Origin of the sequence: Variovorax sp. LjRoot130, assembly GCF_964253755.1 — a bacterium.
In the GTDB taxonomy this organism is placed as follows: domain Bacteria; phylum Pseudomonadota; class Gammaproteobacteria; order Burkholderiales; family Burkholderiaceae_C; genus Variovorax.
The window spans coordinates 219,849-333,292 of record NZ_CAXURM020000002.1 but is presented as its reverse complement, the minus strand read 5'-3'; the positions used below and the strand labels follow the sequence as shown (position 1 = coordinate 333,292).

Annotated in this window: 99 protein-coding genes and 5 pseudogenes (1 of these 104 only partly in view); 40 read left to right on the top strand and 64 right to left on the bottom strand. The window is 65.4% G+C overall.

Annotated elements, in window-relative coordinates; genetic code table 11:
• A protein-coding gene (locus tag ACSQ86_RS31280) for an acyl-CoA thioesterase/bile acid-CoA:amino acid N-acyltransferase family protein (protein ID WP_436310419.1) crosses the window boundary here: on the top strand, nt 1-121 show its 3' portion. Its footprint begins 1,151 nt before the window's first position; 121 of the gene's 1,272 nt are visible here — the last part of the coding sequence; its start codon lies off the left edge, out of view; the stop codon is at nt 119-121.
• A gap of 268 nt (nt 122-389) precedes the next feature.
• On the opposite strand, the gene ACSQ86_RS31275 is transcribed toward ACSQ86_RS31280, so the two are convergent.
• Nucleotides 390-1,337 carry a LysR family transcriptional regulator gene (locus ACSQ86_RS31275; RefSeq protein ID WP_436310418.1) on the bottom strand — a complete coding sequence of 316 codons (948 nt, stop codon included), beginning with the start codon at nt 1,335-1,337 and terminating at the stop codon, nt 390-392.
• Nucleotides 1,338-1,490: 153 nt separating this feature from the next.
• Here ACSQ86_RS31275 and ACSQ86_RS31270 point away from each other — a divergent pair, with 153 nt between their 5' ends.
• The 9 genes and pseudogenes from ACSQ86_RS31270 (at nt 1,491) to ACSQ86_RS31230 (ending at nt 12,217) form a co-directional block, all read left to right on the top strand.
• Nucleotides 1,491-2,342, top strand: coding sequence for a fumarylacetoacetate hydrolase family protein (locus tag ACSQ86_RS31270; protein ID WP_436310417.1), 852 nt, complete (start codon nt 1,491-1,493; stop codon nt 2,340-2,342).
• A gap of 15 nt (nt 2,343-2,357) precedes the next feature.
• A complete protein-coding gene (locus tag ACSQ86_RS31265) occupies nt 2,358-4,442 on the top strand; it encodes a hydantoinase/oxoprolinase family protein (protein WP_436310416.1) in 2,085 nt (694 codons plus the stop codon).
• On the top strand, nt 4,439-6,232 hold the full coding sequence (locus tag ACSQ86_RS31260) for a hydantoinase B/oxoprolinase family protein (protein WP_436307275.1): 1,794 nt from the start codon (nt 4,439-4,441) through the stop codon (nt 6,230-6,232). Before ACSQ86_RS31265 ends, ACSQ86_RS31260 begins: the two co-directional genes overlap by 4 nt.
• 8 nt (nt 6,233-6,240) lie before the next feature.
• The gene (locus ACSQ86_RS31255; RefSeq protein WP_436307276.1) at nt 6,241-6,615 is read left to right on the top strand and encodes a hypothetical protein; all 375 of its coding nucleotides are present in this window, start codon (nt 6,241-6,243) and stop codon (nt 6,613-6,615) included.
• A complete protein-coding gene (locus ACSQ86_RS31250) occupies nt 6,612-7,721 on the top strand; it encodes a CobW family GTP-binding protein (protein WP_436310415.1) in 1,110 nt (369 codons plus the stop codon). The genes ACSQ86_RS31255 and ACSQ86_RS31250 overlap by 4 nt, the downstream gene beginning before the upstream one ends.
• Entirely contained in the window at nt 7,718-8,683 is a 966-nt protein-coding gene (locus tag ACSQ86_RS31245) for a Bug family tripartite tricarboxylate transporter substrate binding protein (protein ID WP_436307278.1), read from the top strand. Before ACSQ86_RS31250 ends, ACSQ86_RS31245 begins: the two co-directional genes overlap by 4 nt.
• A 41-nt stretch (nt 8,684-8,724) precedes the next feature.
• The gene (locus ACSQ86_RS31240) at nt 8,725-10,005 is read left to right on the top strand and encodes a porin (protein WP_436307279.1); all 1,281 of its coding nucleotides are present in this window, start codon (nt 8,725-8,727) and stop codon (nt 10,003-10,005) included.
• A 134-nt stretch (nt 10,006-10,139) separates the two neighbouring features.
• A pseudogene (locus ACSQ86_RS31235) lies at nt 10,140-10,503 on the top strand (IS256 family transposase); the annotation flags it as partial.
• Between the two features lie 574 nt (nt 10,504-11,077).
• Complete coding sequence (locus tag ACSQ86_RS31230) at nt 11,078-12,217, top strand: fatty acid desaturase (RefSeq protein WP_436310414.1); 1,140 nt, start codon at nt 11,078-11,080, stop codon at nt 12,215-12,217.
• A gap of 418 nt (nt 12,218-12,635) precedes the next feature.
• Here ACSQ86_RS31230 and ACSQ86_RS31225 read toward each other — a convergent pair whose 3' ends face one another.
• The 3 genes and pseudogenes from ACSQ86_RS31225 to ACSQ86_RS31215 all read right to left on the bottom strand — a co-directional run bounded on the left by ACSQ86_RS31225 (nt 12,636) and on the right by ACSQ86_RS31215 (nt 14,497).
• The gene (locus tag ACSQ86_RS31225) at nt 12,636-12,854 is read right to left on the bottom strand and encodes a hypothetical protein (RefSeq protein ID WP_436307281.1); all 219 of its coding nucleotides are present in this window, start codon (nt 12,852-12,854) and stop codon (nt 12,636-12,638) included.
• A 247-nt stretch (nt 12,855-13,101) separates the two neighbouring features.
• Complete coding sequence (locus ACSQ86_RS31220; protein WP_436307282.1) at nt 13,102-13,248, bottom strand: hypothetical protein; 147 nt, start codon at nt 13,246-13,248, stop codon at nt 13,102-13,104.
• Between the two features lie 30 nt (nt 13,249-13,278).
• Nucleotides 13,279-14,497 (bottom strand): annotated as a pseudogene (locus tag ACSQ86_RS31215) (IS110 family transposase).
• Between the two features lie 530 nt (nt 14,498-15,027).
• Here ACSQ86_RS31215 and ACSQ86_RS31210 point away from each other — a divergent pair.
• Both ACSQ86_RS31210 and ACSQ86_RS31205 read left to right on the top strand, forming a co-directional pair.
• Nucleotides 15,028-15,735 carry an alpha/beta hydrolase gene (locus ACSQ86_RS31210; protein ID WP_436307283.1) on the top strand — a complete coding sequence of 236 codons (708 nt, stop codon included), beginning with the start codon at nt 15,028-15,030 and terminating at the stop codon, nt 15,733-15,735.
• Nucleotides 15,736-15,835: 100 nt separating this feature from the next.
• On the top strand, nt 15,836-16,318 hold the full coding sequence (locus tag ACSQ86_RS31205; RefSeq protein ID WP_436307284.1) for a MarR family winged helix-turn-helix transcriptional regulator: 483 nt from the start codon (nt 15,836-15,838) through the stop codon (nt 16,316-16,318).
• Between the two features lie 143 nt (nt 16,319-16,461).
• On the opposite strand, the gene ACSQ86_RS31200 is transcribed toward ACSQ86_RS31205, so the two are convergent.
• Complete coding sequence (locus ACSQ86_RS31200; RefSeq protein WP_436307285.1) at nt 16,462-17,616, bottom strand: ABC transporter substrate-binding protein; 1,155 nt, start codon at nt 17,614-17,616, stop codon at nt 16,462-16,464.
• Nucleotides 17,617-17,854: 238 nt separating this feature from the next.
• On the opposite strand from ACSQ86_RS31200, the gene ACSQ86_RS31195 reads away from it, so the two are divergent.
• Entirely contained in the window at nt 17,855-19,249 is a 1,395-nt protein-coding gene (locus tag ACSQ86_RS31195) for an esterase-like activity of phytase family protein (RefSeq protein ID WP_436307286.1), read from the top strand.
• Between the two features lie 304 nt (nt 19,250-19,553).
• Here ACSQ86_RS31195 and ACSQ86_RS31190 read toward each other — a convergent pair whose 3' ends face one another.
• The 6 genes from ACSQ86_RS31190 to ACSQ86_RS31165 all read right to left on the bottom strand — a co-directional run bounded on the left by ACSQ86_RS31190 (nt 19,554) and on the right by ACSQ86_RS31165 (nt 27,607).
• Nucleotides 19,554-20,504: a HupE/UreJ family protein gene (locus tag ACSQ86_RS31190; RefSeq protein WP_436307287.1), complete on the bottom strand. Its 951-nt coding sequence runs from the start codon at nt 20,502-20,504 to the stop codon at nt 19,554-19,556.
• Entirely contained in the window at nt 20,501-21,361 is an 861-nt protein-coding gene (locus ACSQ86_RS31185; RefSeq protein ID WP_436307288.1) for a peptidyl-prolyl cis-trans isomerase, read from the bottom strand. The genes ACSQ86_RS31190 and ACSQ86_RS31185 overlap by 4 nt, the downstream gene beginning before the upstream one ends.
• 107 nt (nt 21,362-21,468) lie before the next feature.
• On the bottom strand, nt 21,469-23,676 hold the full coding sequence (locus ACSQ86_RS31180; RefSeq protein ID WP_436307289.1) for a hypothetical protein: 2,208 nt from the start codon (nt 23,674-23,676) through the stop codon (nt 21,469-21,471).
• Nucleotides 23,677-23,736: 60 nt separating this feature from the next.
• Nucleotides 23,737-24,183: a copper chaperone PCu(A)C gene (locus tag ACSQ86_RS31175; protein WP_436307290.1), complete on the bottom strand. Its 447-nt coding sequence runs from the start codon at nt 24,181-24,183 to the stop codon at nt 23,737-23,739.
• A gap of 137 nt (nt 24,184-24,320) precedes the next feature.
• Complete coding sequence (locus ACSQ86_RS31170) at nt 24,321-26,936, bottom strand: fused MFS/spermidine synthase (protein WP_436307291.1); 2,616 nt, start codon at nt 26,934-26,936, stop codon at nt 24,321-24,323.
• Nucleotides 26,937-26,983: 47 nt separating this feature from the next.
• A complete protein-coding gene (locus ACSQ86_RS31165) occupies nt 26,984-27,607 on the bottom strand; it encodes a TIGR02466 family protein (protein ID WP_436307292.1) in 624 nt (207 codons plus the stop codon).
• A 99-nt stretch (nt 27,608-27,706) separates the two neighbouring features.
• On the opposite strand from ACSQ86_RS31165, the gene ACSQ86_RS31160 reads away from it, so the two are divergent.
• Nucleotides 27,707-28,072: a hypothetical protein gene (locus tag ACSQ86_RS31160; RefSeq protein ID WP_436307293.1), complete on the top strand. Its 366-nt coding sequence runs from the start codon at nt 27,707-27,709 to the stop codon at nt 28,070-28,072.
• A 186-nt stretch (nt 28,073-28,258) separates the two neighbouring features.
• Here the strand turns inward: ACSQ86_RS31160 and ACSQ86_RS31155 are convergent, their stop codons facing one another.
• Nucleotides 28,259-29,188: a hypothetical protein gene (locus tag ACSQ86_RS31155; RefSeq protein WP_436310413.1), complete on the bottom strand. Its 930-nt coding sequence runs from the start codon at nt 29,186-29,188 to the stop codon at nt 28,259-28,261.
• Between the two features lie 188 nt (nt 29,189-29,376).
• Nucleotides 29,377-30,504, bottom strand: coding sequence for an AlbA family DNA-binding domain-containing protein (locus ACSQ86_RS31150; protein WP_436307295.1), 1,128 nt, complete (start codon nt 30,502-30,504; stop codon nt 29,377-29,379).
• Nucleotides 30,505-30,743: 239 nt separating this feature from the next.
• On the opposite strand from ACSQ86_RS31150, the pseudogene ACSQ86_RS31145 reads away from it, so the two are divergent.
• Nucleotides 30,744-30,851, top strand: a pseudogene (locus ACSQ86_RS31145) (FAD-dependent oxidoreductase); the annotation flags it as partial.
• The gene (locus tag ACSQ86_RS31140) at nt 30,851-30,985 is read left to right on the top strand and encodes a hypothetical protein (RefSeq protein WP_436310412.1); all 135 of its coding nucleotides are present in this window, start codon (nt 30,851-30,853) and stop codon (nt 30,983-30,985) included. The pseudogene ACSQ86_RS31145 and the gene ACSQ86_RS31140, both read left to right, overlap by 1 nt.
• A 516-nt stretch (nt 30,986-31,501) precedes the next feature.
• Here ACSQ86_RS31140 and ACSQ86_RS31135 read toward each other — a convergent pair.
• The 11 genes from ACSQ86_RS31135 to ACSQ86_RS31085 form a co-directional block, all read right to left on the bottom strand.
• Nucleotides 31,502-32,596, bottom strand: a complete 1,095-nt coding sequence (locus ACSQ86_RS31135) for an SMP-30/gluconolactonase/LRE family protein (protein ID WP_436307296.1) — start codon at nt 32,594-32,596, stop codon at nt 31,502-31,504.
• A 59-nt stretch (nt 32,597-32,655) separates the two neighbouring features.
• A complete protein-coding gene (locus ACSQ86_RS31130) occupies nt 32,656-33,816 on the bottom strand; it encodes an acyl-CoA dehydrogenase family protein (RefSeq protein WP_436307297.1) in 1,161 nt (386 codons plus the stop codon).
• Nucleotides 33,813-35,621, bottom strand: coding sequence for an acyclic terpene utilization AtuA family protein (locus ACSQ86_RS31125; protein ID WP_436307298.1), 1,809 nt, complete (start codon nt 35,619-35,621; stop codon nt 33,813-33,815). Before ACSQ86_RS31125 ends, ACSQ86_RS31130 begins: the two co-directional genes overlap by 4 nt.
• Nucleotides 35,606-36,370, bottom strand: coding sequence for an enoyl-CoA hydratase-related protein (locus ACSQ86_RS31120; RefSeq protein ID WP_436307299.1), 765 nt, complete (start codon nt 36,368-36,370; stop codon nt 35,606-35,608). The genes ACSQ86_RS31125 and ACSQ86_RS31120 overlap by 16 nt, the downstream gene beginning before the upstream one ends.
• Nucleotides 36,367-37,614 carry a CaiB/BaiF CoA transferase family protein gene (locus ACSQ86_RS31115; RefSeq protein ID WP_436307300.1) on the bottom strand — a complete coding sequence of 416 codons (1,248 nt, stop codon included), beginning with the start codon at nt 37,612-37,614 and terminating at the stop codon, nt 36,367-36,369. Before ACSQ86_RS31115 ends, ACSQ86_RS31120 begins: the two co-directional genes overlap by 4 nt.
• A gap of 23 nt (nt 37,615-37,637) precedes the next feature.
• Nucleotides 37,638-38,192, bottom strand: coding sequence for a 2,4'-dihydroxyacetophenone dioxygenase family protein (locus ACSQ86_RS31110; protein ID WP_436307301.1), 555 nt, complete (start codon nt 38,190-38,192; stop codon nt 37,638-37,640).
• A 10-nt stretch (nt 38,193-38,202) separates the two neighbouring features.
• Complete coding sequence (locus tag ACSQ86_RS31105; RefSeq protein ID WP_436307302.1) at nt 38,203-38,946, bottom strand: cupin domain-containing protein; 744 nt, start codon at nt 38,944-38,946, stop codon at nt 38,203-38,205.
• Entirely contained in the window at nt 38,943-39,899 is a 957-nt protein-coding gene (locus ACSQ86_RS31100) for a Bug family tripartite tricarboxylate transporter substrate binding protein (RefSeq protein WP_436307303.1), read from the bottom strand. Before ACSQ86_RS31100 ends, ACSQ86_RS31105 begins: the two co-directional genes overlap by 4 nt.
• A gap of 90 nt (nt 39,900-39,989) precedes the next feature.
• A complete protein-coding gene (locus ACSQ86_RS31095) occupies nt 39,990-40,814 on the bottom strand; it encodes a GntR family transcriptional regulator (RefSeq protein WP_436310411.1) in 825 nt (274 codons plus the stop codon).
• 104 nt (nt 40,815-40,918) lie between these two features.
• Complete coding sequence (locus tag ACSQ86_RS31090; protein WP_436307305.1) at nt 40,919-41,635, bottom strand: TetR/AcrR family transcriptional regulator; 717 nt, start codon at nt 41,633-41,635, stop codon at nt 40,919-40,921.
• 44 nt (nt 41,636-41,679) lie between these two features.
• Complete coding sequence (locus tag ACSQ86_RS31085; RefSeq protein ID WP_436307306.1) at nt 41,680-43,656, bottom strand: acyl-CoA synthetase; 1,977 nt, start codon at nt 43,654-43,656, stop codon at nt 41,680-41,682.
• Between the two features lie 198 nt (nt 43,657-43,854).
• Between ACSQ86_RS31085 and ACSQ86_RS31080 the strand changes: the two genes are divergently transcribed.
• The 3 genes from ACSQ86_RS31080 to ACSQ86_RS31070 are packed head-to-tail and all read left to right on the top strand — an operon-like array spanning nt 43,855 to nt 47,058.
• Complete coding sequence (locus tag ACSQ86_RS31080) at nt 43,855-44,958, top strand: VOC family protein (protein ID WP_436307307.1); 1,104 nt, start codon at nt 43,855-43,857, stop codon at nt 44,956-44,958.
• A 28-nt stretch (nt 44,959-44,986) separates the two neighbouring features.
• Nucleotides 44,987-46,027, top strand: a complete 1,041-nt coding sequence (locus tag ACSQ86_RS31075; RefSeq protein ID WP_436307308.1) for a fumarylacetoacetate hydrolase family protein — start codon at nt 44,987-44,989, stop codon at nt 46,025-46,027.
• The gene (locus tag ACSQ86_RS31070) at nt 46,024-47,058 is read left to right on the top strand and encodes an alcohol dehydrogenase catalytic domain-containing protein (RefSeq protein ID WP_436307309.1); all 1,035 of its coding nucleotides are present in this window, start codon (nt 46,024-46,026) and stop codon (nt 47,056-47,058) included. The genes ACSQ86_RS31075 and ACSQ86_RS31070 overlap by 4 nt, the downstream gene beginning before the upstream one ends.
• 149 nt (nt 47,059-47,207) lie before the next feature.
• Here the strand turns inward: ACSQ86_RS31070 and ACSQ86_RS31065 are convergent, their stop codons facing one another.
• Complete coding sequence (locus tag ACSQ86_RS31065; RefSeq protein WP_436307310.1) at nt 47,208-47,420, bottom strand: winged helix-turn-helix domain-containing protein; 213 nt, start codon at nt 47,418-47,420, stop codon at nt 47,208-47,210.
• 82 nt (nt 47,421-47,502) lie between these two features.
• On the opposite strand from ACSQ86_RS31065, the gene ACSQ86_RS31060 reads away from it, so the two are divergent.
• Genes ACSQ86_RS31060 through ACSQ86_RS31035 form a run of 6 tightly spaced genes read left to right on the top strand, consistent with a single transcriptional unit; the run spans nt 47,503 to nt 55,461 of the window.
• Entirely contained in the window at nt 47,503-47,706 is a 204-nt protein-coding gene (locus ACSQ86_RS31060; protein ID WP_436307311.1) for a hypothetical protein, read from the top strand.
• Between the two features lie 17 nt (nt 47,707-47,723).
• Nucleotides 47,724-48,812, top strand: a complete 1,089-nt coding sequence (locus ACSQ86_RS31055) for an efflux RND transporter periplasmic adaptor subunit (protein WP_436307312.1) — start codon at nt 47,724-47,726, stop codon at nt 48,810-48,812.
• The gene (locus tag ACSQ86_RS31050; protein ID WP_436307313.1) at nt 48,809-51,886 is read left to right on the top strand and encodes an efflux RND transporter permease subunit; all 3,078 of its coding nucleotides are present in this window, start codon (nt 48,809-48,811) and stop codon (nt 51,884-51,886) included. The genes ACSQ86_RS31055 and ACSQ86_RS31050 overlap by 4 nt, the downstream gene beginning before the upstream one ends.
• A 2-nt stretch (nt 51,887-51,888) precedes the next feature.
• Complete coding sequence (locus ACSQ86_RS31045) at nt 51,889-53,247, top strand: TolC family outer membrane protein (RefSeq protein ID WP_436307314.1); 1,359 nt, start codon at nt 51,889-51,891, stop codon at nt 53,245-53,247.
• A 46-nt stretch (nt 53,248-53,293) separates the two neighbouring features.
• Nucleotides 53,294-54,709, top strand: coding sequence for a patatin-like phospholipase family protein (locus ACSQ86_RS31040; protein WP_436307315.1), 1,416 nt, complete (start codon nt 53,294-53,296; stop codon nt 54,707-54,709).
• An 11-nt stretch (nt 54,710-54,720) separates the two neighbouring features.
• A complete protein-coding gene (locus ACSQ86_RS31035) occupies nt 54,721-55,461 on the top strand; it encodes an MgtC/SapB family protein (RefSeq protein ID WP_436310410.1) in 741 nt (246 codons plus the stop codon).
• Between the two features lie 20 nt (nt 55,462-55,481).
• Here the strand turns inward: ACSQ86_RS31035 and ACSQ86_RS31030 are convergent, their stop codons facing one another.
• Complete coding sequence (locus ACSQ86_RS31030; RefSeq protein ID WP_436307317.1) at nt 55,482-55,706, bottom strand: hypothetical protein; 225 nt, start codon at nt 55,704-55,706, stop codon at nt 55,482-55,484.
• Nucleotides 55,703-56,164 carry a response regulator gene (locus tag ACSQ86_RS31025; RefSeq protein ID WP_436307318.1) on the bottom strand — a complete coding sequence of 154 codons (462 nt, stop codon included), beginning with the start codon at nt 56,162-56,164 and terminating at the stop codon, nt 55,703-55,705. Before ACSQ86_RS31025 ends, ACSQ86_RS31030 begins: the two co-directional genes overlap by 4 nt.
• Nucleotides 56,165-56,527: 363 nt before the next feature.
• On the opposite strand from ACSQ86_RS31025, the gene ACSQ86_RS31020 reads away from it, so the two are divergent.
• Nucleotides 56,528-59,395: an AAA family ATPase gene (locus ACSQ86_RS31020; RefSeq protein ID WP_436307319.1), complete on the top strand. Its 2,868-nt coding sequence runs from the start codon at nt 56,528-56,530 to the stop codon at nt 59,393-59,395.
• Nucleotides 59,396-59,646: 251 nt separating this feature from the next.
• Nucleotides 59,647-59,859 carry a hypothetical protein gene (locus ACSQ86_RS31015; RefSeq protein ID WP_436307320.1) on the top strand — a complete coding sequence of 71 codons (213 nt, stop codon included), beginning with the start codon at nt 59,647-59,649 and terminating at the stop codon, nt 59,857-59,859.
• A gap of 314 nt (nt 59,860-60,173) precedes the next feature.
• On the opposite strand, the gene ACSQ86_RS31010 is transcribed toward ACSQ86_RS31015, so the two are convergent.
• The 18 genes from ACSQ86_RS31010 to ACSQ86_RS30925 all read right to left on the bottom strand — a co-directional run bounded on the left by ACSQ86_RS31010 (nt 60,174) and on the right by ACSQ86_RS30925 (nt 78,977).
• Nucleotides 60,174-60,803, bottom strand: coding sequence for an EthD domain-containing protein (locus ACSQ86_RS31010; protein ID WP_436307321.1), 630 nt, complete (start codon nt 60,801-60,803; stop codon nt 60,174-60,176).
• Nucleotides 60,804-60,831: 28 nt separating this feature from the next.
• Nucleotides 60,832-61,527, bottom strand: coding sequence for an EthD family reductase (locus ACSQ86_RS31005; RefSeq protein ID WP_436295130.1), 696 nt, complete (start codon nt 61,525-61,527; stop codon nt 60,832-60,834).
• Nucleotides 61,528-61,532: 5 nt separating this feature from the next.
• Nucleotides 61,533-62,714, bottom strand: coding sequence for an NADH:flavin oxidoreductase/NADH oxidase (locus ACSQ86_RS31000; protein WP_436310409.1), 1,182 nt, complete (start codon nt 62,712-62,714; stop codon nt 61,533-61,535).
• Between the two features lie 15 nt (nt 62,715-62,729).
• The gene (locus ACSQ86_RS30995) at nt 62,730-63,650 is read right to left on the bottom strand and encodes a DMT family transporter (RefSeq protein ID WP_436307323.1); all 921 of its coding nucleotides are present in this window, start codon (nt 63,648-63,650) and stop codon (nt 62,730-62,732) included.
• Between the two features lie 3 nt (nt 63,651-63,653).
• A complete protein-coding gene (locus ACSQ86_RS30990; protein WP_436307324.1) occupies nt 63,654-64,838 on the bottom strand; it encodes an MFS transporter in 1,185 nt (394 codons plus the stop codon).
• Nucleotides 64,839-64,867: 29 nt separating this feature from the next.
• Nucleotides 64,868-65,509, bottom strand: a complete 642-nt coding sequence (locus ACSQ86_RS30985; RefSeq protein WP_436307325.1) for a 3-oxoacid CoA-transferase subunit B — start codon at nt 65,507-65,509, stop codon at nt 64,868-64,870.
• Complete coding sequence (locus tag ACSQ86_RS30980) at nt 65,506-66,165, bottom strand: CoA transferase subunit A (RefSeq protein ID WP_436307326.1); 660 nt, start codon at nt 66,163-66,165, stop codon at nt 65,506-65,508. Before ACSQ86_RS30980 ends, ACSQ86_RS30985 begins: the two co-directional genes overlap by 4 nt.
• A complete protein-coding gene (fahA, locus tag ACSQ86_RS30975; protein ID WP_436307327.1) occupies nt 66,162-67,436 on the bottom strand; it encodes a fumarylacetoacetase in 1,275 nt (424 codons plus the stop codon). The genes ACSQ86_RS30980 and fahA overlap by 4 nt, the downstream gene beginning before the upstream one ends.
• The gene (gene hmgA / locus ACSQ86_RS30970) at nt 67,433-68,746 is read right to left on the bottom strand and encodes a homogentisate 1,2-dioxygenase (protein WP_436310408.1); all 1,314 of its coding nucleotides are present in this window, start codon (nt 68,744-68,746) and stop codon (nt 67,433-67,435) included. The genes fahA and hmgA overlap by 4 nt, the downstream gene beginning before the upstream one ends.
• On the bottom strand, nt 68,743-68,973 hold the full coding sequence (locus ACSQ86_RS30965; protein WP_436295138.1) for a DUF2783 domain-containing protein: 231 nt from the start codon (nt 68,971-68,973) through the stop codon (nt 68,743-68,745). Before ACSQ86_RS30965 ends, hmgA begins: the two co-directional genes overlap by 4 nt.
• Nucleotides 68,974-68,985: 12 nt before the next feature.
• On the bottom strand, nt 68,986-70,644 hold the full coding sequence (locus tag ACSQ86_RS30960; protein WP_436310407.1) for an FAD-dependent oxidoreductase: 1,659 nt from the start codon (nt 70,642-70,644) through the stop codon (nt 68,986-68,988).
• Between the two features lie 37 nt (nt 70,645-70,681).
• Entirely contained in the window at nt 70,682-71,641 is a 960-nt protein-coding gene (locus tag ACSQ86_RS30955; protein WP_436307330.1) for an MBL fold metallo-hydrolase, read from the bottom strand.
• Between the two features lie 32 nt (nt 71,642-71,673).
• The gene (locus tag ACSQ86_RS30950) at nt 71,674-72,384 is read right to left on the bottom strand and encodes an ABC transporter ATP-binding protein (protein WP_436307331.1); all 711 of its coding nucleotides are present in this window, start codon (nt 72,382-72,384) and stop codon (nt 71,674-71,676) included.
• 15 nt (nt 72,385-72,399) lie between these two features.
• Entirely contained in the window at nt 72,400-74,178 is a 1,779-nt protein-coding gene (locus tag ACSQ86_RS30945) for a branched-chain amino acid ABC transporter ATP-binding protein/permease (RefSeq protein ID WP_436307332.1), read from the bottom strand.
• Complete coding sequence (locus ACSQ86_RS30940) at nt 74,175-75,098, bottom strand: branched-chain amino acid ABC transporter permease (RefSeq protein ID WP_436307333.1); 924 nt, start codon at nt 75,096-75,098, stop codon at nt 74,175-74,177. Before ACSQ86_RS30940 ends, ACSQ86_RS30945 begins: the two co-directional genes overlap by 4 nt.
• A gap of 58 nt (nt 75,099-75,156) precedes the next feature.
• The gene (locus tag ACSQ86_RS30935) at nt 75,157-76,353 is read right to left on the bottom strand and encodes an ABC transporter substrate-binding protein (RefSeq protein ID WP_436307334.1); all 1,197 of its coding nucleotides are present in this window, start codon (nt 76,351-76,353) and stop codon (nt 75,157-75,159) included.
• A 62-nt stretch (nt 76,354-76,415) separates the two neighbouring features.
• Nucleotides 76,416-77,192 (bottom strand): SDR family NAD(P)-dependent oxidoreductase, encoded by a 777-nt coding sequence (locus ACSQ86_RS30930; protein ID WP_436307335.1) that lies wholly within the window; start codon nt 77,190-77,192, stop codon nt 76,416-76,418.
• A 27-nt stretch (nt 77,193-77,219) separates the two neighbouring features.
• Nucleotides 77,220-78,977, bottom strand: coding sequence for an FAD-dependent oxidoreductase (locus ACSQ86_RS30925; RefSeq protein WP_436307336.1), 1,758 nt, complete (start codon nt 78,975-78,977; stop codon nt 77,220-77,222).
• 134 nt (nt 78,978-79,111) lie between these two features.
• On the opposite strand from ACSQ86_RS30925, the gene ACSQ86_RS30920 reads away from it, so the two are divergent.
• Nucleotides 79,112-79,933, top strand: a complete 822-nt coding sequence (locus ACSQ86_RS30920; protein ID WP_436307337.1) for an IclR family transcriptional regulator — start codon at nt 79,112-79,114, stop codon at nt 79,931-79,933.
• A 520-nt stretch (nt 79,934-80,453) separates the two neighbouring features.
• Here the strand turns inward: ACSQ86_RS30920 and ACSQ86_RS30915 are convergent.
• Complete coding sequence (locus ACSQ86_RS30915) at nt 80,454-82,031, bottom strand: adenylate/guanylate cyclase domain-containing protein (protein ID WP_436307338.1); 1,578 nt, start codon at nt 82,029-82,031, stop codon at nt 80,454-80,456.
• On the opposite strand from ACSQ86_RS30915, the gene ACSQ86_RS30910 reads away from it, so the two are divergent.
• Complete coding sequence (locus tag ACSQ86_RS30910; protein ID WP_436310406.1) at nt 81,957-83,330, top strand: phospholipase D family protein; 1,374 nt, start codon at nt 81,957-81,959, stop codon at nt 83,328-83,330. The two genes, ACSQ86_RS30915 and ACSQ86_RS30910, sit on opposite strands and share 75 nt — an antisense overlap.
• A 36-nt stretch (nt 83,331-83,366) precedes the next feature.
• On the opposite strand, the gene ACSQ86_RS30905 is transcribed toward ACSQ86_RS30910, so the two are convergent.
• Nucleotides 83,367-84,851, bottom strand: a complete 1,485-nt coding sequence (locus ACSQ86_RS30905) for a cyclic nucleotide-binding domain-containing protein (protein ID WP_436307340.1) — start codon at nt 84,849-84,851, stop codon at nt 83,367-83,369.
• Nucleotides 84,852-84,925: 74 nt separating this feature from the next.
• Between ACSQ86_RS30905 and ACSQ86_RS30900 the strand changes: the two genes are divergently transcribed.
• The 4 genes and pseudogenes from ACSQ86_RS30900 to ACSQ86_RS30885 all read left to right on the top strand — a co-directional run.
• Nucleotides 84,926-85,177, top strand: a complete 252-nt coding sequence (locus ACSQ86_RS30900) for a hypothetical protein (protein WP_436307341.1) — start codon at nt 84,926-84,928, stop codon at nt 85,175-85,177.
• Nucleotides 85,174-86,880 carry a patatin-like phospholipase family protein gene (locus tag ACSQ86_RS30895; protein WP_436307342.1) on the top strand — a complete coding sequence of 569 codons (1,707 nt, stop codon included), beginning with the start codon at nt 85,174-85,176 and terminating at the stop codon, nt 86,878-86,880. The genes ACSQ86_RS30900 and ACSQ86_RS30895 overlap by 4 nt, the downstream gene beginning before the upstream one ends.
• Nucleotides 86,881-87,235: 355 nt before the next feature.
• Complete coding sequence (locus ACSQ86_RS30890) at nt 87,236-87,904, top strand: DMT family transporter (protein ID WP_436307343.1); 669 nt, start codon at nt 87,236-87,238, stop codon at nt 87,902-87,904.
• Nucleotides 87,892-88,149, top strand: a pseudogene (locus tag ACSQ86_RS30885) (cupin domain-containing protein); the annotation flags it as partial. The gene ACSQ86_RS30890 and the pseudogene ACSQ86_RS30885, both read left to right, overlap by 13 nt.
• On the opposite strand, the pseudogene ACSQ86_RS30880 reads toward ACSQ86_RS30885, so the two are convergent.
• The 3 genes and pseudogenes from ACSQ86_RS30880 to ACSQ86_RS30870 all read right to left on the bottom strand — a co-directional run.
• Nucleotides 88,141-88,423 (bottom strand): annotated as a pseudogene (locus tag ACSQ86_RS30880) (transposase); the annotation flags it as partial. The pseudogenes ACSQ86_RS30885 and ACSQ86_RS30880 sit on opposite strands and share 9 nt — an antisense overlap.
• A 3-nt stretch (nt 88,424-88,426) precedes the next feature.
• The gene (locus ACSQ86_RS30875; protein WP_436307344.1) at nt 88,427-89,236 is read right to left on the bottom strand and encodes an FRG domain-containing protein; all 810 of its coding nucleotides are present in this window, start codon (nt 89,234-89,236) and stop codon (nt 88,427-88,429) included.
• A 55-nt stretch (nt 89,237-89,291) separates the two neighbouring features.
• A complete protein-coding gene (locus ACSQ86_RS30870; protein ID WP_436291972.1) occupies nt 89,292-89,843 on the bottom strand; it encodes a MarR family winged helix-turn-helix transcriptional regulator in 552 nt (183 codons plus the stop codon).
• Nucleotides 89,844-90,179: 336 nt separating this feature from the next.
• Here ACSQ86_RS30870 and nadC point away from each other — a divergent pair, with 336 nt between their 5' ends.
• From nadC to ACSQ86_RS30850, 4 genes are read left to right on the top strand one after another with little or no spacing between them, the layout of a single operon-like run.
• Entirely contained in the window at nt 90,180-90,947 is a 768-nt protein-coding gene (nadC, locus tag ACSQ86_RS30865; RefSeq protein WP_436291954.1) for a carboxylating nicotinate-nucleotide diphosphorylase, read from the top strand.
• A 5-nt stretch (nt 90,948-90,952) separates the two neighbouring features.
• Nucleotides 90,953-93,091 (top strand): phosphonate metabolism protein/1,5-bisphosphokinase (PRPP-forming) PhnN, encoded by a 2,139-nt coding sequence (gene phnN, locus ACSQ86_RS30860; protein WP_436307345.1) that lies wholly within the window; start codon nt 90,953-90,955, stop codon nt 93,089-93,091.
• Nucleotides 93,088-94,071, top strand: coding sequence for a Bug family tripartite tricarboxylate transporter substrate binding protein (locus tag ACSQ86_RS30855; protein WP_436307346.1), 984 nt, complete (start codon nt 93,088-93,090; stop codon nt 94,069-94,071). Before phnN ends, ACSQ86_RS30855 begins: the two co-directional genes overlap by 4 nt.
• Before the next feature lie 28 nt (nt 94,072-94,099).
• Complete coding sequence (locus tag ACSQ86_RS30850; RefSeq protein WP_436307347.1) at nt 94,100-95,287, top strand: porin; 1,188 nt, start codon at nt 94,100-94,102, stop codon at nt 95,285-95,287.
• Nucleotides 95,288-95,374: 87 nt separating this feature from the next.
• On the opposite strand, the gene ACSQ86_RS30845 is transcribed toward ACSQ86_RS30850, so the two are convergent.
• From ACSQ86_RS30845 to ACSQ86_RS30820, 6 genes are all read right to left on the bottom strand, one after another.
• Nucleotides 95,375-95,719, bottom strand: a complete 345-nt coding sequence (locus ACSQ86_RS30845) for a DUF2917 domain-containing protein (protein WP_436310405.1) — start codon at nt 95,717-95,719, stop codon at nt 95,375-95,377.
• Nucleotides 95,720-95,840: 121 nt separating this feature from the next.
• Complete coding sequence (locus ACSQ86_RS30840) at nt 95,841-96,476, bottom strand: LuxR C-terminal-related transcriptional regulator (protein WP_436307349.1); 636 nt, start codon at nt 96,474-96,476, stop codon at nt 95,841-95,843.
• 61 nt (nt 96,477-96,537) lie between these two features.
• Entirely contained in the window at nt 96,538-97,815 is a 1,278-nt protein-coding gene (locus ACSQ86_RS30835) for an NAD(P)/FAD-dependent oxidoreductase (RefSeq protein ID WP_436310404.1), read from the bottom strand.
• A gap of 43 nt (nt 97,816-97,858) precedes the next feature.
• Complete coding sequence (locus ACSQ86_RS30830) at nt 97,859-98,734, bottom strand: GNAT family N-acetyltransferase (protein ID WP_436310403.1); 876 nt, start codon at nt 98,732-98,734, stop codon at nt 97,859-97,861.
• Nucleotides 98,731-99,129 carry a RidA family protein gene (locus tag ACSQ86_RS30825; protein ID WP_436310402.1) on the bottom strand — a complete coding sequence of 133 codons (399 nt, stop codon included), beginning with the start codon at nt 99,127-99,129 and terminating at the stop codon, nt 98,731-98,733. Before ACSQ86_RS30825 ends, ACSQ86_RS30830 begins: the two co-directional genes overlap by 4 nt.
• The gene (locus ACSQ86_RS30820; protein WP_436310401.1) at nt 99,126-100,292 is read right to left on the bottom strand and encodes a DSD1 family PLP-dependent enzyme; all 1,167 of its coding nucleotides are present in this window, start codon (nt 100,290-100,292) and stop codon (nt 99,126-99,128) included. Before ACSQ86_RS30820 ends, ACSQ86_RS30825 begins: the two co-directional genes overlap by 4 nt.
• A 159-nt stretch (nt 100,293-100,451) precedes the next feature.
• Between ACSQ86_RS30820 and ACSQ86_RS30815 the strand changes: the two genes are divergently transcribed.
• Nucleotides 100,452-101,369 carry a LysR family transcriptional regulator gene (locus tag ACSQ86_RS30815; RefSeq protein ID WP_436307354.1) on the top strand — a complete coding sequence of 306 codons (918 nt, stop codon included), beginning with the start codon at nt 100,452-100,454 and terminating at the stop codon, nt 101,367-101,369.
• Between the two features lie 161 nt (nt 101,370-101,530).
• Here ACSQ86_RS30815 and ACSQ86_RS30810 read toward each other — a convergent pair whose 3' ends face one another.
• The 3 genes from ACSQ86_RS30810 to ACSQ86_RS30800 all read right to left on the bottom strand — a co-directional run bounded on the left by ACSQ86_RS30810 (nt 101,531) and on the right by ACSQ86_RS30800 (nt 105,940).
• Nucleotides 101,531-102,823 carry a porin gene (locus ACSQ86_RS30810; RefSeq protein ID WP_436310400.1) on the bottom strand — a complete coding sequence of 431 codons (1,293 nt, stop codon included), beginning with the start codon at nt 102,821-102,823 and terminating at the stop codon, nt 101,531-101,533.
• 119 nt (nt 102,824-102,942) lie between these two features.
• The gene (locus ACSQ86_RS30805) at nt 102,943-104,967 is read right to left on the bottom strand and encodes a 4-oxalomesaconate tautomerase (protein ID WP_436307356.1); all 2,025 of its coding nucleotides are present in this window, start codon (nt 104,965-104,967) and stop codon (nt 102,943-102,945) included.
• 1 nt (nt 104,968) lies between these two features.
• Nucleotides 104,969-105,940: a Bug family tripartite tricarboxylate transporter substrate binding protein gene (locus ACSQ86_RS30800; protein WP_436307357.1), complete on the bottom strand. Its 972-nt coding sequence runs from the start codon at nt 105,938-105,940 to the stop codon at nt 104,969-104,971.
• A 150-nt stretch (nt 105,941-106,090) separates the two neighbouring features.
• On the opposite strand from ACSQ86_RS30800, the gene ACSQ86_RS30795 reads away from it, so the two are divergent.
• A complete protein-coding gene (locus ACSQ86_RS30795) occupies nt 106,091-107,014 on the top strand; it encodes a LysR family transcriptional regulator (RefSeq protein ID WP_436307358.1) in 924 nt (307 codons plus the stop codon).
• A gap of 80 nt (nt 107,015-107,094) precedes the next feature.
• On the opposite strand, the gene dctA is transcribed toward ACSQ86_RS30795, so the two are convergent.
• From dctA to ACSQ86_RS30770, 5 genes are all read right to left on the bottom strand, one after another.
• Nucleotides 107,095-108,429 (bottom strand): C4-dicarboxylate transporter DctA, encoded by a 1,335-nt coding sequence (gene dctA, locus ACSQ86_RS30790; RefSeq protein ID WP_436307359.1) that lies wholly within the window; start codon nt 108,427-108,429, stop codon nt 107,095-107,097.
• A gap of 74 nt (nt 108,430-108,503) precedes the next feature.
• On the bottom strand, nt 108,504-109,850 hold the full coding sequence (locus ACSQ86_RS30785; RefSeq protein ID WP_436307360.1) for a class-II fumarase/aspartase family protein: 1,347 nt from the start codon (nt 109,848-109,850) through the stop codon (nt 108,504-108,506).
• A gap of 38 nt (nt 109,851-109,888) precedes the next feature.
• The gene (locus tag ACSQ86_RS30780) at nt 109,889-110,716 is read right to left on the bottom strand and encodes an HpcH/HpaI aldolase/citrate lyase family protein (RefSeq protein ID WP_436307361.1); all 828 of its coding nucleotides are present in this window, start codon (nt 110,714-110,716) and stop codon (nt 109,889-109,891) included.
• A 10-nt stretch (nt 110,717-110,726) separates the two neighbouring features.
• Entirely contained in the window at nt 110,727-111,917 is a 1,191-nt protein-coding gene (locus tag ACSQ86_RS30775) for a CaiB/BaiF CoA transferase family protein (protein ID WP_436307362.1), read from the bottom strand.
• A gap of 37 nt (nt 111,918-111,954) precedes the next feature.
• Nucleotides 111,955-112,815, bottom strand: a complete 861-nt coding sequence (locus ACSQ86_RS30770; protein WP_436310399.1) for an FAS1-like dehydratase domain-containing protein — start codon at nt 112,813-112,815, stop codon at nt 111,955-111,957.
• A 77-nt stretch (nt 112,816-112,892) separates the two neighbouring features.
• Here ACSQ86_RS30770 and ACSQ86_RS30765 point away from each other — a divergent pair, with 77 nt between their 5' ends.
• Complete coding sequence (locus tag ACSQ86_RS30765) at nt 112,893-113,222, top strand: TonB-dependent receptor domain-containing protein (protein WP_436310398.1); 330 nt, start codon at nt 112,893-112,895, stop codon at nt 113,220-113,222.
• The last annotated feature ends 222 nt before the right edge of the window (nt 113,223-113,444 follow it).

Genomic DNA, 113,444 nt, shown 5'->3' with positions numbered 1-113,444 from the left:
GCATGCAGTATCGGGAGATGAAATGGACATGGGTGGGACGCCGGAAGGGACAGCACGTGCGCGACAGGATTCCTGGCCAAGAATGCTCGCGTTTTTGCGCGCCGCGCTCGTTGACGACTAGGATTTCTTCAAGCCGACCGGAGGGCTACAGTCGGCCAACAGCGGACATCGACTCACCTCTATTAGCACGCCCTGCGCTGCTCAACTGCGCGGGACGAGTTGTTCATCGACTGTTGCCTGACTGCGGGCCACGGCTCGCCTCCCTCGCGGCTATCCCTGCCATTGCGCCTCTCCGCCTAGCGCGACGTCCTGCGTCGTCGTACTCCTTGTTGCGCGCTGCATAAGCGTGTCGTGCGCCAGGCCTGAACCTGTTGGGCGGCGCCCGCTAGTCAGGCACGGGCGTGCCCCGATTCGTCATCGCCTGTGGGCTCAGTGAGTTGGCCTCCCCATGCGTTGACCAACTGTTGAATGATCTCGGCGACCATCCTGGACGCAGGCGAAAGCTTTCCCTGTTTGGGGAACGCCAGAGTCACGTGGCGAAAGAGATCGGGCTTGACCAGTTTGCTAGCTTGAAGACGGCCCCGTTGGAGTTCCTCGGCAATCGAGTACGGGCCCATCATCGAATAGAGCCCTGCCGTGTGCGCCACGAGTTCCTTCTGCATCGTCAACGAATCAACTTCGGCGACAGGCATCAGAGTGAACCCCAAGCTCCGAGCTGCTTCGTCAAGCGCGTTGCGCCAGTGGCTGGGGCGTCGAGGTAGCACGAGGCGCAGACCAGACAGGCGCGAGAAGTTGACCGTGGGTTCTTTCGTGAGCTCGTCGCCCGGCGCAGCGATCAAATAGGTATGCGCAACGCTCAGCAGCTTTTCTTCGTGACCGCTCGGGCGATTGAATCGAAAGAGGATCGCCATGTCGACGGCGCCGCTGTCGAGCATGGTGTTGAGTTCGGTGCCCTGCGCCTCGGCGATATTGAGGCGGATGCCTGGGTGCTCGACCTGCAGGCGTCCGAAAAGTCGAGTCATCAGCGGATGCGCTGCAGATGGGATGACACCCAGGCGAACCTCGCCAAGCAGCTTGCCCGATTCCTCGCGAAGTTCCTGTGCCAAACGGTCTGTCTCCAGCAGCCAGGAACGTAGCCGCACCGCCGCGCGCTCGCCCAACTCGGTCGGCTCAACTCCCCTGCCCGTTCGCCGAAAAAGCGGGCCGCCGAAACCCGCTTCGAAGTCGCTGATCTGGCGGCTGATGTGCGACTGCACCGTCTGGCGGCGGGCCGCGACCTTGCTCAGGCTGCCAGCCTCCAGCACCTCCAAAAAGAGCCTGACGGTCGCGACATTCATAGGATCTCCCGCGCAAGCCATGCCAAATTTGGCAATTCTGATTGCTCGGAATTCTATCTATGCGGAGAGCTTCTGGATTTTTACATTCGCTGTACCCGCTGCGAACTGATCATTTCGAGCAACCAACGCAGTGATGAATCCAAGGAGACTCATTTGAAACTCGCCAGCTTCATACACGCCGGGCAGGCCACCTACGGCGTGGTTCAAGAAGATCGCTACCAACTGCCACCAGCCGACTTCCTCGGCCGCCATCCCGACCTGATGTCGGTGCTGCGTGCCGATGCCTTGCACGAACTCGAGCAGGCGGCCGCGGCAAGCGGTACCGCCGTGCAGGCGAGCGCGGTGCGCGCACTGCCGGTGATTCCCAACCCACCCAAGCTGATCTGCGTGGGCCTGAACTACAAGACCCACGTGGCCGAGACCAAGCGCGGCGACAGCGAATACCCGTCGCTGTTCATCCGCTTCAACGACACGCTGGCGGCGCATGAAGACACGGTGCTGCGCCCTGCCTTTTCCGAGCGCTTCGACTGGGAAGGCGAACTGGCCTTCGTGATCGGCAAGGGCGGCCGCCACATCCCGAAGGCGCAGGCCTTCGAGCACATCGCGGGCTATGCCTGCCTGAACGACATCAGCGTACGCGACTGGCAGCGCCACACGCACCAGTTCACGCCGGGCAAGAACTTCCCGGGCACCGCCCCGTTCGGCCCGTACCTGGTGACCCGCGACGAGGTGCCGGACGTCACCAAGCTGACGCTGGAGACGCGCGTCAATGGCAACGTGATGCAGCACGCGAGCATCGACGACCTGATCTTCAACATCCCCGTCCTGGTCGAGTACATCTCGCGCTTCACGCCGCTGTCGCCCGGGGACGTCATCGCCACCGGAACACCCGGCGGCGTCGGCGACCGCCGCGAGCCACCGCTCTACATGAAGGAAGGCGATGTGGTCGAGGTGGAGATCACCGGCCTCGGCATCCTGCGCAACCGCATCGGAACGGCAGCCTGAGCGCCGCGACACACCATGGCAACCCAATCCACCCCCCATCTGCGCATTGCGGTCGACATCGGCGGCACCTTCACCGACATGGCCGCCTTCGACGAGGCCACCGGCAAGCTGTTGTTCGGCAAGGCGCTTTCGACACACGGCCAACTCGTCAATGGCATCCAGGCCACGCTGGACAGCGCCGACATCGATGTGCGCAACGGCCAGCTGTTCCTGCACGGCTCCACCATCGCCATCAACACGCTGCTGGAGCGCAACGGCGCCAACACGGCGCTGCTGATCACGGAAGGCTTTCGCGACATCTACGAGATCGGCCGCGTCAACCGCCCGGATGCCTACAACCTGTTCTTCAACAAGCACCAGCCGCTGGTCAAGCGATCGCTGCGCTTCGAAGTGGCCGAGCGCCTGCGGGCCGACGGCAGCTTGCACAAGCCGCTGGACGAGGGCGCGGTGCGCGAGCTGGCCCGCGAGCTGAAGGGGCAGAACATCGAGGCGGTGGCGGTGTTGCTGCTGCACTCGTATCGCAATCCGGCGCACGAGCAGCGCGTCAAGCGGATCCTGCAGGAAGAGCTGCCGGGCGCTTTCGTTTCCGCTTCGCACGAGCTTTCGCAGGAATACCGCGAGTTCGAGCGCGTCTCCACCGTCGTGGCCAACGCCTACGTCGGGCCCCGTGTCTCCGAATACCTCGGTCAACTCGAGACTCACCTTGCCGACAAGGGCTTCGGCGGCGACTTCTACGTCGTGCAGTCGACCGGTGGCCTGTTTCCGATCGAGCATGCGCGCGTCGGCTGCGTTCGCATGCTGGAGTCTGGCCCCGCTGCCGGCGTGATCGGTGCGCAGGCCATCTGTGCGCAACTCGGCATGGGCGATGCGATCGCCTTCGACATGGGCGGCACGACGGCCAAGGCGGGCGTGATCAGCGAGGGCCGGCCGCTCACGACGGGCTCGGCGCTCATCGGCGGCTACGAGCGCGCGCTGCCGATCCAGATTCCGATGATGGACATCCACGAGGTCGGCACCGGCGGTGGCTCGATCGCCCGCGTTGAAACCGGCAACGCACTGCGTGTGGGACCGCAGAGTGCCGGCTCCATCCCGGGCCCAGTGGCCTATGGACGCGGCGGCAAGGAGCCGACCGTGACCGACGCCAACCTGGTGCTGGGCCGGCTCGACGCCGACAACTTCCTCGGCGGCGAACTCAAGCTCGACCTGGAGGGCTGCAAGCGCCAGATGACCGAGCGCGTGGCCGGCCCGCTGGGCCTGGACCCGACCGAAGCAGCCGACGGCATCCTGCGCATCGCGGTGACGCAGATGTCGCACGCAGTGAAGGCCGTGACCACCGAGCGCGGCCTGGACGCCGGCAGCTTCACCATGGTGGTGTACGGCGGCGCCGGCCCCCTGCATGCCTCGGCGATCGCACGCGAGATCGGCATCCGCAAAGTGCTGATTCCGTACGCGCCGGGCTACTTCTCGGCCTACGGGATGCTGTTCTCCGACTTGCGCTATGACTACGTGCGCTCGGTGTTCCGCAAGCTCAACGACGTCTCCTTCGAGGAAATTGAATCGGCCTACAAGACGATGGAAGACGAGGGCCGCGCTGCGCTGGCGCAGTCCGGCGTGAAGGCGGACGGCGTTGTGATCGAGCGTGCGGCTGACATGCGCTACGTGGGCCAAGAGCACGCGGTGACGGTCGACCTTCCGATAGCGTTCTTCGAGGGCAAGGACCGTTCGGCGATCAAGCAGCAATTCGACGAACTGCATAAGGTGCGCTACGGCACTTCGGCACCGAAAGAACCGGCTGACCTGGTGAGCCTGCGCGTCACCGTGCTCGGCATCATGAAGAAGCCGCCCAAGCACCGCGTGGACGAGGGTTCATCCAAGCCCGAGAAGGCGGCAGTGCGCGCGGTCAAGCCGGTGTACTTCCGCTCCGGCGGCTGGGCCGACACGCCCGTCTACAAGCGCGACCGGCTTCGCTCGGGCAACGTTGTCAGCGGCCCGGCGCTGATCGAGGAGCACGCCTCCACCACCGTGATGCAACCAGGCGATGAGATGCGCGTGGACGAACTCGGCAACCTTCAAATTTCCATCGGGAGCGACCGGTCATGAGCACCCCCCAAACCCAAGTGGCCGCGGTTGACCCGGTCACCGTCGAGATCATCCGCAACGGCCTGTACGCCGTGACGGAGGAGATGAAGACCAACCTCACGCGCACCGCCTACAACCTGATCATCTACGAGGCACTGGACTTCACCGTCGGGCTCTTCACCAAGGAGGGCGACACGGTCTCGATCGGCCTCGGCCTGCCGATGTTCATCCGGGGCATGTCCGAGACAGTGAAGGCGAAGATCAGGCACTTCGGCTACGAGAACATCCTGCCGGGCGACATCCTGGTCACCAACGACGCCTATACCACCGGCAGCCATCTGAACCACTTCACGTTCACGATGCCGGTGTTCCACGAGGGCAAGCTGGAAGGCTTCACCTGCTGCATGGCGCACTGGCTCGACGTGGGCGGCACGCTCGGCAACGTCACCACCGACATCTTCAGCGAGGGGATCCAGATCCCCATCATGAAGTACCAGCGCGAAGGCGTGGTCAACCAGGACCTGATCGACATCATCGCGATGAACGTGCGGCTGGCCGAGCGTGCGCTGGGCGACCTGCGCGCGCAGATCACGGCCATCACCACCGGCGAGCGCCGCTACGTGGAGCTTCTGCAGCGCTATGGCGCGGGTGCGGTGAACGGCTCGATCCGCCAGATCATGGATTCCTCGGAAGCTGTTGCGCGCAAGAACACCCTGTCGATTCCCGATGGCGTGTACGAGGCCGAATCCTTCATGGACGACGACGGTCTTGAGATCGGCAAGCGCATCCCCATCCGCGTCAAGGTGACCGTCTCAGGCGACGAGATGACGGTGGATTTGTCGGACGTCAGCAAGCAGGTTCGCGGCTTCTACAACTCGGGCTTCACGACCGGCATCGCCTGCGCGCAGGTGGCTTACAAGTGTTTGACCACGCCGACCGACTACCCGGTCAACGACGGAAGCTTCCGCTCGCTGAAGGTGATCATGCCCATGGGCACGGTGATCAGTGCCGAGCGGCCGTACCCGATGCGGGTGTGGATGACCTTCCCGATGACGGTGATCGACACCATCTTCAAGGCGCTGGCGCCTGCCATCCCGGATCGCTCGATCGCAGGCCACCACGCCGATCTGGTGTTCCCCAACATCCACGGCATATCTCCAGAGGACGGGCGTCTCTTTATCGTCGGCATCGGGCCGCTGGGAGGAGGTTGGGGCGCCAAGTCGAGGGAAGACGGCGTTTCGGTCACGGTCTGCATCAACGACGGCGACACCCACAACAGCCCCACCGAGCAACTCGAGGCCAAGTATCCGGTGCTGGTCGAGAAGTACCAGATCCGGCAGGACAGTGCCGGCGCCGGTCAGTACCGCGGCGGGCTGGGCGCGGAGATGGTGGTGCAGGCGCTGTCGCCTTTCACCGTCACCACCCGCATCGATCGCGTCCACTGCAAGCCTTGGGGACTGGAAGGCGGTGGAGACGCCATGGGTAACGGCCTGGCCGTGCGTCACAAGGGTGAGTGGAAGACCGACCATCTGAACGCAAAGATCTTCAACGTGCGGCTGGAACGCGGCGACGCCTACAAGATGCTGTCGGGCGGCGGTGGCGGTTTCGGCGATCCGCTGGAACGCGAACTGGAACTGGTCGCAGAGGATGTGCGCGAGGGCTACGTGAGCAGCGAGGTGGCACGTCAGGTCTATCGCGTTGCGCTGGACTCCAAGGGCCAGGTCGACCAAGAAGCCACGCGCACGCTCCGGAAGGCGCCGAAGGCCCCGCGCAACGGCACCTCGCTCGACGTCGCCTGGGACGGGCAGTGAGCCTCGTCATGGCCGATGACGTGTCGCAGCGCGCCTCCAGGCTCTCACGCCTGTGGAGCGAGCTTGCGATGCGTCACGTCGCACTCGGGTCCAGCTGCGGCTGCGGCGCCGGCGGCGTGAGCCTCCAGCTGGTCGACTTTGAACTGGACATCGTGGACTACCTCGAGGATCAAGGCCTTCGCTCGGGTGTTTCCGAAGTGGAGGAATTCTTCCGGGCCCGTCCGACGTCTCAAGCCACCGGTCTCCCGCTTCAGACGCTCCTGGAAGATCTTGAACGCGACGAACTTCCGGGCCAAGCGAGCGAATGGTTGCTGGCAAGGCTGGAGCGAACCTTGAACTCTTTCGCTGAGCTTCACGGCCGGCGACAGCAGGGTGAGTCATGACCGGCCACTTCTCCTCGTTGCTGGGAGTTGACCAGCCCGGGCATGCGCGCGTGCCTGTGACGGTGCTGACCGGATTCCTTGGCAGCGGAAAGACGACGCTTCTCAACGAGCTGCTGCGCGAACCTGATCTGCACGGAACCGCAGTCATCGTCAACGAGTTTGGTGAAGTTGGAATCGACCACGACCTTATCGCCAACACGACGGAAGACACCATATTGTTGGCCAACGGCTGCATGTGTTGTGCGGTGCGCGGCGATCTCATCGGGGCGCTGGTGCGTCTCGGCGAACGCGGCGCATCAGATGGCTCAGCACTGCGCCATGTATTGATCGAGACAAGCGGTCTCGCCGACCCTGCGCCCATCCTCCGAACCGTGATGGGAGAGCCCGCCGTCAAGGATCGCTTCACATTGGCCGGCGTGTGCTGCACCGTCGACGCTGTTCTGGCGCCTGGCACGCTCGATCGATATTCCGAGGCCGCCAAGCAGGTCGCCATGGCCGATCACCTTTTTCTCACGAAAGCCGACCTGCTGGGCGAACCGATCTCGCAGCAGCTGTTGGACCTCGTGAGGAGCTTGAATCCCACAGGCGCAGTGCATCAGGAGCGCGGAGAGTACGTGGCAGTGCTGCGGCAGACGATGCAGACACCCGCTAGCGACGCACGGTCCTTCTCAGCGGAAAGTGGATCCTTCTACAGGCCGGTGCCAACCCCTGGCGATGCGGGCGATCCATCGGCCCACTCGGGCGGAATTACTTCGTTCGTGATCGTTCGCGACGATCCGTTGCCGCGAGACGGCTTCTTTGCCTGGCTCGACATGGTGATCGCGATGCGGGGCGAAGACCTGCTGCGCGTGAAAGGAATCGTCAACCTGCAGGAGCAGCCGGAGCAGCCGCTTGTGTTCCACGGCGTACAGCACCTGTACCAGCCACCCGAGTCATTGCCGGCCTGGCCAAGTGCGGACAGACGCACCCGGATTGTGTTCATCACCCGAGGCGTCGACGCAGAGTCGATGGACGAGTCGCTGCGCGTTTTCGAGCGACGACGACGCCCGAGACCGCCCGCGGCCTCTTCACCGGACACCTCATCTGAATCAACGGAGACTCCATGAAATCAATGAAAGCATTGGTCGCGTGCGCGATGCTCGCGGTCGCACCCGCATGGGCGCAGACTGCGAAATTCCCTGACCGCTTGATCCGCATCGTCGTTCCTTTCGCTGCCGGAGGCGGTGTAGACAACATCGCGCGCCTGCTGGCCAACCAGCTACACACGCAGCTCGGGGTGTCGGTGATTGTGGAAAACCGTGCCGGCGCGAACGGCGCGCTGGGCGGGAAGGCTGTCCAGACCGCAAACGCTGACGGCTATACGCTGCTGTTCTCCGCAGCCACGCACGTGCTGGCCAAGGAGGTCGTCGCCACGCCGCCTTACGACCCGCAAACGGACTTCTCCCCGATTGCACGCGTTGCCGAGGCGCCCCTGATGCTCGTCATCGCGCCCCAGCTCGAGCCTCGGAAGCTCACCGACGTGCTGGCTGCGGCGAGGAAGGAGCCGGACAAGTGGACGGCAGCCATTCCGGCTGCGGGTGCACCAAGTCACCTGGCCACGCTGCTTCTGGCCAAACAGGGAAACGTCAAGTTCACCTATGTTCCTTACAAGGGCACACAACCAGCGTTGGTGGACGTAGGGGGCGGACACGTGCAGCTCTTGATGGACTCGATGATCTCTGTGCTGCCGCTGGCCAAGGCAGGTCGCGTCCGACCCATCGCAATCACTTCAACCAAGCGCAGCCCTCTAGCGCCCGACGTTCCGACAGTGCAGGAGAGCGGGCTGCCGGGCTTCACATACGGGTCGTGGTACGGCGTGTGGGCGCCCAAGGGAACCCCCGCCGATCGGGTCCAGTTGCTCAACAGTGCCATCAACGCCGCCATGACTGAGTTGGGCAAGTCGGGCGCGCTGGCAAGCCTTGGCGTCGAGCCTGTGACTCAGGACGTCGACCAGTTCAAACGCTATGTCGCTGGTTTCGTGTCCCAAAGCGCTGAACTCCTCAAGAGTGCAGGCTTCAAGCCAGAGTGAAGACAGACGTACGCAACGCTTCATTTATCGAGATCAGAACCATGAACAGAAACATCATCGCGGCGGCAAGCATGCTGTCTTGCGTCACCGCGGCCACAGCCCAGTCGTCCGTCACGCTCTTCGGAGTCGTGGATGTCGGCGTTAGCTACTACAGCGCCAAGAGCGAGTTCTACAACAACACTGCCTCGCCCGTCATCCCACTGCCGAGCGTCACCCGAAGCCAGACGGCCTTGTCCAACAGCGGGACATCGAACAGCCGTCTGGGCTTTCGCGGCACAGAGGATCTTGGCGGTGGACTGGCCGCTGGCTTCTGGCTGGAAGCCGGCACTACGCCGGACAGCGGAGCTACCGGGGTTGCAAGTTTCAATCGACGGTCGACCGTCAGCTTGTCCGGACCCTTCGGTGAGGTTCGGTTGGGCCGCGACTTCACGCCGACCTTCTGGAACGACTCAGTGTTCAGCCCGTTCAGCACGATCGGCGTCGGCGCCAATGTCGTGTCGAGCGTCGGGACGAACTTGCAGGTGGTGAGAGGCCCTGGTTCCCCCGTAGCCGCTTCCGACAACTATCTTCGCACCAGCAACAGCATCGGCTACTTTCTTCCGCCCAACCTGGGCGGGCTGTATGGTCAACTGCAGTACGCCCTGCACGAGAGCGTTTCGCAGAGCAATGTGCCGGGAAGCCCTAGCCACAGGGGACGCTATTTCGGTGGCCGGTTGGGCTACGCGGCCGGGCCGCTCGATGTTGCCTTGGCTTACGGAGAGAGCACAGCAGCGGACGCCACGGGCCTGAATGCCGCTGGATTTCCCACTGGCGTCAACTTGGATGAGAAGATCAAGACCATCAATCTTGGCGCCTCCTACGATTTTGGAGTCGTGAAGGTTTTCGGTGAAGTCTCGCAAGTCACGGATCGGGCGTTGTCAACGGCGCCGGCGCCGGTGCTTGGTTCCGTCACGCTGCGTGATTCAGACAAGTACAAGGGCGGCCTTCTGGGCATCACCGTACCCGTCGGTCCGGGGCTTATCAAGGCAGCGTACTCCCGCGTCAAGTTCGACAACGACCTGGGCCCACTGGCGACCCCGCTGACACCGCGGCGCGACGCATCGGTCAACAAGCTTGCCGTCGGGTTCGACTACAACCTTTCCAAGCGCACGGCGCTCTACGCGACGGTTGCCCGGATTCGGATCAAGGACGGCCAGAACAATCCGGCGATCATGGGGGCGGTGACGGGCGGTGTGACGTATCTGTCTACAGGCGCAGGAGCGTCAGGATTGGCGCCGCGCAGTTCCACTGGATATGACTTTGGTATCCGTCACGCGTTTTGACGTGGCGAACTGATCTGATGGAGGACTGCTTCATCTCCTAGTAGCTTGAGCCTGTCCGGAATTTTGTGTGCGAGGCATAGCATGACGACCAGGAGCATGTATGCCAAGCAGGAAGACGACGAAGGCGGCAGTGGCCGCTGCGGCCGATGTACCCGGTGATCTTCTTCGACGCGCTTCGGGTGAAGATCCGCGAGGATGCGGTGGTGCGCACCAAGGCCATCTACGTTGCCCCGGGGTGTGCTGCCCGACGGCACGCGCGACATCCTGGGGCTGTGGATCGAGAACACGGAGGGCGCCAAGTTCTGGCTGAAGGTGTTCAACGACCTGAGGACACGCGGCGTGAGCGACATCCTGATCGCCGTCACCGATGGCCTCAAGGGCATCGGCGAGGCGCTCGGCGCGGTGTTCCCGGCCACCACGCTGCAGACGTGCATCGTGCACCTGATCCGCAACAGCCTGGACTACGCGAGTTGGAAGGACCGCAAGCTGCTTGCTGCACTGGCCGAAGAGGGCAGGCGTTGGGGAGCGTACTGCTACTCGGCGAGACAGCCATCGGCGCAAGGACTGCGGCGCTGCCGAGGCGTTGCCCTCCGCCTGATCACATGGCTCCGCATTCTGCCGCTCACGGGATTGAAAGGAGAGGCGGCCAGTCCCGATGGCAGCGCATCACACTCCGCTCCTCTCGCCTTCAGGCACGCGTAAAGGCGACACCCGTTGCCGCTTCCACGAAACCTGGTCACATGCAGCGACTCTCGCGGGCGGGGCCCATGAGCGGCCCGCAGAAAGTCTGCCTGCGCCCAACCTCGTGCCTTGGGCGTCGGTCTTCGATCCCTTCCTGCAGGAGGGGGCAAGTTTCCTCGTGCGACTGATCCCGGAAACGGCGAAGGCTGCCACTGGCCTCCGGCGACGGCGACGCATGCCCAGGGCCGCAGGTTGAACCAAAACGGCCTGCCGTGCAACCTAACTGGCGCACCGTGTCAAGCCTCATGTCGAAGGGAAGTCTTCGGACCAGGCACGTCCCGATGCGTCCACGTCACTCCGTCGAACCTTCCACCCTTCCATGACCCGCACCATGTCCGACCATCGCACCGACCCGCGCGCCCTCATGGCGCTTCGACTGCCGCGCGCCATGCAGCCGCTCCTCACTTGGCTGACCGGCCGCCCCGCGCCCAGCGAGTGCGCCCGCGTACGCGCCCCGTGGACCTTCCTGCTCGAGGCGCTCGCATGGACTGTGCTCGGGCAGCTGGTCGGCACCGTCGGCTTCGCGACGCATGGCCTGATATCGGCCGCACTGATCGCGCTTTCGCTGGTATTGACGACTGCTGGCGTCAGCCTGTTCCAGATCGCCGTGTTCCACCGATGCGCGCACGCTCAGCTCTTCGCCGTCCGCCGGCGCAACCGGGATGTCGGCCGGCTGGTCTCCGCGCTTCTGCTTTTCAAGCACTTCGATCGCTACCAGCAAGAGCACATGAGTCACCACAGCGTCCGCACGCTCCTCACCGAGGGCGACGAGTTCACCGACTTCGTGCTCGGCTTGTGCCGGCTCGAGCCGGGGATGCCCAAGCGGCAGCTTTGGCGCTGCGTGCTGACGAGCCTGGCGTCGCCACGCTTCCACACCCGCTTTCTGGTACATCGGGCGCGGATGTCTTGGATGTCGGGTGACCGCCTGCATGACACGGTCGGCATCACCAGTTGGGCGCTTGGTGCGGCCGGCTGCGCGGCGGCCGGGTGGCTGATACCGTTCTTCGTGCTCTGGGTGCTGCCGCTCACGTTGCTGCTGCAGTTGGTCACGGTCGGCCGCATCCTCATCGAGCACCGCTTTCCCGATCCGTCGCACAGCGGCGATAGGGACAAGGTGTTTCAGTGTCGCGTCACGCTTGGCGTGTTTCCTGGCTCCGCACCGCCGGCGCACGACGCCGCCACGCTACGTGGTCTCGTGGCGTGGGCCAGCTGGTGGGCCGACATGCTTACCGTCCAGCTGCTGGTGCGCGTCGTTGTGCTGGTCGCGGACACGCCGTGCCACGACTTCCATCACCGCCGCCCCTCTTCGCCGCGCTGGACCGAATACGCGCACGCGAGGCAGGACGACCTCGACGCCGGTTGCCCAGGCTATCCAATCAACTATGGCGAGACGTGGGGACTGATCCGTGCGATCGACGAAAACTTGGCGGCGTTGTCGAGCCTGCCGCGCGACGCGAGCGCTGGACGATGAGCGGCGCCGGACCAAGCCGCGGCCGGCAGCTCGTGCAGCGTGCTGTGGTCGCCGTTTCGGTTGTCGCTCCTCTTGGCTCAATGTTCGCTTATGGCGTCACAAACGAAGTACCGCTTGTGGCCGCCAGTTCCACTTCACCGGCCGCGGTCGAAGGTCAGCTTCGCTGCATACCTGTCGTTCGGCGCCCGACGTCGACGGACCGCAACGGGCCCCAACCGGCGGTTGCGAGCTAACCGGCGGCGGCTCGTGATCCCCTCGCGCGGCCCCCGGCAAAAGCGGCATCGCGCCCCGAAAACTGAGACAGCCGCCTGCATCGAGGAACCGCCCTTGACGGGCCGAGCGCCGAAGCATCCTCTACCAGCGCCGACTGACTGTCAGCCCAAGCATGAGGCTTCAGGGTTACGCCAGTATTGAGGGACTAGAGCGGCGCGCCGCGGGTGGCTCGCTCTTGCACGCGCCAGGACAATTGCTGTCCGATCGGCCTCGCGAGGATCGGCGGGTTCGACCGCTTTGTCCGGTCTGCGCCCTCCATCTCCTGTAGCTGGCTGACGACTTCTTTGCAGAGATCGTCGTCCCGCCCGTACTTGGCCTGCAGCTTCGTGGCAAGGACTTCAAGGCTTTGCGAATAGCGGCTCATGAGTGCGGTCTCCTCAGTTTCGCCAGCCTACAAGGTTTTGGAAGTAGACAAAGCGGCATCGGGCAACCAGCTGTAAGGGCAGCACCAAGAGCGCGGGTAGCCGGATCGCCGCCGCACTCGCAGCGCCATGAACAGAACAGTTGCTAACCAAATCGCAGCGCCCGACGCATTCTGCGTCCGATCGGCTCTGGATCTTCGTCTTCGCCGATCAGCCTCGGCCCGATCATGCGATCGGCGACCAGGCTCTTCAGGGGGCAACCCCACCGTCGAGCGCGTCCTCCCAACTGTCGAATACCTCCGCGCTGCCGAAGAGCACCGTGAAACCAGTGGGATCGTCAATGCTCTCGATCAGGAGCCAGTGGAAGACGCCGTACTCCGATTCCTCCACGGTCACGGCGATCGTTCTGAAATGAAACTGTCTCGCTTAAGCCGGAGTGACCTGCACGGCGTAGCCGATCTGTTGAAGTCTTCGGATCAGACGGTTGGCGGTTTTGTGGGCGTCGGCGCGGTCGAAGTGGGCGGCGCCCAGGTCGTGCCATTCGGTGCCGTCGCGCAGCATGTGCCAAGCGGCGGTGAGCATCGAGGCGGCCACGGCGATGATGGCCTTCTTGGCGCCGCGGCGAGCGCGCAGGCGGTGGAACTGCGCTTGCAGGTAGCCGCCCTTGACCCTCACGGCGGACCATGCGGCCTGCACCAGCGTGGTCTTGAGCCATTTGCCGCCGCGGCGCAATCGGGTGGAGCGGCGCTTGCCGGCGCTCTCGTCGTTGCGCGGGCACAGGCAGGCCCAGGACAGGAGATGGCCGGGCGTGGCGAAGCGCGACATGTCGATGCCGATCTCGGCCACGATCACATGGGCGCTGACCGCGCTCAGGCCCGGCATGGTGCTCAGGAGCCTGGCGGCCTGTCGAAACGGCTCGAGCCCCAGGCCCACCTCCTTTTCGATGTCGGCGATGGCCTGGTCCAGCGCGTCGATGTGGCCCAGGTGCAGCTTGAGCATGAAGCGGTGGTGCGCGCTGACGCGCCCGCGCAGCGCTTCGAGCAGCTCGGCGCGGCTGGCCTTGACGCGGGTGGCAATGCACGAGGCCAGGCGTTCGGGCTCGGTCTGGCCGTCGATGAGGGCCTGCAGCACCGCGCGCCCGGCCCAGGATGTCGCTGAGCACGACGCTGAGCTTGAGATTGGCGTCTTCGAGCACCTTCTCGATGCGCTGCGCGTGGGCGCTCCTCTCGCGCACGAACTGCTTGCGCGTGCGCGTGAGGGTGCGCAACTCCTGCACGGCCACCGGCGGCACGAAGCTGGCGCGGATCAGGCCGTGGGCCAGCAGGTCCGCCAGCCACATCGCGTCGTTGACGTCGGTCTTGCGCCCGGGCACGTTCTTCACGTGCGCGGCGTTGGCCAGCACCAGCTCGAAGTGGCCCTCGAGCACGTGCCACACCGGCTTCCAGTACACGCCGGTGGCCTCCATGCCCACGTGCTCGACGCCCAAGGAATCGAGCCAGTCGGTCAGGGCCAACAGGCCCGAGGTGGTCGTGGCGAAGGTGCGCACTTCCTGCAACGGCGGTGCGTCGCCGGCGATGCCCACGCACGCCACCACCGTCTGCTTGTGCACGTCCAGGCCCGCGCAGCGCGGATAGATGACTTCCATGATCGCCTCCAATGCGCGGCGACATCGGCGTGCGGCCCACGTCATCGAAGTCTGAAATGCGTGCTCAGGGGCGCAAGGCCCGAGGCGACAGTACGGGGTGCTCGTGGGGCCGCGGGTCCAACTCATATACGGGTTCGAGGCACCAAGTACAAACCGACCTCTTTGCCGGACGCCGCCAATCAATTACAGCAAAGTTTCATGCGTCGCGGGTCACGCGATAGCGTGATGGAAAACTGAGATGTTCGGTCATGGACAAGAACCCTGCGCTGCAGCCCGCTTGGCCTTCCATAAGTCTAGACCGCGCACATGACAACTTCCGCCGCGAGCGCGAGTTGTAAGCGCAGCAACGCTCAATCGGGCAATTGCCGCAGTTCATCGTGCGACTGACGCTCAGGGGTTGCCAGCACAAGCGCTCGGTCGAAACGATGGGTTACATTTATTGATTTGCGCGCTAATCATTAGCGCGCTACATTAATCCCCGTGGCGGATCCACACAACCACTTCAACTTATCCATCTAGGAGAACTCATCATGAATGCCATCGCATTGAGCATCGTTCTGGTCCACGGCGGTTTCGTCGACGGTTCCGGCTGGCAAGGTGTCTACGACGTCCTGAAGAAGGACGGCTACAACGTCACCGTTGTCCAAAATCCCACCACCTCGCTGGCCGACGACGTCGCCGTGACCCAGCGCGCGATCGCTGCCCAGAAGGGTCCGGTCCTTCTGGTCGGCCATTCCTACGGCGGCGTGGTCATCACCGAGGCTGGCAATGACCCCAAGGTCAAGGGCCTGGTCTACGTCGCCGCGTTTGCCCCGGACAAGGGCGAATCGGTTGCTTCGCTGATCAAGGATCCGCCGCCCGGTGCACCGGTGCCGCCCATCCTGCCGCCGCAAGACGGCTTCCTGTTCCTCGACCGGGCCAAGTTCGCTGCGTCCTTCGCGGCCGACGTTGGCGAGAAGCAAGCCCGCTTCATGGCTGCATCCCAAGTGCCTTGGGGGGTGCAAGCACTGACCGGCACGATCACGGAAGCGTCGTGGAAATCCAAGCCGAGCTGGTACTTGGTGGCGAAGGACGACAAGATGATTCCCCCTCCCGCGCAACGGCAGATGTCGCAGCGCGCCGGATCCAGCGTGACCGAGGTGCCGGGCAGCCATGCGGTGTACGTGTCCCGTCCCAAAGCGGTCGCCGAGATCATCGAGAAGGCGGCCCGCGAGATCGCGGCGAAGCAGCCCAGCTGAGTATTGCGGCTGACCCAGGGGTGCCCGTCCGCCGGTTGCGGACGGGCGCCTCGGCACGCGGCATTTGATAACCTCCAAGGTCCAGAACGTAGAGACGGGCATGGCTGAACGATCAAAGAAGAAGGCTCAGGATGCAAGCCAGGGCAAGTTCCCGACCTTGGACCAGAAGCTGTGCTTTGCCATCTACGCGAGTTCGCTGGCGATGCTGCAGAGCTACAAACCCCTGCTTGCCGAACTCGGCATCACCTACCCCCAGTATCTTGTCATGCTCGTCCTCTGGGAGCAGGACGGCGTCTCTATCAAGCGCCTCTCCGAGCGGTTGGGTCTCGATTCGGGCTCGGTGACACCCCTGGTCAAGCGCTTGGAGGAAGCATCATTCTTGACACGCCGGCGTGATCCCCAGGACGAACGCAATCTTGTCGTCGAGCTGACAGCTGCAGGGCGGCAGTTGCAGGAGAAGGCAGAGCAGGCCAGCAGCCAGTTCGTGAACGCTTGCAGCTTGAGCCAGTCAGAGGGCGGAGACTTGCGCGAAAGGCTGGCAGTGCTGACAAGAACCCTTCGCGCAGAAGACTCCAAGCGGTAGCGGCTGCTCGGGCCGACCGAGCAAAGCCTCGGTCGCAAGACCGTGACGCTGTTCGCTCAATCCTCAACTTGCGAGGCCCAGAATGAAGAGGCGAACTGCAGCAAACTCTTGCCCCGATGGTCCTGCTCCCCAGCGCTCCCGATTCAACCGACAAAGCTGCCGTTGGCGTTCAGGAGCGTCTGGCGCACGAAGCTGCTGGCGCGGCCCTTGTCTGCGGACTCGAAGCGCCAGCCATCGAGATCGATCGCGCGCCGCCGCTGGAACTCGGCTAGCACCCGTGCCCGCGTGGGGTTCTGCCCCGCGCCCGCCAGCACCGCGGCCGCATAGCGGCCCGCCAGGTAGCCTGCCAGGCTCACTGGCGTCGGTGCCTCGTCGAACAGGCGCTGCAACGCATCGCGATACGCGCGCACCACCGGCACCTTGCTGGAATTCGGATCGGGAACGACCTGCGTGAAGATGATGGGCACCGACTTGCCGGGATTCAACTGGAGGAAGGTGTTGGTGTCCACATCCGACAGGCATATCACGTAGCGCTGCATGGCGCGTTGGGCGAGGCCGCGGGTGAACAAGGCCAGATCGATGGCGCCGCCCATGAACAACAGAAAGATCGGGGTGTCGGGCGGAAGCTTCGACGCGAAGATCGCAAGGTCCTGGCCGGCTGGGACGGTCAATGCGCGCGTCCTGACCTGCAGACGAGCGGTGATCGCATTGGTGCCCGTCTGCAAGGCCGCGGCGTGTCTGGGACTCGAATAGATCACGCCGAGGTCGGATATGCCCATCGAGGCCAAGTTCTTCAGCACGTAGCGGATCTGATCTTCGCGCGAGGCGAAAAGACCGAACAGGCGCGGGTCGCCATCGAACTGCGAATCGGCGAGCCACGGTGCCACGTGCGCGATGTCCAGCTTGGCCTGCGCTGCCTCTCCAAGGCTCGCGAGCGCCAAGCCTTCGCCGACGGTGCCGAGCAGGGCGAGCTGGGCAGGGTCATCTTTCAGCGCCTGAATTGCCTTGCGAACAGCACTGGGCGTGCCGTCGGTCTCGACGGTCGAGAGCTGCAACGCCAGGCCGCTCGTCTTCTTCAGATCGGCGAAGGCCAGCCGGATGCCGGCCGCGTAGTCGCGCGAGATCTCCTGTTGGTCGGGCGACACATCCAACAACTGCGTGAGCCGCAACGCTGCACCCTCGGATGCGCGCGGTTGCGCGAGGGACGTCGTGGCCGGTGAGGCCAGCAGTGCAAGGCTCGCCGCGCCGGCAGCGGCGAGCACGACTTGGCGCCGTCGAGCGGAATGGAAAGGGTTCATGGCGGGGCATTCTAGAAGTCCGATTTGTCATCCTGACCTGTGCGCGCCATGCCCGCGAGCAGTGCGTCACGTTCTGCGGTCGTTCTTTGACGCGGGAGCTATGGCGCGGGCGCGCGGCGCGCGCTCGAGATCGCCGCAGCCGGCCAGCACAGCCTGCTAAGCGTCACACGCATGTCAACGGCTTGACACGACACATGGCCAGCATCGCGCGCATTCCATTACTCGACCGAGGAATGACATGCGTTCGATCCCATCCGTCGTGCGGCACGCCCTCACGCCGCTCACCGCGTCCTTGCTGCTGACCGCCGGTGCCGCTCATGCGCAGATGCTGATCGGCTGGGCCCAGATGCCGGCCGCCACCTTCGCCGACGGCCCGACGTCCGGGCAGTTCACCGCGCCCAACACCTACGGCACGAACGTGCCGCCGTACGTCGGCAAGCAGCCCGTTCAGGGCTTTTCGGGCGTGCTCGACGGGCCGCGCAAGGACGTGTTCCAGTTCCTGGTCGACAACGGCTTCGGCTCGCAGGCGAGCTCGGCCGACGCGCTGCTGCGCAGTTATGCGCTGCACATCCTCTGGCGCACGCCCAAGGGCGGCCGCGGCACGATCGAGCCGGCCGACCTGGACAGCGGCAAGGCCCGCCCATGGTTCGACGCGCGCACGCGACTGCAGTTGAACGATGCGCACCGCAAGCTGACGGTCCCGATCCAGGCCGACTACGCGAACTACTACAACAATCCGGCCAACGCGCCGGTCGACCGCGGCATCCGTGCCGGCCGCCTGCTCACCGGCGCCGACTTCGACGTCGAGTCGTTCCGCCGCGACCGCCAGGGCAACTACTGGTTCGGCGACGAGTTCGGCCCGTACCTGATCAAGACCGACGCGAACGGCACCGTGCTGCGCAGCGAGATCCCGCTGCCGGGCGTCTACGCGCCGCAGCACAAGGACGTGATCGCAGGCAAGGTGACGGCAAACCTGCCGAGCTCGGGCGGCTTCGAAGGCATGGCGATCAACAAGAGCGAGACCAAGCTCTACACGCTGCTCGAAGGCCTGGTGGCTGGCGACCCCGCAAAGACGCGCCGCATCAACGAATTCGATCTCGCGAAAGAACACTACACCGGTCGCAGCTACGTCTATCCGCTCGATCTGAACGGCACCAACATCGGCGACATGGTCGCGGTCGATGATCGCCGCTTCATCGTGCTCGAGCGCAACGGCAGCACGGCCACCTCGCCGAATCCGGCCCCATTCAAGAAGGTGTTCCTGATCGACCTGCAGGGCGTGCCTGAAGGCGGCACGGTGCGCAAGACCGAGCTCGTCGACCTGATGAACCTCGCCGATCCGTTCGACCTGAACGCCGACGGCCAGAGGATCTTCACGTTCCCGTACACGACGATCGAGGACGTGCTGGTGCTTGGCCCCCGCACGCTACTTGTCGTCAATGACAACAACTTCCCGTATGGCGGCGGACGCGAGCTGGCGTCCGACAACACCGAGTTCCTGAAGATCCGTCTGCCGTTCTCGCTGACGAACGACGACGATGATCACGATCACCACGGCCAAAACGATCATGATCAGGGCCACGGCCGCGATCGCGACCATCGCGGAGGAAGCTACGACTGGGACGACGACTGAGCACAACCGCGCGGCGCGCCGTCAGTGCGTCGCGACTACGAGGCTTCGCCGAAGAAGCCATTTGCGAAGTAGGCCGCGAAGACGTCGTCTCCGGTCGTGGCGCATGCCGCTCCCGCTACGGATGAAGCCAATGAAGACGAAGGCCGCAGGACAACCGCAGCGCAACGGCGCCGGTCGGCGCTTGAGCCCTTGTGGGCTAAGCGGTCTAAGTGCACGAGACTTGAGTAGCGGTTTGGCGGACGTTGGACGGGCGCACCGCTAGGGATCGCCAAGGATGAGATCACATGAATGAACCCGTGAAGACTCAGCCAAGAATGGCCAGGATGCGCTCGCACGACCAATACGCCGCCATGGTGCCGATGGCGTAAAGGGTGGCCACCCGTGCGTGTTGGATGACGGGCATCTGCCGCACGGCACGGTACGCCAGCCATGCTACCGCGACGGTCATCAACTGGCCGAGCTCAACACCGACATTGAAGGTGAGCAGAGCTATCCACAGGTAGTTCTCGGGCAGCCCGATTTCCTTCAGGGCGCCGGCAAACCCGAGCCCATGGACCAGGCCGAAGAGGAAGGCCACGAGGGCGGGCCACTGCCGTGCCAGCGTGAAGCGCTGGCGAAGCGCCTCGCCGGCTACCAGCATGATCGAGAGCGCGATCGTGGCTTCCACCGGAGGCGGCCGCAGTGTCAGCAGGCCAAGCGCGCTGCTCGCCAACGTCAGGCTGTGCGCGGCCGTGAACGCCGTGATAGTGAGGATCAGGCGCCGGTTGAATCCGACCAGGAACAGCAGGCCGATCACGAACATCAGGTGATCCCAGCCCGTCAGGATGTGCTCGATGCCGAGTACTGTATAGGCCGATGCGATCTCTCCGACGCCACGCCTGTCGTCAGCGGAGCCGTAGAGGTGGACTGTCGGCTGGCCCGCGGTCAGCGTGTAGACGCGCGATTGGCCGTCGAGCCACAAGATCCTGACCATGGCTGCCGAGTAGCGCCTTCCGACGCCTTCGACGGACAGCGCCCCCGTCATTCCGGCGTTCCCACAGCTCACCGTATTCGCATCTCCGCGGCATCCGTCGGGCCACACCGGCGCGAGATCCTGGCCGGCCGGAAGATTGCCGCTCGCAGTCCATTGCCAGAGGAACTCGCCGCGCGAAAGCTCGCGGACTTCCATCTCGGCCATGCTCATCTCGTGGGCGCCGGCGCAGGCAGCCAGCAACACCAGTGCCGTCGAAAGCAGTTTTCTCAGCAGGCCCCTCACTTGGTGTCGCCTTCGATCTTGACCGCGTATTTCTTGCCCATTGCGCGGACCGCGGCTGTTCGCTGATCCGCCAGGGTGGCATCGGTCCAGTCCTGCAACACCACGCCTCGCAGGGCTTCGAAATCGGCAGCCTTCGGCGGCGTGATGGAATCCAGCCGGATCGCCCGCAGGCCATCGCGGGTGGGCAGCGCTCGCCATGCGCCAGGCGGCGCCTGTTCGAGCGCCTTGGCGAAATCGGCCCCGTAGCTCTGGACCAGGTTGTCGCGCGGCCGGCCCTTGAACACCCGCAGCCCTGCCTTGGCATCGCCGGGCGTTCCGTTGTTCAAGGCCTCGGCGAAGGCACGTACCGCCGGCTCCGAGGCGTCTGCGGAAACCACCGCTTCCTGGAAGTCGAAGCGCTGGGGCTCGTCATACCTGCTGCGCTTGGACTCGAACCAACGCCGCAACAGTTCGTCGTCGAACGGCGGCAGCTTGACGCTGGCGTCGACCATGCTCAACGCCTTGAAGATCACCCGCTCCCGGATGGCCGTGTCGCCCTGATCGACCTGCAATGCAAGCCCTTCGCGGTAGAGCACCTCGTTGTCGATCCAGCGCTCGCGCAGGACCTTCAGTTCGTCCGCATCGGGCTCGCGCCCGCGCGACGCAGCAAACAGCTTCCTGGCTTCCGCATCGATTTCGGCGCCCACGACGATGGTGCGCGGGTCGTGCTTGCGGCTCACGATGAAATGATCGACGCCGAACAGCAGGCAGCCCAGCAGAGCAAAGTGCAGCAGGGGTTCGCGCAGCCACCGTTGCAGGAAAGGCTCGCCTTCAGGCACCGTGGGTTGAGCATCGGGACGGAGCAAAGGAGTGGACATTCTTCGATTGAACTTCGAGACGAGGTGGCGGACGCTTCGTCCACCTCCATGAAAACAGGCGCCGGCAGAACCGCCGGCGCCTGGACCTGCCGTGAATCGCAGGAGCCTTACCGGACTCCGGCGACCATCGTCGAACCCTTGACCTCGATGTAGATCGGGTTGCTGTAGAACCAGAGATCAGACCAGGCGGCGACGTCGTAGCTCACATACTTCTGCCCATTTCTCACCCCCAGGTGGGCTGGGCAATCCGTGTGGTTGCAGGGGATCGCTAGGTTGGCCAGGCCGCTCGCGTTCGTCGCGAGATCGGCCAGCGGATTGCCGTTGGCATCGGTTTCGTTCGGCACGCTGGGCGGCAGGTTGGTGCCGCGCAGACGGATGTACTGCGAGGCGTTGACCGGCGCGGGCAGACGGAAGCTCATCCTCCGGTACTCGCCGCCCACGACTTTCCAGCTCGTGTCGTTGAAGGTCTTGATGACCGAAGCGGTCGTGTTCTTGGCGGCCGCCGGAACGTTCGCCATGCTGGGATTGACCAGCCAGTCGCGCGGCCACTCGCCCGCGTAGCTGGTCGGATCATTCGGGTTCTTGTAGCCCGTGACCATGCCGCGGATGACATCGATGTGATCCAGCACCGGCTGGTTCAGCGGCTGCTTCAGGCCAACCTGCGCCAGCGACGGATTCGGAAACGAATACGGCGAGTAGTTGAAGCCAGAGGGGTCGCGCACCACGATGGACACGATGATTTCCGCACCGGGGCGCACCACCAGCTTTTCGCCCATCGTGGCGCATTCCTCGTGATCGACGTCGGTGTTCTTCAAGGCAGCAGCGAGTGCGATCGCCTCCACCACCCCATTGCCCACGGCATCGAGAGCAGGCGTGGACTTGCCGCGCGGGTAGGACGCGCATGCGACGAATGCGAGCCGATCGATCAACTGGCCGCTGGCGGTGAAGCTGTTGCCGCTGCGAAGGCCGTTCACGATGGACTGGGGCGTCAGGTCAACCTTGCCGCCGCGGCCCTTGTCCTTGCCGTCGTCGCGGACCATCACGAAGTCGCGCTGGTACTCGCCGGGGAAGAAGTCCTGGGTGGACTTGCGATCGTCAGGTCCGAAGATGCCGCGGTTGTGCCAATCGGAGCTGGCAAAGAACCAGAAATTGCGCCCCTCGCCCAGCAGCGCGTCCCACACGCCACCGACCTGTGCGCCGTAGACGCCCGTGCCGCCGTAGGTCGTTCCGCCCACGGAGTCGACCAGCACGCCGCCGATGTTGTTGCGTTTCGGCGAATATTCGCCGCGGTCGGAGGAGGCGCCATGGCCGGGCTGGGTTTCGAATCCGAACGCGGTCTTAGGCGCCGCGTTGTTGAAGTTGCGCAGGTGCTCGATGTTGTAGCCGTTGTTGCCGTTCGGATTGAAGGGGCCGGCCCGCTCCAGGTGGGCGGGGACGTAGTAGCTGCCCAGCGGATGGTTCTCGGCCATCCACTTGACGGCCTCGACCGTCTTCATGTGGCCCCGGACTCCGGTGCCAGCGCCGGTGGCAGGAATGAGCTTCTGCGCCGTCGCGTTCCAGCTCGGGTCCGCGGCGTTCAAGCTGCCGGTGACCGAGCAGTTCCAGTTGTTGCCGGTGGCGTTGCCGACGGCAAGATTGCCCCGGCTGGTGTCGGTGTCGTTGCGGTCGAAGCAGTACTCCCATTGGGCCATGGCGGTGGCATTGCCCAGCGGCGTGTACCCTGGCGTTGTGGGCAGTTTCGTGCCCTTCGCCGACGCCGGCATCTGGCCCGTGATGACGGAAGTGGAGGAATGCTCATGGCCGGCCACCACCGACTCGACGCCGATGAAAAGCGGCAGCTCCTTGAGGCGCGCCAGGTACTCCAGCAACGGGTACTGATACTCCTGGATCGACTGCCAGCGCCACATGTTGCCATTGCCGCCGACGCCGCCGTTCAGGCCCTTGAGGTTCGCGGCACCGATGGTGTTGGTCCATGTGGTGGTCGGCGGCACGCCCGTGTAGGGATAGGCGGGCGTGCCGAGACTCTCGTCCTCGGCCAAGGTGCAGTTGCGGTTGCCGCTGCCGCCGTGGCCCGCCTGCACGAACCAGTCGAGTCCCCAAGGCGTGTCGACGGTGTCCGTGGACTTCTTGACCAGCTTCTGCATCGAGATCGCACCGTCCGAGCAGGTGGTGTGGTTGTGGAAGTCGCCCGTGACGTAGGTGCCGGACTTCTTGTCGCGCGCCGTGGCAATGCTGGGTGCGGCGATCAGCGCGGTGGCGCCGATCGCCGCCACGGCAGCGATGGCGATCTGATTTTTTGTGATTCCGATTCTCATCGAGGTGCTCCAGGTGGGGGGTTGTGTGAGGCCGTTCTGCGGAGTGACGTATTGCGCAGATCAGCGGAACTTCGTGTACTCGACGGTGAGTTGAGTCGGAATAGGTCCGGTCTTCTCGAATAAGAGCGTCATCGGATACTGCCGTCCGACCTCGAGGGGGAGCTTGAGGCCGGTCAGGCGCAGATGCACGCCGGCTTCGCTCAGCTCGGGTGTCTGACCTTCCTGGATGAGAAAGTCGACGGCCTGTCCTTCACCCTTTCCGCCCAGTTCGGCGCCTTCGGCCAATTCCGTCGTCGCACCGATGAGCCGATCGCTTTGAACGACGTCCTTGAACCCCATGCAGACAACGGCCGAATTCGCGCCATGCGCCGAGGCCCGGGTCCAGGGGTGGATGATCGTGAGGTTGTCGCTATAGAACTCGCAAGCGTGCGCCGATGGAAGGAGCAGCGAGCCGATCAGTGCGAAGCCGGCGTTGAGGACACCGCGGCGGTGAATGATGTGACCCATGGGTTCGGACTCCTACTGCAGCTCGGCGTCGACTCGGGGCTTGGCCGGAACGTTGAAGATGACCCGAACCCTAGGGAGCCACCATGACATCCTCACGACAGCGACGCGGGGCAAGGACCCGGGAAAGGCAGGCCGCGTCACGGTGTCTTGGCGCGAAGCTCGGCCGATGCCTGCGCTGCCTCCGGCCGGGCCGGTTGTACCTGCTGAAGCTCGGTGAGGAGCGAAAGAGCCCCCGCAGAGTCGGTGCGTGCCAATGCGACGGCCATGTGCAGCAACGGGTCGTATGCCGGGCGGAAATCGGGACTCGTGCGCAACGCTGCCAGCAGAGGCTCGCGCACCTGCGACAACATGCGCCGAACATCGTTGGAGGGCCGCACTCCCCGTCCCGCTTCGAGAAATCGGTCCCGCGCCACCCAGTACGCGGCCAGGCGTTGCGACCAGGCGGCATCCGAGCCGCCGCTCACCAGGTCATGTGGCTCGAGCGCCAGCTCGTGCAGCAGGGCGAAGAGCCTGTCCTGCGGCAACGAATCCGGCGCGTAGGTGATGCGAGGGGCCCGATAGCTGACGATGGGGCGGTCGTCGGTGTTGGCCGGCGCGTTTCCTGCGAAGCGGGTCAAGGCTGAAGGACCGGCCACGAATCCGCCCAAGAGACCGAACTCGTCCGCGATGCCGAAGTCGGCCAGGCGCTGCGGCAGCCTTGTAGTGGCGAGGCGTTCCGTCAGCTGTGCGCGATCGAAACCTTCCCCGTCCCCACCGGCGATGAGTCCGAGCACAGGTGTCTCGAGGCTGTTGGTGGCGAGCGTCGCCCATCCATGCGGATTCACCGCAAGGAAGGCCTGCACAATGCTGCGCAGGGAATCGAGGTCGAGCTGATGCAGCGGGAGCCATTGGCAGAACACGCCGTGCGCCGTGAGGAGCTTGCGCACCGCCCCAAAATGCTCGACCGTGTACAGGGACCCGGTGCCGCTGCGCGCCGGATGGTAGTTGTCGGCAACGATCACGTCGTAGCGCTCCGGGGCGGTTCTCGCGAAACGACGTGCATCGGCTGCCATCACCCGAAGACGATCTTCGGGCGAACCGCTTTCGAGAGAGCCGGTGAAGTGCGCGGAGGCGGCAATGACTTCCGGCAGCAGTTCCACCGCGTCGACCTGCAGCGTCGGATCCCTCGCCGCGGCGGTCGCCGTCACGCCCGTGCCCAAGCCGAGGAACAAGGCGCGCTTGGGCGCCGGATGCAGGAGCAGCGGGAGCAGTGCCTGCCGTGCATCGGCGTGCAAGGTCGCACTGCTTCCTTCCTGCTGACGATTGTTGATCCGCAGTCGGGCGACGCCGGCTGCGTCTTCCACAACGCTGACCGCCGCGGCGACGCCCTCGCGGTAGGTGATGACGCGGCCACCTTCGGGCAGGTCGATGAAGGCCAGCGCCGGCGCGAACGCAGCGACAGCGAGCGCTGCCCCAGCGGGTACCCAGAAGGCGAGCGTCGGCAACATCCGTGGCAAGGCCAGCGCCAGGTAGGCCGCGGCGACCAGCAAGAGTGCGACCTTCGGCCCCAGCGCCGGCACGAGCACCACGCCGAACAGCAGGGGTGCGGCTGCAGCGCCCAGGGTATTGAAGCCCAAGGCACGGCCAAAGCTGTGATGACCGGATTGCGCCTCGATGCAGAGATGGCTGAACAGTGCTCCCATCACGATCGTGGGCGGCAGGAATGCGATGAGCGCCAATGCGGCCTCGGCCGAGAGCGCGGAAGCCATGCCTGCGCCAAGCCCCGCGGTCACGAGATTCCTGACGTCCTCGGCCGCCCACAGCGTTCCGGTGCCGAGCAGGCAAGCCGCTGCTTGCAGGCACAGCAGGCGGGCGCGAATCGCTGGACTGCCGGCTTCCGCGAAACGGCGCTGATAGGCAGCGGCACCCAGCGCCGTGCCCACCAGGTACACCGCCAGCAGCATCGCGAAGGTATAGACAGTGTCCTCGGCCACTTGGCTGAGCACACGGACGACAAGCACCTCATAGCCGATTCCCAGCAAGCCCGTGATCGAGAGCAGCACCAGGGCGCGGTGCTCCCGCCGGCGGACGGAAGACTCTGACGTGGCGGCGACGGCAACGATCTCGTTCGACCAGAGGCCGAGTGCCGCAGCGGCACAGAGCACATTCAGCATCGCACACACGCCGGCGGTGCGCGCGAGGCCAAAATCCGGCACGAGCCAGAAGGCGGCGACGAGCACGCCGAGCACCGCGCCAAGGGTGTTGCATGCGTAGAGCCCGGCGATGCGGTCTCCCGTGCGGCCGAGCTGCGCCATCACGCGCTCCATGGCCGGCAGCGTCGCGCCCATCGCGGCGGTTGCGGGCAGCAGCACGAGGAAGGTCCCGAAGAACGCCACCGCCCACTCCCATGAGGGCGCCGGTTGAGCGCCAGTGAGGTCGAGCAGCGCATGGCTGACCGGGGCCAGCAGGAGCGCCAGCAAGACGCTCCAAACTGCCATCGTTGCTTCGCACGCCGCATACCAGCGCCCGGGACGGCTGCTGCGATGGATCCGGGGACCGAAGACCAGCGCGCCCACGGCCAGGCCACCGAAGAAGGCAGCGATGACGGCCAGGATGGCGGCCGACTCGTGGCCCAGCCACAACGCGCATTGCTGCGTCCAGACGATTTGATAGCCGAGCCCGGCGAAGCCGGACGCCACCATCAGGCCGTAAGCGGCCCGACGGCGGGTGCCATGTGAATGGACGCGATGCTGGCTGAGCGGGACGGCAGACAAGCGGCCAGCCTACCCTTGCAGTTTGTCAGTTCAACGACAGCAGATGCTCAGCCACCGAAGGTGATCTTGTAGCCCCAGGAATCCAGCCGGGCGGGAATTGCATTGAACGACATCGTGATGCGCTGCTCGCCGGGATTGGGCGGCACCGCGTGCATGAGGTAGCTGGGAAACAGCACGAGGTCGCCGGGCTGTGGCGCCGGGCTGACCCACTTGTCCGCGCTGTACGGTCCGGGCGTCGTCCGGTTGTGATCGTTCCTGAAGGCGAAGTCCGAACCGCCGGGTGATTTCATGAAGACGGTCTGTGCGTCCGGATGGGTCGCGGTCAGATACACCACGCCGGAGACAAAGCTGTTCGCATGGTTGTGCATGGCCTGGCGGCCACCGGTGTTCAGCACGTTCACCCACATCTCCTTGACCGACCACCCGATCCGCTCTCCGAACAGGAGCGCACCGAAATCGACAAGCTTGGGCATGATCAGGTTCGCGCACTCGACCAGCAGCGGGCTGTCTCCGGGCTGGAGCATCTCGGTATGCGACAGGTTGGCCGAGGAGTTGTTGGAGCGCACGGCCGCTGCGGCGAAGTGCCGGACCAGGCCGTTCACCAGGTCGGGGCCGAGTGCCGCCGGCACACGCATGAACGGGGTGGGAAAGAGCCCAATGATTTCATCCATGCCATGAATTCTCGCTGCCGCATTTGACATTGCGATGCCCGGTTCATCGGTCTGTCACAGGGACAGCACACCATGCGATGTGCACTTACCCGCCCCTCCATGCACTTCATCCTTCAAAAAATTCTCGCAGGCGCGGTCTTGCTCGCGCTCGCTGCGATTCCCGCCGCTCATGCGGAGGTCGATTTCAACACGCTCGAGATTCCGAGGGAGATCGCATCCGCTCTGCCGGACGAAGGATCGTCCTCGATCCGGCAGGGCGTGAGCACCGTCGAGGCCGGGCGCGACAGCAGTCTCGGTGGGGCGATTTTCAACCCCTTCACGCAACCGGCAGCGCTGCCTCCCCCTGGGCCCGTTGCCGCTGCGCGTCCTCCGGCTACGCCCGAGCCCGGCTCGACGGTGACCTTGACGCTGATCGTGAGCGCTGCCGGCGCAGCGCTGGTGGGCTTGCTACTGCGTCGCCTTTAGGCGCCGAGTCGCCGAAGCTCATGAGCGCTCATCCGTACCACCTGCGCACGCCTTAGGTCGACGCGGCCGACCACATGACTGGTCGTCCACACTCCGCATGTCTCTAACGCAGCGGAAGCAGCCTTTCGTAGCGCGACGGCCTACGACTCAGATGGGCCAAAAGCGAAAGCTGCTCCTCTTGCCTGCCTAGGCGCGCGGAACACACTGCGAGCCCGACGCAATCAGTTCGCCATCGCACTCGCAGCCCTTCGCGGACTTGGGCGTCTTGCCATCAACGAGAGCGCCTCTCGAGTTCGGTGGACAGATCAGTTGCTGCCGAACGCTGTTCTGGAACATGTCGAATCCGCCACGGCCGTCGGCATGTTGCCCCACGCAGTGGACATTTCCGTATTCATCGGGGGGCTCAGACTGCTTGTATATCTCCGGCGGATCGAGGTCCTTCAGGAGTTGGAGGCATGCCGTGCGATGGTCGGGGTACTCCTTCCTCTTGTAGAGGATCCCGAATCTGCCATCGACGAGCTGTGTCGCCTGGACAACGTGGCGAGCCGTCGCCGAAACTGCGCCGCGGCCTTCTCTTTGATACACGAGACGAAGCTCGCTGCCTGCAAGATCCCCCACCACGATCTCACGCACTCGATCCCCGCTGTCGAACGAGAGCCTGAGCGACTTGCCGCTGCGCTTGCCTTCGAGGATCGGGAAGATTCTGGGCCGCATTTCCTCGTTCCCGCTGAACTGAACAAAGCCCACAAGTTGGTCGGCCGTCGGCTCCTGGAGGTGCAGCCGCATGAACTCTTGGCCGAAGGACGGGTAGAAGGCTGCCGCGTGCGACTTCCACTCGCCGGCGACGCTCTTGCTGGTGAGAGAAGAAAGCGCGTCGGTCAGCTTCCGGGTCGAATCTGTGAGGCTCGCGAGGGCGCCAATGCCGAGGCAGGCAATGATGACAACTGCGGCCACCCTGTTGTTCTTGATTCGATCAAGCAGCCGATCAACTAACGTGCGGCCATCTGATGGCTTAGGGGTCCGAACCTTTGGCATGGCAAAGTCCTCCGAGCTGGCGGGCGGCAGCTTCCGTTTGGTCGTGGCGAGCACCCGAAGGGTGATTTGTATCTCGGGCATCAGCCGCAGGCAATCGGCTCGATAAGTACATAAGAGCGCCAAGCTGCCTTGTGTTCATGTACCCGTCCTCCTTGAGGATCGCTTGCTAGATCCAAACCTTGCCGCCTGCACGAACGCGAAGGTAAGCCCTGACGAGGGACTAACCCGACTCAGACTGATATCGTGCCAGCACGGCCTGGTCGTACATCTCATCGAGTCCGTCGACATCGAGCGACGTCGATTCCCCCGTCGTTTCCAATACGCGCTCTGACACTTGAGGCGCGGCGAGTTCCCCGGCGAGGATACGGAAGTGCAGCCGTAGCTTTCCAGGGCAAGATGGCAAGGGTGTCGGACGACCGACCCTCTTCGCCAGGTAGCAGAGAGCCGAATCGAACATGACAGATTGGGTGGACGCCGCCTTCGTCGACAACAAGGCGGGCCTCCCACCGGTCGAGCATTTCAGGCAAGCTACGCAGGCCCGCCATGGAACTCCATTGGCTGCTCGGCTCGTCCGGCAAATCCGCGCCAGCCAGCATCTGGAAAGACTGTCCGTCAAGCGGCTCCACCGAAACCTCCAACTTGGCGTTCGACAACGACGTCTCTGAGCGGTTCTTCAGTACGAGCTTCATTTCGATGAGAGCCGCGTTCACGCGAGCGTATTCCGCATACTCCCGCCAGAAGTCCCTGTTGTCGTGCCACATGTGAGCGCGAACCGAAATCTCAAACGGACCCAACCTCTCGGGTGGACTTTCGAAGTCGGGCAGCTTCTCAGGGAAGTTCAAGTACTTCAGCGCGACGGTTTCAGGCAGAACCTCGTTGTCCGGCGTAAGCACGGAAAGGGCCAACAGCACCTGCCCACGTCCGGAATCAGCCAAGGCCATGGCTGCAACTTCCGTGGGCTCGGCCTCCTCCGTGCTGCTCCCGCGGCGCACGTACGCAACGTTGCTCTTCAACTTGCCGTAGGGATTCGCAATGAAGAAGGGACGCTTTTGCTTGGGAAGCGTGATGACTCCGACGGTCTTGCCTTCGTACAGGTGCTCCTCGTAGCGGAACGTCAACTTCGGCTTCACTTTGCTGTTGACGAACTGTTGCAGCCTGGAGTCGATGCTCTCTGAGATGCCCACTACTTCTGCCAGGTGGGGTCGGTTGTCCTTGAGTCCGAGCAAGATGTAGCCTGTCCCCTCACGCCACGCGTTTGCCATGGCCAGGATGGCCTTCAGCATCTCCGACTTCTCAAAATCGTTCCCGCCCGCGAAGCGGTACTGCTCACCCTTGAAGTCTAGGTCGGTGCCCTCGCTTCTGTAGCGGAGCGCGTCCAGCAGTTCGTTGTTCACCATTTCAGCCTCCTGGACACGGCTCGTACGGGTTCCGGTTAGAGCACTTGGTGCCCCACGATGAAGAATACTGGACGGCCGTGACGAACGTCCAGTTCTGGCCGGAAGCGAGAGTACGAAACCGTGCCAGAAAGCCGACTTCCGCCGGGACCCCGAGGGCGCGGCATCCAGCTTCATCCGAAGACTCGTCCTCATCGCCGTGAACTTCGTGCGCGATCTCGCCGAGCGCATAGATCGCAGCGATGTGGCCCGGACTTGAGCAAACGGTTCTTCCCGCCAACAGCTTCATTGTCGCGACCAAGCCGCTCAGCGGCGTTGCCGCTTCTTCCATCCTGCCAGGCGGTGAAACGTGAGCGTCAAAGACATTCACGAAATGCGCACAGCGATCGCGAGCCTGAGCCTGCAGCCCCTTTCCATCACATACATGGTGGGCTCTGCCGATCACCGCTCGCTGTCGCGTGAGCTGCTGATCACCAACTTCTAGCCATTAACAGCGGCGGTGCGCTACCGGCCTGCCGGGTGCCGTGTTGGCTCGAGGTTAAAAACTCCCGACTACCGGACTAGGCCGACGCCCCTGCTGGAGCTTGTCAGCAGTGTCTTCGATCTCACGGATCGTAGAGGCGACATGCTCGCTAACGACAGCCAGGAACATTGGCATCGCTTGCAACGCCGCAATTCGCAAACCCCGTGAAGCTTTGAGGAGTGGAGCCGGGGCCCCGGCGGCGTACTGATTCTGAAGAGGACAGCTCATGTCGCCTTCATAGAACCCGTCGACTAGGCGCATTGCCTTCACAGCAAGGCACCACCTGCCTTCGACGCGAGCAAGCCCGAGCACTTGAACTACACGGGAACTGGTTTCGTGCGGTCCGAGCTTTCCTTCAGAGTCGGCACTTTCCACGGGCTCTGAATGCCAGACCTCTAAGCCAATGTTCAGCGCGGTAGGCGTTTCTGTGGTGTTCTCGAGGGTGCTCGTGCATCGCGCCCCAGCAGCTCGTTCACGTCAGCGCAATCCCGGACCGCGCTCCGGTATCCGCTTCTTGATCTTCGAGATCGTGTGGGCCTCCACCTGGCGAGCCCACGGTCCATCGATGGTCCGCAGATTCCGTCCCACGAGATGCCCCAGGCCAAGCTCGTCGGCAAGCTGCGAAATAGCCGTCTCGACATCGAGCGACAGGTTGGTGACAAGCACGTCGTCACCGTGGAATACGAGGCTGTTCGACCAGAGAAAGCCGACCGGTGCACCGTTGCGATCGATTCCTCCGAAGTCCCCCAGCTTGGCAACGACGCGGCCCTGCGTGGGCTCGAGCACGAGGATCTCGTTCGACTGGTTGCACGCGATCCAGAGGTTGTCGTGCTCGTCGATGAGCAGACCGTCGGGCCCGCCGCCGATCCGGTTGACGAACACTTCAGGCGTGCCGGGCTCGAGCGTCGAGCCGTTCACCGGTATCTTGACAATGGTGTCGTTCGCCGTATTGGCGACGAACAAGGCCGTCTTCTTGTTGTTGAACGCCAGACCGTTCGCGCCGATGGTCGGCGGAATCCTCGTCGGCTTGAGCAGTGCGCTGCTGACCCATGCCGACGCTTCGCCACCGTCGGGTCCGACTTTCCAGATGATGCCCTGATGGGCGTCGGTCACGTACACGTTGCCGGCGCCGTCGAAGGTCATCCCGTCGAGGCCGGGCTGCTTGCCCGTGACCGTCATGAACACGGATGAGGCACCCGACATGTGATCGACGCTCAGGACCTTCCCGGCCCCGTAATCGACCACGAGCAACTTGCCCGTCTGTGGATGGAAGGCGACGTCGAGCAACAACCTGCCCGAGCCCTTGATGCCGACACTGCGCAGATGCTTGCCCTGCGGGTCGAACACAAGGAGCGTTCCCTCGCTCGTCCTGGGCTTGTTCGCCGCCACCGTGACGACATAGACGTTGCCCTCGCGGTCGGTGGTGATCCCCTCCGGGTGCGCCTCCCCCTGGGGCAGCGTGGCGAATGTCTCGACCTTGCCACGCTCCCACGCATTGGCGGCGAGCGGTGTCGCGAGCAACACCAGCCATATCAGCATCGGCAAGACCAGCAGTGCCTTGGCTTTGTTCATTCTCATGTCTCCTAAGTTGATGGATCGTCCCGATGGATCCGGTGGGTGATGTCCGCCGCTCAATACGACTTCGGCAGTCCGAGCGCCTGCTCGGCCACGTAGCAAAGCGCGAGCTCCTGCGTCACCGGAGCGAGCAGGGAGAGCACGCTTTCGCGCAGCCCGCGCTCGACGTGATACTCCTTCGCGAAGCCGAACCCACCGTGCGTGCGGACAGCTCGCAACGCCGTCTCATAGCCGGCCTCCGCGGCGAGATACTTGGCCGCAGTGGCCTCGACCCCGCACGGCTTGCCGGCGTCGTAGAGCGCAGCGGCCTTCCACATCAGCAGCTCGGCGGATTGCAGCCGCATCCAGCATTCCGCGAGCGGATGCTGAATCGCCTGGTTCTTGCCGATCGCCCGGCCGAAGACGACGCGTTCCTTTGCATAGGCCGTGGCCCGCTCGAGCGCCGTTTCGCCCGCGCCGAGCGCTGATGCCGCCACGAGGATCCGCTCGGGGTTCAGCCCGTGGAGCAAGTACTTGAAGCCCTTGCCTTCCTCGCCGATGCGATCCTCGGCGGGAATCTCCAGCCCGTCGATGAACAGTTCGTTCGAGTCCACGGCCTTGCGCGCCATCTTCTCGATTTCGCAGACGCGCACGTGCGAGCGATCGAGGTCCGTGTAGAACAGCGTCACGCCGTCCATCGGGCGTGCGCAGTCCTCGATGGGCGTGGTGCGCGCCACGAGCAGGATCTTGTTGGCGTGCTGCGCGGTCGAGGTCCAGACCTTCTGGCCGTTGACGATGTAGCGGTCGCCGTCGCGGCGGGCGAAGGTCTGCACGCGCGTGGTGTCGGATCCGACATTGGGCTCGGTCACGCCGAAGCAGGCGCGATCGGTTCCGTCGATCAGCGGCGGCAGCATGCGCCGCTTCTGCTCATCGGTGCCGAACACGACCACCGGCTGTGGGCCGAACAGGTTCAGGTGCACCGACGACACGGCTGCCGAGCCGAGCGTACCGATGGTGCGCATCACCATCGCGGCCGCCGAGATTCCGAGTCCGGCGCCGCCGTGTTCGCGGGGCATCGTCACGCCGAACCAGCCGCCGCGGGCGATGGCCTCGCAGAACTCGTTCGGCCAGCGCCCGTCGCGGTCGCGGTCGAGCCAGTAGCCGGGGCCGAATCCGGCGCAGAGGTCCTCGACGGCGTCGCGGATCGCGAGCTGGTCTCCGGAAAAGTCGAAGTTCATGCCGGGAGTTGCTGCAGCAAGGTTTCAGGGACCTGAACCGGCATGTCGAGCAGCATCTGCGCCATGCCTTTTCCGAGCGAATCATTGCGCAGCGATGCCATGCCGCCGCCGCCGAGCGCCTGCTCGCACACCAGGTTGATGGCATGGATTCCGGGCAGCTCGTAACGCTGGACCTGCCCCTGCACCAGATGGCCGAGGTACGCCTTCACACGCTCGGTCGTCACCTGCTCGTGCAGCACGGGCACCAGTGCCGGATGGCGCGCGATCAGGCCGATGTTGGACGTGTCGCCCTTGTCGCCACTGCGCCCGAGCGCGATCTTCACGAGCGGCAAGGTCTTGCGCGGACCTGCGGGAAGCGCGAGTGCTGCGCTCGCAAGCGGATCTGGCGCGACCTGGGGCCGTGGTGGCGGCGACGCCACCATGGTGGTCGTGCCGTCTATCGTCACGGTGGGCGTGACCTGCTCTTTGGGAATGAGCCAGGCGACCTGCCGCAACACCGGCGACACCGAGGGACGGCCGCCCGTACCGGTGGTACCCGGCGACCATGATGTGCCGGGAGCGGCGAACTCGCGGCTGAACATCTCCAGTGCGCGCCGTTCCGCATGCGTGACGGTCAGGCGCAGCACCACTTCGCGCGTCGGCAGTGTCCGCGCATGCGGGCCGTAAGCGGACTCGGTGCCCAGCAGCTCGATCCTCGTGGCAAGGAAGTGCTCGAACCCGTGCTCGCGCAGCAGCCGCCGTCCGCGCTCGAGCAGCGCCTCGCCGGTTCGCTTCGCCTTGCCGGGGGCATCGATCCCCACGATGGTGAGCTGCCCCGACACCTTGAAACCCGCGTGTGCGGTGGCGCTGACCTTGTACGTGTTCGTTGGCGGTCGGCCGCGTGCGCCCGTCACACGGACACGATGCTGCCCCACCTGCTCCAGGTGCACCGCACGGAAGTCGCACGTGACGTCCGGCAGGAGGTAGTTGGCGGGATCGCCGATCTCGTAAAGAAGCTGCTCGCCAAGCGTCCCCGGCGTGACGAGCCCGCCCGTGCCCGGCGGCTTGGTGACGACGAAGCCGCCGTCTTCGCGGCACTCGACGATCGGATACCCGATGTCGGCCCAATCCGGCACGCGCTCCCAATCCGTGTGCAAGCCGCCGGTGGCCTGGCAGCCGCATTCGATGATGTGGCCAGCGAGGCTGCCCGCGGCAAGACGGTCGAAGACGTCGGACGTCCAGGCGAATTCGTGCATCAACACCCCGAGGGTGACCGCGCTGTCGACGCAGCGCCCGGTGATCACGATGTCGGCTCCCGATTCGAGCGCGCGTGCGATCGGCAGTGCGCCCAAGTAGGCGTTCGCCGTGACGAGGCGCTTCGGCAATGGTTCGCCATTGGACATGTCGACAGCACCCTCGTGGCGCATCGCCTCAGCGAACGGGAGCACGTCATCGCCTTCCACGACCGCGACGCGCACTTGCACGCCGAGTTCATTGGCCAATGCCTGCACCGCCGCGGCGCAGCCCTTTGGGTTCACGCCGCCCGCGTTGCTGACGATTCGGATACGCTGCTCGACGGCCTGCTTCAGCACCGAGCGCAGCGCCACCGTCACGAAGTCCGTGGCGTAGCCTTCCTCCGGCTTCTTCATGCGCGCGCCTGCGAGGATCGACATCGTCAGCTCTGCCAGATAGTCGAACACGAGGTAGTCGATGCCGCCGTGGCGCACCAGTTGCTCCGGGCCCAGGCGGCTGTCGCCCCAGAAGCCCGAGGCGCCGCCGATGCGCACGAGCTTGCCCGAACCCGCGGCGTTCACTTGCCGGTCCATTGCGGCCTCCTCTTCTCCTTGAATGCCGCGATGCCCTCACGCGCATCCTGCGTCATCGCCAGCAGCCCGATTTGCCCTTCTCCGAACGCCATCGCCTCCTCGAAGGACATGGACCGCATCGCCTTCATCGCATACAGGCCGCGCCGCAGCGCTGTGGGCGAGTTGGCTTGCAGGCGGGTGAGCAGCCGCTCGAGCGCGGCGTCGAGGTCGTCCGCCACCTCGTTGACGAGGCCGATCTCGCGGGCTCGCGCGGCGTCGATCGGGTCGCCGGTCAGGCACAGCTGCGCGAGGCAGCGCTGGGGGACCTGCGACTGCAGAACGGCCAGCACTTGCATCGGGAACACGCCGACCTTGGCCTCCGGCAGCCCAAAGATCGCGTGCGGCGCCGCGAGGGCGAGATCGCACATCGCGAGCAGCCCCATGCCGCCGGCCATGCAGGCGCCGTTGACCCGCGCGACGAGCGGCACGGCCAGCGTGCGCGCCGTACGCAGGAGGTCCGCATAAGCGATGGTGGGTGTCGCGCAATCAAACTCGAAGGCATTGGCGCCCAGATCGGCGCCGGCGCAGAACGCCTCCTCGCCCGCGCCGGTGAGCACCACGGCACGAACCGTCGGGTCGGCCTTCACGCGATGCAGGGCATCCTGCAACGCGGCGATCACTTCTGCATTGAGCGCATTTCGGCGCTCAGGACGGTCGATGGTCAGCACCAGCCGGCCGTCTTGCCGGCTTTCCTTGACGAATGTCGTCATGCCTCGACTCCCATTTCGCTTGCTGCCGTCGCCACTTGCGTCGCGCCGGTCTCGACCATCTCTCGAATCTGCTGCGGCGAGTAGCCGGCCTCGGCCAGCACCTGCGCGCTGTGCTCGCCGACGAGCGGCGGCGGTCGCAGCGGCGGCAGCGGCGTCTGCGGCCACTCGCTCGGCACCGCCATGGTCCGCAGGGTGCCCTCGGTCGGATGCTCGTACTGCTGGAAGAACCCGATGTCCTGCAGGTGCGGATCGTCGATCAGCGACTCGAAGGTATGCGCCGGCAGCACCGGGATGCCGAGCGGCTCCAGCAGCCCGCGCCATTCCTGCGTGGTCTTCGTGCTGAGCTTGTCGGCGAGGATCTCGTAGAGCGCTTCGACATGCTGCGTGCGCGATTCGCCGTCGGCGAAGCGCGGGTCGCTCTCGAACCATTCGGCCTCGCCGACCGTGCGCATGAAGGCCTTCCACTGCTCGTCGGTGTAGACGACGAGGCACACCAGGCCGTTCTTCGTGGCGTACGGCCGCCGCTGCGGGTTGAGCAGCCGCGGATAGCCGAAGCCGCCGCGCGGCGGGACGAACGTGTGGCCGTAGAGATGGTCGCCCAGCATCATCTGCGCGGTCGTTTCGAACATCGGCACGTCGACGGCCTGCCCTTGGCCCGTTCGTTCGCGCGCGAGCAGCGCCGCGCAGATCACGCCGAAGGCGTACAGGCCCGTCGCGCGATCCGAGAGGTTGAGCGGGGCGTAGCGCGGCACGTCCGATCCCGCTCGCAGGCTGGCCTCGGGAATCGCGACGGCCGCCTGGATCAGGTCGTCGAAGGCACGCAACGCCGCATAGCGGCCGCGCTGGCTGAAGCCGAAGGTGCCGACATAGACGATGCGCGGGTTTACCTGCCGCACCGCTTCGTAATCCAGCCCGAGGCGCTTCATCGCCTGCGGCCGCACGTTGTAGACCAGCGCGTCGGCTGTCTGCGCGAGCTTCAGTGCCGCTTCCTTGCCTTCAGTGCGCTTCAGGTCCAGCACGATGCTGCGTTTGTTGCGGTTCAGGTTGAGGAACAACGGGCCGGCGCCCGCGCGCCCGCCGGGGCCGGTGGCGCGCAGCATGTCGCCGCCGGGAGGCTCCACCTTGATCACATCGGCACCGAGGTCCGCCAGCATCTGGGTCGCCGAAGGACCCATGACGACTTCGGTGATGTCGATGATGCGCAGGCCTGCGAGAGGCCCGGCTTGGCTCGAGTCGTTTTTCATTCGGCCCGTGCTCCTCTTTGCGGTCAGGAACCGTTCACGTCGGCGCCGTGTCCGCGGATGTAGCCGACCGAGCCGAGCTTGCGCGCCGCCGCCGCGGTTTCGGTCAGGTGCTGGATCAGGACCGCGTCAGTGAGCGAGTGGAACGTGCCGTCGTCGTTGAAGCTGACCTGCGCGCCTTCGAGCCAGGCGATGACCACCGTGTCCTCGGTGTTGTCCTCCGGGCAATAGAAGGTGTGCACCGAGCCGACCGGCTCGTACAGGTACGAGCCCGCCGTCTGTGGCTGGTCGGGATACTCGCGGTAGCACCAGCGACCCGAGAGCGTGTACACCTGCGCCGGACCGGTGTGGTAGTGCAGCGGCAGGGCGCAACCGGGGGCACAAATGGCCATGAAGACCCACTCTCCGCGCTCCGCGTCCAGGCGCAGCGGCTTGATGTGGATGCCGGGGACACCGAGGATGTCCTTGAACAGCGGGATCTGCTCGATGTTGACGGTCAGCAGCCTGTCCTGCGGCATCGCAGGCAGCGGCAGCGGGGCGCCGGTGGTCGTGGTGAGTTGGGTGGGCAGTCGTGCGGTCATGGGGTTCCTTTCAGAGTGAATGCGAGGACGGGAGCCGTCCCTTGATGAAGAAGCCGGACGCCCGCCGGCCCGTCGGGCAGCGCAGGGCCACGCCGGCCCCGCTTGGGATAAACAGGAAGTCGCCGGGTGCGAGATGGAAATCCTGCTCGCCGGCGCGCGCATCGATGTGTCCGTCTTCGAGGTAGATCACCTGCTCGGCGTCCGGCCTCGGGGCGCACGACAGCGCACCGCCGTCGGCCATGTGCAGGACCTCGATCTCGACCCACTGCGCGCCGACGGAGTCGCGGTCGATGAGGGCACCGGTGGCTGCAATGGCGTCGCCCGCGGCCAGCACGCGGACTTTGCCGCGCGGCGAGACTGCGGGGTCGGTTTCGGTGATCGTTTGCGCCGGGTTCTCGCCGTACGGCGGCGCATAGACGACCAGCACCCGCCCGGGCTGGTCGCTGGTCACGCGAAACGAATGGAACGCGCCTGCCGGCACGTAGCTCCAGGTTCCGGCTCCCATCACTTCCACGCGGCCCTCGGCTTGCGACTCGCCGGTGCCTTCGATCATGTAGGCGCATTGCTCCAGGTGCGGATGCGCGTGCGGCTTCGCGCCGTGCGACTTCACGATCGTGCCGATCAGCACTTCGAGCGCTGTCGCGCCGACGGTCTCGGGGCAGATCACGCGCACGTTGGAGGTGCCGGTGTGGTTGGCCGGCGCATAGGCGGCCACGTCGGCTGCCCTCACCATGGTGGGGTTGGTTTGCTTCATTCCGGTTGAATTCCTGCGGTCTTGGCGGCGGCGGCCCACTTGGCCATTTCCGACTTCACGAACGCGCGCAGCTCGTCGGGCGTCGATCCGCGGCTGCGGCCGCCGGTGTTGGAGAACTCCTGACGCACCGCGGGATCGGCGAGCGCGGCGCGCAATAGCTCGCTCAGCTTCGCGACGGTGTCCTTCGGCGTCTTCGCGGGAACGAAGACCGCCGACCACACCGTCATCTCGAAGTCCTTCAAGCCGGCTTCCTTCAAGGTGGGGACGTCGCGCAGCAGCAGCTCGCGATCGGCGCTCGAGGTGGCCAGCGCGCGCAGCTTGCCGCTCATCACGAGCGGCAGCGCCGGGCCGATGTCGCAGAACATGAAGTCGACCTGCCCACCCATGAGGTCGGTCAGGGCCTGTGGCGTCCCCTTGTAGGGCACTGCCAGCAGATCGGCTCCGATGGCCGTCTTGAGCAGCTCGCCCGCGATGCGGCTGGAGGAGTTGCCGGCGCCGAAGTGCAGCCGCTTGCCGCCGGCGCGCAGCCGCGCGAGAAAGGCGCCGATGTCCTGATAGGAGCTGGCTGCCGGCACGAGCAGCAGCAATCCGGCGCTGCCGACCGTGCTGACCGGCTCGAAGTCCTTCACAGGGTCGTAGGGCAGCTTCTTGAACATCGCCGGGTTGGCGGCGTGCGTGGTGTTGGTCGTCAGGAGCAGGGTGTGCCCGTCCGGCGCCGCAGCGGCCGCCGCCTGTGCCGCAATGAACCCCGAGGCGCCCGGGCGGTTGTCGACGATGACGGGTTGCCCCGTCTTGGCGGTGAGCCATTGGCCGAGCACGCGCGCCCCCGCGTCTGTGCCGCTGCCGGCCGGAAACGGAACCATGATCTTGAGCGGCTTGGCCGGGTATGCCTCGGGGGCCGCCGTCGCAGTCAGCGCAAGCAGGCCGGCTATCAGAAGGAAGAGGATCCGCACTCTATTCGCCTAAACGTCTAATGTTAGTAGTTTAGAGGGAAGAAAGGATCCGACCATGCGGGTTTACCCGCTGCTTCGACCGAAGGCTCTTTAGCCCGGTCTTCGCTCGGCGATCGCCCGCGGCTGCGGTTCCGTGATTCCGGGCGCGGACTTCAATGCGGAGATGGGGATGTCGATCTCGGAGACGTAGCGGTCGCCCCGATACCAGGTAACGCCGGCGTACAGCACGTTGCCCTTGCCGTCGACCAGGCGCCGCGACATCTTGGCGACGGGCGAAGCGAACGGGATCTTCAGCATGTCGCACAAGGGAAAGTCCGCGGGCATCACGGTCATGCGTTGTCGCACCCGTCTGCAGCGTGGGCCGAGTTCATCGAGCACCGCGGCGAGCAACTTCCTCTTCTTGGCGGTGTCCCTGGGCAGCGCTTCGAAGACCGACGTCGGCACATAGATCTCGGCGTAGCAGAACGGCTCACCGGAATAGGTGTGCAGCTTGCGGACGCACACGTTTTCGCTGGCCGCCCTATCGTCCGGCCCAAGCAGCTCCTGCGGGACGGCGGTGGGCCGTCGCACTTCGAGAATCTCGAAGGCGAGCGCCTGCGGCGCGGCGAACGGATCGTTGATCGCCAGCGCAAGCTCGCCCACCTCGGCGGGCAGTGCTGCCACATGCGTCCCGACACCGCGCTGGCTGCGGATGAGCCCTTCCCTGGACAGCATCTCGTACGCCTGCCGGACGGAGACGACGGCGACACCCAGGTCGTCGGCCAGTTGCGTCATCGGGGGCAGCTGCGCGCCGAGCGGGTATTCGCCCTTCGCGATGCGGTGCCTCAGCAGCGAAGCCAAGCGCTGATATTGGGCAACACCGCGCTCGGCCGGAAGCTCCTGCCGCTCGCTTGCGATGAGTCGATCTTCCATCATGCTAAATGCCTAAGTTTGCAATTATGCACATGCATGCGGCGGCGACACGCCGCAAGCGTCCCTCGTGGAGGAAGCAACGGCATTCGAAACTTGGCGCCCCTCAGCTACCTCGTCGTGGCCGGTTTGCGTGCGGGTGCTTCGCGTCGCACCCCGCGTACAGCAGTCCTGGGCCAGAGCAGCCCGCTCTCCAGGGGTTCCGGCACCGGCAACTCCATTGTTGCGATGCGAACGGCGTCCTTCCCTTCGACGCCCAGGGCTCGCAGCGCGCTGGCGACCGCCTGTTGTGCGAAATCCTTCGGCGAGCGCATGGGCAGCATCGCGTGCACGCTCCCCAGGACCGTCATGGAAACGATGTTCGTTGCCAGGCGCATGGGCATATCGACGAAGCGCTGTTGCCGCATGCCTTGTTCGAGATCGCGCTTGACGAAATCGAGCAGCACGCGGCCGCTGCGCATCTCTGGCCATCCCAGTCGGACAAGGAACCCGGCCACTTCGCGGTTCGTCATGGCAAGGCGGATGATCAGCCTCATGCCGGTGGAAACCCGTTGCGCCGGATCGTCGAAGCGCACCACAGCAGGTTCCGCCATGCGGATGAGGTCGTTCATCACCTCCAGAGCCAACGCGTCAAAGAGCGTGTTCGGGGCGTCGAAGTACTTGTAGAAGGTTCCCCGGGAGACCTCGGCCGCCTGGATGACGTCGTCGATGGAAGTCGCCGCCGGCCCCTTCTTGGCGACGAGCTGAATGGCGCTTTCGAACAGGCGCCGGCGCATCCTCTCGCGCCGTTCCGCGGCAACCCGGGTCCGGTGGTCTTCTTTCTGCATGCGCGGATTCTGCCTTGGGGCGGGTGCGGAAAGGCCAGCCTGGGTCAGGCGGGTTCCTGCCTGAATGTGTAGTGCGCGAGCCGCTGGCAAAGGGCATCCCCGTTGCCGGCCGCGGACCACCGCACAACGATGCCGCGTGCCGCGTCACGTACGACCTCGCATGCGCGCAGACTCACGCCCGCCGCTCGCGCTTCCTCATTCACCACCGCCGCGATCTCGCGATCGACCAGTGCCGGCTTGAAGATCTTGCCGACCGGCGTGGTCGGAAGCGCCGGCAGGATCCGTACCTGCTTCGGCCACGCGGCGCGTTCTGCGATCCTGCGTTCCGCCCAATCCATCAGTTCCTCCGGCAAGGCCGATGCGCCGGGGCGCAGCTGTACGTACACCACGGGAACCTCTCCGGCATGGACATCGGGACGCCCGATCGCCGCCGCCAGGGCGACGGCGGGATGTTCGTGCATCGGTTCCTCGATCAACTTGGGATCAATGTTGTGGCCGCCCCGGATGATCAGCTCCTTGCTGCGGCCGGTGAGCCAGAAGTACCCCTCACGATCCAAGCGCCCCATATCCCCGGTGTTCAACCAACGGCGGGTCGCATGGCCGCGTTCGACTGGGATGTCGATCCACAGGTCCTCGTTATGGGCGGCGTTCAGGTAGCCGAGGAACAGGTTGGGACCGGAGATCGCAAGCGTACCCGCTTCGTCGACCGCTGCCTCGCGGATGTAGCGCCCTTCCCCGTCCAGCACCACCACCTTCACTTCCTGCCATGGCACGCGGATCCCGATCGCGCCGGCCTTGGCGGTGCCCCCCGGCGGGTTGATCGTGGAGACGCAGCCCCCTTCGGTGAGGCCGTAGCCTTCCAGGATCTTGACGCCCGTCTCGTCCTGAAAGCGCTTGATCAGTTCGAAGGGCATGGGGGCGGCGCCGCAGAGGCCGAACTGCAGCGAGGACAGATCGTGCCCGTGCGGCGGAACCTGCATCAGGGCCGAGTAGACGGTGGGGACACCCGAGAAGGAACACAAGCGGAAGTACTCCGCGATGCGCCAGAACAGCGGGATCAATCCCGGCGCGCGGTAGCCCGAAGGCGTCCCGAGCACCACGTGGCGACCCAGCGCCCATGGCATCAATCCAGTGCCGATCTGCGCGTTCACGTGGGAGAGCGGCAGGCCGCAGAACAGCGGGCCTGAAAGGCCACTGTCGCCAAACATGGCGGCGAGCTGCATTGCGTTCGCGGCTTCGGTGCGGTGCGTCCGGACGGCGATCTTCGGCAGTCCGGTCGTTCCGCCCGTGCAGAAGTAGGAAGCCACGTCGTCCAGGCACGGCGGCTCGAATTCCAGGCTTTTGCCCTCGACCTTGCGCAGCTCGTCATGGAGATCGAGGACCGGCAGTCGCTCGAGCTGTCCCTGCTGGGCGCCTCCCGCTTGGGAGTGTGGCGGTGCCGCCGCACGCGAGTAGCGCCGCGGGGAGACCGTCAGAACCGCCTGCAGCCCGGGCACTTGCTGCGCGACCGCGGCCACTTTCTCCCAGAGGTCGGACCCGGGGGTGGGCTCCAGCGTCACGAGCAGCTTGGGGCGTACCGCGATCATCAGCTCGCGCAGCATGCCCGGCTCGAGCAGCGGGTTCATCGCGAAGACTGAGCCGGCGGCTTCGCCGCCCCAGATGATCCAGTGCGTCTCTGGAAGATTGGGGAGGGCGAACGCCACGACGTCTGTGCGACCGAGGCCCAACCGGCGCAGGAGATTGGCCGTCTGGGTGATGCGGGCAAACCATTCGCCGTGCGTCCAGGTGAATGGATGAGCGTAGTCGGTCGGCTCGAGAAAAAAGGAGACGGCCGGCGCGTCCGGCGCTCGCCGCGCGCCGCCTCCCAGCAGCTCATACGTACTGTGGACTTCGGCCAGGGGATCGGAGACAGCGTCTTCGAGCCGATGCACGTCGTCCAGCGATCCGATTCCGGACGATGGCACGAGCCGCTCCGGCAACTCGAAGGACGCGGGCGGGACGGCATGCGGATCGTGGTTCATCGGTGGACTCGGCAGTGAGGGCTAGGGAAAATAACAATTCTGTCATAATGACATATAAGTCATTATCACATCAGTTCGTCGCCTGTCCAACCTGTGAAACCCATGCACCCCCTTCGCAACGTCGCTACCGCCTCAGAAGCTGGTAGCCGTTCACAAGTACCCATGCGAGGTTCCACTTCCCTACGGCAGACGGAAGCCATGCCGGACAGCCGCCTGCCTTCCACCATTCAACGCCTGTCTCGCCCCCCCGCGGTCGGCCGCGCCATCTCGCTGGCCTTCCTGCGCTGGCAGAAGAGGTCGCTGGCGAAGACCGAGCGGTTCTGGCGCGACTTTGGGCTGACGATCGCGCATTCAGGGCCCGAGTGCATCGTCGCCCGCGGAACAGCGGGTACGCCATGTGTGACGGTGGCCGAGCCAGGATCGGCCAACCGATTCATCGGCGCTGCGTTCCAGATGTCAGCCGATACGGATTTGCGCGTGTACGAGCGCGAGTTCGCCGGCACCTGGCTGCGCCCCGACCAGCTTCCGGTGAAAGCGCGCGGGATCGAGATCCTGGATCCCTCCGGCCGTCCGGTGTGGCTCCTCCAGGGGCTGCCATCCGTGCCGACGCTGCCGAACCGCGACCCTGTCGGCGCGATGACCAACTCCGCGGTCCATGCACCCCGCATCAACGCCACCGTGCGCACGCCGATCGAACCCGCCCGCGTCGTGCGGCTGGGGCATCTCGTCTTGCAAACGGTGGACTTCGCAGGGATGGCGCAGTGGTACATGCGCGTACTGGGGCTGATCCCGAGCGACGTGCAGTACCTCGCCGACGGCAGTCCGGCGCTGGCCTTCATGCGCCTCGACCTGGGTTCGCAACCCGCGGACCATCACACGCTCGTCCTCGTCGGCGCCATCGAGGACCGGTATGAGCACAGCGCCTACGAGGTGATCGACCTCGACGCGCTCGGACAGGGCCAGCAGGTTCTGCGCGCCGGAGGTTGGCGGCACCTGTGGGGCATCGGCCGGCATCTCCTGGGAAGCCAGCTCTTCGACTACTGGCGCGACCCGGACGGAATCGAGTACGAGCACTACACCGACAGTGATCTCTTCACCGCGGACTCTGAGACCTGCTACTCGCCGCTCGACTTCGGCGGGATCTGGGCCTGGGGGCCGGACGCCCCGCCCTCGATGAAGCCCGGCAAGAACCTCCGCACGGCGCTGCGCGTGCTGCGGCTCGTGCTCGAAAAGCGCATCAGCGTGCAGCGCCTGAAGCTGCTTGCCCAAGCCATGGACGCGCCCGCGCGCCCCTGGTCCTGACTCCACCAACTCCAACTGGAATCCCAACATGCCACGCATCCTGCTTCGCTGTGACGACGGCACGCGCACCTTCTGGGCCGTGCAGTTCGGCTCCCGCCTCGCCCCCCTGGACATCGCTGCCGCCACCACGGGCGAGCTCCTGTCCCGCCATTGGGCGGCCCTCTGGGAGGTCAGGGCGGACCAAGCCACCGTGCCGCTCGCCGAGGTCCGCGTGCTGGCGCCCGTGACGACCAACCAGCAGTTCCTCTGCCAAGGCGTGAACTACCGCAGCCACGTAGAGGAATCCGGGCTGAAGGCGAGCGACTTTCCGTTCAACACGCTCTTTACGAAGGCAAGCTCCTGCATCACGCCCGCCGATGCCCCGGTCGTTCGTCCGGCGAACGTGCACCTGCTCGACTACGAGATCGAGCTGGGCCTGGTGCTGCGGCACGACATCCCGGCGGGCACCGTCGTCGCGCCGGATCGGCTGCATGAATGGCTGGCCGGCGTCACGATCGTCAATGACCTGTCGGCACGGGACGTGCAGCTGCCCCAAGGACAGTTCTACAAGGGCAAGAGCTTCCGCGGCTTCGGGCCGGTCGGCCCGGGCATCGTGCTGCTGAACGCCGACGAGTGGAAGCGCTGGCCGCAGCTGCGCATGCGGCTTGCGGTAAACGGACAGCCGCGCCAGGATGGATATTGCGGCGAGATGATCCACCAGCCAGCCGCGACGCTGAGCGAACTCGCCTCGGTCATGGACGTGCAGGCCGGTGACCTGATCGCCACCGGCACGCCCGCCGGCTGTGCGGCCCGGGCACCTGGGAAGTTCGCCCTCTTCGTGATGCGGCATTTCCTCGGCGAGGCCGGCAAGTGGCGCGCCTTCATCGCGAAGGGGCGCAGCAACCCGATGTACCTGCGCCCCGGTGACCGCCTCAGTGCGACCATCCGCACCGACGACGGCGCCATCGACCTGGGTGAGCAGACCACGGCGATTGCGGCGCACCGATCGGACGCGATGGGACCCTCGGTCGCGCTCGCATCGCGAGCGCGCAGCGTTGTCGAACACGAGCTTCAAGGAGCGAAAGCATGAAGCAGGCGCGATCACTTGTCTGCCTCACGCCCGAAGACCCGCCGCGGCTGTCCGTGCGCGACATGCCGCTGCGCCCGCCGGGACGCGGCGAGCTCGTCGTCGAGCAGCTCGCCTCTGCCATCAATCCCATCGACGTAAAGCGCGCCGGTGGCTACGGGCGGCGGCTGCTCTCGTTGCGCGGTGCCGGACATTTCCCGCTGGTGCTGGGCAACGACGTGGTCGGGATCGTCCGCGACCATGGTCCCGACGTGTCGACACCGCCGCTCGGCGCCATGGTCGTCGGCATCTCTCCTACAGGTCGCTACGGAGCGCATGCATCGCACGTGGTCATTCCCGCCCGCCATGTACGTCCGGTGCCGCCGGGCACCGACCTGATGGAATTGGCTGCACTCCCGTATTGCTTCACGACCATGTGGATCGCGCTGCGCGCGGCGGGGCTCAGGCCGGTCACGGCTGCCGGTCGCAAGGTGCTCGTGAATGGAGCTTCGGGTGCGCTGGGCCGCATGGCACTTCACGTGCTGCGCACATGGGGTGCGCTCACTACCGCCGTCGCGAGCGCTGCCCACTTGCCGGCCTGCAAGGAACTGGGCGCAGACGAGCTGGTGCCGCGGGGCAACGGGGCGTTGGGCCAGCTGCCTTCGGACTTCGCTGCAGTGCTGAATTTCGGCAGCTGGGCGGATGACGCGCAACTTTCCGCCCGGCTTGCTGACCATGCGTTCGGCCACAGCACCACCGTGCATCCGCTGCTCGCCAACTTCGACAGTCACGGCTGGCTTGGCGGGGCACGTCACAGCTACAGCACGCGGCGGGCTTCCCGGGCCCAAGTGGCGGCGCGCAGCACGTCTGCGCGATATGCCTGGGTGCTGTTCCAGCCGGACGAGGAGGCGCTGGAGGCGCTCCTCGCTGCATTCGCGGCGGGACTGCGCCTGCCGGTCGGCTGGACCGGCACACCCGATGACGCTGCGTCCGGTTTTGAACGCGTGCGCGCCGGCGCGCAGGGGCGGTCCGTGCTGGTGTTCCCTCCACCCTGAACGGTCAGCACCACGCTTGCGCCACCCTCCCGCAGCACAACTCATCCAGCGCTTCGAGCACGAGCATGAAGGCTCGGCGCCGCGCCTTGCCGCAGTCTGGATGAAGCGGCGTCCCCCGATCGTCTGCCGCAACTGGCTCACGACGTTCTTCAAGGCCGCTTCGTTGATGTGCCGGTGGCCCACACCGTATTCAGGACCGCGTCCTTCGTCACCAGTTGTCCGGGCTGGCGCAGCAGAGCGTAGAGAACCTGGAAAGCCCGCGGCGTGAGTTCGAGGGCCGCACCGTCACGCTCCAGCAGCGCCTCGGCCTCCTCCAGCCGGTGCGGGCCGAAGCGGGCCTGAAGGGGTGTTGTCTGGTTCATGGATGGATTCGCAACCTCGATCGATACCGAACCGGGACCGTAACGAGACGACTTCAGGGCGCCGCGATTTCAAACTGCTGCCATGACCCTGAACCCGCACCCGACCTATCCCTCCGCTGGCGCGTATGTCCTCCGGATGCACCGCGACGCGAGGCCCGAATCCGGCCAGCTGGTCGGCCGCGCCGAGCACGTAGCAAGTGGCGACAGCACCGACTTTGCCACCGCGCAGGAACTGCTCGCCTGGCTGATTCAGCACGCCGCCGGAACTCGCCGAGCACTGCCATGACAACAAGGAGAGCATTGATGAACGTTCGATGGGCCATCGCACCGCTGGCGACCGCCACCCTGCTGGCCGCCTGCACGGGCGAGCCCGCCAAACCCCACGAGGAGGTGCGGCCTGTCCGCGCCGTCGTCGCGGGCCACAACACCGGTTCGGTGGGGTCCGCCTATTCCGGCGCGATCGCGGCGCGTTACGAAAGCCAGCTGGGATTCCGCACGGCCGGCAAGGTCGTCGCGCGCCTGGTCGACGTCGGAGCCTTCGTCAAGCGCGGGCAGCCCCTGCTGCGCCTCGACCCGCAGCAGGAGGCGCTGCAAGTCGCTTCCGCCAGCGCCGACGTCGACGCGGCCAGGAGCCGCGTCGCGCAAGCGCGCACCGAGCTGCAGCGCACCGAGCAACTGCTCGCGCGCCAGTTCGCCTCGCGCGCCGAACTAGACCAGCAGAAGCTCGCGCTCGACCAGGCCGAGGCCCAGCTGCGCTCGGCCCAGGCGCAGCGCGAGATCCACGCCAACCAGCGCGGCTTCACGGTGCTCACCGCGGACCGCGATGGCGTCGTCACGGCGATCGCCGCGGAGACGGGGCAGGTGGTCGGTGCCGGACAGTCGGTGGTGACCGTTGCCGCGGAGGGCGAACGCGAAGTGGCGATCAGCATCCCGGAGGGACGCGTTGACGAGCTGCGCAAGGCGCGATTGCTGCAGGTCTCGGTCTGGGCGCACCCGGGCAGGCACTGGACGGGCGTGCTGCGCGAACTGGCGCCCGCCACCGACAGCGTGACGCGCACCTACTCCGCCCGCATCACGATCCAGGACCCCGACCGCGAGCTCCTGCGCCTGGGCATGACGGCTTCTGTCGTTACGCCCAATGTGGACGGCACGAGCGCGATACGCCTGCCCCTGACAGCCGTAGTCGACGCCGAAGGGCGCCGCCACGTGTGGGTGGTGGATCCCGAGACGTCGCGCGTGGCGGCGCGGGAGGTGGTGCTGGGCAGCGCCCAGGACGACAGCGTGCTCGTCGCCTCCGGGCTGCAGGGCGGCGAAACCGTGGTGACGGCCGGCGTTCACATGCTGCAGGCCGGGCAGCGCGTGAAGCTGCCTGCCGCAGGAGACGCGCGATGAAGGGCGTCAACCTTTCCGAGTGGGCCCTGAAGCACCCGCAGATGATCGCCTTCCTGCTCCTGCTGCTGACGATCACAGGCGTTCTGGCCTACCGCAGCCTGGGCCAGAAAGAGGACCCCGAGTTCACCATCAAGACGATGGTGGTGCAGGCGTACTGGCCGGGAAGCTCCGCAGAGCAGATGGCGGACCAGGTTACCGACAAGATCGAGAAGAAGCTGCAGGAGGTGGCCGAGATCGACTACACGGCGACCTATGTGCGGCCCGGGGAAACCCAGATCAAGGTCAACCTGCGAGACGCGACTGCACCTGCCGCGGTTCCCGACGTCTGGTACCAGGTGCGCAAGAAGGTCGGCGACATCCGCGCCACCTTGCCGGCAGGCGTGCAGGGCCCGTTCTTCAACGACGAGTTCGGCGACACCTTCGGCAATCTGTACGCCCTCACGGGCGACGGATTCGGCAATCGCGAACTGCGCGAGTTCGCCGACGCGGCGCGCAACGAGTTCCTGCGCGTGCCGGACGTGAACAAGGTGGATCTCGTGGGCAAGCAGGACGAGAAGATCTACGTGGAGGCCTCGACCGCCAAGCTGGCATCCCTGGGGATCGATCCGGCGCTCATCGCCTCGACCCTCGCCCAGACGAACGCCGTCGCGGCCGCCGGCACGGTGCAGTCGAGCGCCGAGCAGGTGCGGCTCACGGTGAGCGGCGAGTTCGACTCGATCGAAGGTATCCGCAGCATCGGCATACACGCGGGCAACCGCACCTTCCGCCTGGGCGACATCGCGGAGGTGCGACGCGGCCTCGTCGATCCGCCGGTGACCAAGATGCGCTTTAACGGGACCGAAGCCATGGGTCTGGCGGTCAGCATGCGCAAGGGCGGCGATGTCATCCGCCTTGGCACGGAGCTGGACGAGACGGTGAAGCGCGTGCAGGCGAACCTGCCCGTTGGCGTCCAGATTCATGCCGTGAGCGACCAGCCGCGGGTGGTGGAGCAATCCGTGCACGAGTTCAAGACGAGCCTCGCCGAGGCGGTGGTCATCGTGCTGGCGGTCAGCTTCCTCTCGCTGGGCTTTCGCACCGGCCTGGTGGTGGCACTGTGCATCCCGCTCGTGCTCGCGCTAACTTTCCTGGCGATGTACCTGTTCGGCATCGACCTGCAGCGGATCTCGCTCGGCGCGCTGATCATCGCGCTCGGTCTGCTGGTGGACGACGCGATCATCGCCGTCGAGATGATGGCGCTGAAGCTGGAGCAGGGGTGGGACAAGTTTCGTGCCGCCACCTACGCCTACACCGCGACAGCGTTTCCCATGCTGACCGGCACGCTGATCACCGCCGCCGGCTTCCTGCCGGTCGGCTTTGCGCGGTCCGGCACGGGCGAGTACGTGGTGTCGCTGTTCCAGGTGGTCGGCATCTCGCTGGTGCTGTCGTGGATCGTCGCGGTGCTGTTCACCCCCTACATAGGATTCAAGCTGCTGAAGGAGCACCCGCACGCCGCGCACGACGAGGAGGCGGTCTACCAGCGCGGCTTCTACGTGCGCTTCCGCCGCTTCGTGGATGCGTGTCTGGTCCACCGGCGCTGGGTCATCGGCATCACCTTTGCGCTGTTCGCGGGATCCCTCCTGCTGTTCAAGCTGGTTCCGCAGCAGTTCTTTCCGGCCTCCGACCGGCCGGAGTTGATGGTGGATCTCTGGATGCCGCAGGCGTCCACGTTCGAGGCGAGCGCGGGCGAGGTGCGCGAGGTCGAGGCCATGCTGCGCAAGGACCCGGACGTGGTCGCGGTCACCAGCTACGTGGGCACCGGCAGCCCGCGCTTCTACCTGCCGCTGGACGTGCAGACGCCCAACCTGAACCTCGGCGAGCTGATGGTGATGACCAAGGGCGGCGAGGCGCGGGAGCGCGTGCGGGCGAGCCTGCAGCGCATCTTCGACCACGAGCTGCCGAACGTGCGCGGCCGGGTGAACCGTCTGGAGAATGGGCCGCCCGTGGGCTATCCGGTCCAGTTCCGCGTCTTCGGCGGCGATGACCAACGCGTGCGGGAGATCGCCGGCCAGGTCGCCGACCTCATGCGCACCAACCCGCACGTGCGGCACGTCAACCAGGACTGGGGCGAGCGGACCAAACGGGTGCAAGTGGACGTCGACCAGGACAAGGCGCGCGCGCTCGGCATCAGCTCGTGGCAGATCAAGGCGGCGCTCGAGGGTTCCCTGACCGGCACGCCCATCACGCAGTTCCGTGAGGGAGACCAGGACATCGACGTCGTCTCCCGCCTGGTCGCAGCGGAGCGCACCGACCTGAACAATCTGAAGGACGCGAAGATCTACCTGCGCGAAGGGAAATTCGTGCCCGTCTCGCAGGTGGCGCGCCTGACGATGACCAGCGAGGAGAGCCAGCTGTGGCGCCGCAACCGGGTGCCGACGCTGACCGTGCGCGCCGACCTCTCCGGGGCGGAAGCGCCCGACGTGACGCGGGCGCTGCTCCCTGGCATCGAGGCACTCGCCAAGCAGCTTCCCCTCGGCTACGGCATCGAGGTGGGCGGTGCCTACGAGTCCAGCGCAAAGGCCGAGAAGTCCATTCTCGCCGTCATGCCGGTGACGATCATCGTGGTCCTCCTGCTCCTGATGGTCCAGCTGCACGACATGAAGAAGATGGGGCTGGTTCTGCTCACGGCGCCGCTGGGGCTGATCGGGGTGAGCGCCATCCTGGCCGCCTTCCGCATTCCCTTCGGCTTCGTGGCGATGCTGGGCGTGATTGCCCTGGCCGGGATGATCATCCGCAACTCCGTGATCCTGGTGGTCCAGATCGACCAGGGACTTGCGGCCGGCGCCCCGCTGTGGACCGCCATCGTGGAGTCTGCAGTTCAGCGGCTGCGTCCCATCGTGCTGACCGCATTGGCAGCGATCCTTGCCATGGTGCCGCTGACGCGCTCGGTCTTCTGGGGCCCGATGGCCTGGGCCATCATGGGCGGACTGGCAGTCGCCACGCTGCTGACGCTCTTCTTCCTTCCGGCGCTGTACGCCGCCTGCTACCGGGCCGAACGGCCGCAACCCCCCTGCGCCGAACCGGCGACAAGAGCCTAGCCATGAATGTGTTCAACCCGAGCGCCCGCTGGGCGCTGCTGGCCGCCCTCGGCCTGTTTTCCGCCGCGGCGCATGCCGTCGACCTGGTCACCGCATACGAGGCCGCGCTGCGCCACGACCCCGCGAAGCTCGGCGCCGACCAGGCGCGTGTCGCGGGCCGCGAGCTGGCCGTGCAGGGCGATGCCTTGCTGCGCCCGCGGATCAGCCTGGAGGCGGGAGTGAACCGCATCCACGATCACTCGTCCGGCAACATCCCTCCCGCGCTGGCGTCCTTCCTGTCCTCGTCGGGAAAAGGCACGGTACGACAAGCCGGCGTGGTGCTCACGCAGCCCTTGTACGACGCGAACGTGAGCGCGCAGAAAAAGCAGCTTCACCTGCAGTCGGACCTCGCGGAGGCGCAGTTCGACCACGCCAGCCAGGACCTCGTCCAGCGTGTGTCGGAAGCCTACTTCGGCGTGCTCTTGGCGGAGGACGCCTTGCGCGTCGCGCAGGCCGAGAAGGCTGCGTTGGGGCTGCAGCGGGACCGCGCCCAGGCGCGATCCGACGTGGGGCGCGGCAAGATCACGGACTTGCGGGAAGCGCAGGCGCGTTACGACCAGGTCGTGACGAAGGAAATCTCCGCGCGCAGCACCCTGGATCTGCGCCGCGCCGAGTTCCGCGAGACCACCGGCTTGCCCGCCGAAAGCCTGGCCGGACTCGCGGCCGACTTCGTCCCCAGCGCGCCGGTTCCGAGCGGCCTCGACGCATGGCAGGGGCGCGGCGAGGACCACAGCACCCTTGTGCGCGCGAAGCGCTCCCAGCTGGAGATCGCCACGGCCGAAATCGGCAAGTACGGACTCGCCGGGCGTCCGACATTGAATCTGGTGGCCAGCTATTCGGGCACGGGGCAGAGCGGCAATCTCTCGCCGCTGCAGAGCATGGATCGCCGCAGCACGGGCAGTGTGGGCCTCCAGTTCAGCGTGCCGTTGTACGCGGGTGGAGGCATCGACTCCCGCGAGCGTGAGTCCATCGCGAAACAAGGCCAGGCCGAGCAGGAATTGGCCGCGGCGCGGCGAGAGGTCCGCCTCCGCGTGCAGGACGCGTTCCTCGCGGTGACAACGGGCGTGTCCCGCGTGGCATCCCTCACGGAGTCGCTGGAATCCGCCCGCACGGCACTCGAGGCAACCACGCTCGGGCGCGACGTGGGCACGCGGACGGAGCCCGACGTGCTCGATGCGCAGCAGCGCGTGTTCGAAGCCGAGCTCGCATTGGCGCAGGCGCGCTACGACTACCTGCTCGGGCGTGTCCGTCTCTCCGCGGCGGCCGGCGAACTCAATCAGTCCGACGTGCGCAACCTCAATGGCTTGCTTGCGTCGCGTTGAAAGGAGCCGCGCCACGCAGCCGCGTGCCGTCATCGCCAGGACCGTCGTGCGCCTGGCCAGCGCCTGCATGGCGAGCGCGCTGCTGCTGGCTTGCTCGACGACCCGTCCCTGGATCAACGAGCCTGGGCGCAACGTCGCGCCGGCTCCCCTGCCCCTCATGCTGCACGAGGAGCCGCAGCAGGACGCGCCCGTGCGGGAGCGTCCGATCGTCGCCGCTGTCGCCCTGTCCGGCGGCGGTGCCCGGGCAGCAGCGTTCGGCCTGGGTGTGTTGGCAGAGCTCAAGGCCACGCGCTTCGAGATCGGCGGGAGGGAGACGACCTTGCTCGACGAGGTCGGCCTGGTCAGCGGAGTTTCGGGCGGCAGCATCCTCGCCGGCTACTACGCGGCCTTCGGCGACGAGGTCTTCACACGGTTCAAAAAGGACTTCCTGCTGGTGAACTTCCAGAACGCCCTTCTGCGCCAGGCCGTTGCCCCCTCCACGCTCTATCGCCTCACCTCGCCGTGGTGGGGCCGCGGCAATGTGCTGCAGGAACGGCTGGACGCCGTCTTCCGCAACGTGACTTACGGGCAGCTGCGGACGCGGCGGCCCTGGCCCCGCCTGCTGGTCACCGCGACCGACCTGACCACGGGCGCGCCCTTCGAGTTCACCTCCGAACAGTTCGCGCTGATCTGCTCGGATCTGGATTCCCTGCCCTTGTCTTTCGCGGTGGCGGCATCCTCTTCGGTTCCGCTCCTCCTGAGTCCCATGACGCTGCGCAACCATGCCGGCAGCTGCGCCCGCCCGGAGCAGAAGCAATTGCTGGACAACGCGGATCAGAACCTGTCGGCCCGCATGCTGCATCTCATCGCGCAGAGCTATAGCGACGCCAGGGCCCGCCCCTACCTCCACCTCGTCGACGGCGGCCTCGCCGACAACCTCGGCGTGCGCGGCCTGGTCGACCACACCGTCGCGGGTGGTTCGCTGAGGGAGAGCTTCCGCCACCTGCCGCCCGGCTCCGTCCACAAGATCGTGCTCGTGAGCGTGAACTCCGAGCGCGATATCGGCGAGCGGATCGACGACACGGACCGTGTGCCAGGCACGGGCCAGATCCTGACGGCGCTGGTGTTCGGGGCCGGAAGCCGCTACACGAAGGAGACGATCGAGATCGTGCAGGACTCGGTCCGCCGCGCGCAGGCCGAGCTGGCCGCGGAGCGCGGCCGCGACGGGAGTCCCTTCGCCGCCGATGCGGAACTGCACGTGATCAATGTCAGCCTGCATGACGCGCCCGATCCCGCGCTGCGCCGCGCGTTGCTGCACGTTCCCACCTCCTTCGAGATCCTGCCGGTCCAGGCCCGCCAGCTGATCGCCGGGGGGCGTAGTGCCTTGCGCGAATCCCAGCAGTTCCAGCGACTGCGGCACAGCCTGGGGGCTCCCGGGAAAGCCGCGGGCCTTGCCGTGAGCGATGCCGACGAACTGCAGTGAGCACCCCCTCCATGCCTTCCCTTCCCCCCATGGAGCTCTATTGGAGCGGCAGCTTCCTGGCTGCCAATGCGTTCATCGGCTTGAACCTGCTCGGCGCGCTCATGCTCGGCATGCTGGTGGGCTACGAGCGCTCCTACAACGGTCGCGCCGCCGGGATGCGCACCTATGGCCTCGTGTGCATGGCCTCGACGGCGCTCACCATCTTCGTGGGCTTCGCACCGTTCTGGTACGGTGGCGCGGCGTCGCAGGTGACGCCCGACGCGACGCGTGTCGTCCAGGGCGTGGTCACGGGAGTCGGTTTTTTATGCGCGGGCGTCATCGTCAAGGACGGCCTGAACGTCAGCGGACTCACGACGGCAGCCTCCATCTGGGCTGCCTCTGCGATCGGGGTTCTTCTGGGCGTGGGACTCTATGCGGCAGCCTTGCTGCTTTCGGTGCTGTGCATGCTGTCCATGTCGGTCGTCCACCGGATCGAGCTGAAGCTGCCAGGCCGCTCTATCTTCGACGTCTCCCTCAGCTTCCGGCCGGACGCCGCTCCGGAGCTCGAGGAAGTCACCGAGGTCGCGCTGGCTCATGGGTACCGCGTGATGCGCGGCAGTTTCAGCGTCATCTACAGCGACAACGTGCCCGTATGGCGGTTCTGCGTCGTTTCGCTGGACCGCTCGCGGTCCACGTCACCCGCGCAGATGGCCCAAGGCTTGGCACGCTCCGGCGATGTTCTGCGGTTCAGCATCGTTCCCTTAAAGAACTGAGTGCTGCTTCCTTCCTCCATTCATTTTCTCGGCGTCGCGATGGCCGCATGCTGGGCCACTGAAGGCGGCGCCAGCTCGCGGCCCACCATGGCTCGCGCGTAGAAGTAGTTGTTGCGCGCGCGCTCGCTCAGTCCATCGAGGTGCACCTCCCCTCGAGCGTTGCAGGGAAACGCAAAACCGGGGCGGCTGTGGAACAGCGAGCGGAAGCACAGCTCGTAGTGCGAAGTTGGCGCCTGGTTCATCATTTCCTGGTCCCTTCGTCGGAAGACTCGTCGCTGCGCGGGCGGAAACCTTCGTCGTTGGCAGAACGGGCAAGCGCGGCTGCGGCGGATCGGATGCTTTCGTCGAGCGTTTGCGGATTGAATGGCTTTTCGAGGTAGGTAAATGCATCGGCGCGCAGCGCGAGGGGGCCGACGGCGGTGCCGGACAAGGCAGAAACCACGAGCACCTTCATGCGCGGCGCGATCGCGATCAGCCGCGGAAGGATCTCCAACCCGCTGCGTCCGGGCATGTCGGCATCCAACACCAGGACGTCGATGTCGGCGCCCTGCACGAGTTCCAGCGCCTCTTCAGCGCTTGCCGCGCCGCCGGCGAAGTCGTAGTCAGGAAAGGAGGAAATGAAGCGTCTCAGGCCGGAGCGGACGAAGAGGTGGTCGTCGGCGACGGCTACGCGGAGCGCGCGGGAGGGGCGGGTGCAGGTCATGTTCGGGTCAGTTCTTCACACGGAGAGAGTCGTGGGGTGCAGTACGTGTTGAGCGACGAGAGCAGGTCATGAAGCATTCCTTGTGGGGCTTGTTAGCCGCTGACAGAAAGGTAAGCTCCAGCCCTCCCGAAGTCGTCTTGGTTCGGTCCCGGTTCGGTCCTTTTTGCTCGCGCCCGGCGCAATTCCTCACTCCTGGGCCGGGTCAGGGCGTGGTCTGCTCGCCGAGGCCGATGCAGCCGTCGTCGGTGCGGATCGTCGCGCTGATGCGGTCGCCAGGGCGCAGGTGCATGGGGTTGTTTCACGGCCGTCTCACGGGCACCGCAGCGGTCTATCGTTGATGCCCGCACTGGCACAATCGCTCGCATGGAGCAGGTACAGCCGTTGCGACTTCGGTTCGGAGACTTCCGCATCGACGAGGCGGAGGCTCTGCTGTGCCGCGACGGCGAAACCGTCGAGGTGCCCCCGCGCGCCTTCCAGGTGCTGTGCGAGCTGGCGCGTCGCCCTGGCCAGCTGGTAGCCAAGGACGCCCTGCTCGATGCCGTGTGGGGCCACCGGCACATCAACGAATCCGCCTTGAAAAACGTGGTGAACCAGCTGCGCCAAGCGCTGGGCGATGACGCACGCGAGTCGCGCTACATCCAGACGGCGCCGCGGCGTGGGTATCGGTTCATCGCGACGGTTGCGGAGGACACCGCTGCCCCCCTCGTCGTCCAGCACCAGCCTGCCAGTTCGGCGCCGACCTCGCTCGTCGGCCGCGACACGGCACTCGCGCGGCTGCAGGCCAGCCTCGACGCCGCGCGCGGCATGCAGCGCCAGCTGGTCTTCGTCCTCGGCGAAGCAGGCGCCGGCAAGAGTGCGCTCATCGACCTCTTCGCTGCGAACTGCGGAGCGAGGCTGGCGTTCGGGCAGTGCATCGAACACTACGGCAGCGGGGAACCCTACATGCCCGTGCTCGAAGCGCTCAACGCGCTGTGCCGGGCAGAAGGCGGCGAAGCCGTCGCCCGCACCATGCGCGAGGTGGCGCCCAGCTGGCTGCTCCAACTGCCCTGGCTCCTAAGTGAGGAGGACCGCCGCAGGCTCCAGCAGGAAGTGGGCGGCGCGGCCCAGGACCGCATGCTGCGCGAGTTCGGCGAGCTCATCGACCGCGTGACGCGTGATGGGCCCGTGATCCTCGTGCTCGAAGACCTGCACTGGAGCGATCACGCCACCGTGCAGCTGCTCGGCTACCTCGCGCACCGGCGCGGACCGGCGGCGCTGATGGTGTTGGGGGCGTTCCGCCCGACGGAACTGGTGCTGGAGGATCATCCACTCGCCGCGCTGCGCCAGCAGCTGCGCACGCGCCGACTGAGCCTTGAGGTGGATCTGGAGTCCCTTTCCGAAGCAGAGATCGGTGCTTACCTCACCGCGCGTTTCGGCGATGCGCCTCCCGAAAGTTTCGTGCACTCGCTGCACGCGCACACGGCGGGGCTTCCGCTGTTCGTGGTCAACGTGGTGGATGAACTGGTGGACGCAGGCACGCTGAGGCGCGATGCGGGCGGCTGGCATGTGCCCGTGGCAGGGACCCTCACCGTGCCCAGCAACGTGCTGGGGCTGATCGATGCGCAGATCGCGCGGCTGCCGGCGGAGTACCGCCGCGTGCTCGGTGCGGCAAGCCTCTGCGGCGTGGAATTCCTGCACGTACCGCTGGCGGAAGTACTGGACATGCCGGTCGACGCGCTCCAGGAACTGCTGGACGACGCGACGCGGCGCGTGGGATGGCTGAGGGCGACGGGCGCCAAGCCGCTCGCCGACGGCCGGATCGCCTCACGCTATGCCTTCGGCCACACGATGTACAGGCAGGTGCTGCATGGTGGCGTGGCGCCCGCGCTCAAGCTGCAGTGGCACCGACAGTGGGCGGCCGCGCTTGGTTCCGCCTACGGCGCGGCAGCGGCCGACATGGCTGCGGAACTCGCGTTGCACTACGAGCGGGGTCGGCTTGCGCAGGCCGCCGCGGAACAGCTTGCGATCGTGTCCGCGCGCGCACTCGAACGCGGTGCCGCGCACGAAGCGCTGGCAGCCGCGCAGAGGGCCCTCGTCCTCGGGGATGGGCAGCTCGCCACCGCCCTGGAGCTCGAGTTGCGCGTGCTGGAAGGCGTCGCGCTGACGCGCGTGCACGTGGTCGCCGACCCGAGGGTGGCGGCGGCATTCAGTCGCGCCATAGCCCTGCGCGCGGAGGAACAGCCGGCCTGGCGGCGCGCACTTCAAGGCGCCTGGTGGGTGCACTTCTCGCGAGGGGAGCTCGACGAGGCCCGCGCGCTGGCCGACCAGATGAAGGCGCTCGCCGCTGACGGCGATGCTGGGTTGCTGCTGGCCGCGCTTACCGCCTTGGGCTTCGTGCAGATGCTGAGAGGCGACGTGGCGGGAGCGCGCACCGAGTTCGAGGCGGCACAGGAACTGTATTCGCGGGAGGGGCTGCGCCTGGCCCCGTCTCAGTTCGTGCAGGATCCTGGCGTCGAAGTCGCGAGCGGTCTGGGCTTGGTCTGCTGGCTGGCGGGGGAGCCGCAGCGCGCGCGCGAGTTGGTACAGCAGGCCGCTTCGCGGGCGGCTTCCAACGGGCATGCACTGAGCGAGATGACCGCCTTATCCGCGCAGGCCATCGTGCATGCGCTCGCGCGCGAGTTCGATGCCGTCTATGAAATCACCGAGCGCCTGTACGCGGTGATCCGGAAACACGGGCTGCCGACGGGCCGCAGCGACTTCGCCTGGCTGCACGGCCGCGCCCTGGTGGCGCGCGGCCAGGTGGACGAAGGGCTGCGCGAGATGCGCGAAGCGGCACACAGCGCCGATGAACTCGGCATGCGCTTCGGGCTGTGCGGGTATCACCATCACCATGTGCAGGCCTGCCTGGAGGCGGGACAGGTCGTCGCGGCGCGCGTGTCCGCCGACGAGGGCATAGCACTGGCGCGGCGGCTCGGCGGTCACATGGTGCTGCCCGGCTTGCTGACGCAAAGGGCGGAACTGCTGGCCGCCGATGGAGAGGAGGCGCTGGCGAACGATGCCATCCTTGATGCGATAGAGACGGCTCGCGGGAACGGCTCCGCCTTCTTCGAACTGCTGGCGCTGGCCGCGGCGCAGCGGCTTCGCGCCCGGGCTGCGGACCCCGGCCGGCTGCACGAGCTGCTCGCGCTCTATCAAGGCGATCCTTCGCCCCGGATCGCAGAGATCCGGGGCCTCGCGTCAGGGGTCCCCTGAAGGAACGGCCCGGCCCAGCGGCGCGACGGCGCAATTGGTCACTGGGTCTGCGCCTTCGTACCACCTCCGGCGACGAACTCTGTCCTGCAGCAGATCGAAGTTGCTGCGGCCAAGGTCGTCCAGCACGCACACTTCACCGTCGCAGATGTGCGGGCCGCCCTTAGTGCTCGCCAGGCTCCTGGCCACCTCGGGGAACCAGGCTGTGCAGTCGGCCCTGACGAGGCCAGTTGAACAGCGCCAGTTGGACTACCATGGCCATGCGCGTCCGGATCACCGGGCGTTTGCACTACCCAAGTGGGTCAGCCGATGACCAGCCGAACAGCACCACCGGCACGCGTTTGACTGCAGGCAGGCAAGCCGGCACCTTCGGGTGCCGTTTGCTTTTTGCGTGGCGCATCCGTCAAAGGGAAGCTGCCGGCTACTCGCGCGTGACGACTTCGGGCGTCGCCGAAGAGTGGTGGTGAGCTGATCAGCCGTTGGCCGTTCTTCCACTCGCGGACGTATGTGTGCCGGGCATGCAAGCTTGTACCGTGGACGTTCTCGACTGCTTCGGAGCGAGGCGTACTTCCGCTCACGGCCAGCGGACCTTCGCCGGGCAGCATGGCCGATCGTCCGCTTGCGCCCGGATTGCTGACCATGCAGCCGTATTCCCAGGGCGCTATCGCACTATCGAATTGAGCAGTTCGCGTCAGGCCACCGGGCGCAATTCGCGGCGCAGGATGTTGTCGGCGGTCGACTTGAGAAATGCCGCGGCCGGCCTCGCGCCGGCTCAGAGGGACTACCTGATGTGAAGTTGATCGATGAGATAGGCGACTCCGTCACTCGTATGCGTCTCGACGACGCGGCGCAGCTCGGACGAAGGCTCGAACGCCTCATGGGCCCCCGCGACGCTGTCGAGCCAGACGCAGATGAAGCCGGTCGGGGGATACGGCTCCGCCCACAGTCGCTCGCGACGAGCCGTGGAGACCGTCCAGTTCAACGCGATCTTGTTCCCAGTGGCTGCCGCCGCTCGTCGCAGTTCGCGCCAGAGCGTGTCACGAGTCTTCGCCTGCGCATGAAACGGGATGAGGACTTTGACAGACTGTTCGGCGGGCTCATCTCCGTCGGTCTCGACCACGCACAAGGTCCAGCCCTTCAGAAAGATCGGCTCGTCGGCAGGTATGTATTTCTGACCGACCGCGGACGCTTGGGCCAGGCGCATAGCGTCCGGATCAGAAAAGAAAAGTTCCACGATCCCGTCCACGTTGAAAGCAGGCTCGCCGTCGCTCGCCCACAGCACTTTGTCCACGCGGTTATGGGTGTACTTGGTGATGCCCTCCATGCCGAGCGCGAGCTTGGCATGGGGACCCGCCCAGTACGCCCTGAAGTCGCACGTAGCCGTCCCTTCCTTCTTAGCAAGGAGCGTCATCCTCTTCATCATTCCGGGCCTTTCGGAGCTACAAAACTTGTCGCTCGGCTACTACGAAAGCCGTGATCTCGGTCAAGAACGTCTTTGCGTGTGCCATCGTCACTTTCCCGGCTTCGGAGCCGAACGCTGCTTCCAGCGTCGCGGCATCCTCGAACCAAAGCTCGACGATGCCGTCGATCGGACAATCGTCGTAGCCACATGATTGCCCCTTCACCAATTCACGGGCGATCACGACGTTCTGCCTGTAGGCGCTGACGCCTGGCATCTTGCGGACCAGGTCGCCGTGGACCTTCCACTCGCGTCGAAAGTCCTCCTCGCTGAGATCAGGACGGCGCTTCAAGATCGACATGCGCTTCAGTAACCGAGCGCGCGATTGCGGCTCCGGTAACTCGATGACCACACGCTGCTCGGCGGTCACGATGTGCAGTCCGCCGAGGAAATAGTTTTCGTCTGCGATGAGGGCCGCAGCGAGCTCACTGTCGTTGAACGCGTGGTTCGCCTTGCCGACGTCATCGAACCACAGCTGCGAGAAGCCATCAAAGTCCCACGGTCCGCGCGGGAAATCAATGCCCCGCTGCAAGCGCTCGGTCACCGGGTTTTGCCAGTACCCCCGCAAGCCGGGCGCTCTCTTGGCGAGCTCTCCATGGTGGCCACGCCAGTATTCGCTGAATTCTTCCGTCGACCAATCGGACTTCTTGCGGATCAGGCCCATTCTTACGTTCATGTCTTTCACTCCTGGTTGGTCGGTTCAATGAGTTCGGCTGCAGCCTGTGCACGGGCACGTGCGAGGCCCGGAGCGCGTTTTGCAAGCCAGACACCGTGCCGGACTGGCCAGCGCTTGTATGCGGGGTCGACCCCCAAGGTGATGGCGGCGTGATGCGGCCAGTACGGATCGAAGAGAGCTTCGCGACCCAGGGCGATCAGGTCGGCTTTCCCGTCGGCTAGCACCTCTTCTGCCTGGTGCGCATCGACGATCATTCCAACGGCTTGCGTCTTGATCTGCGCCTCCTGGCGAATACGCTCCGAGAACGGCACCTGAAATCCGAGTCCTCGCGGGACCGGCAGCGCGCGCGTTTCTTCTGTCAATCCACCGGACGAGCAATCAATGACGTCGACGCCGCAGCGTGCTAGTTCGCGCGACAGGACGATTGAATCCTCAAGACTCCACCCGTCCACGCTGCCGTCTACCGCCGACAGCCGGCAGAACAGGGGCTTGCCGGCTGGCCAGGCCGCACGAACCTTGCGCGCGATCTCGAGGGCCAGACGCATGCGCCCTTCGAGGCTGCCGCCCCATTCGTCGTCGCGGTGGTTCGAGTTGGGCGACAAGAAGCTTGCGACCAGATAGCCATGGCCGAAATGGAGCTCCACCACATCGAAGCCGGCCTGAACGGCCCGCAAGGTCGCATCCACGAAGGACTGCACCACGTCTGCGATGCCGCTGGCGTCCAACGCAACCGGCGCCGACCATCCGGGTCCTGCAGGTAACGCACTCGGCCCGAGGCGTTGCCAGGGCTGCGGATCCGACGCGAGGCGATGTTCGGACAGCGCCGCGCCCCCTTCCCACAGCGGCTGGCTGCCCGACTTGCGTCCCGCATGAGCCAACTGAACGCCGATTGCGCCACCGTTGGAATGGACGAAATCAACCACCTGCTTCAACGGTTCGATCTGGCTGTCTTCCCAAAGGCCCAGATCCGCCGTACCGATGCGGCCTCGAGGATCGACGGCGGTACTTTCGGTGAGGATCAGCCCAGCACCGCCGAGGGCGAATTTCCCAATGTGGACCATGTGCCATGGCGTGGCGCGCCCGGATTCGGCCGCATGCTGGCACATTGGCGAAATGACGATCCGATTGTTCAGGACCAACTCGCGTAGCTGAATTGGCTGGAAAAGGAGTGGTTCACTGGTGGTCATACGAAAGCCTGTCAGTTAGGGGGCGACGACCGGGACGGTCGCGGGTTGCCGAGTACCCAGATAGGTGCCGCCCATCACGGCAAGAAAACCGAAGAGATGCCAGAGGTTCAGCCGCTCACCAAGCAACATGGCTGCGAAGCTGACGCCGAAGACTGGAACCCAGTACAAGAAGACGGCAGTACGAGCTACGCCGATACGCGCAATGGCGCGGTTCCAGACGAGGTTGGACAGCGCGGTCGCCATGACACCCGAGAACAGGATGAACGCCCAAGGGCGCCAGCCTGGAAAGAGCCCATCGAATCCAATCGCGGGCGACTCTAGGGTGGCGTGGACCGCCAGAAGGAACGAGCCAACCACATAGATCGCCCAGCTGATGGTCAAGGGGTGGAGTTGCTTGGCCAGGCGCTGGACGATGGCGCCACCCGCGGCAAAGCTGACCACGGCGGCCACCAACATCAAGTCTCCCGCGCCAGCGCTCGAAAGACCGGCTCCCGGATGACTCAATACCACTGCCGCCACTCCCGCGAAACCGAGAAGGACGCCCACCAGGCGCATCAATGTCAGACGCTCCCGGAAGGCGACCGCTGCGAGCAATGCGGATACCAGCGGGCTCAGCGCCATGATGAGCGCGCCATTGGTGGCCGTGGATCGCAGCAAGCCCTCCGCAAAAAGAATCTGATTGAGATACACCATCAGAATCGCGCAGACCACGATCGGCACGCTTTGCCGCCACGACAACAAGGGGAGTCCGCAGCGCTTCCACAGCACGATCAGGCTCAAAGCGGCGCATGCCACGAGCATTCGGAGCGCGGCCACTGTGATCGGATCGAAGACCCCTGTCAGGACCTTCACTGCGGCCACGTTCAGACCCCAGATGGCCATCGCCCCGATCAAGGTCGCCTGCACGGCGGCTGGACTTACTTGGCCATCAGACATGGATCAGGCCCCCTGCAGTTGGCGGTTGCGCTGCCGGATCAAGGACGCGAACACACCTCCGAGCAGCAGGAGGCCGATAGCTGACGATGCAAAGACCAAGGTCGACGAGAAGGTGTCGACCACCCACGCGGCGAGCAGGACTCCAAGGGACTGCCCAAAGAACAAGACGCAAGCGAACAGTGAAACTGCCGTACCGCGCAGGGCCGGGGCCATTTGGGTCGCATGGGTCTGAAGGGTGTTGTGCAAGGCATAGAAACCAAACCCGGCAAGCATGCAGGCGGGAAGCGTCCACTGCCAGGATGGCGCAGATGCGATCGTTGCGAACGCGATGCCCAGGCAGACACCTCCAGTTGTCGCCAGGCCGGTTTCGCCGAATCGCCGCAGCAACACGCGGGCGCAGCGGCTGTAAAGAAGGCCGCCGGCGCCGTAGAGCGCGACGATGGCCCCTGCCGTTGGCATCGTCAGGTTGAACGTGGCGTGCAGATGTGAGGGAATGAAGGCAAGCGCGCTGAATGCCAACGCCCCTTCAATGCAAGTGACGAGCAACACAGTCCTTGCCCACGGCCGGGCGAGCACATCCAGAAGTCGACGACGCACGCTTCCCATGTCTCCCGGCGCCGGTAACGTGAGGCCGTGAGCACGCCGGGCAAGCACCGCTCCGCTGATCAGGAAGACCACCGCGAGCATGACGAACGCCGCTCGCCAGCTCAACATCTCAGCGATGAGGCCGCCCAGCCACTGCCCGCAGATCATTCCAAAAACGGTCGCGCCGAGCAATTTGGCCAGCACTTCCTGGCGCCCTTCATACGCGACGCTGTCGCCGATCAGCGCCATCGTCAAGGGAATGATTCCAGCGGCTGCAACTCCCGACAGAATGCGACTGACAACCAGCCAGTCCAAGGTCGGCGAGAAAACTGCTGCGGTGCTTCCGATCGTGCAAGCCAGCGTGGCAAAGCCGATGACGCGCACCTTGCCGAAGCGATCCCCGAGCGGCCCATAGAACAGCTGGAGAACGCCGTAGGCCAATGCGAATCCGGAAATTGTCCCCGCAGCCTGGCCCGTCGTCGCCGAGAATTCCGCTGCCAACGACGGAAGCATGGCGTCGCAGATCCGCATTGAAGCCATGCTTGCGAATGCGCATATGCCGAGTAGCCAGAGCGTTCGGGTATCAAGGGAGCGGATGCTCATGGTTGCATCGCTTGGTACGGCGCTCACTGTCATGCCACCAGACCTGGTGCAAGGATCAGGCTCGCTTCCGTCGCCTCGATCACCTCACGAATTGACACTCCAGGGGCGATCTCTTGCAGGACGAGCCCATTCTCGGTCGGTCGAATCACTGCGAGTTCTGTGACGACCAGGTCGACGCGGCGCACCGAAGTGATTGGAAGGCTGCAGCGCGGAACGATCTTGGAACCATTCTTCGACCGATGTGTCATCGCTACGATGACCCGGCGGGCCCCTGTCACCAAGTCCATCGCGCCGCCCATGCCGGGAATCATGGAACCAGGCACCATCCAGTTCGCCAGCTGTCCAAGTTCATCAACCTCGAGACCACCGAGCACCGTCACATCAAGGTGACCGCCCCGGATCATTCCAAAGGAAAAGGCGGAGTCGAACGCGCACGCACCGGGCAAGGCACCGACGGGGCGTCCCCCTGCGTCTGTGAGGTTGATGTCTTCGAATCCCTCTCCGGGCAACGGGCTCATGCCAATGATGCCGTTCTCGGAATGGAAGAAGACGTGAAGCGTCGGGGGCAGGTACTGGGCAACTAGTGTTGGCAGGCCGATGCCGAGGTTGACGCGGTCGCCATCTTTGAGCTCGCGCGCGACCCGTCGGGCAATCACTTCCTTGTCGTTCATGAGGCGCGCTCCTTACCCACCAGGACATGGACGAGCACGCCAGGCGTGATCACCGCATCCGGTGCGATCATTCCGACAGGCACGATGCTTTCTGCTTCGGCAATCGTCGTAGTGGCCGCCAAGGCCATGAGCGGATTGAAGTTGCGTGCCGTGAGCGTGTACTCAAGGTTGCCGTAGTAGTCCGCCCGCTTCGCGCTGATCAGGGAGAAATCAGCCTTTAAGGCTGTCTCGAGCAGGTAGCTTCGGCCGTCGACCTCGAGGGTGCGCTTGCCCTCGGCGACCAATGTTCCGACACCTGTGGGCGTCAGGATGCCGCCAAGTCCGAAGCCACCGGCGCGGATCCTTTCCGCCAAGGTCCCCTGAGGCACGAGCTCAACCTGCAAAGAGCCGTCCAGCATGAGCCGCTGCGTCACGGCATTGGTCCCGATGTGGCTGGCGATGACCTTGCGGACGAGGCCAGCATCTATCAGCCTACCAACACCAACCCCGGGCCGCGCGGTGTCGTTGCTGATCAGGGTGAGTCCACCACGCCGCTGCCGAATCAGCTCGTCGATGAGTCGCGGTGGGCAGCCCACACCCATGAACCCGCCCACCATCAGCGAGGCCCCGTCCGGGATCATCGCGATGGCCTGCTCAAGCGGGACGGCTTTTTTCATCTTGCTTCGACGATGCCGACCACTTCGCCCAGACCAATGCGAGCTGCGCCTTCGCGCTCGCACCACCCACGCATGATCAATGCGTCACCGTCCTCCAGGAAGCTGCGCTGCTCGCCGTTGGGAAGCGTGATCGGCTGCTTGCCGCCGCTGGTGAGTTCCATCAGCGAGCCGGCTTCGCTGGCCTCCGGGCCGGACAGGGTGCCTGAGCCCAGCAGGTCGCCCGGCTGCAGGTTGCAGCCGTTCACGGTGTGGTGAGCGATCAACTGGGCCGGCGTCCAGTAGGCGGCGCGGGTGGTATTGGTCCGAGAGAGCCGAACAAGCTCGTCACCAGCTTCGCGCATCCTCGCGGTCTGTAGCAAGACCTCCAACTCGATCGAGAACGCGCCCTTTGCGCGGTTTGTCTCCGAGTCCAGGTAGGGCAGCGGTTGTGGATCCTCCGCCGGGCGTTCGAAGGCCACGCGAAACGGCGCCAGCGCCTCGGTTGTGACCAGCCAGGGCGAGACAGTGCTGGCGAAGTTCTTCGAGAGGAACGGGCCAAGAGGCTGGTACTCCCAGCCCTGGATGTCGCGCGCCGACCAATCATTGAAGAGCGTCACGCCGAACAGGTGCGCCTCGGCCGCATCCATGCCGATGGACTCCCCCTGCGCATTTCCTTGGGAGACGAACCAGCCGAGCTCGAGCTCGTAGTCCAGTCGCTTCGAGGGGCCGAGGCTCGGCGCGCTGGCGTCCGGTGCCTTGGTCTGTCCCTGCGGTCGCTTGAAGCGCTGGCCGCTGACGCCGATCGACGAGGCGCGGCCATGGTAGCCGATGGGCACCCATTTGTAGTTCGGAAGCAGCGGGTTGTCCGGCCGGAACTGTTTGCCGACGGTGGTCGCGTGGTGAACGCTGGTGTAGAAGTCGGTGTAGTCGCCGATGCGGCAAGGCACCGTCATCTCGACGGCCGACTGGGCGAAGAGGAAGTGGCCCCACTCGGCGGTCTGCGTGTTGCCTTCGGCCAGGCCGGCGGAGATCGCGGCACGCAGCGCCTGGCGCTCCGTCGGGCTCTTCGCCATCAACACGTTCATGTCGTCCGTATGGACGAGGCCGGTCGCCTTCAAGTCGAGCACCTGATCGCCGATCGCAACCCCGATGCGAAAGGCCTCGCCGCTGCCGGCAGGCCGGAAGCGGCCGAACGGAAGGTTCTGGATCGGAAAATCGCAGCCAGCCTCGTTGGCCGAAGCGACCCAGCTGCGCAGCTTCGGATCGTGGGTGGCGTTCAGTTCGTTGTTCATGGCTTGAATTGGTCCTTGAGGCCGGCCCAGCAGTCGGCATAGTCGGTGTCCAGCGCCGGGCTCTGCAGCGCCCAGGCCGTGGGAATGAAGCGGAAGCGGCTCTCGAACATGAAGGCCAGCGTGTTGTCCAGCTTCTGCGGCTTGAGATCGGCACGGCTCGCCTTCTCGAAGGCCTCCTCGTCGGGGCCGTGCGGCACCATCGCGTTGTGCAGGCTGGCGCCGCCGGGCTTGAAGCCGCCGGGCTTGGCGTCGTACTCGCCGTAGACCAGGCCCATGAACTCGCTCATGAGGTTGCGGTGGTACCAGGGCGGACGGAAGGTGTCTTCCATCACCAGCCAGCGCGGCGGGAAGATCACGAAGTCGCAGTTGGCGGTGCCGGGCGTGTCCGAGGGCGAGGTGAGCACGGTGAAGATCGACGGGTCCGGATGGTCGAAGCTGATCGAGCCGATGGTCATGAAGTTGGCGGTGTCGTACTTCACCGGCGCGAGGTTGCCGTGCCAGGCGACGACGTTGAAGGGCGACTGCCTGGTGGGCGCCTTCCAGAAGCGTCCGCCGAACTTCTTCACCAGCTCGTAGCCACCGGCCTCGCTTTCGAAAGCAGCCACCGGCGCCTGAAAGTCGCGCGCATTGGCCAGGCCGTTGGAGCCGATCGGGCCCAGCTCGGGCAGGCGGAACTGGGCGCCGTAGTTCTCGCAGACGTAGCCGCGCGAGGGACCCTGATCCGAATCCGGCACGGCGATCTTGAACACCACGCCGCGCGGCAGGAGCGCAATTTCGCCGGGCTTGACCTCGAGCACGCCCATCTCAGTGGTGATCACCAGCCGGCCTTGCTGCGGCACCAGCAGCATCTCGCCGTCGGCATTGACAAAGGCGCGGCGCTCCATCGAACGGCTCGCGAGGTAAACGTGCGCAGCGACGCCGCTGTGCGCCTCGGCGTCGCCGTTGGCGGCCAAGGTATGGATGCCGTCGATGAAATCGACATCGGCGTTGTCGAGCGGAAGCGGATGCCAGCGCATCGGCTCGGGCGCGAGCGCGATATCGCGGTCGGCGCCGGTCTGCCAGTGCGGCTGCGCATAGGCCTGGTAGCGGCCGGAGACCACCGAGGGCTGGCGCCGGTACATCCAGCTGCGCCGGTTCTCGTGGCGCGGCGCGGTGAAGGCAGTGCCCGAGATCAGCTCGGGGTAGAGGTTGAAGGGCGCGCGCTGCGGGCTGTTGCGGCCCTGCGGCAGGGCGCCGGCCACGGCCTCGCTCGCGTATTCGTTGCCGAAGCCGCTCTGGTAGCGGCGCTCGGCGGTGGATGCGTTCGTCATGGTGTGCTCTTGCTTTCGTTGGATCGGGCAGCGACCGCGAGCGCGCGCCGCAGAACAACCAGCGAGCCGATGTGGTTGGCCAGCACCAGCACGAGTCGCGCATTGAACGCGTGGCTTTCCTCGTTCGACAGGCCTTCGTGCGCCTCGAGCAGCGCTTCGTAGAAGTCGTCGGGCGCGTCTAGGTTGGGGGCAGTGATCAAGACTTGCGGTGGCGTCGCTTGCGGCATGGCGGTTCTCCTTCAGGCTCTGGCGAGGGCGCGCGCCAACGCAGCGCGGATGGCGAACGAGGACGGCGCGCGCCAGCGAGCGCAGACGTGCTGGTCGGGCCGCAGCAGGTAGACGGTGCCGGGCTGCGCGTCGTAGCGTTGCGCGGCCAGCGCATTCGCCTCGGCGAGCGGCACGCGCAGCACGCGCAGCGAGGCGTCGGCCTCCGCGACGGCGCGGGCGCTGCGTTCCGCCGGCTCGCCCTCGCCGAACACCAGCGCGGTGAACGCGGTGCCGCCAAGTTCGCGCAGCAGCCAGCCGCTGCGCCCGCCGGCCAGGGTGACGGGCGCGTCCGCGGCTACGGCGCCGGGCACCATGCGGCCGCTGAACGCATCCGCATCGGGCGTGTTGAGCGGCGAGCCGTGCAGCGTGGCCGGGACAGAGAGCCGGCCGCTGTTCACCAGCGCGCGTGCGAAGTCATGGCGCTTGGCCAGCTCCAGCACCGCATCGCGGAACAGTCGGCTCACCTCGCTCTTGGGCGTGATGAAGTCGGTGGCGCGGGTCGAGTTGCGGATGTTCTCGTCGGCCGCGTACTCGCGCTCGGTGGCGTAGCTGTCGAGCAGCGCGTCGGGTGCGTCGCCGCGCAGCACGGCCGCCAGCTTCCACGCCAGGTTCTCGGCGTCCTGCACGCCCGAGTTCGCGCCTCGTGCGCCGAAGGGCGAGACGCCGTGGGCCGAATCGCCGGCAAACAGCACGCGGCCATGCCGAAAACGGTCCATGCGCAGGCAGGCGAAGGTGTAGACACTGGCCCACTCGAGCTCGAACTGGGCGTCTTCGCCGAGCAGCGCCCTGACGCGAGGGATGATGTTCTCGGGCTTTCTCTCTTCCTCGGGGTCGGCGTCCCATCCGAGTTGGAAGTCGATGCGCCAGACGTTGTCGGGCTGCATGTGCAGCAGCACGCTCTGGTTGGGGTGGAACTCGGGGTCGAACCAGAACCACCGCTCCGCCGGCCGGTCGAGCTTCATCTTCACGTCGGCGATGAGAAACCGATCCTTGAAGATGCGGCCCTTGCTCTCCTTGCCGATCAGCTCGCGCACGGAGGAACGCGAGCCGTCGCAGGCGGCGACATAGTCGGCGGCCAACTGGTAGCTGCCATCGGGCGTCTCGATCGTCAGCAACGCGTGCTCGTCGTGCTGCGCCACACCGATGACCTTGTTGTTCCAGCGGATGTCGATCAGCGGCAGCTGCGCCGCGCGTTCGGCGAGGTAGCCTTCGACGTAGTACTGCTGCAGGTTGATGAAGGCCGGCCGCTCATGCCCCTCTTCGGGCAGCAGGTCGAATTCATAGATCTGCTCGTTGCGAAAAAACACGCGCCCGAGATTCCACGACACGCCCTTGCCGACCATGCGCTCGCCGCAGCCGAGCCGGTCGAATACTTCGAGCGAGCGCTTGGCGAAGCAGATGGCGCGCGAGCCGGTCGAGAGGCGGTTATCGTTGTCGAGCAGCACGACGGGAACGTTCTGCTGCGCCAGGTCGATGGCCAGCGCCAACCCGACCGGGCCGGCCCCGACCACCACGACCGGGTGGCGCGCAGGCGCGGCAGCCGACTGGTCGGCGTGGCGAACGTAGTCGAAGGCGAGCTTCTGATAGTCGAGCGGTTCCCCGCCGACCGACGCGAGGTCGTTCAGCTTCATGGTGTCTTGGCTCCTTGTCGGGACGCGCGGCGGCCAGTCAGCCTTCCAGCGTCTTCCACATCTCGACGTCCCGCTCAGCAGTCCATATGCGCGGATCGGTGTACTTCGTGGCCTCGTCGTAGCAGCGAGTCACGTCGAATGGCATGCAGTGGTCAAAGATCACCCAGTGGCCGTACTTGGGCTTGAGCGCGGCGAAGGTGTCCTTGTAGACCGCGTTCAGGTCCTTGCCGGCGGCTACGCCCTGCTGCACGTTGGCGTACACATCGGAAATGAAGTCCCGCGTCTCGCTCAGGCCCTTGGCCACGTCATCGGGCGTCGTCAGTGCCGCGCCACGACCGGGCACCAGGGCCTTGGGGTTCAGCGCAGCCAGGTTGTTCAAGGTCTGCGGCCAGTCCTTGAAGTAGGCATCTCCGGCGTAGGGAGTCGCACCGAACTCGACCAGGTCGCCCGACAGCAGCGCCTGCTCTTGCGGTAGCCAGACCACAGTGTCGCCCTTGGTGTGGCCGCGCCCGAGCTGCAGCAGGTGCACCTCGAGCTTGCCGAGCCACAGCGTCATCTTGCCGGTGAAGGTCATGGTCGGCCAGGTCATGCCCGGTGGCACCGTCTCGACGTTGCTGAAAAGTCGCGGGAAGCGTCCGATCTCACTGGCCTTGTCCTGCTCGCCGCGCTCGACGATCAGGTCGTACGTGTCCTGGCTGGCAATGATCTGCTCCGGCTTGTAGGCACTGGCGCCGAGCACGCGCACCGCGTGGTAGTGCGTCAGCACGACGTACTTGATCGGCTTGTCGGTCACTTCACGAATGCGGCGCACCACGTCGGCCGCCATAGCCGGCGTGGCCTGGGTGTCGGCAACCAGCACGCAGTCGTCGCCGATGATGATCCCCGTGTTCGGGTCGCCTTCGGCCGTGTACGCCCAAGCGTGCTCGGAGATCTGGCTGAAGGTGACTTTCTTCTCTTCCAGGTCGGCCTGGCTCGCGAACTTTTTGGTTTCGGTCATGGGGTACTCCTTTGTATGTGCGGATGAATGGGTCAGTGCGAGCCGAGATAGGCCGCCTTGACCTTGGGATCGTTGAGGAGTGCGCGACCTGTGCCCTCCAAGGTGATGTGTCCTGTTTCGAGCACGTAGGCCCGGTCGGCCACGCCCAGCGCCTGCTTGGCCATTTGCTCGACCAGCAGGATGGTCAGTCCCGATTCGCGCAGTTGTCGAATGGCGTTGAAGATGTCCTTGATGATCAATGGCGCCAAGCCGAGTGAGGGTTCATCCAGCAGCAGCAAGCGCGGCTCGCTCATCAAGGCGCGTGCGATCGCCAGCATCTGCTGCTCACCGCCGGACAAGGTCCCGGACAGCTGGTCTTGGCGCTCCCGCAGCCGCGGGAATCGCTTGAATTCCCGCTCGATGGCGGCTGCGGTCGCTGCGGGGTCATTCTTTCGCGAATAGGCACCGAGCATCAGGTTCTCGCGCACCGTCTGATCGGCAAATACGCCGCGGCCTTCCGGGGACATCGCGACCCCAAGGCCCACACGTTGATGCGATGCAACGTTCGTGATGTCCTTGCCATCGAGCAGGATTCGACCTTCGGTGACGGGCTCCAACCCGCAGATGCTCTTGAGCAAGGTGCTTTTCCCGGCTCCATTGGCGCCAATGATGGTCACCACTTCGCTCTTGCGCACTTCAATGCTCACGCCCTTGACGGCCTGAATCGCACCGTAGGCAACCTTGACTGATTCGAGTTTCAGCATATTTGACTTTCCGGTTCAGGCTGCGGCGAGCGCTTCTTCGGGCTCGTCGACGCCGAGATAGGCTTCGACAACACGGGGGTTGGCCTGCACCTCGGCGGGCTTGCCCTCGGCGATCTTGATGCCGTAGTCGAGCACGATGACGTGGTCCGAGATCGACATGACGAGATCCATGTGATGCTCGACCATCAAAATGCTCACACCGCACTTGCCGATGCGAAGCAGCAGCTGACCCAGCTCGCCTGTCTCCTGCGGGTTGAGACCCGCAGCAGGCTCGTCAAGCAGAAGGAGTTGCGGCTCAGTCGCCAGTGCCCGTGCAAGTTCGACACGGCGTTGCAGGCCGTAGGGCAGGCTACCCGCCGGGTGATGCGCCAGATGCAGCAGGCCCACCAAATCCAGGAGCTGCAGGGCGCGGGCCCGCGTTGCGGCCTCTTGCTTCATCGCGCTCGGCAGGTGAAGTAGCGACGCGAAGAAGCCGTTCGTCATACGGCTATGACGGCCGAGCATGACATTGTCGAGCACCGACAGTTCAGCGAAGAGACGCAGGTTCTGAAAGGTGCGCCCCATGCCCATGCAGCAGATCGAGTGCACCGGTTGACCGGAGACCTCCTTGCCAAGGAACTGGATCGAACCTTCGGTCGGATCGATCAGGCCGGTGAGCATGTTGATCATCGTGCTCTTGCCGGCCCCGTTCGGCCCGATCAGCGCGTGGATATGCCCCCGCTGCAAACGGAACGAGACGTTCTGAGCTGGCTTCACGCCGCCGAAGTTCTTGGTAACTCCCTGCACCACCAGCAACTCGCCTTGGCCTTCAGGACCGATGCGCGTGGGAGCCGCGGCCACCTTCGATGCTTCGGGCGCCGCGGTCGAACGTCTGAACCACTTGGAGAACAAGCCGGTCACGCCACCAGGCATGACATAGAGCGCAAACAGCAGCAGGAAGCCGTACAGGAAGTGCTGAGCCGAGGGCCAGCGCGCCAACGCAGCATCGACCGCCGTCAGGATCACCGTGCCGACCAACGGCCCGTACTGGGACCCGGCTCCGCCGAACAGCACCAGCAGCAGGATGAAGATCGACAGGTGGAAGGTGATGAAGTCGGAGTTGATGTACTGGTTTTGCTGCGCGACCAGCGCGCCAGCTATGCCACAGGTGACAGCCGCAACGACGAATGCGATGACCTTGGCGCGATAGACGCGAACGCCCACCGAGGATGATGCGATCTCGTCGGCCTGCAGCGAGAGCAGCGCGCGACCGAATCGACCGTGCAGAAGATTGCGCAACAAGAGATGGGTCAAGGCGCACAGTCCGATGCCGAGCCAGACCCATTGCTGCGACGTCAATGGCTGCCCGTTCCAGGTCAAGGCCTTGATCCCGTAGATCCCTTGCGCGCCGCCGAACACATCGGTCCATTCGCCTACGAGCTTTTCCACAACGATGCCGAACGCCAGCGTCACCATGGCAAGGTACGGCCCCTTGACTCGCAGCGATGGCAGAGCGATCAGGACGCCACAAACCGCAGAGATACCGGCGGCAATCACAAGCGCAAACCATGGGTTCATTTCGGTACGGGTCGTCAGCAGTGCAACCGCGTAGGCTCCTGCGGCGAAGAGACCCGCCTGGCCGAGCGATTTCTGCCCTGCATAACCGACCAACACGTTCATGCCGGCGGCGCAGAGGTAGTAGACGCACATCATGAAGACGATGCGCAGGTAGTAGTCGTTCCCGAAGAGGGAGGTGGCGCCGACGAGCGCAGCGGCGACGAGGACGACGCCCAAGAGATGTTGACTGCGCTTCATACCTTCTCCACCAGCTTCTTGCCGAACAGTCCGGTGGGACGGAACGCGAGGACCAGGATCACGAGACCGAAGACAGCGACCTCGCGCCACTGCGCCTGCCACAGGTTCACCAGCGACTCGAAGACACCGAGAACGAATCCGCCAATGACGCAGCCTCGCGGATTGCTCAGGCCGCCGATCATGGCGCCGGAGAAGCCTTTGAGGCCGACCGTCAGGCCCATGAAGAGCGAGGCTTGCGCGATCGGCGCGAGAAGAAAGCCGGAGAGGCCGGCGAGTGCCGAACTGATCACGAAGGCGCCGATCATCACTGCGTTGGTGTTGATGCCCATGAGGCTGGCTACGTTGCCATTTGCCGCCACCGCGCGCATGGCCTTGCCCACCATCGTGCGATTCATGACGAAATCGAAGCCGATCATGATGACGACAGCGACGGCCAGCGTCAGAAGTTCCTGCGGACGGACGCCGATACCGAGCAGTCGGATCACCGTGTCGCCCACCGGTCCGGGCACCACCACGGGCTTCGGTCCCCAGATGGCCAAGCCAATGCTCTGCAGGATGACTCCAAAGCCCAGGGTGCTCATGACCCAGGCCATGCCTGGTCGTCCAGCAAAGGGCCGCACACCAATCACGTAGAGGAGCCATCCGAGAAGGCCCATGACACCGAGCGCCGCCGCAAGAGCCAGGAGTTGAGCGCCAGCGCCGGGAAGTGCCTGGCCGAACGTGGTCGAGGTCACAGGAAGACCCAGGACCAGGAAGAGCGCGCTCATGCCGATGAATGCACCTGCCGACACGAACTCCCCGTGAGAGAAATTCAGTGTCTTGGTCGTCGTGAAGGTGATGCTGAAACCCAGTGCGACCAACGCGTAGGCACCGCCCACGGCCAAGCCGCTGAGAATCGCTTGTAAGAGCGCCTCAACCATAGTTGCCTCCGAGATGATTGCCCGGACCGCGGGATGCGGCCCGGATACGCGTTTCGCGTTACTGCTTGAAGTCCGCGCCTGCCAATGCGCCGACGATCGGGTCGGTATAGGGCAGCAGCTTGCCGTCCTTCCAGCGAATCCACACCAAATCCTTGGCGGTCAGCGCTTCGTGGTTGGTCTTGCTGAACGGCTTGTCGTAAGTTTTGAGAACGCCCTGGACCGGGGCCTTCAGGTCCTCCAGTGCGACGCGAACGGCCGATCCATCAAAGCTGTTGGCTTGCTTCGCGGCGGCGGCATAGAGCAGGACCGAGTCGTAGCCGTGCAGCGCGAAGGAGAAGGAGCCCGGCGCCTTGAGCTTGGGGCCGACGCGATCGAACAGTTTCTGCTGGGCAGGTGTGCGCGTCTCGCTGACCGTGCGCATGAAGATCGGCTTTTCAGCAAGCGTCTTGCCCGCGGCGTCGTAGAACGTGATGTTGTCGGCCGCCCACGAGGTCAGTACCAGCGGGAAGTAGTTGATCTTCTCCATGCTGCGAACCAGCTGCGCGATGGGAGTACCCTGTGCCCACACCACCACGGTGTCGACGCCGGCAGACTTCATCTTGCTCAGCTGGGAGGTCATGTCCGTATCGCCGACACCGAAACGCTCGGTTGCGGCGATCTTGATGTTCTGGAGCTTGGCAATCTCCTCCATGTCCTTCAGGCCGCCCTGGCCGTAGCCCGTGGTCTCAGCCATCAAGCCGACGACCTTCGCCTTTTCCGTGTTCTTCTTGACATATGCCATAAGGGCGGCGACCTGCTCGCGGTCCACCATCGAGACGCGGAACATATAGTTGTCTGCGCCCGGGCTCATGGGCTTGGTGATGTCAGTGCCCGAACCCACGTTGCCGATGACCGGAATCTTTTTCTGGTTGGCGATGTGCTTCCAGGCCATCGCATTGCCGGAATTGGTCGGGCCGAACACGGCGGCAACCTTTTCGTTGTCGACTAGCTCGCTCATGTTCTGGATCGACTTCGGGGGTGCTGAAGTGTCATCGCGAGTGACGAGCGCCAGCTTTTTGCCGAGGACGCCACCCGCCGCATTGATGTCGGCAATCGCCGCCTCCATGCCGAGCACTGCCGCCTGGCCGCTTTGCGCGGAGGGAGAGGCTGACAGATCTCCGTTGTAGCCCAACTTGACGTCTTGAGCGCTTGCGGCTGTGGCAGCAACAAGGCTCGCGGCAAGAGCGGCTCGCTTCAGGAACTTGGGAATGCTCATAGCTGTCTCCGGTTATTCGAACTCGGTGAGTTCAGGGTTGCGATCAAAAATGAGGTGGAAAATCAGGAAGCGAGGAAGCCGCCGTCAACGGGAAGGGTCACGCCCGTCACATAGGTGGCCATGCTCGATGCCAGGAACACCACGGGGCCAACCAGCTCTTCGGGCTGCCCGACGCGCGCCATCGGCGTGCGCAACATGAACTTGTCGAGGCGCTCCGGCGCCTCCCGCGTGTACGACGTCATGGGCGTCTCGATGACGCCAGGCGCAATGGCGTTGACACGGATACCGTCCTTCGCCAACTCAACGGCGAGCGCTTGCGTCATGAGCTTGACCGCGCCCTTAGACGGGGAGTAACCCACGACATTGGGAATTCCGGTGCTCGAGGCGATGGACCCGACGTTGATGATCACGCCCTTGGTTTCCCTCAGCGCATCCAACCACGCATGCGTTGGAAGGAAGGTACCCATCACGTTCACCGTCAGCGTACGCTCGAGGTTCGACGCGACCTTCGGGCTGTCCAAACCCTCGCGAATGATGATGCCGGCGTTGTTCACCAGGATGTCGATGTTTCCGACTTCGCTTGCCACGGTGAGCGCGAGTGCCTGGCAGGCATCTCTCGAAGTCACGTCCAACTTGTACGCGACTGCCTTCCCGCCCGCGGCATTGATTTCGGCAGCAACTACCTTGGCGTTTTCATCGTTCAGGTCGGTCACGACGACCTGGGCGCCCGCTTTCGCAAGGCCCTTGGCGATGGCTTTGCCATTGCCCTGCCCTGCGCCGGTCACAAGAGCGATGCGCCCGCCCAAGATCTGCGGCGCCATGAGTTCAGAGATTTCCATTTGTCTTTCCGGATAGGTGTCTTGAGATCAGGCGGCGTGGACACGTTGGCGCGGAGCGGCCAGCTGGACAACTTCGGCCGCAGGTCGCGTTGTTTGATTCGCGAGCGTCTGACCCACGACGTAGCCGAAGGTCAGCGCCGGGCCGAGGGTGATGCCCGCTCCGGGGTAATTGCCACCCATGATGCTGGCCGCGTCGTTGCCGACGGCATAGAGGCCCTTGATCGGTTGCCGGTCCTGCGTGAGGACCTGGCATGAGTCATCTGTCAGCAGTCCGGCGAATGTGCCGATCTCGCCGACAACGATCTTGATCGCGTAGTAAGGGCCCTGGCGGATGGGCGCCATGCACGGGTTCGGAGTCACCAAAGAGTCGCCCTGGAAACGGTTGTAGGCCGTGCTGCCCTTGGCGAATTTCGTGTCGATGCCCTTGGCGGCATCGCGGTTGAAGGATTCGACCTCCTCCTGCAGTACGCCGGCAGGCACGCCGATCACCTTGGCCAGTTCTTGCAGGCTGTTGCCGCGCTTGAGGTAACCAGTTTGCAGGTGCCTGCCGATCGGCAGGGGGAACGGTGCAACGCAGCCCATCCCGTATTCGCGCAGGTGCTTGTGGTCGCAGATCAGCCAGCAGGTCACTTCGGAGTTGCCCGCGCACGCCTTCACGAGGTCCTGAACGAAGTCGTGGTACGAGAGCGCTTCGTTGGTGAAGCGGCGCCCCCCCGGCGTGACGGCGATCACACCCGGCTTCGCCCGATCGATGAAGTGAGGCATGACGCCCTCGGAGCCATCTTTGCGCTTCGTCACCGAGGTCGGGCACCAGGCGGCGGCGTTCGGAATGGTGGGGTCGACCCAGCCACCGACGGATTCGCCGAGCCGCAGACCATCGCCGGTGTTGAGTGCCGGAGAGGGAGTGAAGTGTTCGTTGCCAGTCGGGGCATGCGGGAACAACTGCTTGCGACGCTCCACGTCGTAGGGGAAGCCACCGCATGCGAGGACCACCCCACGGCGCACGCGGATCTCGAGCGGCTTGCCGTCCTGCAAGACGCTCGCGCCGACGACGGCATCGCCTTCCACGATGAGCGACTTGACCGGCGAGTTCAGCCACACCGGGACGTTGAGGTCCATCGCGGCCTTGGCGAGTCGGCCAGCCAAGGCGTTGCCGTTAGTCAGCGTCATCCCGCGGCCATACCTCACGACATCGAGCAGGTGGCCGCCGAAGCGCTTGGCGACGTACCAGAAGGACTCGAGCGATTTGAAGGCACGCAGGAAGTGCCACAGCTCCTTGCCGGAGCCGAGCATCATGCCGAACACGGTCAGCTCGGGCACGGGCGGCGCCAGCTGGGCGATGCGGCCGCCGAGCTCTCGCCCGTCGAACGGACGGGTCACCATGGACCGGCCGCCCGCTTGGCCGCCAGGCGCCTCGGCGTGATAGTCGGGAAACACCGGCGGCATGTCGAACTGCACGCAGGTGTTCTCAGTGAAGAAGTCGAAGGCTTTCGGTCCGTTCTCGATGAAGGCGTCGACGCGCGCGGCATCGAAATGCGTGGTCGCCTCGTGCTGCAGATAGGCGCGGGCCGCTCCCGGCGGTTCGTTGATGCCCTGCTCTTTCGCGAGCTTGGTGCCAGGGATCCAGAGCCATCCACCCGAGCGGGCTGTAGTGCCTCCATAGACCGGCGCCTTGTCGACGACCAGCACCTTGAGGCCCTGATAAGCCGCGGTAACCGCCGCCGACATGCCAGACGCGCCAGTGCCGACCACCAGAACGTCGTACTCGGTTTCCTGCTTGCTCATTGACCATCACTCCTAGAGGTAGGGGCCGCATTGCTGACCCGATGGCGTTAGTATGCTGCTAACGCATCTTTCATATACTAATGGTTTACCCTGAGCTAATGACGTTGTTAGAATCAAAACGTTAGGAGACACCCATGGGCGCACTTGAAGGCGACAGCAGCGAGTCGAATTCGGAAAAGGAACGCAGAGGCATCCAGTCCATCGAGGCAGGCGGCCAATTGCTTCTGGCGCTGGGCGCCCAGGGCCGACCTATGCCCTTGAGGGAACTCGCCAAGGCCGCTGACATGGCGCCCGGGAAGGCCCACCCGTACCTGGTGAGCTTCTCCAAACTGGGGTTGGTCACCCAGGAGGCTTCGACGGGCTACTACTGGCTCGGACCGACCGCAATGCAGCTTGGCCTCGTGACTCTCCGGATGCTCAATCCGGTTCGCGAGGCCACGCCCTTCGCGGAGCAGTTGGCCAGGGAAACCGGACACAGCGTTGCCCTTTCCGTGTGGGGCAACCAAGGGCCGACGATCGTGTATCTCTTTGATGCGATCTATCCGCTACACACCAATATCCGAACGGGGACAGTCATGTCGTTGGCGGGCACAGCGACGGGCCGCTTGTTCGCCGCCTACCTGCCCGCGAAGCTGATCGAGGAATCTCTGCTTGAGGACGAGCGGCGGCTCGGACCGGACATCGCCAAACCTACCGAGCGCGTCGATTTCCAAGGCATGTTGAACGAGGTACGAAAACACGGCGTGTCTCGCTCGGTCAACAACCCCACTCCAGGGGTCTGCTCGTTCGCGGCGCCAGTTTTCGACTATTCCGGGAACATCGTGCTCGGGGTCACGCTCATGGGGCGTTCACGATCATTCGACACCGACTGGGCTGGCAGTCAGGCGATCGCAGCAAAAGCATGTGGCGTCGAGGTTTCCAAGCGCCTGGGTCATCAAACGCTGCGCGCCGGTTGAACTTTCCGTCAGCGTTGCGCCACGCCACGCCGCTCTATAACGTCAAGTCAAAGGGCGTCGCTGCGATCCGCCTCTGAGCCGAATTCGGCCTTCCGTATGGCAGCTGTGCAGCGTGTGCTGTCTGTCGCATCTGGGACTTGAACTCACGGTCTCGGGCGCATAGCTGTCATCCAGGCTCCCGCGACCTATCGGGCCCAATGGCTGTTTTCAAGGTACTGCTGCCGTAGCTAGACGCCGGCAGCGCGCAATCGGCGAGACGGCTGATCGAACGTCTGCTGCTCACGGCGACGAAATCACGGAGCCGACCCGTAGCAGAAGTACGCACCGCGAAGACCCGCGTCGCAACGCTGACCGTCGACGCCGGCCCGATGCCGATCGAGCTGACGCCGATGTGCGGTCCCGCCGCTGCCAGGGTGATGGTCGTGAAGACTTCATTCGCCGTGTCACCTCATCGCGAACACCGCCACCTCCGCGCTGCGCCCCTTGACGCGCACCGCTGGAAGCGCTTCGAGTCCGACAGTCACGATAGCCTGGCACGCGTCGCTCCACTGACCAGCATGTGAGTGCCGAAATCCTTGTTCAGCGCCTGGATGCGCGACGCGAGGTTCACCGCGTCACCGACCAGTGCGTAGGACATGCGTTCAGTGCTGCCGATGTTGCCGGCGATCACGGTGCCGGTGTGGATGCCTATGCCGTGGCGCAACTCGGTCTTGCATGCCGAGCGCCGCACGCTGTTCCAGGCGTCGAGGCGCTGTCCCATCTCGCGTGCCGCGGCCACGGCGGCATCGGCATGGCGTACGTCTTCGATGGGCGCTCCGAACACGGCCTCGATCTCATCGCCAATGAACTGCAGCACCAAGCCGCCGTGCGCGCGAATCGCGGCGTCCATCTCACTGAAATAAGCGTTCAGATCGGCCACCACCTCGGCCGGCGGGCTGGCCTCGACCCAGGGCGTGAAGTCGCGCAGGTCGGCGAAGAGGATCGTCACGTCGCGCTGCACGCCGGCTCCGCTCACCCGGCCGGCGAGGATCTCGTCGCGCACTTCGGGGCTGACGTACCTGCCAAATGTCTCGCGGATCGCCTCGCGTTCGCGCAGGCCCCGGACCATGGCGTTGAAACCTTCGGCAACGGCGCCGATCTCGTCGTTTGAGACCACCTCGCAGCGCGCGTCCAGCCCACCGCGCTGCACTTGCGCCATGGCTGCCTGCACCTCGCTCAGCGGTCGTGCCACGCTTGCCGCGACCAGCAGGGCCAAGGCGACCGAAACCACGACCCCGCCAAGTGCGAGCACGATGATCACAAGATTGAGGTTGTGAATGATCGCCGCCGCTGTCGCCGCGTCGGCGGTCCGTAGCGCGTCGGCGCGCGTCAGCGCTGCCATCGACAGCACCGCCAGCGGCAGCAACCCGAGCAGCAGGAATGCCACGAGCATGCGCGTGCGCACACGCATCCGCGGCGCGCGCACAGCGCTCAGTTCGCCTCCTGGAATCAGGCGCGGCAGTTCGTCGCGCATCAGGCGTTCGCTGCCAAAGAAGACGATCGCGGCAACGAACGTGCCGAGCACGGCGAAGCTCCGAATGCGGGCACCGCGGGTCAAGGTTGAGGAGAACATGGTTTGGCGGATCCGGCACCGGTTTGGCGCCGCGGCAATTCTGCGGCCGCTGCCAGGCGCAGGATAGGTGCGGCAATCGACGCGCGCGGGTTCGAGATCGCCGGCGGCATGGGGTGCGTGCCGGCTGCTTGGACAAGCAGGACCTTCCGCTGCCCTGTGGATGGCGTCAGAATTGCGGCGAACGCTCGCTTCCAGGCGATGCGGTTCGGAACCGAAGCCATGAGACGCTGGTTGACCGCCCTCTTCGTACTGCTGCTCGCCGGCTGCACCACGCTGCCGCCGCGCATCGCGCCGCCTGCCAGCAGCGCCATCGCCGATACCGGCGACACGCCTCTCGGGCGCATTGCTGCGGCGAGTCTGGCTGAGGCACCCGGTGGCAATTCGGGCTTCATGCTGTTGCCGAGCGGCGAAATGGCCTTCGATGCGCGCCTCGCGCTGGCCGAGGCCGCCACACGCTCGATCGACGCGCAGTACTACCACATCCATGACGATACCGCCGGCGCAGCCTTCCTGGGGGCGCTGCGCGATGCCGCGGTGCGCGGCGTGCGTGTGCGGCTGCTGGTGGACGACTACCACGCCGGCGATCTGTACCCCATGCTGCGGGGCCTGGCCGCGTTTCCGAACGCCGAAGTGCGCCTGTTCAACCCGCTGCCCGAGCGCTACGGCACGCCGATCCGTCGCTTGCTGCTGTCGCTGCACGAATTCACGCGCGTCAACCGTCGCATGCACAACAAGCTCTTCGTCGCCGACAACCAGTTCGCCGTTTACGGCGGGCGCAATATCGCCGACGAATATTTCACGCGCCACGGCGAGGCCAACTTCATCGACCTCGACGTCCTCTCCGCCGGCACCGTCGTGCGCGAGCTGTCGGCAAGCTTCGACCGCTACTGGAACAGCGAACAGGTGTGGGCGCTGGAGCAGAGGCTGCACGCTTTGGAACGCGCCTCCAAACCCTCCGAGCGGCGCGCCGACTTCGACGTGCAGCTGAAAAGAATCGCCGGCCCACCGCCGGACGTGCCACCGCTGGACTACCTGGGCCAGAGCACGGTTCGCGTGCAGATCGCGCAGGGCCGGGTGCGACTGCTGGCCGGCAGTGCCCGCGTACACGACGACCCGCCCGACAAGGTGCTCCAACCCGTGGACCCGAACAAGGCCAGCCCGGCGATGCGCGCCAAGCTCGACGTGATCGCCGCCGCGCGCGAGGAAGTGGTCATCGTCAATCCTTACTTCCTGCCTGGCCCGGTGGGCCTGCGCATGATGGGCGAGGCCCAGAAGCGCGGCACGCGTGTGTTGATCGTCACCAACTCGCTCGGCTCCACCGACGAACCTCTGGTGTACCGCGCCTACTCACGCTACCGCGCCGACATGCTGCGGCTGGGCGTGCAGGTGTACGAGTTCGGTCCCGACCTAGTGCGGCGGTCGAACACCTTCGGGGTCTTCGGCAAATCCACGCCGCGCCTGCACGCCAAGGTGGTGGGCGTGGACCGGCGCTGGATGGTGGTGGGCTCGGTCAACCTCGATCTTCGCTCGGCGGTGCTGAACACCGAGTTGGGCGTCACCATCGACTGCGCGGCGCTCACGCGTCAGGCGCTCGGCCTGCTGCGCGCCGATGCCTTCGCCAGCATGTACCGGCTCCAGCTTGGTGAAGACGGCCAGACGGTCGAATGGCATCTGCGCGACGACAGCGGCAAGACGCAGGTGCGGCACGACGAGCCGCACGCGAGCCTATGGCAAGGCATTTCGCTGTGGCTGCAATCGTTGTTCGTGTCCGAGAACGACTTGTAGCCGGCCCCGGCCAGGGTCCCTTGAATCCGAGGTTCATCAACGCGCGATGCGCACGATGCGCGCCGCGCCAATGGCCGTCACTGCCATCGCCTGCTTCGTATCGAAGAAGGCGGGCGCGCGCACGACGGTCGATGTGCCAACCTGCTCGACCTGCACGGTGCCCAGCAGCACGAGCAAGAGCTCGCCGGCGCTCACCTCGGCGCGCTCGCCGGCGGCCAGCGGCCGGTGCTGCCCCGCGTCGACGACCGCCAGCCGCGCCGCGCGCTCCATCGTCTTCCACGTCGGCAGGCCACGCACGCAGTCGTCGAAGCGCCGCGCCGCGAAGTTCTTCCAGAGGATCTCGCTCAGTTTCGGGTGCGCTTCGAGGATGGAGAACAACGCCGCGCGCGAAATCTGGATGAGCAGCGTGGCGGTGGCGGTGCGCAGCGAGGCACTGCGCCGTTCGCCGCTGAGCATGGCGATCTCGCCGAACATGTCGCCGCTGGCCAGCTCGTCGATGATGGCGTCTTCGCCTTCGCCTGCGCCCTCGCGATCGGCCAGCACATAGACGGCGCCGCGCGCAATCACGTAGAGCTCGTCGCCGGGGTCGCCGGCACGAAAGACGGTCCTTCCCGCGGGAAGCGCAACGATTTGCGCGCTGCGTGCCAGCGTGGCCAGGCTGGGTGCGTCGAATGAGCCGAACAGTGCGGTCGCCTCGAGGCGCCGGACGACCTCGGCCGGGCGCAGCAACTGGCCGCCGATGGGCAGGCGGTACAGCATCGCCGTCAATCCCTCCCTGCGCCGCGCGTAGCGCTCGGCGAAGAAGGTCGAGATCATGTGCCAGAGGTTGTGCGGGTCGATCCTGACGAGGGTGACGAGTCCGTCGCCTTTGCCGTAGCCGGGGTTGGCCTCGATGAAGAAGCGCGCCGCGGGCTTGTCGCATTGGCGCCAGTAGTAGCGCTCGACCTCGGAGTCGCGCGTGATCCAGTGCACCTGGCGAGTAAGCGGGTTGTCGGAGGTCACGCGCTCGAGGCCGAACGAGTTCGCCAACTCGTCCATGACGTCGACCACGGCCGGCGGCGGCGGATGCCGGGTGCTCGGCCAGATCACGTCGAAGTGCTTGGCAAACAGGCAATAGCTCGAAGGGTGCACCAGCGAGCCGAGGTAGTAGACGCGCCGCCCGGGGTAGCGCAGCAGGTAAGGCACGCCGAGCTTGAGGCCGAAGCGTGTGTTGGTATTGCCACCCCGGTAAGCGCGCAGCATACCGGCCTCGGCACGAAAGATGGCGCTCGCCTTGCCGGCCAGTTCACGCTCGAAGATGTGCAGCGCGAAGTAGCCGACGATCTCGCCTGCGTGGTCGCGGTGCACGTTGATCCAGGTGTGCTCGGCCGGGGACTCGACCACGTACTTCGCGAACGAGTCGCGGCTGACGCCGTCAAACACCTCGCAATGGACCTTGTAGAGCGCATCGATGAACTCTTGCCGCGCGGCGAGGTCGAGCTTGCTCGGGACGACGATGGCGGATTTGGCGATCTTCGGCATGGGTGTCGGGTGCGCTGCGGACCACCCGTCGAACCGCCGGAAATCCGAAGGCCGGCGGGTTGCACGCGTGGCGGATGGGACGAACGATTTTGCCCCACGGCACGCCCGACCCGATCACCGAGGCGCCCTCGCGCCGCGGCATACTGGCGGCCATGCTCGCCGAACCGCCGCCCCTTTGCAGCCGCCGGACGCTTCCGGCCGAGGCGCTCGCAGTCCTCGCCGAAGGTTGCGGGTTCCTGCTGCTCGGCGTGCTCGCCGCGCCGATTGCCCTGCCGATCGAGAACGTCGCGCGCCGGGACGCCCTGGTGCCCGGCCCGGCGCGATGACGCCTGCGCTCGCCCTGCACCCGCTGTTCGCCGGCATTTCGTCCGAGGCGCTCGCCTCCCTTGAACGATACCTGCAAACGCGTCGCTTCGAAGCGGGCGACATCATCCTGCGCGCCGGCGTGCCGTCGGCCGAGCTGTTCGGGCTGATCGACGGCGCTGTGCGCGTCGAGCTGGCCGGGGGTGGCCGGCGGCTGCTGCTGTTGCCGCCCCAGTGCTTCGGCGAGCTGTCGGCGCTGACCGGCGATCCGGTCTCGGCCAACGTCGTCGCCCAGCGCGATGTGCGAACCTGGGTCCTCTCGGCCCCCGTTCTCTTAGAGGCGATGGCGCAGGAGGTCGCGTTCTTCCGCAACGTCGCGACCTTGCTGGGGCTGCGCCTTCGCGAGCGGACGCGCCGTGCGCCGGCGGCGCGGCCGCGCGTCGTGCTGGTGCCGACGGGGGAGGAAGGCGACCCGATCCTGCTGGCGGCGCTTGCCCGCGGTTTGCAGCACTACGCGCCCGGCTCCGAGCACGACGAGTCGCGCGACGACGCGGCAAGCGGCGCGCAGCGCATTCGCCGCTGGCGGGACGTTGGGCCGAGCGACGCAGTGCTGCTGCTCGGTACCGGCCAGGCCGGCAGCGCGGCGTTGCTGGCGGAGCTCGACGCCGATGACGCGTTGCTGGTCACCGCAGACGATCTGCGCCGCCTCCCGGATACGCACGCCGCCCCCGTCGTCTGGCGCCCGGGTGCGCTCTCCGGGGCGGCGGCACTGCAGCGCTGGTGCCACGCGGTGCCGCGCGACGAGATCGACGCTGCGGCATCGGGCGGCGACTGGTCGCGGGCGCGCCAGCCGGCGCTCGATCACCTCGTGCGGCGGCTTTGCGGCCGGGAGGTGGGCGTGGCCATGAGCGTGGGCGCGGCTGCCGGGCTGGCGCACCTGGGGGTGCTCGAGGTCCTGGAAAGCGACGGGCTGCCGATCGACTTCCTTTGCGGCTCGAGCATGGGGGGTGCCGTGGCACTGGCCTTTGCCCGATTCGGCAGCGCGCGCGCGGCGACCGAGAACGTCCTGCGCGTGGTCGCGGACTTCGCGCGCGCCAGGGGCATGCAATGGCTGCCACGCGCCTCGCTCATCTCCGCATCGCGCATGACGACGCTCACCCGCGAGCTGTATGGCGATGCCACGTTTGCGCAGTTGCGGTTGCCGGTCGCGGTCGTCGCGGCCGACCTGACGATGGGCAAGCGTGCCGTGCTCGACAGCGGCGCCGTGGCGCCGGCGGCACGGGCCACGGCGGCGATCCCGGGGGTGTTCGCCGCGGTCCGGCTCGGCGACTCGGTACTCGTCGACGGTGCGGTCGTGTCGCGCCTGCCGGTCGACCTGCTCGCCGCGCGCGGCTGCGGCTTCAGGCTCGCCGCGCTGGTCCGACCCACCTATCCCGAGGCGCCCCCCGATGCTGCGCGCGCCGCCGATCGCTTCGAACAGCGACTGCGTCGCCCGTTCGGCCTGCGCGCCGCGATGGGCGGTGCCTGGCGCTTGCAGGGCTGGTGGGACGCCGCCGCCCAGGCCGATCGCGCCGACCTGTCGCTGACCGTTCCGATCCCGGTCGGCGAAGGCTTCAACTTTGCGGCGGCCGAGGCCATGGTCGACTGTGGCCGGCGCACGGCGCTGGAGCGTCTGCCGCAGATCCGCCTGGCGATGCAGCAGGTGCTGGCGCCAGGGGTGCCTTGACAATACGCAGCCGGGCGTGGGTCACCGGCACCCAGTAGTTGACCTGCGCCATAGACCGGTCAACCTCAACAAAGCTTCCGGGCAAAGTTGCCTTGATCGCCGGCAGGCGCCTTTTCTCGTGCAGCGTCCCTCGCGCCAATTGGCTACTTGCCCATCCCTTGCCGATATGGTGCAACGTTGGTAAGCGAAACACCAACGGCCGTTTAGTTTGCATCAATAGTCCGTTACGGAATTGCTCCGTCACTGGATTCAGGAGTTCGCCATAGCCTGGCGGAAAGTGGACAGCAGGTCGTGGCTGGCGCTGGGCTATGACCTATACAACCAAGGCGTCAGCAAACGGGTCAACCGAGGCAGGATGACCCATGCCATCAACGAGACCGACAATAAGCGCGGGGCAAACAAGGAGAGCGCCATGACTCTGCACAATCCGGCTTTGCCCCTCGTGGTCAAGGAAGATTTCAAACGGCTTGCCCACGGCGCGGCGGTCGGATTGCTGGCGGCGGGTATCGGCGCCCTCTACACTGTCTATGCTCGCTGGGGCATCGCCCGAGGCCTGGAGTCGCCCGATCTGACCGCACTGCGCTTCGGCGTGGCGGGCTTGGTGACCCTGCCGATTCTGGTAATGGCCTGGCGCAAGGATCGGCAGGTGCTGATCCTCCGCTGGAAGCTGTGGCTGCTCATTTCCTTGCTCGCTGGCACGCCCTTCGGCCTTCTGACCTTTGGCGCGCTGCAATTGGCGCCTGCGAGCCACTCGGCCGTGTTTCCGTTCGCGGCAATGAGCATCATAGGGATGTTACTGGGCGCCATCGGCCTGGCCCCTGCTCGGCCACAGCCCCACCGTCGCGGAAACCGCAGGCCTCGTCGTCGTCATGACCGGCCTGATTTGGGCTGTGACCGGAGCCGCTCGCCGCTGACGTTGCGAAGAACCCGTCTCGACCAACAACTCGGCCATCCAGCACCTTGGAATCAGCCGCAACGCGCGCCCACTTGCCGGACCACCCTCTCACTGCCATGGACTGGCTAAGCCATCTTCTCGACATGATCCCAGTAACCGGGCAGCTGGAAGTTCGCTGCCTCTACGGCATCCCTTGGCGCGTAGCGTACGAGCCCTCGAAAACGGGGGAGATCCCATTCCACGTGGTGCTCGGCGGCACGGCGATTCTTGAAGACCCGGCCGGGGGCGACCCACTGCAGCTCGGTGCCGGTGACATCGTGCTGTTGCCTCACGGCTCGGCACACGTCCTGCATGATGGCAGTGGCCTTGGCCCGCACGCTCGCCTTCAGCTGCTCGGCCTTCTCCAGCAGGCGCGCCCACTTGCGCGTCGGGTCCAATTGCCGACGCTTGCCCGGCTGCATCGCCACGTTCCACTTCGGGCCCCCGCGCTTCTTCGCGTTTGTCGACACCCCGATAGCCAGCATCGCCGAAGGCCACCGTCTCCTCGCCGTGAAGCAGCGCGCCGGCTTGCGTCACGTCGTTGACGTTGGCTGCCGTGGCGACCACCTTGTGCACAAGGCCCGATTGGGCATCAACACCAACATGGGCCAGCTACGGCTTCTGAACGTTAGCGCGCTCGTGGTATTCCGCGATCAGCCGTTCCCAGACGACTTCCAATTCGTAGGCCATGGAACGGGCCAAACCATCGAGATCCGGAAAGAGCGTCGAGTTCGTGACGTTCATGCGATAGAGGGACTGCATCGCCTGTGCGCGCATCTCAAGGGGCAGCACGTATTTGACGATGACCGGCTCGTCTGCCACATAACCGTCGAGAATGCGGTGAAGTGGCTGATCCAATATGCCTGGCAAGACGAACAATCCCGACTGCGCGACCAGTCTCTGATCCATCTCCAGCGGTTCCCCGAACCAGACGATGGGCAACTGGTTCACCATGAAATACTTCTCGAAGTTGCCCGCGACGCGCGGATCGATCACTTCACGCGTCAGCTCTGGATCGAATGTCGGCGATGCCGACCACAGAGCGGGCGTGTTGAGGGCATAGACCGCCGCGTCGGTGACCGCATCTTCGAGCGCGAAGAATGCTGCGACGTAAGGCGACTTGGTGAAATCGAGCAATCGCGTGGGCGCACCATGGTGCTGCATGAGCGCCAGGCAGCGAAGGTCGTCTTGCAACGCGGCGGGAGAGGTGCGATAGATGTGCGCCTTGCGGCGGAACACGCGCAACGAACGCTCCTCGCGCAGCGGCCAAAGCGAAGAATCAGGTGCGTAGACCTGCAGTCGCCGAGTGAGCGAACTCACCAGAGGCCACTGCGCCGAAACTTCCCCGCGAAATGCCCAGCCCGTCTGAGCCTCCGTCAGTTCGACGAACTCGTTCCACTTCGACAACTTTCTGACTTCCATCGTTTGTCCATTCCGTTGTTGCCGCACACGCCCCGCGAACGGCGCATTGGCGTGGCTAAGTGGCCGTGGGCTCGATGCGCGTGAGCCGGTTGCCCAGCTCGCGCGTCGAAGGCACGCGCCGCTTCGTGCCTTCGGCGGCAGCTTCGTCCTCCGCCAACGCGGCGGTGATGGCCAGCAAGACCCGCCGGGTGGTTTCCACATCCTCTGCCGGGATGCCACGCACGCTGATCTCGTTGACCTCCTCTGCCAGGGGGACGAGCTTGCGCTGCAACTGCTTGCCCAGTTTCGTCAGATAGACATGGACCTTGCGGTCGTTGCCCGGCAGGTGCATGCGCTCGACATAGCCGAGCGTTTCGAGCGCCTTGACGGCGGTGAAGGTGGTCGGTTCGGTGATGCCGGCGCGAACGCTGAGTTCTCGCTGCGACAGGCCGTCGCGCAGCCAGAGCACGCGGAGAACAGACCAGTGGCCGTAAGAAACCGCGTGCGACACCAGTCGCATCTGCAATGCGCGCACGTAAGCCCGCGCCGCATCCTTGACCACATGCGCCAGCCGCTCTTGAGTGTCCTCGGGTGAATCGGCAAGCGGTGGGGGCTGTCTGTCTCTCATGGCATGCAGGACGAGGGTTCTGGAAGGCAGTGGGATGGCGGCGGCGCACGTCCCCGGGGGAACGCTGCGCACATGATAGATGCTGCTCCCCATCGCTTCGTTGCTGCACCCGAACTGTCTCCCGCCACGGCAGCATAATAATATTAGAGCTCAAATATTATGTTGACAACCTCGGCGTCTGATCTAGACTAATTAACTTCGATAGCTAAGTTTATTGAAGTTGATTCCAACCCGAAAGGCCGCCGAGGCCGCATCCAGGAGCGCGATATGTACGACCCGTTCTTGACCGATCGCCTGATCGATCAATGGCTAGCAGAGGACGTCGGAGGCTGTGACTTGACGGTTCAGACCATGATCGACAAGGACGAGCGCGGTGCGTTCTGCATGAATGCGCGGGAAGCCGCGATCGTGGCGGGCGTCGACGTAGCGGCGCACGTGTTCAAGCGCTACGACCCTTCGCTGGAGGTGGACGTCCTCGTGTCCGATGGAGAACGCGTAGAACGCGGCGCGATACTGATTGCGGTGAAAGGCTCGGCGCGCAGCGTACTGACGGCCGAGCGCACCGCGCTGAACATCATGCAGCGGCTGTGCGGCATCGCCAACGAGACGGCGAAATACGTGGACGCCATCGCGGGCACCCAGGCCAGGCTGATCGACAGCCGCAAGACCACGCCGGGCCTGCGCATGCTGGAGAAGCACGCCGTGCTCTGCGGCGGCGGCCTGAATCACCGCCTGGGCCTGGACGGCGGCGTGATGATCAAGGACAACCACATCGCGGTCTGCGGCAGCATCGAGGCGGCAGTCGCCCGCGCGCGCCGCTCGCTGCCGGTGCTGACCAAACTGGAAGTCGAATGCGACCGCTTGGACCAGGTCGCGCAGGCGCTGAAGGCGGGCGTGGACGTGATCATGCTGGACAACATGTCGGTGGGCGACATGCGACAGGCCGTGCGCATGGTGGAGGGCCGCACCAAGGTCGAGGCCTCGGGCGGAATTCGCCTGGAGACGATTCGCCCGATCGCAGAAACCGGCGTCGACTACATCTCGACGAGCCGCATCACGCAGGCTGCGATTGCCGTCGACATCGGCCTCGACGAAGCCCGGTAGCCGAAATGGAAAGCGGCACCTTCTTCCTCGTCGTCGGCCCGAGCGGCGCGGGGAAGGACTCGCTGATCGACGGCGCGCGACAGCGGCTGTCGGCACAGGCGCGCCATGTCTTCGCCAAGCGCACGATCACGCGTCCGGCGGCGGCGCCGGGCGAAGACCATGAAAGCGTCTCGGCTGCGGAATTCGATCGACGCGAAAGCGCCGGGGACTTTCTGGTGACGTGGCGCGCGCACGGTCTGTGTTACGGCTTACCCGCGTCGTTGCGGACTGCGTTGGAGGCTGGGCAGCACGTGATCGCCAACGGTTCGCGCAGCGTCATCGCGCAGCTGTCGCAGTGCCTGGCACGCTTGGTCGTGATCGACGTAACGGCCGCGCCGGAAGTGCTGGCGAGGCGCATTGCCGCCCGGGGGCGCGAGCGTGAGGAAGAAACGCACCTGCGGCTGGCCCGGCGCGGCGAGCCGATTCCGGCATCGGTGCGCTCGCTCGGGGTGGACAACGACGCAAGCCTGGCCGAAGGCATCGACCGCTTCGTTGAAGCGCTCGAATCGTTTTGCGGCTGGGCGACGATCCGGTGCCTGGAGATGCGCAGCGGCGCGGATCGGGTGGTTCATTTTTCATCCGTCCTGCCCGCATGGCACGGCGGCGAGCAGGTGGAACTGTCGGCCGTTGGCGGTCGCGGCATCTCGCGCGTGTGGGCCCGTGTCCATGTCGGCGGCGCCGGCACGGCGCTGGCGGCAGGCGAAGCCGGCTTGTCGCGCGAGACCTTCGAAGCGCTCGGTGCACCACAAGGCAGCCAAATCGCAGTGCGCGTGATTCCTGCAGCTCGAAGCCACGACCTGCTGGTGCGCAAGATACGCGGCGAAGCGCTGGGCGAAACGCAATACCGGAGGCTTCTGCGCGACATCGTGGAGGGACGGTACGCCGATCGCGAGCTGACGGCGTTCCTCGTCGCCGCGACGCAGCACCTGTCGGACGCGGAGGTCCTGAGCCTGGCCCGCGTGAGGACAAGCCTGGCGCATCGCTTGACGTGGAACGAGCGCATCGTCGTCGACAAGCATTCGATGGGTGGCGTGCCCGGCAGCCGCATCACTCCGATCGTGGTCTCGTTGGTGGCGGCGCACGGCCTCACAATGCCGAAGACCTCGTCGCGCGCCATCACATCCGCTGCCGGAACGGCCGACGTCATGGAAGCCGTGGCGCGGGTCGATCTCACGGTCGAGGAGGTGCGGCGCTGCGTCGCAGAGGCACGCGCCTGCATCGCCTGGAATGGCCGCCTCAATCATTCAGTGCTGGACGAAGTGATGAACGCCGTGACCCGGCCGCTGGGCCTCGATTCGACCCGCTGGTCGGTGGCGTCGATCCTGTCGAAGAAGAAGGCGGCGGGCGCGACCCACGTCATAGTCGACCTGCCCTACGGTCCGTACGCGAAGCTGCGCACCGAGCACGCAGCGCTCGAGCTGGCGGCATTGTTCGAAGCCACGGGCGCTGGAATCGGCCTGCACGTGCGCGCGCTGGCAACCGACGGCAGCCGGCCCATCGGCCGGGGCATCGGTCCGGCGCTGGAGTTGCGCGACGTGCTGCTCGTGCTCGACAACCACGCGGACGCGCCCAACGACCTGCGCGAAAAGGCCTTGCGCTTTGCCGGCCAGATCCTGGCCTGGGATCCGTCGGTGGGCTCGGCCGAGAAGGGACGCGCGGCGGCGCAGGCGCTGCTGCAATCGGGCGCGGCGCGGCGCGCCTTTGCCCGGATCGTCGAGGTGCAGGGAGCGCATGACGAGCCGGCGCGCCCGAGCGCGCTGACCCATGTCGTGCGAGCGGAGTATGACGGCGTGGTGAGCGGGCTCGACGGGTGGACCATTGCCGGCATCGCGAGGCTGGCCGGCGCGCCGGTCGACAAGGGCAGCGGCATCGACCTGCTGTGCCAGGTTGGCGATGCCGTCCGGGCCGGCGATCCGCTGTATCGCATCCATGCTGCGACCTCCGACAGCCTGGCTGCCTGCGTAGCGCTGGTGCAGGGTGCGCACCCGGACGGTGAGTCCGCGAGGGCCATCGAAAATACCGCCCAGCGGCCGCAGGCTCAGGCCTTGCATGGCGTCCGGTCGGCAGCGGCGTCCATGTGGATCAACGAAGGGAATCGAGCATGAAGCAATGCAATCGGCTGGTCGGGCTGGCCGCGTTCGTCGTGGTCTGCCTTCAGGTGCCTTTCGCGATGGCTGGCGAGAGCGGCGACGCTGCGGGGAAACCGATCGAAGTCACCGTGACCTTTCCGCCGGGCGGCGGCACGGACGTGCTCGCACGGCTGATCGGCAACCACACAGCCGACAGCCTGGGCCGGGCCTCGGTCGTCGAGAACCGTCCCGGTGCGAGCGGCAACCTGGGTGCTCGCTATGTCGCCGGGCGGCCGGCGGACGGGGGTTCCCTGCTGATGGTGAACAGTTCGTTTGCGATCAATCCCGGCGTGTTCAGGACGCTGCCCTTCAATCCGAAGACCGACTTCGTCGCCATCATCAACGTGGCCTACGTCGCCACCGTGATGGTCGTGCCGGCGGATTCGCCCTACAAGACCTTCGCCGACGTCATGGCGGCGGCCAGGCCGAAAGAAAACACGGTGTCCTTCGGCTCGTGCGGGAGCGGCACGCCGCAGCATCTCGCAGGCGAACTCATCAACCTGCGAGCCGGCGTCCACATGCTGCACGTCCCTTACAAGGGCTGCGGACCGGCGCTGAACGACATCGTCGGCGGCCAGATTCCCATCGCTCTCGTCACCGCATCCAGCGCCATGCCGTTGGTCAAGGGCGGCAAGCTGAGAGCACTCGCCATTTCGTCGAAGGAACGATTCAGCCAACTGCCCGATGTTCCGACGGTCGCCGAACAAGGCCTGCCGGGCTACGAACTCAGCCAATGGCACGGCCTGCTCGCGCCCAAGGGCACGCCGGTCGACGTTCAGAAACGTCTCTACGAGGGATTCGCAAAGATCCTGATGCGCAACGACGTACAAAAGGTTCTGCGCGACCTGGGCTACACGCCGGCAAGCGATGGGCCCGAGGCATTCCAGAAGATCGTGAACAGCGACATCGATCGATTCGCCGAGATCTCCAAGCGCATCGGCCTGACCGCCGACTAGCCGGCTCTGCAACTCCGGAGCTACCTGAATGAGAAAAGAATTCGTCTCGCTCGCTGCCATGGCCGTCGCCGGCGCCGCATCGGCGCAATCCTCGGTCACCGTGTTCGGGCTCGTCGATGCGGCGGTCAGCGGTTTCTCGAACCGCTCCGAAGACGCGCGTGGCGCCAGAGGCAGCGTCAAGGTCAGCCGAACCGCCCTCACGAACGGCGCCTACAACAGCAGCCGGCTCGGTTTCCGGGGAACCGAAGATCTTGGCGGTGGATTGGCGGCCGGATTCTGGCTCGAGGCTCCCATCACCAACGACGACGGGCAGACCGGCGTTGCATTGTTCTCGCGGCGTTCGACCCTGAGCTTGTCGGGCGGCTTCGGCGAAATCAGGCTGGGTCGCGACTACACGCCCATCTTCTTCAACGACGCAGCGTTCGACCCGTTCGGCGCGGTGGGTACAGGAACCAACCTCCTCTTCACGGCGAACACCACGAACCCAACGGGCGGTGCAGGCGGATTCGGGAACAGCACGAGCTACAACCGCGCCAGCAACAGCATCGGTTACTTTCTTCCGCCGAAGCTGGGCGGGTTCTACGGGCAGGCCATCTACGCCTTTCACGAGCAGACGAAATACGCGCCGAGCACCCTGACGCCGGCCGCCGCGAACAATTCGCGCACGGGCCGCTATGTCGGCGCGCGATTCGGCTACGCGTCGGGACCCGTCGATGTCGCATTGGCCTACGGCAACGCCAACACAGGCGACCAGTTCTTCGCCGGCACCACCGATTCGGTCAAGACGCTCAGCCTTGGCGCCTCGTACGACTTCGGACCCGCGAAGCTGTTTGGCGAAGTTTCGCGTTCCAGTTTCCAGCGCGATGTCGAAGTGCCTCCACTGGTGCCGTTCAATGACACGAAGCTGCGCGGCTATCTGCTGGGCATCACCGTTCCGATTGGCGTGGGTCTGATCCGGGCCTCCTATGCCAGGGTCAGGTACGACCAGGCCTTCGGCGCGACGCACACATCTCCCGGTGACCCACGCGCCAGCAAGGTCGCGCTGGGCTACGTCCACAACCTGTCCAAGCGAACCGCCCTCTACGCGACGCTGGCCAGAGTAAGCAACAAGAATGGCTCAGCGCTGACGACCGGAGGGCCCGCATTCATCAGCACTTCGCCCTTCACCCCCAGGGCCTCGACGGGCTACGACCTGGGAATTCGCCACGCGTTCTAGGCTTGGGAAACGTACGGTTGGGGCCCCTTCGCGCCCTTCGACTTCCAGACCTGAACTTCGCTTCGCAGCGTGAGCTGACGTTCGAGGTCAGCGAGCCCTGACGCGAACCTTGGCGTCATCGAGTGCGTGGATCAGCAGCCTCGAATCCCGGTCGGCCAAGTCCGTCGCCGGCGCTTGCAGCACGATGTCCCTCGGATCACTGTCATGCGTCAGCCACACGCACCCGGCCAGACACTCGATGCGCATGCCCCTGGGATGAAGGATCGATTGGGTCGCGGCCTTGTGAAGAGTCCACGTGAGGCGGGTAGGACTGATCGGCCTTGTAGCGGCGCGGCCGGACACATGGCTGCGTGCAATCCAGGCGATTGCGCGGCCGAACAGCTCCCGCGGAGAACTCCAGTGTCCGAAGACGGCAGGCAGTGTGAGGTTCATGATGGACTCCGCAATCGTTCTTGACGACTAGAGTCTGGTCGCCAGTGAGCCTCGCCACCAGTGTGCCGAGCACGGTACGGGGAAGGTGCGCACTCCCGTAGATCTACCGTACTCGATGCACCTATCGCAGAAGCCCAAGGTGCGCGGCGAGGTGAACGCCCTCGGCGCGGGTGCGGCACTTCAGCGCCCGGAGGGCGTCGCCCGCGTGCATCTCCACCGTTCTCGGGCTCAACCCCAAGGCGCGGGCGATCTCCTTATCGGTGTTGCCTTGGCTGATCAGGAGCAGCACCTCGATCTGTCTCGACGTCAGGCTGGGCGTGGATGGTGCCGCGATGACATCGGCCGGCGTTGCCTTCGGCATTGGGTCCTCCATGCCGAGAAATCCGCGCAACTCGGTCGCCACGCGGGGCCAGTGCGGATTGCCCGCAAGTGGAATGTTGCTGTCGTCGTCGAGCGGAACGAACCGTGCCTGCGGGATCAGCGAGGCGAGGTGGCAGCCCTCCTCGAACGGAACCGCCAAGTCTGCACGCGCGTGAAACTGCAGCGTGGGACAGGTCACGCGTCGGGCATGCTCACTGACATCGCACTCCAAAGACAGGGTGGTGTATGCGGCGGCCACGCTTGCAGACATCCGTCCGGCAATGGCTGCTTCCACCTCATCCAGTTGCTGCGGGCTGGCGCTGGGGAACAGGCGCGAGTTCACGGTGTGGAGGAATGCACCCCTGTACGGCACATCCTCGCCGAACGCCACCTGCATGGCTTCCAGGATTGTGCTCGTTCATGGTTGTCTCCTCGATCGATGAGTGGCGAGATCGGCTTCAGGCGAGCTTGTCCTTGAGCCGGTAATAGGCCCCTACCAGCGGCAGGAACCACGGTGGTCCGACATGCCCCGGGATCGCGGGCCAGTCGAAGTCTTTCCAGGGATTGAGTTCGGCGCGCCCGTCCATGACTTCCGCCATGATCGTCCCCATCAGGGTCGACATCTGGGTGCCGTGGCCGCTGTAGCCCATCGAGTAGTAGATGCCATTGCGCTCGCCGGCGCGTGGCAGGCGGTCACGCGTCATGTCGACCATGCCGCCCCAGCAATAGTCGATGCGCGCTTGGCGAAGGTCGGGAAAGACGTCGTGCAATGCCGCCTGCAGGATCGCGCCACTCTTCTCGTCGGAGGTCGGGTTGGAGACGGCGAAGCGGGCGCGTCCACCGAACAGCAGCCGGTTGTCGGGCGTCGTTCGGAAGTAGTTGACCAGGTTCTTCGTATCGACCGCCATCCGTCGCCGCGGCAACAGCCGGTCGAGCGTCTCTGTCGGCAGGGGCTCGGTGACGATCAGGAACGCGCCAACCGGCACGATGCGGCGTCGAATCCAGCCCAGCGGCCCCGTCTGCGAGGTTCCGCTCGCCAGCAGAACCTGCTTGGCGTTGAGCCGACCCTTCAGCGTTTCGATCTGGTGCCCTCCGCCGGGGGCGGGTCGCAGGCCCGTCATCGGCGCCTGCTCGTGGATCTCCACGCCACGCCGCGCCGCCGCTTCCGCCAAGCCGCGGACGAAGCGCCCGACATGCATGCCGGCGCCTTTGCGGTAGATCAGCCCGCCGTGGAAGCGGTCCGACCCCACCTCGCCGGCAATGTCGGCGCGACTGACCATCTCCGTGTCGGGGTCGACGTTGGCCGCCAGCAGTTCCTGACTGCGCGCCAGCTTGTCGTAGTGCTCGGGCTTGGCCGCCAGCTTGATCTTGCCAACGCGCGCGAAGCTGCAGTCGATCTTCTCTTCCGCCGCCAAGCGCTCGACCGTATCGACTCCGGCGTCGAAGGCCCGATAGAGCCGGTCGGCGACTTCCTTGCCGAGTTTGGCCGACATCGTGCCGTAGTCCTGGGCGAAGCCGTTGTTGCACATGCCGCCGTTGCGACCGGAGGCGGCGTGCCCGATGGTCTCGGCTTCCAGGAGTACGACGCGTGCACCCTTCTTGGCAAGCGCCAGCGCAGCCGAGCAGCCAGTCAGGCCGCCGCCGATCACCGCCACGTCGCAGCTGCCCTGCACCGGTCCTGCAGTGGCACTACGGAAGGGCTCCGAGGTGTCCAGCCAATACGAGGTCAGCTTCATAGCGGCCTTTCCGGGGTCTTTGAGCGCGGCATCGTGATGTCTCCTAGTTGAACGACTGGTTGGCCAGCGCAAACATGCGTGCTGGCCCCGCCGGCGGGATGTGCGGCCCCTTGACCATGGTGGTGGCGTCACCGACCTGGCGCAGGCCGATGCTTTCGAGCCAGTCCCCGAGCTGCGAGGTGGCATCGGTGTCGACGCGGACGAAAACCTGGCCAAGTCGTGCGAGCGCGGCTTCGATCAAGGCGCGCGCATCGGCCGCACTTTCGGCAACCACGGGACCCATGATGTGCCCGCGGCCGAACAGGCGTGAAATGGCATAGCCGCGCGGCTCGCCGTCACGCACGAGCACGTGGCCGTCACCGGCCTGGATGAGCCGATCCAGCATCTGCCGCCTGGCCCAGCCCGTGGCCTGCTGGTCCAGACGCGCGACCGCCTCGACATCCGATGGCGCCATCGCCCTGACCAGGCTGGCCGGTGGCGCCTGGTGGCGCTCGTCGGGAACGCCTTGATGCTGTTGGATGACGCCGATGCGGACAAAGCCGCGCCTTTCATAAAGCGCCAGACCTTCGGCCGTCGAGTTCAGCGTGATGGTCCGCGGGTGCACCGCTGCCAGCAGCGCATCCATCAGCCGGGCACCGTGGCCACGGCCTTGGGCAGCCTTGGCGACGATGATCATCCCGGCTGAAGCATGGTCCTCGCCGTAGGCCCACCAGGCGGCGGTCGCGATCACCGTACCGGCGTCGTTGCGGAGCACGAAGCCCTGGCCGAGCTCGAGCGCGAGGGCCCAGTCCTCGAGCCGATAGGGCCAGGACATCTCCTGCGAAAGCTGGAGGGCGCTTTCCAGGTGTTCCGTGGCAAACGGGACCAGCACCACGTCTTCGTGGTCGTGGTGGCCGGGCCGGGTCGCCATGGCGGTCATGGTTCGCGCACCGCGATGGCGTCGATCTCGACCAGGTACCCGTAGTGCAATTCTGGCACCGGAACCACGCTGCGCGCGGGGCACGCACCCGGCAGCATGGACGCATAGACCGCGTTGAAGCGGGCCCAGTTGGCGAGGCCGACGATGTAGGCCGTCACCTTGACGATCTGTTGCGGCGAGCTGCCCGCGGCGTGCACGATCTCCAGCATGTTCTGGATCGCCTGCCTGGCCTGCGCCTCGAATCCGTCGTCGTCCAGCGCACGTCCATCCGGGCGGATCGGCAACTGGCCGGAGACGAAGACGTGGGCGCCCGAGACAATGGCCTGCGTGTAGTGACCTGCCGGCTTCGGCGCCCGGTCCGTCAGGATGCCGGTCACGAGCTGCTCGCCGCTCATCGCCAGCCCCCGAAACGCGACCACTCGGCTTCGACCCGGTCGGAAGCGCCGCGAACGACGTGATAAGCCCGGTGCTGGGCGCCTGTGGCGCAGGCGTGGTTCGGCAGGATCCGCACACGATCACCGATCGCGAGATCGGGCAGCTTGCCCCCCGAGCCGGGACGCACCGTGATGATCCCGTGCTCCTGGTTGGCGTCGGCAACGAGCAGGTCCGGATAGGGCACGCCGGCGGTGTCGCACACCTGCCCATAACCTTGGTCGATCGCCTGCCTGCGGGTGCCGCGGTCCTGCGATAGTGCCATCCAGCCGGCGTCGATCACGATCCATCCCTTGTCGCGCTGGTGGCCGATCACCGTCGCGAGTACCGACAGCGCGATGTCGTCGACCTGGCAGACACCGATACCGGCCATCACGAGATCGAAGAACACGAACACGCCCGCCCGCACTTCGGTGACGCCGGTGAGGTCGGTGGCGTTGTGCGCGGTCGGTGTGGAGCCGACGCTGACCACCGGACAGGGCAAGCCCGCCTCGCGCAGGACGGTGGCGGCATCGACCACGCTGCGGCGCTCGACCTCGGCACATTCACCCAAGGCCTCGGCCCCACGGGCCGAATAACTTGCGCCGGCGTGCGTGATCACGCCCCGCAGTTCCGCGCCGTCTTCGAGGGCGTGGCCGATGTCCAGCAGCAGCTGCCGGTCGGTCGGCAGCACGCCGGAGCGGTGGCCGTCGCAGTCGATCTCGATCAGCGCCGGAATGCGCGTGCCGGCCTGGCGCGAGGCCCGGGCAACCGCTTGCGCCTGCTCCACGGTGTCCAGCACCACGGTCACGTCGGCGCCCCCGGCGCGCAGCGCCAGCACCTGTGGCAGTTTCGATGGCGCGATGCCGACGGCGTAGACGATGTCCCGCACGCCGGCCGCCGCGAACTGCTCGGCTTCAAGAAGCGTCGAAACGGTTGCCGGACCCGACGGCGACGTCATCACGCGCCGCGCGACGTCCACCGACTTGGACGTCTTGAGGTGGGGACGCAGCGTGACGCCCAGGCGGTCCAGCTTGGCTTTCAGGCGTGCGATGTTCCGCTCCATCCGCTCAGCGTCGAGGACGAGGCAAGGCGTCGCCAGTTCCCCCAGCGTCGTTGCGATCTGTTCGGCTTGCGCCTGCTTCATGCCTATGGCCTGGCCCAATGTCGTGCTCCGTGTTGTGCTTGACCGATGAGGCCTGCCGGATGCGGACCGACACCGACCAAGTGAGATGACCGGATGTTGCGCCTGATCGATTCAACCTACAATTTATCGAACCTGCATAGCGAGTTAAGGTCCCACTAAATGATCAGCTCTGAGGATCTGCGCTTCTTCAACATGCTGGCCCAGTCCGCGTCGCTCGCTGAAGCTGCCCGGAAGATGGATGTCACGCCGCCGGCCGTCACCCAGCGCCTGCAAGCGCTGGAAGCACGGATTGGCATCCGGCTGATCGACCGTTCCGGCCGCAGGATGGTCCTCACCGATGAAGGCGATCTGGTCGCATCGCACGGGACGATCGTGGCCGATGCGATGGAGGCGCTGTCCGAGGCATTGGCCAATCGCAAGAAGGCCGTCAGCGGGCATCTACGCATAGCCGCCCCGCATGGCTTCGGCCGGCTGCATGTCGCACCCGTGGTCGATGCGTTTGCAAAAGCGCACCCTGGCGTGACGGTCACCCTGGACCTTGCCGACCATCCCGGCGCGCACCTGGTCGAGAGCAGCGACGTCATCGTCCACATCGGACCGCCTGGCGCCCAAAACCAGATCGTCACGACGCTGGCACCGAACCGACGCATCCTCTGCGCCAGCCCGGACTATCTCGCCAGTGCTTCGCCGATTCAGTCGCCTTCAGACTTGCTGCGGCATCGATGCCTGGTGGTGAGAGAGAACGACGAGGACGTCACGCTGTGGCGCTTCGTGCACGCTTCCCGCGAGCCGGAGACGGTCCGGATCCGTCCCACCATGTGCAGCAATGACGGCGCGGTGGTGCGCGACTGGGCGGTCACAGGGCAGGGTGTCGCGATGCGGTCGGAGTGGAACGTCGCTGCCGATCTGGCAGCCGGTCGGCTCAAGCGGGTGCTTGCGAGCTGGGATGTTCCTGCCGCCGACGTCGTCGCCATGCTGGGCACCCGCTTCGGGCGAAGTGCGCGGGCAACGGCCTTTCTGGCGATGCTGCGCCAATCTCTTGCGCCGCCACCTTGGAGGCGAAGGACCGTGCGATGACGCCGGGACTAAATGCTGCTGGTCGCTGTTCTTCCTTCAATGCCCGCTTAGGGTTGTATTGCAGACATCTTCAAGGTGCATGCCAACGTCATTCTTCCGCGATTGATCAGCACGATGGGGGGGCTCAAGCCAGAGCCCCATACACGCTGCCACACTTGACGTCAGAATGCGTGGCGCAGCCCGAAGTCGTAACCCGTAGCGCTGCGCGGCGCCAAACCCGCCACGCCCGAACCCGTAGACAAGAAGGCAGGGCCCCCAAGCCCGACGGCCATGATTGCAGGGTTGTTCTGCCCGTTCTTGATCCGAGCGCGAGCCACCGTGGCATAGAGCGCGGTGCGCTTCGACAGGTTGTGGACGTAGCCGAGCGCGAGCTTGTTCACCGACGCGTCGCGGTCCAGTGCCGACAACGTCGGCGCGGCGGAACCCGGGTCGTTCTTGAACTTGACGCGAGCGTACGACGCCTTCAGAACGCCAGCACCGACGGGGACCGTCATGCCGATCATGGCGCCGTTGTACTCGTCATTGTCTTTGAAGGTGAGTCTGCCGGCACTCAAGGGAGCGGTGGTGGTCTGAGCCTTGTCCTTGACCTGCGACAACTCGCCCATCAGCTTGAGGACACCAAAATCGTAGGACGCGCCCAAGTTGATCGTGCGCAGTTTCTCGGAAAGCCGGGTGCCGGCCACGACCCCGGCCTCGCTGATCAACAAGGTGTCGGCGGCCGTGCTTTGTCCGTAGGCAACCGCCACATCGAGCGGGCCGCTTGCATAGCCGAACCGCCCGCCGTAGTAGCGGCCACGTTGGGACGGGCTGTCGGACAGGTAGCTGTATTTCACGTTCTCAGGAAGGGCGTACATGACCTGACCGTAGAAACCGCCGAGATCGCGAGGCAGGAAGTAACCCACGCTGTTGGACGCCCGAATCGCGTTGTCATTCGCGGCAATGGCGGAGCCCGGGCCGCGCGCCGTGGCGATGTTGCCGCTGATGCTCTTGATGAGGTTTTCGCCGACGCCGACTGCACCCATCGGATCGAACACGCTCTCGTTCCAGTAGGTCGGAACATAGTCCCGGCCGAGCCTGAGTTCACCGAATCCGCCGGACAGGCTCACCGTTGAGCGACGGCTGAAGGAGGCCAAAGCGGTTGCGCCGCTGTCCTGGGTGATGCCTGACTCAAGCCAGAACCCTGCCGCCAGTCCGCCGCCCAGGTCTTCGGTGCCACGGAAGCCGACACGGCTCGACGAATTGGCGCCACTCGACAGCACGGTTTGAGAACGCGTCGCTTCTGCCACGGCGAGAGCCGACAGCGGCGGGAGCGTCCCCGTGTTGTTGTAGAAGGAACTCTTCACGCTGTAGTGACTGACCGCCGAATCAGCGACGCCGAAAAGCGTCAAGGACGACTGCGCCGAAGCAGCGCCCGAAGCAGCCAGCGCCGCAAAGGTGATCAAGGACTTACGCATAGCAAGTGTCTCCAAGGGACGGACAGGGATTACCGGCGCCTCGCAACGCCGGCGGTGGATGCGGCAACGTGCCGCAAGATGGTTCGGCAACGAGTGCCGGGTCTGGGTGATTCGGCCGATCAATCCGCCGCAAGCAGACGGATGTCTTGCGGCGCGAGGCCGCCCTCGTCCACCACGTCCTGCCAACGACCGAACTCGTGCCGAACGCGTTCTCGCAGTGCAGAGGGCGGACCGGCCTCGACCCTGGCGCCTTGGCGTTCGAATCGGGCAACCACTTGCGGATTGGCGAGAACCTCGTTGAGGGCGCGGTTGATCTGCGCGACCACCGCGGGCGAGGTGCGTGCAGGGGCAAACAGCCCATACCACTGCGAGACATCGACCCCTTCGATGCCTGATTCCGAGAGCGTAGGCACCGCAGGCAACGCTTCGAGACGCGCCGGGGCCGCAACGGCGAGGGCGCGCAGCCGGCCGTCGAGGATGAAGGGATGCGCGGTGAACAGGCTCGGAAACATGACCTGCGAGCGACCATCGAGTGTGTCCACGATCGCAGGCGCTGCACCCTCATGGGTTCTACCTTCCATCCTCGTGCCCGTGTTGAGTTGGAACAGCTCCGCCGCGAAGTGTGGCGGCGTACCGTCACCGGCCGACGCGTATCTGATGCTGCCCGGCCCGCTGCGCAAACGCTGCAGGAGGCCGCGAACGTCGTCGAAGCCGGCGTGCCGGTTGGCCACCATCAGGGTCGGCGACGATCCGATCAACCCGACCGGCTCAAAGTCTTTGACAGGGTGGTAGCCCAGCTTCTGGAGTGCGGGGTTCATGGCGTGGGTGCCCACGTAGCCGAACATGAGGGTGTGGCCGTCCGGTTCTGCCCTGGCCACATACTCGCTCGCGATAGCACCATTTGCGCCGGCCCGGTTGTCCACGAGAACTTCTTGGCCGAGCAGCGGCTTCAGTTCGGCCGCGATGATCCTGGCCATCGTGTCGTTGCCGCCGCCCGCACGGGTCGGCACGATGATGGTGATCGGTTTGCGCGGGAACGTGGCCGACTGACGCGCAACGGCCTCAGGGCGCGTAAAGACATAGTCGGGCAACTGCATCTCGCCCTGCATGATCTTTCTGGCGGTACGCACCAGCGCCGCCGCTTTCACGGTCGCATCGTCCGCCCGACCCGCAAGCTCGACTTCCACGTCGATCTGCCCTGCCGGGTGCAGGAGAACCAGGTTGTGACGGCCTGGCTCGCGAGCAGAGGCACTGGCGACGGTGCCCGGGAGTGCGAAGGCGCTGAGAACGCCGATCGCACCAGTCACCGCATGCGAAGCATGGCAGCGGCGTGGGGTGAAGTAGCGCGAGGTGATGCTGTCCGGCGAGTCTCCTGCGCTGACCAGCACCGGCTTGGGAATGACGCTGCCCGAAACATCCCCGAGTCCCATCAACAGGCCGGCCTGAAGACGCAGCTTCTCGAGCCGCTCCAGCAGTACCGTATTCGAATCGAGCGCCGAGGGCTTTTCGCCGCCGGTGACGCCCAGGTCACGCGCGCGCACGATCATCAGCGGCATCGCCGCATCGATGCACGTCACCTCGATATCGTCGATCGTGTCGATCCGCCGACCGGTCGGAAAGACCTTGCCCGTCACGGCACCCCACGCGTCCAGGAAGTTCAGGAGGATTGGTGCAGCCGTACCGGCCACGCCATCGATGCGCGCATCTCCCTCGTAGGTGACGCGCTTGCCGGGCGTCCTGACCGTGACGTCGATGCGCGATCGCGTGTTGACATTGAAGACGCGTACCCGCGTCACCCCGTCCTGCGCCTTGACCAGCCCCTGCTCGATTGCGAAGGGCGCGACGCCCGACAGCATGTTGCCGCAGTTCGGCCGCGTGTCGACGGAACGGTGTCCGACTCCCACCTGCGCGAACAGGTAGTCCAGATCGCAGCCCGGTTCCTTTGAACGGGAAACGATGGCGACCTTGCTGTTGAGGGTGCTGCCGCCGCCCAAGCCGTCGAGCTGCAGCGGATCGGAGGCACCGATCGCGCCGATCAGCGCCTGGTCGCGCTCCTCGTCGCTTTCAGGCAGCCACTCCCTCAGGAAGAAAGGGCCGCGCGAGGTACCCGCACGCATCAGCACGCAGGGAATGGTCCTGCTCATCTCAGTCGGCCGAAAGCTTTGCCGCCTGGACCACCTTCTTCCACTTGACCTGCTCCTGCTGCACATAGGTGCGCATCTGCTCGGAAGTCATGGTTTCAACCTCGGCGCCGTGGTCCTCCAGCTTCTTGATGACGCCCTTGTCGGCCAAGGCCGCATTGAGCACCTTGTTGAGTTGCTCGATCACGGGCTTCGGAGTCTTGGCTGGCGCGAAGATACCGTACCACTGCGAAACATCCACGTTGTCGACGCCCTGCTCCTTGAGCGTCGGCACGTCCGGCATCTGCGGCGAACGCTTGGTACCGGCTACGCCGATCGCCTTGAGCTTGCCGGCTTTGACGTAGGGCATGGCAGTGAAGAGGCTCGGGAACATCACCTGTGTCTGGCCGCCGATCGTGTCGGTGATCGCAGGCGCCGATCCCTTGTACGGTACGTGAAGCATGCTGGTGCCCGTCGACAGCTTGAACATCTCAGCGGCGAAATGCGGTGCCGTTCCGTTGCCAGCAGACGCGTAGCTCGTCTTGTCCGGGGCGGTCTTGAGCGCGGCGACGAGTTCCTTCGCATTGTTCGCTTTGACCGAAGGGGTCACGACCATCAGCGTCGCGGACGTGCCGACCATGGCCACGGGCTCGAAGTCCTTCACCGGGTCGTAGCGCAGCTTCTGCAGTGCGGGATTCATCGCATGCGTGGCCACATAGCCGAGCATCAGCGTGTAGCCATCCGGCGCGGCGCGCATGACGAACTCGCTGGCAATCGCGCCGTTGGCGCCCGCCTTGTTGTCGACGACGACCGGTTGCTTGAGGGCGGCCGACATCGCCTGGCCGATGACTCGCGCCATCGCGTCGTTGGCGCCCCCGGCGGCGGTCGGCACGACGATGGTGATCGATTTTTCGGGATAGGCGGCGAGCGCGCCGCTGCAGAAGAGCACAGCCGCCGAGGCCAAGGCACACAGGACGGGTGCGTTGTGAAGTTGCATTGATGTCTCCGATGGTTGAAAGATTGGCATCCAGGTCGCTTCCTTGACCGTGGACCTATGGTCTTCGGTTCGATGCTTGCTGTGAATTGCATGTTTAGGATCGATTGATGCACACTGTCGATCAGTCAAACATGCCTGCGGTACCTGACCATGGCGATCAATTTCAACCTCAACGACCTGCAGGCGTTCCGCGCCGTCGCCGAACTGAACAGCTTTCGCAAGGCGGCCGAAGCGCTGCACGTATCGCAGCCCGCGTTCAGCAGGCGCATCGAGAAGCTGGAAGAAGCGCTCGGAGTACGGCTGCTGGAGCGGACCACGCGGCGGGTGAGCCTGACGGCGGTCGGGCGCGACTTCGACCGGAAGGTGCAGCAGCTGCTTGACGATCTGGACCTCACGCTGCTGGGCATCCGCGGGGTGGCGGCAACGCGCATGGGCGAGGTCACCATCGCTTGCGTGCCGTCGACGGTCTACTACTTCGTGTCGCAGGTGATCTCGCGCTATCACGAGCGATACCCGAAGGTCCGGGTCAAGGTCTTCGATGCGAGCGCCAATGAGGTGCTCGCCGCCGTGTCGCGTGGCGAGGCGGATTTTGGGCTCAACTTCATTGGAGGCCAGGAACCCGACATCGAGTTCAAGCCGCTGATGGAGGAGCGCTTCGTTGCCGCTTGCCGGCGCGACCATCCGCTCGCGGGCAAGCGGAAGGTGAGCTGGACGGACCTGGCGCAGTACGACTACATCTCGGTGAGCAAGGCGTCTGGAAACCGCCTGCTGCTGGACCAGGCGCTATCAGGTCTGCCGGGGCGCCCGCAAGCGATCTACGAGGCGCAGCATGTCACGACGATGCTGGGGCTGGTCGAAGCCGGGCTCGGCGTCGCGGCAGTCCCCTCGATCGCCATGCCGGGCGCCGATCACCCGCTGTTGGTCAGCGTCCCGTTGGTCGAACCGGTCGTCAGTCGCAAGGTGGGCCTGATTCGGCGCAAGGGCCGCACCCTCTCGCCGGCCGCCCTGCAGTTTTTCGAGTTCTTCTCTGAGATGAAGACAAAGCGCGCAAGCCAGAAGGCCGCCGCGCGGTGAGTTGAGTCTTCTGAGGCGGCCGAACTCGAAGCTCGAAGCTTGGCGCTTGGCGCTTGGCGCTTGGCGCTTGGCGCTTGGCATCAGTGTGCCGGGCCAGCGTGGCCGAGCGGCAGCTGCGGGTCTGCGGACCCCTCTTCGAGTTCGTGCTCGGTGTTGGCGTAGTTCGCGGCCAGTTCGCGCCGCAGCACGTCCCGGTCGCAAGCGTTCTCCCAGATCGAGACCACGATGCAAGCCACAGCGTTGCTGATGGTGCTGGTAAGCGCCCGCGCCTCGGACATGAAGCGATCGATCCCGACGATCAGCGCGACGCCGGCCACTGGCAAATCAGGCATGACCGTGAGCGTGGCAACCAAGGCGACGAAGCCACTGCCTGTCACACCCGCCGCGCCTTTGGAGGTCAGCAGCATGATGCCCAGCATCGAGCCGATCTGCAGCCACGTGAGATGGATGTCGCAGGCCTGGGCGATGAACATCGACGCCAGCGTGAGGTAGATGGCCGTGCCGTCGAGATTGAACGAATAGCCGGTCGGAAGCACCAGCCCGACCACGCCCTTTTTGCAACCCAGCCGTTCGAGCTTGAGCAGGAGACGGGGGAGCACTGGTTCGCTGGACGACGTACCGAGCACCACGAGCAGTTCTTCCTTGATGTAGCGCATCACCTGCCACAGCTTGAACCCGTGCAGACGCGACAACACGCCGAGCACCACGACGACAAAGAAGATGCAGGCCACATAGAAGGTCCCGATCAGCAGTCCGAGTGAACCGATCGACTTGATGCCGTAACGCCCTACAGTGAACGCCATCGCGCCGAATGCGCCGATCGGCGCCAGCCGCATGATGATGCCGAAGGCCGCGAAGAGCATGTGCGAAAAGCCTTCGATGCCCTCAAGCACCGGCTTGGCGGCCACCCCGATCTTCGTCAGCCCGAATCCGCAGAGCACCGCGAGCAGCAGCACAGGCAGCACCTCGCCTTCGGCGAAAGCGCCGACGAACGCGTTCGGGATGATGTGCATGACGAAGTCGGTAAAGCCATGGATATGCACCTGGTTCGCAAAGCGCGTCGCCACGGAGGCATCGAGGTTCCTCGGATCGATGTGCATACCGGCGCCCGGCTGAATCAGCAAAACGGTGACCAAGCCCGTGATGAGCGCGAGAATTGTCAGGGCGTAGAAGAGGCCCATTGCCTTGAGCAGGGTCTTGCCGATCTCCTTGGAGTCGCCAAGCGAAGTGATGCCGCTCACGATGGTGCAGAACACCACCGGCGCGATCATCATCTTGACCAGCTTGACGAAGCCGTCGCCAAGCGGCTTGAGGGCGGCGCCGAACTCGGGCCAGTAGTGGCCCACGGTGATGCCGAGGATCAGGCCGATCAGGACCTGTACATAGAGCAGCTTTAGGAGTTTGCGGATGTTCACGACGTTGTCTCCGGTATGAGAGGCGCACAAATGCGTACCGGTCTGCGCCGGTTCGGTCGGTAGCGAAGACGGACTCAGCGGCGCGCGCTGAGCACGCGATCGACCATGACGCCGGCTTGGCCGAGGTTGTTGGCCGGGTCGCACATCGCGTCGAGTTGGGCTCGCGTGACGTGCTTGTTGATCTCTGGATGGGCGACCAGGATTTCGACCAGCGGTCGGTTGTCGGCCAGTGCCTGGCGGCACAGGTCATAGACCAGGTCGTGCGCGTACTCGCGGCCGATGTAGGGGCCCAGTCCCATCATCACGGCCTCCGACATCACGAGTCCATTCGTGATGTCGATGTTGGCGCGCATGCGCGTGGCGTCGACTTCCAGGCCCTTGAGGATGAATTTGGTCTGCTTCAGCGCCCCGGACATCAGGCAGAAAATCTCCGGCAAGGACACCCACTCGATCTCCCAAGGGCCCGTCGAGCGCTCGTGGTCGGCCACCATCGCATCCATCAGCGCAGCGACATGCTGACGCGCCACAGAGATATTGGCATGGATGTACAGGCAGGAGATCGGGTTGCGCTTCTGCGGCATGGTCGACGACGAGCCGCGGCCGGGTGCGAAAGGCTCGAACACCTCGGCCACTTCGGTCTGCATCATCAGCTTGACGTCCATCGCGATCTTGCCGAGCGAGCCACCCACCAGTCCAAGGAAGGCTCCCACCTCCGCGATGGTGTCGCGCACCGTGTGCCAGGAGATCAGTGGCTGGGCAAGGCCGAGTTCCTTCATCAGGCCGGCCTGTGTTTCCATCGCGCCCTTCTCCAGCGACGACAGCGTGCCCGACGCGCCGCCGAACTCGCCCATCAGCACCCGTGGCTTGAGCTGCTGCAGACGCTCGCGGTGACGGTCGATACCGGCCAGGATGCTTGCCATCTTGTAGCCAAAGGTGATCGGTGTGGCCTGCTGCAGATTGGAGCGACCGATCACCGGCGTGTCGCGGTACTTCTTTGCCAGCGCAGCCAGTGCTTCTCCGATCTGGTCCAGATCCTGCTCGACCAATGCGAGGCCTTCGCGCATCTGCAGCACCGCGGCCGTATCGGTGATGTCCTGCGTGGTAGCGCCCCAGTGGCAATACTCGCCCAGCTTGTCGCGGCAGTTGGCGTTGATCTGGTTGACGACCGCAATGATCGGGTAGCCGATCTGCTCGGTCTTGGCCTTGAGCTTCGCCCAGTCGATCTGGGATAGCTCGCAGTTGCGAACGATCTCGTCCGCCGCATCCTTGGGGATGATGCCGAGCTCGCCCTGCACCTTGGCCAGCGCGCGTTCGATGTCGAGGTACTTGGCGGTCCGGTTCTCGTCAGACCACACGTCGCGCATGCGCGCGTCGCTGAACATGTCGCCAAAGATGCGCGAGTCGATGATGGTGGAGGCCATGGTGTTGGATCTTTCTGGGCTGGATGTTGAGGGTAGATTCAGTCGCGGGCCAGGGCCAGCGTGCGTTGCGCCTGCAGGACCACAGGTCGATCGACCATGCGGCCGTCGAGCCGCGCAGTGCCCGGGGACGCTGCATCGGCTGCCAACACTCGCTGCGCCCACGCCAGTGCTTCTGCGGGGGGTCTCAGCGCGGTGTGAATGGGCTCGACCTGGCTCGGATGAATGCACAGTTTGGCGCCAAAGCCAAGAGCACGCGCCGAAGCCAGATCGGCCAGAAGGCGCTTGCGATCGTCCAGCTGTGGCGTGACCCCGGCGACCGGCGCCGGCAGGCCTGCCACGCGCGAGGCAATCGCGATGCGGCTGGCCGCGTAGGCGAGACCCGAAGCGTCGTTATCAATCTCGATGTCCAGGTCCAATGCGAAGTCCAACGTGCCGAACACCAGACGCGACACGCCCGCGGCGGCGACGGTGTCGACTCCGGCCACCCCGCGCGCACTTTCGATCAGCGCGAGAACGCTGGCTCCGGGCAGCACGGCGAGCGTCGCCGCGACCTGCTGTGCAGACTCGGCCTTGGGCAGCAGAACGCTGCAGGCCCCGGCCTTGCGCAACGCCGCCAAGTCGTCATCGAACCACGGCGACGCGGCATCGTTGATGCGCACCACCGTGCGCGTCCGGTCGCCCGCGGATGCGGAACGGAACCAGTCTGCGATCGCCTGGCGGGCAAGCGCCTTGTCGTCGGCTGCGACCGCGTCCTCAAGGTCCAGGATGACGGCATCCGCGCCGCTTGCCAGCGCCTTGCCGAAGCGTTCCGGCCGCGTGCCCGGAACGAAGAGGTAGGTGCGAGGGATATTGGAAGCAACGGACATGATGCCCACCTCAGACAGCCTTGGCCGCGCGCAGCGCCTCGATCTCGGCCGCGCCGTAGCCCAGCTCGGCAAGGATTGCGTCGGTGTGCTGACCGAGTGCCGGCACGGGGTCCATGCGCGGCCCCACGTCCCAGGTGCCGGGCGGCAGCATGGCGGGGAGCGGGCCCTTCGGCGAGCCGACTTCGGTCCAACGCCCGCGCGCCTTCAGTTGCGGGTGGGCCCAGACATCATTCATGGTGTTGACCTGGGCATTGGCGATTTGCGCGAGTTCGAGCCGTTCGACCACCTGTGCCCTGGTCAGGGATGAGAAGGCTTCCACAATGATTCTGCGCAGCGCGTCGCGCTCGGCCACCCTCTTGAAGTTGGCTGTGAAGCGAGGATCGGCAGTCAGCGCCGGTCGCTGCAGCACCGTCTCGCAGAAACTGGCCCACTCGCGTTCATTCTGAAGGCCCAGCATCACCATGTTGCCGTCACCCGTGGGGAACGGGCCATAGGGGTAGATCGTTGCATGACTGGCGCCGGTTCGCGGTGGTGGTGCGGCGCCTTCGAAGGCGTAGTAGAGCGGATAGCTGGTCCATTCGGCGAGCGACTCCAGCATGGAGATGTCGATGCGCTGCCCCTTGCCGGTCTGGCCGCGTTGCAACAGCGCCGCGAGAATGCTGCTGTACGCGTACATGCCCGCGGCGATGTCGGCGATCGATGGACCGGCCTTGCACGGCTCATCGGGCGTGCCGGTGACCGAGACGAACCCCGCTTCGCTCTGAATAAGAAGATCGTAGGCCTTCTTGTCACGGTACGGACCGGGGTTGATCGGGTCGTCGCCATAGCCTGAGATGTCGCACACGATCAACCCCGGCTTTGCGGCGGACAGCATTTCATACCCGAGGCCGAGGCGCGCAGCGGCACCGGGCGCGAGGTTCTGTACGACGACATCTGCCTTCTCCAGCACCAGGCGTTCCAGAATCGTGGCCGCCTCGGGATGCTTGACGTCGAGCGTCAGGCTCTCCTTGGAGCGGTTGGTCCAGACAAAGTGCGACGCCAGTCCGTGCACGCGCTCGTCATAGCCTCGGGCGAAATCGCCCGATCCCGGCCGTTCGATCTTGATGACGCGTGCGCCGAGGTCAGCGAGTTGGCGCGTGGCGAAAGGCGCCGCGATCGCGTGCTCCAGCGTGACGACCGTGAGGCCCTTGAGTGGCTGCATGTGTTGCTCTATCCGAAGGTAGGTGGGTTGATGGAGATCAGCGCAGGACCGCAGTCGCGTCCATCGTGAGCCAGCCTTCGTGATCGGAGGCCCAGAGCCGGATGGTCTTTCCGTCGGCTTCAGGTTGTCCCTGGAGATGGAACGGATGCAGGTCGAATGTCGGGCGCACCGCCTTGAATCGAAAGCTGGCCACATCGGCTTGCGGCATCTGGCGCCGAAGGAGATCCATAAGCAGCGTTGCAATCAGCGGTCCATGCACGATCAGGCCGGGATAGCCCTCGACCTTGGTGACGTACTGCCTGTCATAGTGAATGCGATGGCCGTTGAAGGTGAGTGCCGAGTAGCGAAACAGCAGCACGTCATCCGGCACGATGGAGCGCCTCCATTGGGCTTCCGCAGGCGCGGCTTGTGGCGGTGGGGCGACGTCGTTCGGACCCTGAGCCTCGCGGTAGACGATGTCGTGGAATTCGACGAGCGCTGGTTCGCTGCCGTCGTTGCAGCGCACCTCGTGCCTGACCTTGACGAAGACAAGCGTGCCGGTGCGGCCCTCTTTGACGGTCACGTCGTCGATGGTCGAGGTTCGCGCGACCCGGTCACCGACTCGTATGGGCGAGCGAAACTCGAACTGGCTGCCGGCCCACATGCGGCGAGGCAGTGGCACCGGAGGAAGGAAGCCGCCGCGCTTGGCGTGCCCATCGGCGCCGATTTCCGACTGTCGATGCATCGGCAGGAAATACAACCAATGCCAAAGGTACGGCAAAGTGGTGCCGGTCTCGACGGGCACCGAAGGGTGATCCAGCGTGGCGGTCAGCGCGATGACCGGCGTCGGGTTAACAGCGTCCTGAATGGTCTCGCTGCGTCCGATCCAGGCACGAAGTTCTTCAGCTTGAAGAGTCACTCACTTGTCTCCAGTTGCGGCTCCTGTATCTGAGGAACCTTGCGAACGAGTCTCGCGCCTTGGCAGGACAAAGTGAATTGCAAGATTCAGAACGATTGATGCATCGGGCGCATAAACGATATGCTCGCGCAGGATCGGTCCGCGGCAATATCGGCATTGACAAGAACGGCCAGGCAGTCGATCCGCAGTACTCCACTGCGCTCGAGGCCGGCTTGAAGCTGCAAACGCGGGATCAGCGCCTGGGCGCCAATCTGGCGGTGTTCGACATCAAGAAGACGAACGTACTGACAGCAAGCGACACACCGGGATTCTCCGTTGCGGCAGGCGAAGTCATGGAACAAGCGATTTCGTTCAAGCGTCGGCCTATTCCCCCCGCGGCGAGTTCCTTGAACGGACACATCAATTGAGCCTCGATCGACTCGAGGGTTTGCGGCCGCAAGCCGCCCGCCCAATCGAAGCGGCGCGTCGGGGACGTCTTGGCGCAGGGCGGCGGGCAGGCAGTGTCAGCACCACCAGCCGAGGGTAATTCCTAAGGTTGACACCTGAATAGTTGAAAAGTAATGTATTCCCATCGCGCCGGGTCCAAGCTCTACCGACGCGATGAAGCCACCCTGCGCCGGTTCGCGATC

Coding starts and splice junctions, on each gene's coding strand:
- ACSQ86_RS31275 (WP_436310418.1), bottom strand. CDS start 1,337: ATGAATGTCGCGACCGTCAGGCTCTTTTTGGAGGTGCTGGAGGCTGGC.
- ACSQ86_RS31265 (WP_436310416.1), top strand. CDS start 2,358: ATGGCAACCCAATCCACCCCCCATCTGCGCATTGCGGTCGACATCGGC.
- ACSQ86_RS31260 (WP_436307275.1), top strand. CDS start 4,439: ATGAGCACCCCCCAAACCCAAGTGGCCGCGGTTGACCCGGTCACCGTC.
- ACSQ86_RS31255 (WP_436307276.1), top strand. CDS start 6,241: ATGGCCGATGACGTGTCGCAGCGCGCCTCCAGGCTCTCACGCCTGTGG.
- ACSQ86_RS31250 (WP_436310415.1), top strand. CDS start 6,612: ATGACCGGCCACTTCTCCTCGTTGCTGGGAGTTGACCAGCCCGGGCAT.
- ACSQ86_RS31245 (WP_436307278.1), top strand. CDS start 7,718: ATGAAATCAATGAAAGCATTGGTCGCGTGCGCGATGCTCGCGGTCGCA.
- ACSQ86_RS31240 (WP_436307279.1), top strand. CDS start 8,725: ATGAACAGAAACATCATCGCGGCGGCAAGCATGCTGTCTTGCGTCACC.
- ACSQ86_RS31230 (WP_436310414.1), top strand. CDS start 11,078: ATGTCCGACCATCGCACCGACCCGCGCGCCCTCATGGCGCTTCGACTG.
- ACSQ86_RS31225 (WP_436307281.1), bottom strand. CDS start 12,854: ATGAGCCGCTATTCGCAAAGCCTTGAAGTCCTTGCCACGAAGCTGCAG.
- ACSQ86_RS31210 (WP_436307283.1), top strand. CDS start 15,028: ATGAATGCCATCGCATTGAGCATCGTTCTGGTCCACGGCGGTTTCGTC.
- ACSQ86_RS31205 (WP_436307284.1), top strand. CDS start 15,836: ATGGCTGAACGATCAAAGAAGAAGGCTCAGGATGCAAGCCAGGGCAAG.
- ACSQ86_RS31200 (WP_436307285.1), bottom strand. CDS start 17,616: ATGAACCCTTTCCATTCCGCTCGACGGCGCCAAGTCGTGCTCGCCGCT.
- ACSQ86_RS31195 (WP_436307286.1), top strand. CDS start 17,855: ATGCGTTCGATCCCATCCGTCGTGCGGCACGCCCTCACGCCGCTCACC.
- ACSQ86_RS31185 (WP_436307288.1), bottom strand. CDS start 21,361: ATGTCCACTCCTTTGCTCCGTCCCGATGCTCAACCCACGGTGCCTGAA.
- ACSQ86_RS31180 (WP_436307289.1), bottom strand. CDS start 23,676: ATGAGAATCGGAATCACAAAAAATCAGATCGCCATCGCTGCCGTGGCG.
- ACSQ86_RS31175 (WP_436307290.1), bottom strand. CDS start 24,183: ATGGGTCACATCATTCACCGCCGCGGTGTCCTCAACGCCGGCTTCGCA.
- ACSQ86_RS31165 (WP_436307292.1), bottom strand. CDS start 27,607: ATGGATGAAATCATTGGGCTCTTTCCCACCCCGTTCATGCGTGTGCCG.
- ACSQ86_RS31160 (WP_436307293.1), top strand. CDS start 27,707: ATGCACTTCATCCTTCAAAAAATTCTCGCAGGCGCGGTCTTGCTCGCG.
- ACSQ86_RS31155 (WP_436310413.1), bottom strand. CDS start 29,188: ATGCCCGAGATACAAATCACCCTTCGGGTGCTCGCCACGACCAAACGG.
- ACSQ86_RS31150 (WP_436307295.1), bottom strand. CDS start 30,504: ATGGTGAACAACGAACTGCTGGACGCGCTCCGCTACAGAAGCGAGGGC.
- ACSQ86_RS31135 (WP_436307296.1), bottom strand. CDS start 32,596: ATGAACAAAGCCAAGGCACTGCTGGTCTTGCCGATGCTGATATGGCTG.
- ACSQ86_RS31130 (WP_436307297.1), bottom strand. CDS start 33,816: ATGAACTTCGACTTTTCCGGAGACCAGCTCGCGATCCGCGACGCCGTC.
- ACSQ86_RS31125 (WP_436307298.1), bottom strand. CDS start 35,621: ATGGACCGGCAAGTGAACGCCGCGGGTTCGGGCAAGCTCGTGCGCATC.
- ACSQ86_RS31120 (WP_436307299.1), bottom strand. CDS start 36,370: ATGACGACATTCGTCAAGGAAAGCCGGCAAGACGGCCGGCTGGTGCTG.
- ACSQ86_RS31115 (WP_436307300.1), bottom strand. CDS start 37,614: ATGAAAAACGACTCGAGCCAAGCCGGGCCTCTCGCAGGCCTGCGCATC.
- ACSQ86_RS31110 (WP_436307301.1), bottom strand. CDS start 38,192: ATGACCGCACGACTGCCCACCCAACTCACCACGACCACCGGCGCCCCG.
- ACSQ86_RS31105 (WP_436307302.1), bottom strand. CDS start 38,946: ATGAAGCAAACCAACCCCACCATGGTGAGGGCAGCCGACGTGGCCGCC.
- ACSQ86_RS31095 (WP_436310411.1), bottom strand. CDS start 40,814: ATGATGGAAGATCGACTCATCGCAAGCGAGCGGCAGGAGCTTCCGGCC.
- ACSQ86_RS31090 (WP_436307305.1), bottom strand. CDS start 41,635: ATGCAGAAAGAAGACCACCGGACCCGGGTTGCCGCGGAACGGCGCGAG.
- ACSQ86_RS31085 (WP_436307306.1), bottom strand. CDS start 43,656: ATGAACCACGATCCGCATGCCGTCCCGCCCGCGTCCTTCGAGTTGCCG.
- ACSQ86_RS31080 (WP_436307307.1), top strand. CDS start 43,855: ATGCCGGACAGCCGCCTGCCTTCCACCATTCAACGCCTGTCTCGCCCC.
- ACSQ86_RS31075 (WP_436307308.1), top strand. CDS start 44,987: ATGCCACGCATCCTGCTTCGCTGTGACGACGGCACGCGCACCTTCTGG.
- ACSQ86_RS31070 (WP_436307309.1), top strand. CDS start 46,024: ATGAAGCAGGCGCGATCACTTGTCTGCCTCACGCCCGAAGACCCGCCG.
- ACSQ86_RS31065 (WP_436307310.1), bottom strand. CDS start 47,420: ATGAACCAGACAACACCCCTTCAGGCCCGCTTCGGCCCGCACCGGCTG.
- ACSQ86_RS31060 (WP_436307311.1), top strand. CDS start 47,503: ATGACCCTGAACCCGCACCCGACCTATCCCTCCGCTGGCGCGTATGTC.
- ACSQ86_RS31055 (WP_436307312.1), top strand. CDS start 47,724: ATGAACGTTCGATGGGCCATCGCACCGCTGGCGACCGCCACCCTGCTG.
- ACSQ86_RS31050 (WP_436307313.1), top strand. CDS start 48,809: ATGAAGGGCGTCAACCTTTCCGAGTGGGCCCTGAAGCACCCGCAGATG.
- ACSQ86_RS31045 (WP_436307314.1), top strand. CDS start 51,889: ATGAATGTGTTCAACCCGAGCGCCCGCTGGGCGCTGCTGGCCGCCCTC.
- ACSQ86_RS31035 (WP_436310410.1), top strand. CDS start 54,721: ATGCCTTCCCTTCCCCCCATGGAGCTCTATTGGAGCGGCAGCTTCCTG.
- ACSQ86_RS31030 (WP_436307317.1), bottom strand. CDS start 55,706: ATGATGAACCAGGCGCCAACTTCGCACTACGAGCTGTGCTTCCGCTCG.
- ACSQ86_RS31025 (WP_436307318.1), bottom strand. CDS start 56,164: ATGACCTGCACCCGCCCCTCCCGCGCGCTCCGCGTAGCCGTCGCCGAC.
- ACSQ86_RS31020 (WP_436307319.1), top strand. CDS start 56,528: ATGGAGCAGGTACAGCCGTTGCGACTTCGGTTCGGAGACTTCCGCATC.
- ACSQ86_RS31015 (WP_436307320.1), top strand. CDS start 59,647: ATGGCCATGCGCGTCCGGATCACCGGGCGTTTGCACTACCCAAGTGGG.
- ACSQ86_RS31010 (WP_436307321.1), bottom strand. CDS start 60,803: ATGACGCTCCTTGCTAAGAAGGAAGGGACGGCTACGTGCGACTTCAGG.
- ACSQ86_RS31005 (WP_436295130.1), bottom strand. CDS start 61,527: ATGAACGTAAGAATGGGCCTGATCCGCAAGAAGTCCGATTGGTCGACG.
- ACSQ86_RS31000 (WP_436310409.1), bottom strand. CDS start 62,714: ATGACCACCAGTGAACCACTCCTTTTCCAGCCAATTCAGCTACGCGAG.
- ACSQ86_RS30995 (WP_436307323.1), bottom strand. CDS start 63,650: ATGTCTGATGGCCAAGTAAGTCCAGCCGCCGTGCAGGCGACCTTGATC.
- ACSQ86_RS30990 (WP_436307324.1), bottom strand. CDS start 64,838: ATGAGCATCCGCTCCCTTGATACCCGAACGCTCTGGCTACTCGGCATA.
- ACSQ86_RS30985 (WP_436307325.1), bottom strand. CDS start 65,509: ATGAACGACAAGGAAGTGATTGCCCGACGGGTCGCGCGCGAGCTCAAA.
- ACSQ86_RS30980 (WP_436307326.1), bottom strand. CDS start 66,165: ATGAAAAAAGCCGTCCCGCTTGAGCAGGCCATCGCGATGATCCCGGAC.
- fahA (WP_436307327.1), bottom strand. CDS start 67,436: ATGAACAACGAACTGAACGCCACCCACGATCCGAAGCTGCGCAGCTGG.
- hmgA (WP_436310408.1), bottom strand. CDS start 68,746: ATGACGAACGCATCCACCGCCGAGCGCCGCTACCAGAGCGGCTTCGGC.
- ACSQ86_RS30965 (WP_436295138.1), bottom strand. CDS start 68,973: ATGCCGCAAGCGACGCCACCGCAAGTCTTGATCACTGCCCCCAACCTA.
- ACSQ86_RS30960 (WP_436310407.1), bottom strand. CDS start 70,644: ATGAAGCTGAACGACCTCGCGTCGGTCGGCGGGGAACCGCTCGACTAT.
- ACSQ86_RS30955 (WP_436307330.1), bottom strand. CDS start 71,641: ATGACCGAAACCAAAAAGTTCGCGAGCCAGGCCGACCTGGAAGAGAAG.
- ACSQ86_RS30950 (WP_436307331.1), bottom strand. CDS start 72,384: ATGCTGAAACTCGAATCAGTCAAGGTTGCCTACGGTGCGATTCAGGCC.
- ACSQ86_RS30945 (WP_436307332.1), bottom strand. CDS start 74,178: ATGAAGCGCAGTCAACATCTCTTGGGCGTCGTCCTCGTCGCCGCTGCG.
- ACSQ86_RS30940 (WP_436307333.1), bottom strand. CDS start 75,098: ATGGTTGAGGCGCTCTTACAAGCGATTCTCAGCGGCTTGGCCGTGGGC.
- ACSQ86_RS30935 (WP_436307334.1), bottom strand. CDS start 76,353: ATGAGCATTCCCAAGTTCCTGAAGCGAGCCGCTCTTGCCGCGAGCCTT.
- ACSQ86_RS30930 (WP_436307335.1), bottom strand. CDS start 77,192: ATGGAAATCTCTGAACTCATGGCGCCGCAGATCTTGGGCGGGCGCATC.
- ACSQ86_RS30925 (WP_436307336.1), bottom strand. CDS start 78,977: ATGAGCAAGCAGGAAACCGAGTACGACGTTCTGGTGGTCGGCACTGGC.
- ACSQ86_RS30920 (WP_436307337.1), top strand. CDS start 79,112: ATGGGCGCACTTGAAGGCGACAGCAGCGAGTCGAATTCGGAAAAGGAA.
- ACSQ86_RS30910 (WP_436310406.1), top strand. CDS start 81,957: ATGGCCTTCGATGCGCGCCTCGCGCTGGCCGAGGCCGCCACACGCTCG.
- ACSQ86_RS30915 (WP_436307338.1), bottom strand. CDS start 82,031: ATGGATGTGGTAGTACTGCGCGTCGATCGAGCGTGTGGCGGCCTCGGC.
- ACSQ86_RS30905 (WP_436307340.1), bottom strand. CDS start 84,851: ATGCCGAAGATCGCCAAATCCGCCATCGTCGTCCCGAGCAAGCTCGAC.
- ACSQ86_RS30900 (WP_436307341.1), top strand. CDS start 84,926: ATGGGACGAACGATTTTGCCCCACGGCACGCCCGACCCGATCACCGAG.
- ACSQ86_RS30895 (WP_436307342.1), top strand. CDS start 85,174: ATGACGCCTGCGCTCGCCCTGCACCCGCTGTTCGCCGGCATTTCGTCC.
- ACSQ86_RS30890 (WP_436307343.1), top strand. CDS start 87,236: ATGACCCATGCCATCAACGAGACCGACAATAAGCGCGGGGCAAACAAG.
- ACSQ86_RS30875 (WP_436307344.1), bottom strand. CDS start 89,236: ATGGAAGTCAGAAAGTTGTCGAAGTGGAACGAGTTCGTCGAACTGACG.
- ACSQ86_RS30870 (WP_436291972.1), bottom strand. CDS start 89,843: ATGAGAGACAGACAGCCCCCACCGCTTGCCGATTCACCCGAGGACACT.
- phnN (WP_436307345.1), top strand. CDS start 90,953: ATGGAAAGCGGCACCTTCTTCCTCGTCGTCGGCCCGAGCGGCGCGGGG.
- ACSQ86_RS30855 (WP_436307346.1), top strand. CDS start 93,088: ATGAAGCAATGCAATCGGCTGGTCGGGCTGGCCGCGTTCGTCGTGGTC.
- ACSQ86_RS30850 (WP_436307347.1), top strand. CDS start 94,100: ATGAGAAAAGAATTCGTCTCGCTCGCTGCCATGGCCGTCGCCGGCGCC.
- ACSQ86_RS30845 (WP_436310405.1), bottom strand. CDS start 95,719: ATGAACCTCACACTGCCTGCCGTCTTCGGACACTGGAGTTCTCCGCGG.
- ACSQ86_RS30840 (WP_436307349.1), bottom strand. CDS start 96,476: ATGCAGGTGGCGTTCGGCGAGGATGTGCCGTACAGGGGTGCATTCCTC.
- ACSQ86_RS30835 (WP_436310404.1), bottom strand. CDS start 97,815: ATGAAGCTGACCTCGTATTGGCTGGACACCTCGGAGCCCTTCCGTAGT.
- ACSQ86_RS30830 (WP_436310403.1), bottom strand. CDS start 98,734: ATGACCGCCATGGCGACCCGGCCCGGCCACCACGACCACGAAGACGTG.
- ACSQ86_RS30825 (WP_436310402.1), bottom strand. CDS start 99,129: ATGAGCGGCGAGCAGCTCGTGACCGGCATCCTGACGGACCGGGCGCCG.
- ACSQ86_RS30820 (WP_436310401.1), bottom strand. CDS start 100,292: ATGAAGCAGGCGCAAGCCGAACAGATCGCAACGACGCTGGGGGAACTG.
- ACSQ86_RS30815 (WP_436307354.1), top strand. CDS start 100,452: ATGATCAGCTCTGAGGATCTGCGCTTCTTCAACATGCTGGCCCAGTCC.
- ACSQ86_RS30810 (WP_436310400.1), bottom strand. CDS start 102,823: ATGCGTAAGTCCTTGATCACCTTTGCGGCGCTGGCTGCTTCGGGCGCT.
- ACSQ86_RS30805 (WP_436307356.1), bottom strand. CDS start 104,967: ATGAGCAGGACCATTCCCTGCGTGCTGATGCGTGCGGGTACCTCGCGC.
- ACSQ86_RS30800 (WP_436307357.1), bottom strand. CDS start 105,940: ATGCAACTTCACAACGCACCCGTCCTGTGTGCCTTGGCCTCGGCGGCT.
- ACSQ86_RS30795 (WP_436307358.1), top strand. CDS start 106,091: ATGGCGATCAATTTCAACCTCAACGACCTGCAGGCGTTCCGCGCCGTC.
- ACSQ86_RS30785 (WP_436307360.1), bottom strand. CDS start 109,850: ATGGCCTCCACCATCATCGACTCGCGCATCTTTGGCGACATGTTCAGC.
- ACSQ86_RS30780 (WP_436307361.1), bottom strand. CDS start 110,716: ATGTCCGTTGCTTCCAATATCCCTCGCACCTACCTCTTCGTTCCGGGC.
- ACSQ86_RS30775 (WP_436307362.1), bottom strand. CDS start 111,917: ATGCAGCCACTCAAGGGCCTCACGGTCGTCACGCTGGAGCACGCGATC.